Origin of the sequence: Chlamydia suis (assembly GCF_900169085.1) — a bacterium.
Taxonomy (GTDB): domain Bacteria; phylum Chlamydiota; class Chlamydiia; order Chlamydiales; family Chlamydiaceae; genus Chlamydia; species Chlamydia suis.
Genome location: NZ_LT821323.1, coordinates 346028 through 461370 on the forward strand (window position 1 = coordinate 346028; position 115343 = coordinate 461370).

The window sequence follows — 115343 nt, forward strand, 5'->3', positions numbered from 1 at the left end:
CCTGCAGCTCGTCTGACAGAAGCAGAAAGCGAAAAACTGTTGACCCTAGAAAGCACTCTACAAAAGAAAGTCATTGGCCAAGATCAAGCTGTTGCAAGTATTTGTCGAGCTATACGTCGTTCCAGAACAGGTATTAAAGATCCCAATAGACCTATGGGTTCTTTCTTGTTCCTTGGTCCTACGGGGGTCGGGAAGACTTTATTAGCTCAACAGATCGCTATTGAAATGTTTGGCGGAGAAGATTCTCTTATTCAAGTCGACATGTCTGAATATATGGAGAAGTTTGCTGCAACCAAAATGATGGGGTCGCCTCCGGGATATGTAGGTCATGAAGAAGGTGGGCATCTGACAGAACAAGTGCGTCGACGCCCCTATTGTGTTGTTCTCTTCGATGAAATTGAAAAGGCTCATCCGGATATTATGGATCTTATGTTGCAGATCCTGGAGCAGGGACGTCTGACAGACTCTTTTGGACGTAAAATTGATTTCCGCAATACGATTATCATCATGACATCCAATTTAGGTGCAGATTTAATTCGTAAGAGTGGCGAAATAGGTTTCGGTCTTCGTTCCCATATGGACTACGGAGTCATCAAAGAAAAAATTGATGCCGCTGTCAAAAAACACCTAAAACCAGAATTTATCAACCGTTTAGATGAAAGCGTGATCTTTAAACCTCTAGAGAAAGAAGCTCTTTCCGAAATTATTCATTTAGAAATTAATAAGCTAGGTTCTCGTTTACAAGATCACCAGATGGCGCTGAATATCCCTGATTCAGTGATCTCCTTCTTAGTGGCTAAAGGACATTCTCCAGAAATGGGAGCACGGCCACTAAGACGCGTCGTAGAACAATACTTAGAAGACCCCTTAGCAGAAATGTTGTTGAAGGAGTCTTGCCGACAAGAAGCGCGGAAGTTACGCGCTCGATTACTAGAAGAACGTGTTATTTTTGAACGAGAGGAGGAATCCCCTGCTTTGGCTGTAGAAGGAGATGGGCCGGCCACTGTCACTGCAGATGAATCATAGGCACGTCGATCACTCCTCCTCCTAAACAAATATCCCCCTGGTAAAAGGCTACTGTCTGCCCGGGGGTGATAGCTTTCACAGGAGTGTCGAACAGAACACGCACGGATCCATCTTCTAAAGGATACACATGGCATTTTTCATCAGGGGATCTATACCGCACCTTCGCACTACAAGTGGTCGGAGCCTGCAACGGAACAAACCAGTTAAGCTCTCTTGCTACAAGCTCTTGACGATACAATAACGGGTGATCTTCGCCTCGCACAATATAGACAATATTCTTTTTCATATCTTTGCCTAAAACATAGCAAGGCTTTTCCATCCCTCCTACGTTTAAACCTCTTCGCTGGCCAATTGTATAATAATGCGCACCTTCGTGACGACCAACCACCTTTTGTGTATCGAAATCAATAATATCTCCTGGACAATCTGCCACAAACTGCTCAAGGAAGCTCTTGAAAGGACGCTTCCCAATAAAACAAATCCCCGTGCTGTCTTTCTTGGTTGCAGTTGCTAATCCCGCCTCCAAAGCTAGCTTCCGAACCTCTGTTTTATACATTCCTCCTAAAGGGAACAAAACATTAGATAAAGCTTCTTTGGGAGTCCCACACAAGAAATAACTCTGATCTTTGTTAGGATCTATCCCTCTAGACAAGCCTGAGCCATCGACTCCACCCCGACAATAATGTCCTGTAGCTAAAAAATCTCCTTTCAGCTCACGCACTTTCTTTTGTAACAAATCAAACTTAATTTCCCGATTACATAATACATCGGGATTGGGGGTGTAACCATTCGCATATTCTCTGAGGAATCTAGAGAACACTCTCTCTTTATATTCCTTAGCAAATGAAACCGTATAATAAGGGATAGACAGCTGTTCAGCTATCCGTTCTACATCTAAAAAATCTTTTGTCGCCGTGCACTCGCCATTCTCGTCTTGCTCCTCCCAATTTTTCATGAAAAGGCCAATCACGTTATAGTTTCCCTGCTTCTTCAGTAGGTAAGCGACAACAGAGGAGTCTACTCCTCCAGACATAGCAACAACAACAGTTTTACGCACAACAACAAACCTTGGGAACGTCTTCGTTTATTGAAACTCAAAAACGATTAAAAGGAGCCTATGTTAGCAGAAACAAGAGATCAAAAAAACAGCTTTCTTAAAAAAGAAGTTTTTAATTTTAAAATTTTGTTTTCATAAAAACGATTAAAACTTTCTGCGTTGTCAAAAAAAATGTTTGTTCTAAAATAATAACCTTAATTACGTGAGAATCTTTTTTATGGTTTCTTTTAGACCTCACCAACCCAAACATTCGCCTCAAACATTTCCTCTACAACCAAATCGCTCATTCTCAGACCAACATCCAAAAATAACTAAGGCTCTACAGATTACAGGTGTAGTCTTAACAGCCTTAGCAATTATTGCTTTAATTGGTTGCGTAGCAGCAGTTTCTGCAGGAGCCGCCATTCCTCTTGCCGTCATTGGGGGTATTGCTGCAACAACAGGCCTTTTATCTGCTGCCGTAGCCATCTACTCAGCAAAAAAAGCTCTTGCTCTCCATAAACAAAAGCAGCTAACCGATACTCTTCCACTAGATACAGCTACTGAACACGTTCAGTACCTCACAACTGATCAGTCTCCAGGAAACCAATGGAATTCCTTGGACGCTCTTGTCAAGCAACTCTCCCAGATAGACTTAACCATTCGGCCTCAAGAAAAAAAACTTTTACAGGAGCTTTTTGGTTCTAAATACGACGCTCTTAGCCAAACTATCGAAGAAATCCCAGCTCGCCTTTCCAAAACACTTTCCCTTCTTCGCTCAAGAGAAGAGCTATACAGAGGAGAGGAACGTCACGACCGATTCCTCAACCCTCCTTTATTGAGTAAAAATCGCTTACTGACACAAATCACCTCTAACATGATCAGGATTCTGCCTAAATCAGGGGGAATCTTCTCTGTTAAAGCAAATACGCTTAGTAAAACTAGCCACACGCTGTATACCCTTTTGAAGGTGGCTTTATCTTTAGGTGCGATTGCTGCGGTAGCATGCCTGGTTATTTTTCTCCCTCCCAGCCTTCCTTTTATGATTATTATGGGGTTAGCAGCCTTGGGATTGGGAGTGGCAGCCTTTCTTATGGCTCGAGGTATTAAGTTCTTGCTAGAACGTTCTTCCATAAATAGAAAACAGCTAGCTAAAAACATTAGAGAAGCCATCGGTACCGATGTTTTAACTTCTATGGTTCATTATCAGCATCAGCTGTTATCCAATCTTCATGAAACTCTGTTAGATGAAGCGATCACAGCCAGATGGAATCAGCCGCTTTTTATTCAGCATGCCGATCTTGAATTGCAACTTGAAGAGCTGACTAAACAATACAATACATTGGCTACAGCCTTCGAACAATCTTTACGAGAAGACGAGATATTGCGCGCGCAATTAGAAAAAAGAGCCTACCGATTCCCTACCTCTCCAAAAGACAACCAAGAGGGAGCTATAGAATCCCAACAAACAGACTCAGAAAATCACTCCGGCTTCCAAGAGATTATAAATAAAGGGCTTGAATCAGCTAAAAAACGACGAGAAGCGTCCCAGAAATCCTCTGAACGGAGCGAGTCTGAATCTGATGAAGAAGGTCTGTTCTCTATCTGGAAACCCACAAAGAACCTGGCATTAGAAAATTTATGGCAAGCCGAAGAAGCTTGCACTGAAGAACAGCAAGCTCTTCTCTTAGAAGACTATATGAGCCAAAAAACTTTAGAATGCAAAGCGGCTCTCCAAAAAATAAGTCAAGAGCTCCACGAAGTGCAACAATCCTTTAATGTTCTGGAAAAACACGCTTTAACCATGTCTTACGAGTCTAGCGTAACCATGATGGATTTAGCTAGAGCAAACCAAGAAACCTATCGCCTATTGAATATTCTATCTGAACTGCAGCAGCTAGCGCAGTATTTGTTGGATCGATAACAGGGCCGATTATAGTTAAAAAATGACAAAAAAAAGAAAAGAGAGCTTTCTTTGCTCTCTTTTCTTCTTAAATTATTCTAAAAAAGTGTTTCTCTAAGGTTGGGGTGCGCCTCCGCCCGGTGTTCCTGAGGCTCCCGCAACTGTAGAGTCCGTGGCATTGGAAATAATAACGGCCCCAACAATCATAGCAATCACGGTAACAACCATTGTGCATACCGAAATGCCAAAGTTGGCTCTACGTTTCGCAACACAAGAAGAACAGGGCCAGTCTGTTTCTGAAGAATCACAACGATACTGGCGAGCATTTAGATAAGACACGACGTTAGTATTATTTGTTGAGGCTGTTGCCGCAAAATAATTCTCTGGAGCAGTGTTTTTTTCCCCTTCGCTAGGGCGTTTTACTTGGTCCCTTGCGGAATCTGCAACTCTCTCTTCAACTTTTGTCTTGTTCTCAGCAGCAGCTTTCTTAACTTCTCTCGTCCTAATTCTTTGATGTGCCGCTCTTTGTCTTGCCTTAGAACTTACAGAGGATTCATTGCGTCTTACTTTCGTAGCTAAAGCTTTTTCAGCATCATAGCGCAGGGTTGAGGTAATACTCCCATCTCTTTTGATCTTGTCCGTTACTCTACAAGCTGCTCGTCCAGATTTACGAGCCGTCTTTTCCTCTGCTAACCATTCCCGGATCAGTTGAAGTTTTTCTTCTGGAGACAAAGAAGCCCTAGCAGCAGCGATTGCTGCTACTTTAGGGCAAGACTCCTCTGCTTGTGCAGCTGTAGCAGCTGTAGCAGCCTTTGATTTTTTTTCACGAATCTTTTGCTTATCCGCTTTCTTGCTATGACACAGCCAATCGAAAAACTCTTTCTCAGATTGCGACTGACCTCTTCTCTTAGCTGTCTGCGATACCTCTTGAGGCTTATTACCTCGAACTTTGTTCTCTTTTTTCGCTGCTAAACGCTGCTCGTGATTTCCAGAAAAAACACCGTTCGTGATGCCAGAAAAAAAGGCGCGCTTGCTTGGTATCTTACAAAACTTACCCTCTTCGGAAGACGTGCTTTCTTCAAGAACTTCTTTAACAACCTGGCCAGCAACACCTTTTTCTACTGTCTGAGACCCTTCCTTTTCCTCAACAATCGCTTGAGTTTCTATAGCAGCAGGAAGAGCTTGGCTCACTTGATTCGCATGACCCACATTATGAGTGAAAGTCAACAAGATCGAAAGCATAGCAAGTTGCGAAGTAAGCTTGTAACCCATCATGACGGCACTTTCTCCTAGATCCACCTTAGGGATCACCATAGCAACATTAAAGCTTTTTTCACAACTTGGACATAAAATTCTTTTTTATGAGAACTTAACGAATTCGAGCTTCCCAGTTCTTAATGAAGGATAAAAGTTGCGGCTGGTCCGGATGCTGTGCAAGAAAAAGACGCGCTTCCAAGGACATACCTAAGTGCACAATTTTATTTACTAAATTCAAATGATTTCTATCTTGATTGGCAAACAAAAAAAACAGCTTATCAACAGGCTTGCCATCTAAAGCTTTGTATTCAACACTTTGGGACAAAAAAACAGGAACAACAATGTCATAGCCAATATTAAGTAAAAAATCTTTGGCATGCGGCAAGGCGATTCCTTCTCCAATACCCGTAGACATTAAGCTCTCTCTATGCATAAGCATTTCGAAGAGCACTCCAGCATCCAGTTCAAATTTATTTGCTATGTACCGAGCCGCATACTGTAAAGCCTCTTCTTTACTATCTACGAGAACATTTTTAAGAACACCACCTCGATAAATAGCCCGGTAAAGGCTATATCTAAGAGATAAATCCTTAGTTTCTCCTTTGTTCTCTCTTTTCTCAGCTAAAAGAACTCCGTGATTATGAATCAGCCAATCCTCAACCTCTTCTCGATTAAAACGCAGTTCATCATTGATTGTGTAACTAGGAATTCCCCTACAAGATACCCACTGTCGAATAGAATCTTCTGCAACATCTAATAATACAGCTAATTCATCTAATCGCAAATCCATAACTAGACTCCTGAAAAAACGCGCATCACTTCTTCAACAGTTTGCACCTGCAAAAGTTGTGACCTTCTGGCTTCATCTCGCAAAGATTGTGTTAACGCTGACAATAATTTAAGATATTTCGAAGGAGCGTCAGATGGCCCCCCGATAAGAAAAACAAGACGCACGGACAATCCATCTATAGCATCCCACAAAATGCCTTTCGAATGGATTCCCAATGCAACAAAAAAATCTGCACTTCCCTCAATTTTTCCATGGGGGATCGCTACACCCATTCCGATCCCTGTAGACATAATACTCTCTCTCGCTAACAAGGCGCGAAAAAAGGCCTCTCTGTCCTCTAACAGACCAGCTTTAGCAGCTAATTCCGAAAGCTCAAAGAGGATGTCTTCTCTAGTATCTGAATGTAAAAAAGTGATTAAATCTGACGAAAGTAATGAACTAAAAGCTTGCTTATGGTCGGCAATGCAAGACATCTTAACATTCCCCAGTATGCCCAAATCCACCGGTTCCCCGCGCTGTGGCGGTTAACTCTTCATGAGTTTCGACAAAAGACACCTGTTCAACCTTGGCTACAACGAGTTGGGCTATACGCATCCCTGGTTCGACTATAAACGTAGCTTCCCCAAAGTTTGCTAAAATGACTCGAATTTCCCCCCTATAATCAGCATCTACGGTTCCAGGGGATTGCAAAACTATAACGCCATACTTAGCAGCTAAACCGCTACGAGAGCGCACCTGAATCTCATATCCCTGAGGAATATCCACGGAAACTCCGGTAGGAATCAAGGCTCGTTGTCCCGGTAAAATTGCTATTGGCTCACTAATATTTGCACGAACATCAGCTCCAGAAGCGCCGACGGTAGCATATTCAGGCAAAGAACTTCCTGAATCCAGTTTACAGAAAAATTTCATAGAAGGCCCTATTTGTGAAGAGCCGCCTATGATCTTTCATTCGTCATCATCTGTCAACAAAAAAATCTCTTAAAGAGTCTTAGAGATATCTCTGGGGGATTTATCTGCCCCTCCGGAATATGCACGACAATTGAAAAAACTTAAAAGATTTTCCAAAGTTGCTTTGAGCTGTCTTCTCTCTACAACTTTATCGATCATCCCATGCTCCAATAAGAATTCTGATTTTTGAGCCCCTTCCGGAAGATCTTCTCCTATCACCTGAGCAACCACTCGCGGACCCGCAAAACAAATGAGAGCCTTGGGTTCTGCGATGATAACATCTCCTAAAGAAGCGAAAGAAGCAGTGACCCCCCCTGAAGTAGGGTTGGTCAAAACAGAAATGTAGGGAAGCTTGGCTTCGTGTAATTTGGCTAACGCAGCAGATGTTTTTGCCATTTGCATTAAAGAGAACATCGACTCCTGCATCCTTGCCCCCCCTGAAGCAGAGACAATAATCACAGGCAACCTAGAAGCGATGGCTTGTTCTATTAGGCGAGTGAGCTTTTCTCCGACCACTGCCCCCATGGACCCTGCCATAAAACTGAAATCCATAACAGCTAGAGCAGCAGCATGGCCTCCAATCGTACAAATTCCTACTAAAACACCTTCGCTATCGGGGTTGTTTTTTCGCGCCTTTTCCAAACGATTGGAATAAGTGTCGGTATCAACAAAATGTAAAGGATCTTGAGATCTTAGGTCTGAAAATAGAGGTTTCCAAGAACCTGTATCCGCTAACAGAGCTATCCGTTCCGAAACACTAATACGGTAATGATAGGAACACTTGGGGCAGCAATTGAAATTCTGCCCCAACTCATTATCATGAATCATCTCGCTACAGTGCGTACATTTTAGCCAACCACTGAAACCATCTGCTTTTGTTTTTTGCACTTTGATCTTTGGTTTATCATAAGAGAATAAACGCACAAACCATCCTCTCTACAAAAAATCACGCAATAATTTTATTTTAATTCTTTTTAACCAAACAACAATAAAATTATTGTTTACTCATTTCCACAAAACGATTCTCTATATAATCCCAATTAATTATTCTCGGGAAACTTTTGAGATAATCCAATCTTACATTTTTGTATTGAAGATAGTACGCGTGCTCCCATACATCTACTCCGAGGAGAGGGATCATCCCTGTTGTCGCCTCTAGAGGATCCTGGTTTGCTGTGGTCTGTATCATAAGTTCCTGTTTTTTGGGACAAAAAGCTAGCCATCCCCAACCGGATCCCTGTACTGCAGCAGAAGAATTAATAAAATTTTTTAAAAAATTGTCAAAAGAGCCCCAAAATTTTTCTATTAATTTCAGCAACTCATGGCGAGGCGGAACCCCTCCTCCTTTGTCTTGTGGAGCTAGCATCTCCCAAAATAGAGAATGATTAATATGCCCTCCGCCATTGAAACGCAAAGCCGGGCTGACTGCAATCAATCTCGTTAGATCTTGAGTAGTACTAGCCACATCTAGATTTTTCAAAGCTTCATTCAAATTATTTATATACCCTTGATGATGCTTTTGATGATGGAGTTGCATAATTTCCGCGCTAATCACAGGCTCTAAAGCGTCGTAATCATAGGGTAAGTCGGGGAGCATGTAAGAAGAAAAAACCATAACCATCCTAAAAAATAAAGTTCCTATTGCCCCACCTTACTCATTTTCAGGCAAGTCAAACAGATAGATTCTTCTAGATTACAAATAAAACATTCACTGTCAAGAGCTATCCCTAGCTTAACCCAAGGACTCTAGAAGCGAAAAAGGCGTTTTTTAGCTTTTTCAATAAAGTCGTCTAAAACCTCAAAACTTTCTTTCTCTCGAGCCTCTCGAACCAAACGATCATCTGAAAAATTAGAAAAATTGTGTTTCAACTCAAAGTATAGTTTTATTTTTGGCTCTGTTCCTGAAGGACGCACAATCACTCTACCCGCTCCTTCATAATAAAAACAAAGCATCGACATCTTTGGCAAAGTCAATTTGTATGTGATGCCTGTGACTAAATCTTGCCCTTCTCCTGTTTTGTAATTTTCAACGGCTACAAGCTTCCGTCCTGATAAAGACATTTGGAGGGGATCCTGAGTTTCCCAACATTCCAACAGCTCTTTCTTTTGATTGGCCTGTTCCATAGAAAAATCTATAGACTCTGTTCGGTTAGCATAGTATCCATGGATCTCGTAAAGCTCCAGCAGCGCATCTCGTAACGTACGTCCTTGTAATTTTTGCTGTAAAGCCGCTTCGGCAATGAGCGCCGCAGCAATCATGGCATCTTTATCTTCTACATGAGAACCATACAAATACCCATACGATTCCTCCGCTCCAAAAATAAATCGCTCCATACCGAAGCGCCACGATTCTATTTTTTCACCTATGTATTTAAATCCTGCCCCCACATTGACAACACTTCCTCCATAAGACTCAGTAATTGATGTCAAAAGCTCTGTGGTTACAAGGCTTTTTACTACCTTATCTTCAGCTCCTAAAGAAGATTTCTGAGATTTTTTACTTAAAATGTGCGCTGCCAATAAGCAGGCTATCTGGTTACCATTAAATCGATAGGGACCTTCTTCCTCCAAGGAAACTACGCCAATTCTGTCTGAATCAGGATCCGTAGCAATCAACAAATCATCCCCTTGATCCACCATCTGCTGGATACCCAGCTCTAAAGCTTCTGGATCTTCGGGATTAGGAAGAACGACCGTAGGAAAGTCTCCGTCTGGAATCATCTGCTTTTCGACTAAGAAAACTGAAGAAAACCCCCAACTTCTTAATATCCTCGGGACCATTGTTACTCCAGTACCATGTAGAGGAGAATAGCTTATCCGCAACAGCGAACCATGCTGACGATTATCCTCTTCGCATAACTGTAATTGATGCAAAGTAGCTTCATAATTCGCCTCTATTTCCTCTTGAATCAAATGAATGTCAGGATGCTCTATGGTTTTCACAGCAAGCACCCGATCAATCATTTTAAATTCTTTCACAATTTCTTGATCCATCGGAGGCAGAACCTGCCCTCCCGTCGACATATATACCTTGTAGCCGTTGTAAGAAGGAGGGTTATGGGATGCTGTGATCATAACTCCAGCTTTGGCCTGAAGTTCTCTCACAGAATAAGAAACAAGAGCTAAAGGCTCTGGAATTCGAAACAGATAAGCTTGAATGCCATTGCCAGCAAGGACTTTAGCCGTCTCCTGCCCAAACTCGAAAGAATGATGTCGCGTATCATATCCCACAACAACACTGATTTTCTCATCAGGATAGCGTTGCTTAAGCACCTGAGCTAAACTTTGCGTGGCCCTTCGGATGGTAAATACATTCAACCTATTGGTTCCTATCCCCATAAGGCTTCGCAAACCAGCCGTCCCAAAAGTTAAAGTATCCCCAAACAATTCGTTTAATTTTTCGGGAGCACGCTCTAGCAAATCCAAAACTACAGAGCTATCGCAAGTATCATCCTCTAACCAAGAGAGAATATTCCTAGCTGTTTGAGGATCAAACATCCCTTCTATTTTTTTTCTTGGAAAATTCATAAGACAACCTTTCGATCAGTGCGAAGCACTTATCTCGACTGCCACGAGACGTTAACGCTAGCGCAGACAAACAGGACTATAAGTCAGACTTCTGTTTTTGTAAAAAAATTGCTTATATCAAAACAATGAAATCGAAATAGAAAGAACTAGTTGGGGAAGCCGGCCGAAGAAAACCCAAGAACAATAGCTGAAGCTCCTGAATCCCACTCAAGAACCCCCGAAGGATATTCTCCTGTGAAAAAGAGACCCCAGCCTGCCTTTTCCCCCGATAAACAGAGCAAAACGGCGCAATCACAATCACTAAACTGCATCTCTTCTTCAGTTAGCATCCAAAGATCTTTAACTAAAGCAACTCTAGAACGATGAGTGAGCTCAGCAGCAAACTTATCTAAACGAGCTTTCTTCACAATAGCCTGAACTCCGGGAAGAGAGCGGAAAACATTTTCTCTCCAGCGTTGAAGAAGCCTATCCTTAGCAACAGCAACCTCCTCCAAGAATAACTTTAACTCAGCCTCCAACTTCTTACAATCGGAAACCGGAGCTATCTTTTCAAACAAGATATTCCCGTGGTTTTGAAAATAACGCTTATGCTCTAAGTGTAAAACAGCCCTCATACTCATCTATTTAAGCGACCAAACTCAAAAGTACTATAGACTTTAAGAATATTTCCGCCTATAAAAACCCGATTGATATTTGAGATTTTGTATTCTTAAAAATAATTATGGAGCACACTGTCGATATTCAGGCTGTAGAATCTAAATTAAATTTTATTTTTTCTCACCCTCGCCTTCTCATTACAGCCCTAACTCACCCTTCGTATCGGAATGAATTTCCTTCTGTCAGTGAAGATAGCGAGCGCTTAGAATTTCTCGGCGACGCTGTTTTGGGACTAGTTGTTACAGAACACCTTTTTCTCCTATTCCCCGCATTAAATGAAGGGCTGTTATCAACAACAAGATCCGCCTTAGTCAATGCTGAAGCCTGTTTTGGATATACGCAAAAATTAGACTTAGGAGAGCATCTCTTAATTGGCCGCGGAGAAAAAATGCAAAGTGAGCGAGGAAAAATTTCTGCTTATGCCAATCTCTTCGAAGCAGTTTTAGGTGCTGTTTACCTAGATGGGGGCCTATCTCCTGTCCGACAAATCGTCGTCCCTCTTCTACCCGATAAAGAGGCTATCTCGCCTCTTATGCTTGTTAATCCTAAAAATCGCTTACAACAACTTACACAACAAACATTGAAAGTTCTCCCCACCTATACAGCTTTACCCTGGTCTTCAGAAAACGGCACGCCAGGATATCATGTACAGGTTTTTGTTAACGAAGAAATCTGGGGAGAAGGCTTTGCAGGGTCAAAAAAAGAAGCAGAAAAATTAGCAGCTAAACAGGCTTTATCAAAACATGACAACAAAAACTAAAACACAATGGGGTTGTACGACATGCGGCTCTTATTCTCCAAAATGGCTAGGACAATGTCCCGGGTGTCTTAACTGGAATACTTTGGTCGAAGAAAAACTTCCTTATAAACCAAACACCTCGTCCCTACCCAGCTCCACAGCCCCAATACCTCTAAACACTGTAGAATTTCAGGAAGAGATCCGACTGCATACTCGTGCTCCAGGATGGAATCGCCTTCTTGGAGGAGGGACTGTTCGCGGTAGTTTAACCCTGCTAGGAGGAGAGCCCGGTATTGGAAAATCCACCCTATTGCTTCAAATTTCTTCTCAATTTGCCCAACAAGGCTATTCAGTATTGTATGTTTGTGGGGAAGAATCCGTGTCCCAAACTTCATTACGCGCACAACGACTAAACATCTCTAGCAGCAATATTTTTCTATTCCCAGAAACAAACTTAGACGATATCAAACGACAGATCACAAATCTTAATCCAGATATCTTAGTCATAGATTCTATTCAGATCATTTTTTCTCCATCGCTAAGCTCTGCTCCAGGATCTGTTGCCCAAGTCCGGGAGACCACAGCAGAACTTATGCATCTCGCGAAACAAAAACAGATAACGACCTTTATTATTGGGCACGTTACCAAATCAGGAGAGATCGCAGGACCTCGTATTCTTGAACATTTAGTAGATACAGTTCTTTATTTCGAAGGCAATGCACATGCCAATTATCGCATGATCCGCTCCGTCAAAAACCGCTTCGGCCCAACTAACGAGCTACTGATTCTTGCCATGGAGACGAATGGATTGCGTGAAGTAGAAAATCCTTCGGGACTTTTTTTACAAGAAAAAATTGTAGAAACAACCGGCTCTACCATTATTCCTATTGTAGAGGGATCAGAAACGCTTCTTGTCGAAATGCAAGCGCTTGTTTCCTCATCTCCATTCTCAAACCCCGTACGAAAAACTTCTGGATTTGACCCCAACCGATTCTCTTTGCTCTTAGCGGTTTTAGAAAAAAGAGCCAATGTTAAATTATACACTTCCGATGTCTTTCTCTCTATAGCAGGAGGTTTAAAAATCTCACAACCTTCAGCAGATTTGGGAGCGGTGCTATCGGTCGTTTCTTCCCTATATAATCGCTTTTTACCTAAAAACTATACCTATACTGGGGAAATCGGACTGGGAGGGGAGATTCGGCACGTTACACACATAGAATCCCGCATAAAAGAGAGTATTCTTATGGGATTTAAAGGCATTGTTCTGCCTTTCGGGCAAATGAAAGGTTTACCTGAAGAATTTTTGGATCAAATTGACATTATTGGAGTAAAAACAATCAAAGATGCTGTCCGCTTATTACAATAACCCTTTTTTAGCTGATTTTTGTCTAGGGCGCCTTCCTTTGCGTTTGGCATCGCGGCAGTCTCCGCTTGCAGTTTTACAAGCCCATGAATGCTTAAGAAAACTTCAAGCCTTTTTCCCTCGGTTATGGGGAAGAGTGATCACAACAGCAACACAAGGAGATCTTGATCAACACACTCCCTTACATGCTGTAGAAAATACAGGTTTTTTCACAGATGATGTTGATCTTCTTGTTCTATTAGGAGAATGTGATCTCGGCATACATTCAGCCAAAGACCTTCCTGAAAATCCCCAAGCTTCGGTTGTTGCTATTACAGCGAGCATTGATCCTCGAGACGTCCTCGTCTTTCATGAAAAATATCTTTCTATTCCACTCCCCCTCCAATTACGCATCGGGAGCTCCTCTGCTCGTAGAAAAGAACTCCTTTCCTCGCTATATCCATCTGCCACGATCATGGATCTGCGTGGAACCATTCAAACTCGCCTAAAGCTTCTCAAACAACAAAAATTTGATGCTATCGTCATGGCTAATGCTGCGGTGTCACGACTAGGATTGCGCCTTCCTTGCACCAAAATCCTCCCTCCTCCCTACCATCCTCTTCAAGGGCGTCTAGCTATTACTGCATGCCAGCACATAGCAAGCTGGAAAAACTTATTTTTACTTTGTAAAATAACAGAAGATATCGAGATGCTTTGTATGTTTAACAAAAACTCCTTTGCACACAAAAATTGTTAAAAACAAAAAAAACTTAAACAAAACTTTCCGTTCCGTTACTCTCCTTCCAAGATTTTTAATTCTGTACGGAACTTATGATTAACATTAACAATAATCCAGAATTGGCAGCCGCAGCCGAAAGACTGCGATCGTCTTACGAAGGTAGAAATGGCCGAAAACTAACCAATCCCTTCCAACCAAAAAACAATCCCTTTGTCTGCTCTAACGAAAGCCCTGGTTTATCGAGCGCCGGTGTTTCTAGCCGCAAGAACATTGGCTTAGAATCTCGTAGAGGCTCTACGAGCTCTATCGGCTCCGCAAGTTCTGTAGGTTCTGATGATGGTGTTTCGAACTTTGACAAAGCGGTCGCCGTTGCGAAGTGCTTTTTTGAGAAGTCTTGGCCATTCCTCCCTGTTGTGGGCCTTGTAGTAGCTGCGAGACTAGTTTGTGATAAGGTTAGAGGTCGTTCTGAACTATCCTGGGAAAAACGGTTTTGTCTATCTATGCTAGGAGGTCTTGGAGTGATTGCTTTGGTTGCGCTAGCTGCCCTCTGTATATTGGTAATTAGTAGCCTACTCTATTTGCTAGGCCGTGGCGTTGCTAATATGATTCAGCAGGGCTGCGCAACAAGACAATACAAAACTATCAATTAAAAATTCGATCGATTTTGGGAGCTATAGCAGTTAAGGCTACAATATTGCGAGGTCTTCGTATGACTCAATTGATATCATCTACGAGCTCATCCAGCTCGGTTCCACATTCCGAACCTTTCTGTCCTCCGAGCAAGACTCATTCTTCTCTGCTTTTTGTTTTAGCTCAACTTCCTATCATAGGATTAGCGGTTGCTTGTTACTTATGCATTCAACGCGGGCCACACTGGAAAAGTAGCGCTGGTGTGGCTATTGCTGGAGGATTGGGCCTTACCGCCTTTGCAGCAGTCCTAATATACACGTTAGGGTATGCTTTTATGGCCCTTTTCCATGCTATAGGTCTTATGGCCAACAACATTCATCAACGAGCTTCAAGCTGCCGTAACCCCTTCCTTGTCGAGCAATAGAATCATTTTTCCAATCTCACTAAAATACTAAAAGCTTCTCCTCCCCGGAGAGGCTTTCTATTTTTGCTTCCTCACCCAAAGAAACTTTTTTCCATAGAGATATAAGCTTGTCGGTACTCTTCATATTGTTGTGGCGAAACATTTAAGCAACGAAGTAAGAAATGGCTTTGAAACAAAATCATTTTCTTCTCCCACCATACAAGTCCCTCTAAGTAGTTCAATGAATCGTCCTCTATACATTTTCCTACCAAAGTGGATTTTCCGAATTTACATTGACAACGCGAAAAATGCGCTTTAACAGCAGCTTGATCCCCTGTTAAAGCTAAATAATACCCCCAAAGGACTAAATCTTCGGAAGATTCTTCCTTTCTCTTGTTTTGAAGGAATGATTTGTTTAATAATTTGTAAGCTTGCTTCCTATCTCTATTCCATAGAGAAACTAGTATCCTATAAAACAAAACCTGCCTGCGCTCTTCTTGAGTAGCACGACTATAAATATCCTGTAACAAATCCTCAAAAGGCTCTACCTCTTCATAGATAAAAGCCCGCAGACTAAATAAATCCAAAACATATAACTGGAGAGTAAAAGGAGCTGATAATATAAACTCCTTTGCTCGCCCATACTCCTTATTCTGCAAAGCCGCCAATCCCTTGACAAACAGTACTAATTCAGAGACTCTCTGATTATGCAAAGATTCTGGGAAAATGACTTCATCAGCAAAACTTGCTAACGCTTCTGAGAATTGTGAAAAGGCCTCCTGATTGCCCGAAGCACATACAACATAAAAGATATCGGCAATGGCTTGATAATCCCGCAAATCTCTTGCTCTTTGAAACAATTCAGGAAGAAATAAAGCAAATCCTGTCCAGAAGCTAAGAAACAACTCCATTTTAGAGGACCTAAACTGTAAAGGCGCCTTATCTATCCGGCAGAACAGGGTTGCTTGTTGTTTATGATGCAATACCTGAAGGAAACGCTCTTCCTCTCGAATGCTAATCTTTTCCGGGGCAAACCATAAAATTATCAACATAAAAACCAAAGCTTCACTACGGTGTTTATGCAGACTATCGTACAAACGGAAACAGAGGTAGTCCTCAATTCTGAAAATTTCGGGATGTTGGGAATATCTTTTTAAGGCTAAAAGCAAACATCTTATCTCTTCTACAAAACTTCCCTTCCGCTGGTAAACTACAGCTTTTCCAAGATATTCTAATGGACCTCCAGCTTCTCCATGCAAATCATCGAAGGCGCTAAGAGCTTGTGTTAAATCTCCCCCCAGCTCTTCTATCTGAGTCAATAAAGTCATACCCAAACGAAACTGCGCTTCATAGCCCTCTTTTCTTCCAGAAAAAGAATCTCGGATTTTGCGATAGGAACTCGCCGCTTGGTCGTATAATTTCTTTGCAAGAAAGGTATCGGGGACCGACAGACAGCTCATGCACACAGCCCCAATATTTTCCAACAGCGTGATATCACTAATGCCCTGAAAATCTCGGATAATGACACCTATATGCTTCCCTAAACTAGGAAGATAATCTATGTGCAAGATAAACAAAGTTTGATCAACAAAGACTGTAATCTTATTATCCGCTCTTTCTATCGAAAAAGTAAAACGGGACTGTTGAGGGATAAAGCTCTGAGACTCTTTTCTGATCTCTATTCCATTTTTGAGAAGAGAAACTGAGAGCTGTTCTTGTTGAGCAGAGAACCATAATCCATAATCACAATAAAACTCTTCCTTAGAAGGAGAGAAAAAAATCCCAACCCCCTCTTGGACAGAGCTTTTTGCTACCGAACATTCGATACGAATAGAGGAGCCCACTTCTGTATCAGAAAGCATAAAATTATACCTCTGAGCCGAAGCACTGGCTAATGTTGGTAAATAGTGGGAAAGTAAAATAGGTTCGTAATATTTCCAACACTCTCTAGTTTTAGTCGCTAAAATGGACCTTGTCGTCCCTTCCGGCTCCCCTTGAAAATAAGGTTGTAAAGCCTTACGCAACTCTTGAACCGAAGAGAACCTTTCTGCAGGATCAACAGCTATGGCCTTCATAGCAATTTGAGACAGAGCTGGAGGAATGTTGCGATAGGGAGCCATCTCTATAGGCGATAAAACAACGTCCCTATAAGGGGGCTTCCGACCTTTTTTCCTTCGATAAGGAAAAGCTAACGTCAACATTTGATAGAGAATCAGCCCTAATGAATAAATATCGGTCTTTTCTGAAGCCCCCGCTCCTAATAAGCTTTCAGGAGCCATATAATCAGGCGTTCCCACAATTTTACCGGGAATCGTCATGCTAGAATAACAAATATTCTCTTCATCAAAAATAGAAAAGCCATCCCCTTCTTTTTCTGGCTGCAACTCTTTAGCATGCTTAAATATAGCCGCTCCCCAGTCAACAATAACGACTTCTCCAAACAAACCCAGCAAAATATTATCGGGCTTCAAATCCCGATGCAAAACTCCCTTAGAGTGAATATATTCTACCGTGGCACAAATTTTATCAAAAATGGGGAGAAAAGCCTTAACAGAAGTCTTTTCTTCTAGTTCTTTGGAAAGAATCTCCTTCTGCCACACGCTCTTTAGCAATTTTTTTAAAGAAAAGCCTTCGATATATGGCATGGTGTAATAAACGATTCCGCCCTCATTACATATGGAATATACAGGAACTATCCCAGGATGTATGAGGTCGGCAGCAATTTTTGCTTCTCTTAGAAACCGTTTTGTAAGCAGGGGATTTCCGCTAAGATCCTCTCGAATCTTTTTCAGAGCTACCCTACGAGAACAAGCCTTATCATAGGCCAAATAGACTTCGCCCATGCCTCCTCGGCCTATCAGACTAATCAGTTCATACCGTTGCAAAAGAAAAGCCTCTTTTATAGCGACGCTATTTTATCCAAAATATTTTGCAACTCTTGCTGAAAAGTTCTTAGAGCCTCTTCCTTAGATTTCACTAAATTAGGGTTGGCTCGAGCACAGAAATCTTCATTTGCTAGCAACTTAGATAAGCTTTCTACACTATTCTCCAATCGAATTTTTTCTTTTTCCAACCGCGCACGCTCTTTCGCAAGATGCTCAGCAGGAAGAATAACTCCCACTTTGATTCCTTCCACGACCCCTAAACTAAACACGCAATCTTTCGGGGCCTCTGATAGAATCTCTATGGTCTTTATTCCTCCCAGAGCACATAGGATCGGAATATATGCCTCGATAAGGTCTTTCTTCTCTGAACTGATGATAAACGCTTGCAAAAGATCCCTAGGATCTAGCTGCATCTCCCCTCGAATATTCCGAATCGTATAAACAAGCTTTTCCGCCATAGCAAACGATTCTTTTAACCCTTGAGGAAAAACGATCTCGATAGGTTTAGGGTATTCTGCCACCATACAGGCTTTCGAGCGCAACATGCGCACAGCATGCCCAGTCAAGACATCTCCCTGTCCTTCTCCTACATCACCAAGCATTGTTTTGAGTTTTTGGAAAAGCGTTTCTGTAACGTATGGAACAAGGGGGTGTAATACACCCAAAACATTAATCAATAAAGTGGCTAAAAGCTTACGCTGAGCAACTCGCTGTTCATCACATCCTTGCTTGCCGAATAATACAGGCTTAATGATCTCTAGGTAGGTTGAACACAAATCGTTTTTAAAGAAGTCGTAAGCTAAAGCGGCTATTTTATCGAAAGAATAGCTGTTGTAATACCCCTCGATAAGGGATAAGACCTCATTAAACCTGTCCAAAATATAAAAATCTTCTAATCTAAGAAGATCTTGATTAATTCCCTCTTCTAGATCTTGACTTGTTATTCCCGAAATCTGCCCGAAAATAAACCGAGCACCATTCCACAGCTTATTTACGAAATTTTTGTACTCTTCGAACAAACGGTAATCAAGATCAATTTGTTCTCCACGATTTGCGCAAGAGCAGAGCGTAAGACGTACAGCATCGGCTCCATATACATCAATCATTTCAATAGGATCGATGACATTACCTTTCGATTTCGAAAGTTTTTCCCATTTAGCAACGACATTTTTCGGCAAGGCTTTACCCTTGTCATACTCCCGTTTCTGCTCGCCAGAAACGTAAGTCCACTCCCCATTTTCATCGTATTGCTTATAGGACTTTCCGAAAATCAATCCATGTAAAAAAACATCCGTGAATGGTTTAGTATCGACCATGGCAGAGCACATCAATACCATACGAGTAACCCAGAAAAACAGAATATCGTGGCCTGTGACTAAAACAGATGTAGGATAAAACTTCTTCAAATCTGGACTTTCTTCTGGCCAACCAAAACAAGTCAATGGCCATAATCCAGAAGAAAACCAGGTGTCCAAAACATCTGGATCCTGATACCACGACTCTGGATCCCGCGCTACCTCCTCAGGAATCCCCTCTCCGTCAAAACAAATCATGAGATTCTCATCATGCTTATTATGCCAGACGGGAATACGATGTCCCCACCAAAGTTGCCGACTGATACACCAATCTTTAAGATTGTTTACCCAAGTAAGATAATTTCTCACAAATTCTGGAGGGAAAATACGAATGTCTTCGCTATTGACAAATTCTTGTAGAGGCCCTCTAAAAGAATCCACCGAAACAAACCATTGTTTTGAAAGATAGGGCTCGATAATAGCTCCTGAACGATAGGAAACACCCACTCGAGACGAATACGGTTCTTTCTTAACAAATAAACCCAAAGCTTCCAGAGAAGTAATGATATTCTCACGAGCCGCCTCTTTGGATAGGCCCGTAAAAATTCCCCCATTCTCATTAATTTCCCCTGTTGGGGTCAAAATATTGATCATGGGGAGCTGGTGATTCATCCCTGTTCGATAATCATCTTTATCATGAGCCGGAGTAATTTTGACAGCTCCTGTCCCAAAAGATGCGTCTACAGAAAAATCTCCAATAATAGGGATTTCTCTATTTACGAAAGGAACTACTACTTTAGCTCCTATCAAATGACTATATCGCGCGTCTTCAGGAGAAACTGCGATAGCGGTGTCTCCTAATAAAGTTTCGGGACGTGTTGTGGCTACAGTAATATATTCTTTAGAACCTACAACTGGATACCGAATATAGTATAGCCACCCTTCCCGCTCCTCATACTCTACCTCATCGTCCGCTAAAGCTGTTTGTAAAATAGGATCCCAGTTAACTAAGTAATAGCCTCTGTAGATAATTCCTTTATCAAACAACTTTTTAAAAGCTTTCTTTACTGCCCGATTTGCTTCGGGGTCCATTGTGAAACGTTGCCGCGACCAATCACAAGAACATCCCAACTGACGAAGCTGTGAAAGAATAACATTCTGGCTGCTCTCTTTCCAGTTCCAAACATGCTTTAGAAACTCTTCCCTAGAAAAATCTGTTCGTCGTTTACCAAGCGAAGCTTTTAGATGTCTTTCTACAACGGTTTGCGTAGCAATTCCTGCATGATCAGTCCCAGGAACCCAACAGACCTCATATCCCTGCATACGCTTATAGCGAATGAGCGTATCTTGCAAGGTATTCACAAGAGCGTGACCCATATGTAAGATTCCTGTGACATTGGGAGGAGGCATAACTATCGAATACGCCGGTTTTTCGCTACTAGCATCTGCGACAAACATGCCAGAGCGCTCCCAAAACAAGTACACCCCGGCCTCTGAACTTTTAGGGTCATAGGTTTTAGGAAATTGATCTTCGTTCATGCCTTACTTCCATTGATTTTGACGTCTTTGGTTCTTGACTGGTTCACATTTTGAGTGAAAATTCACTTTAACGGACAATTATATTGCCTTTAGAGCTTGATTATGATCAAGCACGAGGCGCCTTAAGAGGTTTGATCAAAAGCTTTTAATGAAATGACTTCCATCCACAAATGATGGTTTCTACTAAGGATCTCTTTACCGTCTTTTGTCAATGAGACTTTATAAGAAATAATGCCCTGACGTTCCTGATAATCGCTGTCTTTCAAAAGATACACCTGATAACCAGAAAGGTGGTGCACATCGTAAGAGAATTTTTCGGCCTCGCCATTGCCATAATACACCCATACGTGAAGGACCATAGGGAGAGAGTCTCTAAAACGGGTCGGCAGTCCCCAAGTAACAACCAGTTGCTGCCCCACAGATTCCACAACACATCCCCGATCTATGCCTAGGTGAGCTGCAGCCGTATAATCCTCATCTATAAATTCTAGAAAAGAAGATAGCGCAGGCTGCGAACACCCACCTAAACACAAGGCAGAGAATATCGGCGCCCACCACTTAGAATAACAACAGCGCAAAAACGAAAGCGAATAACGCAAAAGACTCAACAATCCCAATCGAAGCAAATGATTTACCGTATATTGCGGAAGAACGTGCATAAGCTTGAATAGCACTTACACAACACTTCCCTTGCATAAAAGCGGAAAGTAACAAAGCAGATCCCACAGCTATACCCATTACGATACCACTGATGGCCGAGACTTTTCCATCCTTAATTGCATCGTTCAATAACAACATAAAAATCAATCCATAAATGGATTGAGATGAGGGCATTGCAGATAGACCGATGATTTTCCCATGTCCTTCATCGATTCGAGACATCACTGCATGAGAAGCAACCCCAGCCATTCCACATCCAATAGCACTACCAATCATTGCCAAAGCCATAGCTAATACAGGCCCTACTACTGATACATCTATCATACCTTTCCTCTACCTAGACAATTCTTATTTTATTCCACAAAGCACACACGGAGTTTTTGGTATCAAAAATTTTGCGACTTTTGACAAACGATTCTTCTCAATGGGTGTAAAAGCTTTCCTCCGCCATCAAAGCTATAGTGATACCATTCTATAAAATTTAGACGGAGACCGTGTATCACACCTCCCATGATAGAAAGTGCGATATTTACAGTGTGCCCGAAGATAATTATCAAAACCCCTACTGCGGGGGAAAATCTTTCGCTCATTACCATAACAGTGTTTCCCACCATAGCTCCAGCTAAACTAAGAGCATACAGTCGTAAATAAGACAGCACATCTGAAAACACTTGGATAACCGCCGTGATCTCATCCAGGCCTCTCAAGCCTCTCTGGATAATCCCACCTAAAACAGCACATCCCAGGCCAATAAAGGTTATATAATATCCTATTTGCCCTCCCAGCTCATAAGGAATATGCAAAGCATAATGAATGAAAGAAACCGCTTGCAAATAGATGGGTAGATACATGTAGGCTCCGCACATGAACACCACCCATCCTATAGAAGAATACCTTTGTCTACAGTAACGCAACATCCCTAAGGACAGATGAATTACTCCTACCAACAAAGCAATTTCCATTAAAATATTGTCTGTAAATTTATCATAAACAACAGCTTTATATACAGAATCTCCGCTACTCGTCACTTGAGCCAAAAGAAACTCCTCAGGAGTCTTTTTGTCTTTAAGCACAGGATAATCATGTACGAGCTCTTTATAACCTTTGGGCCGCTCCTTTAAATAATACTCGGCTTTCTTCATAGCAAGAAAGTGCGTCAATGAATACTTACGAAAAGAACTCGTATAACTCACTGACATACCGAAAAACGATGTGGTAGCGCCCCCCCAACAAATACAGCCCAGCCCTAACAGAGCAGACATTTTTAGAAAGCGTTTTAGCGCTAAAGAATGTTTTACCTGTTTCCGAGCTTTGAAAGACAAAAACAATGAGGTTGCTAAAAAGACCAAGCCATACCCGGCATCATTGATGATCATCGAAAAAAAGACGAAGAAAGACAAAAAGACCCATAGAGAGGGGTCTTTATCTGTGGATGCCGGAGTATCATAGATATTTACCAAAGACTCCCCTAAAGCTCCTAATCCATGATTCTCCAAATATGTAGGAACCACTTCATCAGGATCGGGATGCACCCGCTCTAAATAAACTCCTAAACTATCACAAACTTTTTGTACTGCATCCAAACGATCTGTGATTACCCATCCCAAAGCACTAAATACTTTGTCATCAAACAGATTTTCCGCACTAGCTTCTGCATGTTGCAAAGTTTGCTCATTGCACTGTTCACACAAAGCTTCTAATAGATCCTCTCGGTAAGCATGTAATTCGCAAACACGAGTTCTTTTCCTACGCAAAAGATTCTGAAGACGCGCCTCTTCTTCTCGCAACTCATTGACAGAACGAGGAGCTTCTATTTCAGTAAAAACATCTTTTGATAGCGAGACGACTCCAATCACAACATAATAATCATAGTTATATGCCGTTGCGAGATAGAAAACATTCTCTTCCTCAATTTCTAAAGGAGCGCCCTCTATATGTTTCTTATAAAAAAAGCGAACAGCCAGACCCGTTTTCAATGTTAGCTCTCGAATTTCTTCGGACGAGAAATTCCCAAGAGGTTTAACGCGAACAATTTCCTTTTCTAGAGCCTTCAAAGAATCGGTGATCGTTGTAATTTCTTGATCAATGTCAAAAATTTCTTGAAGAAGCTGCTCCGTTGTCAAATATCCAGATTTGGCCGCAACTAAATCTTCGGAAGGATATTGATTCGTAAGCACATTAAGCACTTTTAATCCTTCAGAAATCCTGCGAACGTTTTCTGAGTCCTTGAGCTTATTTTTTGCTAAAAATTCAACAGCTCCAAGTTCTCGACACGCAGAGAAAAACTCAGACTTTTTACGTCCAATAAATAGATATTTATCCACGTTTACGCGCATGCAGACTACCCCTTATGCTGCAGAATCTTTTTCTTTGCCATTTTCATTTGCCCAACATCCGTAATACTTCTATCACTTAAAAAAATAGCGATCTTTTTAATCGTTTGCGAGGTTGTGGGGATCAATTTCTTTTCAAAAAGGTTTACTCGAATAGAGACGCGACGCAACTCTTCTTCCAAAAGGCGCAGTCTTTCTTGAGCGTTTTCAGCGTGCACTTTACTTAAAACATACTCTTTTGCAGAAGCAATAAGCGAATCTACCCAAATAGGAGTATCCAACAACGAATACTCTGGAGAAGACAGCACAACACGTTTCAATAAAGGAACTTCCACGCCAGCGATATTTTCCACATCCTTTTCTAGAATATCTACAGAAAAGCATTGCTCTACAGCATTCGTATAGAGAGGTATACTGAAAAGCTCTGCAAAAGCATACATCCTATCTCGAGCCAGTTCATTAGCCGCCAAGCTTTCTGCTGCTAAACGCATTGCGGACTGCACCTCGGCCTGCAGCAAGGCTTTCTTTAACTTCAATGTAGGCAGGTACATACCCAAAAGATTAAGCTTCTGCTTCTCTGCTCGGTATGCATTTTTCGTTAATTTTATTTGTGAAGACATGCTTTTGGCCAATATTTCTGAATTAACTGCTCTTTAATTCCGACTTCCTCAGAATGAAAACTCTGCGCCAAAATTTTCCAGCCAATATCCAAAGCCTCTTCAAGAGGGATATTTACTTCTAGGCTCATCAACCGTGTCTCAAACAGCTCAGAAAAGGATAATAATTTTTTATCCCAGTTAGAAAGTTTGAAGCCCATAGACATTCGTTCTGCAGATTTTCTAGAATCCGCGTAAAGACGAATCAAAGCATTCGCTAAGTCCCCGTGGTCTTCTCTAGTTTCTTTTCCAATAACCAGCTGTTTCAATCGAGACAAGGAGCCAAAAGGATCTATTCGATTATCTTTCAGGTAAAACTGTCCTTCCGTAATAAAGCCTGTGTTATCTGGAACAGGATGTGTAATATCGTCCCCTGGCATTGTGGTCACGCTGATTAAAGTAATGGACCCCCCTTGGGCTATATCTACAGCTTTCTCGTAACGCACCGCGAGATCCGAATATAAAGATCCTGGATACCCTCTATTTGCGGGAATTTGATCCATTGTAATGGCAATTTCTTTCAAGGCATCAGCAAACGCAGTCATATCGGTTAGCAGAACCAAAACATTTTTCTTTTGTTCTAAAGCAAAACGCTCTGCACAAGCTAACGCTATATCTGGAATTAACACACATTCCACTGGAGCATCGACTGCTTTATGAATAAACATTACACACTTATCCGCGAATCCTAAACGCTGAGATTCTTCAACAAAAAAGCTGTAATCAACAAATGTTAATCCCATACCTCCAATGATAACAATGTCAGCATCCGTCTGAGCAGCAATACGCATCAGCAATGCATTATGATTTTCTCCTGAAGAAGAAAAAATGGGAATTTTTTGAGATTTCACCAAACAATTGAACATATCAATCATCGGAATGTTCGTCCGCACCATTTCTCGCGGCACAATACGACAAACAGGATTAAAGGAAGGTGTTGTAATGGGTATTGGCTCTCCAAAGCATACATCTTCATTATCAATAGGTTTGCCTGTCCCATTGAAACGTCTTCCTAACAAAGAATCGCCGTAAACCACCTCCATAGGCCGCCCTAAAAAAACCACTCGGTCTCCCGTAGACAACCCGGAGGTTCCTCCAAACACTTGCAGAGTCACTTTTTTTGCATCAAAACGCAAAACAGAAGCGTACGACGAACGCCCATCAGCTCTTTCAATTTGTACTAATTCACCCAGAGAGGCCCCTTCAGCCTCTACAGTAATCAAGTTCCCCTTGATATCCGTAATTCTTGTATATATTGTTTGCATATCTACGCCGTCTGTACCATTTTGCTTTCTAATAGTTTATAAATCACTTCGAGGCTTTTCTGATATTCCTCCGAAAGAAATTTTTGACCATTCAGCGTCTTAATTTTACTCTGAAGCTCTAAAAAGAAACTCCGTGCACTATCTGGACAATCAAAACAAAATCTTGAGCTGAAAATATGGTTCATTAAAGAAAACAGCTCTATTTGACGATCAAATGGGCAATAACAATCCACAGCATCGAAAGCATTTTGCTGTAAGTAACAGAAATCGTATAACTCAGATTTCAAAAAGATTTCCATATCTTCCATAGAAATCCCTTCTTCTCCAACGACCTCTATTCGCTTGCCAATTTCTGCTCCTTCTTCCAAAAAGCGAGAAGCCTTTTTAACAGAATCCCCCCACCCAGGAACTCTTTTCTCTAGAATCCCTGCTACGGAATCTAAATATTTAGACCATGAAATCATAGGATCGATAGATGGATACCGTCTTGCATCTGCTCGAGCTTTTGAAAGACCGCAAAAAGCTCCGACAACAGACAATGTTGCTTGCGTAACAGGCTCCTCAAAATTTCCTCCTGCAGGAGAAACTGCTCCACAAATAGTTAAGGATCCTTCTGATCCATCTTTCATTTTTACAGCCCCGCCTCGCTCATAGAAAGCTGCTATTCGAGATGCTAAGTAAGCAGGGAAGGCTTCTTCTCCCGGGATTTCTTCCAATCGCCCCGAAATTTCCCTTAAAGCTTGAGCCCATCTAGAAGTCGAGTCTGCCAATAACAAGACGTGTAGCCCCATCTGACGGTAATATTCTGCAATGGTAATTCCTAAATAGATAGACGACTCTCTAGCTGCTACGGGCATAGAAGATGTATTACAAATAATACAGGTTCTATGCATCAGAGATTGTCCTGTATGCGGATCTGTTAAATGAGGAAACTCTTGTAAAATCTCTACAACCTCTCCCGCACGCTCTCCACAAGCACATAAAACTACAATATCTACAGCAGCATACTTAGATAAATGATGCTGTAACACGGTCTTTCCTGCACCAAAGGGCCCAGGAGTACAAAAAGTTCCCCCCTTCAAAACGGGTATTTGCGTATCCAATACCCGTAAACCAACATCCATAATTTCATGAGAAGGAACCTTTTCTCCTTCTAAAAAAGCCTGTTTGATGGGCCATTTCTGCACCATGGTAAACTCAAGCTCTAAGCCTGATGCGCTACGCCCCTTAGCAATAACGGTATCCACGGTATAATCACCAGAGGAGATCACCCAGGTAATCGTCACCTCTTCAAAACAAGAAAAAGGAACCATGATCTTATGATCAAAACGCCCTTCTTTTACCGTACCCAGCACATCTCCTCGAGAAAGAACATCTCCTACCGAAGCCTTTTGCGTATAAGCCCATACAGTCTCGCGACAAATGGCATTAACATACTCGCCTCTTTTCAAAAATAAGCTTGTATCTGCCAACACTTCCAACCGGTTTTGCAAGCCATCGAAAATACCTTGCAATAAACCGGGCCCAAGTTCAGCTTCCAACAGGTGCCCAGAAAAAGTTACCAAGGCTCCGCGAGAAATCCCTTGAGTTTCCTCAAAAACTTGGATTTTAACCTCATCCCCCGCAACTTCGATAATTTCCGCCTTCAACCAAGTGCTATCCACGCTGACATAGGCCACTTCTCCTTGACGCACATGCCCATCAAAATGCACCCGCAATAAATTTCCGTAAGCCTCTACGACATAGCCTTGCGTCGTTTGTTTTGAAGTTGCTACCATCTGATTCCTTTCTCCATCAAATCAATCAGTTCTTTCCCTTTTTGAACACTCGCCCAACTATTACGAATGGCCATTAAATAAGCTGTTACCCGAGAAAGAATTGCATCTGTGTTAAAGTATTTGTCTCGAGACATCTCTTCTACTTTATGAAACTCATAAAGAGAGAGAGTTTGATTTAACATGTGCGGAAGACGCCCATAATCTCCTAAAACATCTTTCAGCTCAAAAAATTCATCAGGGAGTTCGTAATTAGGAGAGTCTTTTTGCATCAACACATGCAAAACAACAGGATTCGAGCTATCCTCATCCCTAAGGACAAAAGACACATCTTTTTGCATTACCCTAGCTCGAAAACCTGCTAAAATGATTCTTAAATCCTGCTTAAAACGAAAATATGTTCTAAGAAATTCCGAAGGATAATTTTGATAATGGTCTAAGAAACCACTAACCAGCTCAGAGAAACTTAATAAACGTTCTTGAGAAGTTTTATATCGCAGTAAAAAATCTTTGAAAAAGTCTTCGAATTCCCATTCATCGGACCACATTTGCAATCGCAACAAAGTTTCTACATTATTATTTGTAACTGTCCCAAAAGAAAAAGGAATAGACTTCCCTGCCCAGAAAAAGGCAAAATTTTCAAGATCGAAAAAGCGCCGCAATATCACATAAGACTTCCAGTCCTGCTCCGTAAAATTCAGCGCTAATAGATCATTGATTTCTTGAAACGAGTAGAGAGGAGGAGATTCTGGTTGTTGCGGAGAAAGAAAGGAAGACAAAAAATAATAATTATTCATAACGCGCTCTCGCAACCTCAACTAAAGAATTCTCAGGATAGAACCTTTTCAGATATCAGTCTTCTTTTCTCAACACAACGATCCCAACAACATAGCTCCTCACAACAAAGATTCTTTAGTTAGTCTGAAAAATCATCTCTCGAAAATCTTTCTGTAAAAATCTAGTCAACAAATCTAGCAAAGCTTCTGAGCTAATATCTAAAACCCAATTGCGCTCGTCCACTTTTAATTGTGCTCCCCCGGAGAATTTTCCAATCGATACACTCTTTTCTTTGAGTTTAGAAGTAATCTCTTTCCCCAGAACCTCATTAACAGCCCGAGCCGATACATGTTTTCCTATACAAGCAGAAAGATTTCCAGAAATTCCCTGTGTTTCTACAGCCTGTACCAGGGCCTGAACCAGTTTAGCACTTACTTGCGGATCAGCAGCGACCCCATCTAACCATTCCCTTAAAGATTCTTTGAAAATCTTTGTTTCCACGGCTTGCTTTAAATTTTCTAACGAGCGCTTTCCAGCTTGTATCAAAGCTGCTTCTCCCTTTTTTAAGGTTTGATCAGCCGCTTCTTCAGCAGAACGAATGATCCTTTGCGCTTCTTCTTTTGCTTCTTCCACAATACGCTTTGCTTGCTCTCTTGCATTATGGACAATAGAACCGGCCTCTTCCTCAGCGGGTTTCAAAGTCTCCTCTCGCAAGGTATCGCATATTTGCTTCAATTTATCCTGAGCGCTGAGATCTGCCATATCTGAATACCAAGAAAAACAACGTTTATCTTTTAAAAAAAATCAATTATGATTCGGTTAACCCCAAAGGTTAGATCATAATAACGTTTAAAATCAACCACTAATCCTCTATGAAAAGAGTTATTTTTTATTCTCTTTTGCTTATCAGTTTTCCATCCACCCTTAAGGCTTCTCCAGAGAAAAAAACTCTTTCTAGAGCATCTCAATTACGCGAAAAACGAAAAGAATTCCTTCATGTTTCTGGCAAACCCGTTCCTCGTTATGCTTTAAAAAAGCGAGCTTTAGAAGCAAAAAAAAATAAGCCTACCACAACATGGGGGACCTATTCTAACTCGAAATATTCATTCCTTATTCCCAATACATGGCAATGTATCGATGATAAAACACAACTTCCAGAAAAACTTGATGCTTTGTTTATCGGGAAAGGTACTGGAGGGTTAACTCCAACAATGAATAGCTCCCATGAAATTATTCGTAAAACAGAAGAGGCTTACATTCAGGAGATTTTAGATTATCATCGAGCAAATGAAATGACCTTGGAATCTTCTATTTTCACACACATCCAGGCTTCCAGTGGCAAGTTCACCATCATTAAAACAGAAAAAAACACCTCATGGGGGAGAGTCTTCTGCCTTCAAGGAGTTTCTGTTATTGATCACACGGCATACATACTTACTAGCACATCTACTATAGAAGACTATCCTAACGTCTCCCTTGCTCTTTTGAAAGCAGCCTCTTCTTTTAAACTCTCGGAAAAAGAAGAAGCTGTCCGCGGCGATAGTATTCTAGAAAAAGCTTTGCAAGATATACAAAACGGAAAATAGCGAAAAGCTATTTATGATAGAGAACTTCTCCTCGTAAAGAATCAAAAATAAATCGAATCTGTACGATTTTTCCTGCTACATTCAAATTTAAAAAAACAGGAAAGCGAGAGAACAGCAGCTGAAAAGGCACCTCTACACTCTGACCTTGAACAGAAACAGAGACTGCAGCATTTCCCAAAATAGACCGAGCCTCATAAATTCTTAAACAAAGAGCTGAAAATCGTCTGATAGCATCACACATCTCAGCATCGAATACAAAAGAAGCCTCGCAGTAATCACATACAATACAATTTTCTAAATCCATTACAGAAAAAGCAATGTTTCCGTCACAACAATGTGGACAAGAAAAACACAAAGCCCGCTTCTCTTTTTCCATGATACCCTTTCTATTCAACGCCACCCCAATCACAATTATAAAACTACGCTTCTTGAGCAGCGATCTGTCTAATAAACTCGGTAACAGCGGATTCTAAAATTTGAGTGTCTCCAGAAAAGATTCTGATCCCCTCTGCTAATTTCTCTGTTGCCATAGCATCCTCGTTCATTAAGAACCGGAATACGCTTTCTGAAAGTTCTACAGGTTGAATATCTAATTTTTTAGCTTCTTCAACATTTAACTTTCTTTCAACAGGCTGTTGTTCTTTTTTTAATTCTTCTAATAATTTGGGAGAAACCGTTAGAAAATCACAACCGGCTAAAGCCAAGACCTGTTCTTTCGTTCTAAAAGAAGCAGCCATAATCTGTGTCGGGATATCAAACTTCTTATAATATGAATAGATATTCACAACTGAAGCTACTCCAGGGTCGGCCTCAATAGAGTACCCCTCAGCTCCATAAGCAGCTATCCACCAATCATAAATCCGGCCAACGAAAGGAGAAATTAGTGTCACTTTTGCTTTTGCTGCCGCAATCGCTTGCACAAGATTGAAAATCAAAGTGACATTACAAGCAATCCCTTGACTTTCTAACACTTCTGCTGCGCGAATCCCTTCCCATGTCCCAGGAATTTTAACTAGCAAACGCTTTCTATCTCCTCCCATTTTCTCAAATAACTGGGACAAGAAGATAGCCCGCTGAACCATTGCCTCCGTGTTAAAAGAAAGTCGAGCATCGATTTCCAACGAAACTCGACCCGGAACATGTTTTAGAATCTCAAGACCTAAATTTACTTGAATTTTATCTAGAACAAACGTGAGAGTCTGAACATCATCACCGTTTTGTCTGATCCCCCAAGAAATGGCCTCCGTCAACATCGACTGATACTTAGGCTCCTGAGCGACCTTCAAAATCAAAGAAGGATTTGTTGTAGCATCCTGAACTCCCAGCGTCTTAATTAAAGCAGGATCCCCAGTATCTCCAACAAGAACACTCCAAAGCTTAAGCTGATCGAACTGGCTAGACATAAACACCTTGTCAATTTTTGACTTTACGCGAAGCCTACCAAAAAAAATGATACTATTCAAGGGGGTTGTGATCCACTTCCCCCCTCTTTTTCAAGTTTTTCTGGCAAATCCTTAGCCTGCTACAGACTCGAACTCGCTATCAAAATCAAAGACCAAGTCTTCTTGTTCTTTCTCAAGATGTTGCTTAATACGCTTATGCGTATCAAATCCTGTACCACCAGGAATCATATGTCCCATGATCACGTTCTCTTTGAATCCTAGCAGATAGTCTGTCTTACTGCTGCAAGCAGCATCTGTTAAGACCCGTGTTGTATCTTGGAACGATGCCGCAGAGATAAAGGATTCTGTTCCCAAAGAAGCTTTAGTAATTCCTAAGAGTACAGGAACCGCCTGGGCTGGTTTTCCTCCATCCTCTTCCGTACGGCGGTTTTCTTCATAAAACTCCTTCTTATCTACATCCTCTCCGAACAACAAGGTTGTATCACCCGGATCAGTAATACGTACTTTTTGCAACATTTGACGAACAATGATTTCAATATGTTTGTCGTTAATGTCCACACCTTGTAAACGGTACACTTCTTGCACTTCGTTAACCAGGTATTTCTGCAATTCACGAACCCCGCAAATCTCAAGAATTTCGTGAGGAACAACCAAACCGTCTGTTAATTGTTGACCTTTGATAACATTATCCCCGCGTTGCACAATCAGGTGTTTGGTCAAAGAAATAAGATGTTCCTCTTCCATACCTGTGATCTCGTCACGAACCACAAGGATACGCTTGTTCTTCTGAATACCCTTAAAGTCTACGACTCCATCAATTTTTGCAATGTCCGCAGCATCTTCAGGCTTACGAGCTTCTACCAACTCTGCAACCCTAGGTAAACCACCGGTAATATCCTTCGTCTTAATCGCCCCTCGAGGCAATCTTGCTAATAGCATTCCTGGAGCAATACGTTGCCCCTCTTCAACAGAGATAATCGCTCCGGAAGGAATGGCATACGTACCGACCAATTCCTTCATGTTAACATCAGCATATATAGCAATCTGAGGATGTAGCTCTCCCCTGTGCTGTTTCACGATCAACTCAACAAGTCCTGTGTTCTTGTTCGTGACCTTCTCTGTGGATACCCCCTCCACCAGATCTTCGTAATGAACAAACCCAGGCTTATCGCAGATAATTGGAATGTTATGCAGCTCCACCTCTGCGATTCTTTGTCCGGCAGTAACAGCAGCCCCATCATTAACCAAAATTTTGGCTCCCAATTCTACAGGGAATGTTGCCAAGCTCTCGATAGACTTCGTGCTTAAAAGCTTCTTGTATTCACTTAAACTTCGACCTTCATCTCGAACTAAGTGCAAAGCTCCCATTTTGTTTAGAACAAGGCTATTTCCTTCTTGGTCTACCACAACACGTAAGTCTAAATAAACGAGGATTCCGTCACAGTCGGCAACAATCTCTGGAGTTGAGGATGTTGCAGCAATCCCCCCAAGGTGGAATGTTCTCATTGTTAACTGAGTTCCAGGCTCTCCAATGGATTGGGCTGCAATAATACCAACAGCTTCTCCTAATCCAATTAAACGGCCATTGGCAAGGTTCAGTCCATAACATTTAGCACAGACTCCTCGACGGCTCTCACAAGTGAGCGTAGAGCGAATCTTCACGCTTTCAATACCAGCATCATCAATGGCTTCAGCTTGAGAAGAGGTCAAAACGTCCCCTGCATAAGCTAAAACATTGCTTTTATCCCCTGGTTGATAAACGTTTTCCGAAACAGTTCGTCCATAAATTCGATCTTTCAAAGGCAACAGCTCTTCAGAACCTTGACGAATAGTCGACACTTCAATGTGATTAAGAGTGCCGCAATCTTTTTCGGTAATAATAACATCTTGAGCAACGTCCACTAAACGACGAGTCAAATACCCAGAGTCTGCAGTCTTAAGAGCCGTATCCGCTAATCCTTTTCTTGCTCCGTGAGAAGAAATGGAATACTCGAGCACAGTTAAACCTTCTCTAAAGTTAGAAGTAATTGGAGATTCAATAATGGCTCCATTAGGTTTAGCCATTAACCCTCGCAAAGCTCCTAACTGTTTCAACTGAGATTTGTTTCCTCGTGCTCCAGAATCAATCATTAGGAATAACGGGTTATGCTTACTATTCGTTTGCTTCCTAATTTCTGCATATAGAGCGTTCGATAGAAGATCGGAAACCTCTGTCCAAATACTAATGGTCTTAGAATGACGTTCCCCGTCGGTAATAATACCATCTTCGTATTGTTTCTTAACGACAGCAACTTTCTCGTAGGCGTCTTTCAAAATTTCTTTCTTGATCTCTGGGATTTTAACATCTTTCAATCCCATAGAAATCGCTGCCTTCGTAGACTGCGTGAAACCTAAATCCTTCAAATCATCTAGGAAACGCACCGTGGCCTCTAAGCCAACTTTCTTATAGCATTGTAAAATCAATTCGCTGATACGTTTACTTGGCATGCTGTAGTTTTGGAAACCAAGCTCTTTAGGAACAATAGTATTGAAAAATACACGACCGGGTGTAGTTTCAATAATTTGACCATCAATTCGAACTTTAATTCTTTCGTGGATATGAATTCCCCGCCCTGTTTCATCTCGGCGAGAACCACATATCTCATCCTTAAGAATAAAGCCTCCGGCATTCAAAGCTCTAAGTACTTCTGTCTCATCTTTAAATACCTTAGTTTTCCCTCCATGCTCTTCTGGGAAATAAGTCGGATCCGCCATCAGGTAATAAATCCCTAAGGTCATGTCCTTAGAAGGCGTTGCAACAGGTTTCCCTGATGATGGCAAGAAAATGTTATCTGGAGCCATCATCAAAACTTTAGCTTCTAACTGAGCTTCGATGGAAAGCGGTACGTGAACAGCCATTTGGTCTCCGTCAAAGTCCGCGTTAAACGCAGCACACACCAATGGATGAACTCGAATAGCTTTACCCTCAATCAATACCGGCTCAAAAGCCTGTATTCCTAATCGGTGCAAAGTAGGAGCTCGGTTCAGCAGAACCGGATGTCCCTTAATAATTTCTTCAAGGACATCCCAAACTTCAGGAGCTCCTCGTTGAATCATTTTTTTGGCCGAACGGATGGTATAAACGCTACCCTGATCTTTTAAGCGCTTGATAATAAACGGCTCAAACAGCTCTAACGCCATCTCTTTAGGCAGTCCGCATTGATTAAACTTCAACTCTGGACCAACAATAATTACGGAACGACCGGAATAATCCACTCGTTTCCCTAATAGATTTTGTCGGAAACGACCATTTTTACCTTTTAACATCTCTGATAAGGACTTAAGAGGTCTATTTCCAGCCCCCATAACAGGGTGCCCATGACGCCCGTTGTCAAACAAGGCATCAACAGCCTCTTGTAACATTCGTTTCTCGTTACGAACAATTACCTCTGGAGTTTTTAATCGTAAAATAGCCTTCAAACGATTATTTCGATTAATAACTCTACGGTACAAATCGTTCAGATCAGAAGTCGCAAACCGCCCACCATCTAAAGGAACCAAAGGACGAAGATCTGGTGGTACGACAGGAATATTTTTCAAGACCATCCACTCTGGGCGGTTCGAAGAAGATACAAACCCTTCCACGATTTTTAAACGCTTAGCAAGTTTCATCCTTGCTTGCTGAGACTTGGTTTTTCTCAAGCGATCTTTAAGCTCTCCCAAAAGACTTTCTAAGTCTTCTGATTTCAGCAGATCGTAAACAGCCTCTCCGCCCATTTTGGCAACAAAAGCATCTTTACCCCATTTCTCAACTACTTCTCGATATTTTGCATCGTTAAGAAGTTGTTTTTTCACCAAGTCTGTATTACCTGGATCAATGACGACATATTCTTCGTAATAGATTACGCGCTCCAAATCTGAAGCAGTCATCCCTAAAACGTTTCCGATTCTAGATGGGGTTGTTTTGAAAAACCATATGTGAACAATAGGAACAGCCAACTCGATATGAGCCATTCTTTCTCGTCGCACCTTAGAAAGCGTAACTTCTACCCCACAGCGATCACACACAATTCCTTTGTGTTTGATTTTCTTGTATTTACCGCAATAACATTCCCAGTCTTTGGTTGGGCCAAAGATTTTTTCACAAAACAGCCCCCCTTTCTCAGGTTTAAACGTGCGGTAATTGATCGTCTCTGGTTTCTTAATTTCGCCACAAGACCACTTGTCGCGAATAGTCACATCTGAAGCAATCCCAATTTCTAACTTATCAAACAAACCTTCTTTTACCAAGGCTGCATCGTCTCGAGAACCTTCTCTGAACATTAACTTATCTCCAACAAGTGTTTTTTAAGCATCTACTAACATAGGGCGAACATCAAGCCCTAGACCTTGCATTTCTTTAATCAAAACATTGAACGACTCTGGCGTTCCAGAACGAAGTAAGTTTTCTCCTTTAACGATGGACTCATAGATACGAGTTCTTCCTGACACATCGTCAGATTTCACGGTTAGGATTTCTTGTAACATATGAGCTACCCCATATGCTTCTAAAGCCCAAACCTCCATTTCCCCGAATCTTTGTCCCCCCATCTGAGCTTTTCCTCCAAGAGGCTGTTGAGTAACAAGGGAATAAGGTCCTATAGAACGAGCGTGAATCTTGTCAGCAATCAAGTGGCTCAATTTGAGCATGTAAATGTATCCAACCACTACTTTGCTGTCGAAACGCTCCCCAGTTTTACCATCGAACAAATACGATTTACCATCTTCAGGTAAACCTTGTTCTATCATCATATCCCAGATACGCGACTCAGGGAATCCTTCAAAGACAGGAGTTTTCACGTAGATACCAGCTGTTTTTGCAGCATATCCTAAATGCGTCTCTAGCACCTGACCAAGGTTCATTCGAGAAGGCACCCCTAATGGGTTTAAAATCATTTGTACCGTCTCACCATTTGCTAAGAAAGGCATATCAGCTTCTGGAACGATCTTAGAAACAACCCCTTTGTTTCCGTGACGTCCAGCCATCTTATCTCCGACTTGTAGTTTTCGTTTAGAAGCAACGTAAACCTTAACTTGTCGGATTACCCCGTGGTCTAAATCAGCATCACCTTCTTTGATGTGTTCTGCTTCAGTTTTATAATTTACTTCCAATCGTTGAACGGCTATCTCGTAACTAGAAAGAATGTCTTTCAAAACATCATACATATCACAAGGAGCCATGAGCAAATCAACCAAAGGCTCTCTTTCCAAAAGCTCTATAGTCTCTTGATCAAAGACAGCTCCTTCTTGGACTAAAATGTCCGCAGATCGACGATGAATGATTGCAGCAGGGGCTTTTTCGTTAAGCAATAAAGCTCCTAATTTCTCTCTATGCTCTAGTTTCAACTGAGCAAGTTGAGCCTTATACTCTTTCTGCAAATCTTTAAGATGTACAGCTTCTTCAACCAACTCATCATCACTCTTGGATAAGCGATCTTTTCTACTGAACACCTTGACATCCATCACGACCCCTTCTGTGCCAGGAGGAACCGTTAAAGAAGCGTCTTTTACATCTGCAGCTTTTTCACCGAATATAGCCCGCAACAAACGCTCTTCAGGAGCTAGCTCTGTTTCCGATTTTGGAGTGATCTTTCCAACAAGAATATCGCCGGGTTTAACTTCAGCTCCAATACGAACAATACCGTCCTCGCCTAAATTTGCTAGGACTTCCTCAGAAACGTTTGGAATATCTCTTGTAATCTCTTCTTTACCAAGTTTCGTGTCTCGAGCCGTTAACTCAAACTCTTCTATGTAAATAGAGGTATACGCATCCTGTTTAATTAATTTTTCAGAAATGATAATCGCATCCTCAAAGTTATATCCGTACCAAGGCATGAAAGCCACTAGCACGTTTTTACCAAGAGCGAGCTCTCCCTTATCCGTTGCAGGTCCATCAGCCAAAACATCCCCGTGTGTAACCACATCTCCGACAGAACACAAAGGAGTTTGATTAATACAAGTCCCAGAGTTTGATCTTAAGAACTTTTTGAGCTGATATTTATCTTTAAGGGTTGGATTATTTTTCTTCGCGACAACAATCTCATAACTGTCGACGTATTCAACCACCCCATCTTCTTGAGCAACAATAATAGCCCCAGAATCTTTAGCTGCACGTCCTTCTAATCCGGTTCCAACAATAGCAGCCTCAGTTTTCAATAAAGGCACTGCTTGCCGCTGCATGTTTGATCCCATAAGAGCCCGGTTAGCATCATCGTGCTCCAAGAAAGGAATCAGCCCTGTGACCACAGACACCAACTGTTTTGGAGAAACGTCCATATGCGTGACAGTACTTGTATCCGCCTCAAAAGCTTCTCCTTTGTACCGAGCCCAGCATACAGGATTTTTAAACATATTGTATTCGTCAAGCTCTGCAGATGCCTGAGCAATAACACAATCTTCTTCCACATCTGCCGTCATATACTCGATTTCATCCGTAACGATACCGTCACGCACTACTCGATAAGGAGTCTCAATAAATCCGAATTCATTGATTTTAGCAAAAGAAGACAGCGAAGTAATTAACCCGATGTTCGGGCCTTCAGGAGTTTCAATCGGACAAATTCTACCATAATGACTCGCATGAACGTCCCGAACTTCAAAACCAGCCCTTTCCCTGTTTAATCCTCCTGGTCCCAATGCAGACAATCGACGCTTATGCGTCAATTCCGCAACAGGATTTGTTTGGTCCATAAATTGAGATAACTGGGAACGACTGAAAAAGTCTTTCAAAACGCTAACCAGCCCTTTAGCAGAAATAATTTTCCCTGGAGTCAAAGTATCGGAAGAAAAATCAAAAAGATTCATTCTTTCTCGAACTATTTTCTCCATTCTAGCTAGCCCGGATCGGCAATGATTCTGAATCAATTCTCCGACAGACCGAACTCTTCGGTTAGCCAAATGGTCGATGTCATCAATAGAAGTCTTCTCATCGCCCATTCGCAAACGAATTAAATATTTCAAGGCCCCGATAACGTCTTCTTTTCTCAAGGTTACCTGAGATAGCGTTTCATCATCTAATGGGAAGCCTAATTTTTTATTTAATTTATAACGTCCAACTCGACCTAAATTGTAACGTTTGGCATCGAAGAAGAGCCGCATAATTGTAGAGCGAGCATTAGCAAGAGTTGCAGGCTCTCCTGGTCGTAATCTGCGATAAAAATCTTTAAGAGCAGCTTCATAAGAATCTGTAGGGTCTTTTGCTAACATCTTAATGATAGGATGGTTTTCATCAGCCCCAACAGCAATTTTCAGAGATTGTACCCCAGCATCCAAAATGCGTTTTAGCATAGCTGTGCTGAGTTTTTCTCCAGCTTTTCCATACACCAAAGAAGAATCTGCATCTGTGACATTATCAGCCAAAACTTTTCCAACTAAAGAAACAAAGTCTTTTTCTGAATGCAGAGCACGCTCTTCTACAGCGAAAAATTCTTCAATGATATCTGCGTCTGTTGAATATCCTAGAGCACGGATAAACGTCATAGCCAAAATTTTTCTACGACGTTTCTTTCTATCAATATGGATATAAATAAGATCATTAATGTCAAAAACAGCTTCTAACCAGCTTCCTCGATAAGGAATAATTCTGAAAGAAAATAACATATTTCCTTTAGAATGCTTCTCCTGCTCAAAGTTGATTCCTGGCGAACGGTGAACTTGAGAAACGACAACTCTTTCCGCACCATTGATGATAAAGGTTCCTTTATCAGTCATGATGGGAATAGTTCCCATATAGACTTCTTCTTCCTTAATTCCAGTTTCATCTGTCAAACGGAAACGTACTTTTAAAGTAACGCTATAAGTAATTCCTCGACGAATACACTCTTCTGGAGAGTATTTAGGCACTCCTAAGTTATAAGAGAGGTACTCTAAAATCGTAGCTTCATTATAAGATTTGATAGGAAAAATTTCTCTGAAGACTTCTTCTAAACCAATGTTTTCTCGTTCTTCAGGCAGCTTCCCAATTTGAAGAAACTGTTTATACGACTTGATTTGAACTTCGACAAGATTAGGAAGATCTAAAATATCTTCTTTCTTTTTGACGCTGACCCGCTCCGGGCACTTGAACATGCGAGCTCTCCTAAAACTTTAAGACTTTTGGCGATATCATTTCTCCATCTAGTTTTTTATGATCACTAAATAGAAATATGACAGATGTTCTCCATCTAGGACAAAACAGGCTCATCCACTATCGAGAGATTGTAGATCCCCAACAACTCTGCCCGTTCGACAAACATTATCACCTTGATTTCACTAAGAAAAAATCATTGCAACAGAAACACTCTGCTTGCGATGCCAAACACTAAAAGTTAAGTCCAGACAAATCCGTTAAGATATACCGGAAACTCTCCTGTGTTGCTAAATGAAAAGAGATGCTCGCAGAAATCCCCCCAAGCATTCTCTTTTCCATAACAATTACAGTCCTTTGGCAACAGCCTTAGCACCGGCTTCCTGTAACTTCTTAACAGTGTCTTCTGCATCACTTTTAGAAGTTTTTTCTTTAACAGTTTTAGGTAAGCCTTCAGTCATTTCTTTAGCTTCTTTTAAAGCTAAACCAGTAACTTCTCGAACAACTTTCAAGACTCCGATTTTTTTATCAGCAGGAACGTCTTCCAGAATTACAGCAAACTCTGTAGGCTCTGCAGAAGCAGGAGCATCACCAGCAGCAGCAGCACCAGCAACAGCTACTACAGGAGCGGCAGCAGTAACGTCCCACTTTTCTTCCAACAATTTTTTAAGCTGAGACAATTCAAGCACCGTCAAGCCGCTCAACTGTTCTACTAAAGTTTCCAAACTTTCTGTTGTCACTTTGTCACCCTTATTTTTTAGAATGTTAACACTACTCTTGAGTTTTTTCCGCTTTCTGGTCGAGACAAGAAATAACACCAGAAAGAACCGAATTCATGATTCCTACAACTTGAGACATAGGAGCAGCAATGAGCCCAACAACCTGCTGTCTTAATTCTTTCATAGAAGGCAGTTTAGCAACAGCTTCAACTTCTTTCCCAGACAAAGAAGCATTATCTATTCTTCCAGCCAGAAAAACCAGAGAATCATTATGTTGTTTATTAAAATCTAATACTAGCTTTGCAGCAGATACAGGATCGCCATAGGAAAATACAACCCCGAGGTGCCCTTCACTATCCTCAGGATTCATCTCCATTCCAGAAGCTTCTAAAGCTTTAAAAAATATTTTTTTCTTCAAAACTTCAAATTCAGCAGAGGCCTCAGAAAGATTATTTCTGAAATTTCTGGAATGCGCAGCAGTAAAACCCTGGTATCTTAATAAAATAAAACCTTGAGAAGAGGTTATCTTTTCTTCAACCTCGCGAAGCAGCAGCTTTTTCTCTTCTTTCATTTTTCCTCTTAAACTTAGAATTATAACGCTATCAACTCCCTAGTATCCACGGAAACACCTGGCCCCATGGTCGAGGAAATAGTGAAATTAATTAAGTATTGTCCTTTCGCGGTTGCAGGTTTAGCTTTAATCAATGCCGCACACAAAGCCTCGACATTTTCCTTGATTTGCGCGTTATCGAAAGAAAGTTTCGCAACACCCACGTTGCATACACCTGCTCGATCAGCTTTAAATTCAATTTTACCTTTTCTTAGCTCCGAAATAGCTTTAACTACATCGGTCGTCACAGTGCCTGCTTTCGGAGTAGGCATAAGATTTCTTGGTCCCAAAACTTTTCCTAGTTTTCCGACCTCTCTCATCATGTCAGGGGTAGCAACAGCAACATCAAAGTCAACCCAGCCCCCTTTGATTTTCTCTACTAAGTCATCACTACCAACAAAGTCTGCTCCAGCTTCCACAGCTTCTGCAGCCTTATCCCCTGCAGCAAAAACCACGATTCGTAAAACCTTACCCGTACCGTGAGGCAAAGAAACTGAACCACGAATCTGCTGATCGCTCTTTCTAGGATCAACTCCCAGTTTAACAGACACATCAACCGTTTGATCAAAACGCACAGCAGGACACTGTTTTAAAATATCTATCGCCTCACCCAAAGAATATGGTTTTGTGAAATCATATTTCTCTTGGATACCACGAATGCGTTTTCCATGCTTTGTCATAATTATGCAGCTCTTTAACTAATTACTCTACATCTACACCCATGCTTCGGGCAGTCCCTTCAACCATCTTTTCGGCAGACTGTAAAAGAACAACATCCATATCTTTCATCTTTTGCTCAGCAATCGCCGTAATTTGTGATCGAGTCAACTTACCTACTTTATTTCTATTAGGGATCTTAGACCCAGACTCCAACCCTAAAGCTTTTTTGATCAATGAAGAAACAGGAGGCTGTTTCATCACAAAAGAAAAAGTTTTATCTGAATATACAGTGATTACTACGGGAAGCAAATCACCTGGACGATCTTGAGTCGCCGCATTGAACTCCTTACAAAATCCCATAATGTTTACTCCTGCAGCACCTAAAGCAGGACCGATCGGTGGAGCTGGGTTAGCTTTCCCTCCAGGGATTTGCAATTTAATGATTTTAATGATTTTCTTATTCGACATATTCAGCTCTACTCTACCTTAGTATTCCTCTCAAAAACGAGAGGGAAAAACGAAAAAGTTAAATTATAAGAACAAGGAGAATAAGAATACACAGAATTTCTTATTCTCACTCACTTTCTTGTCCTGGAACGACTTCTTCAACCTGCCAGAACTCTAGATCATCAACGCGAGTCTCTCTTCCAAAGATGGAAACCATGACACTAAGCCGTCCTTTATCATGGAACACTTCCGAAACCACCCCAACGAAGTTAACGAAAACTCCGTCATTAATTTTAACCTGGGATCCCACTTCGAACTTGTGTTTCTGGACAACTCCAGATTTCTTCTCTTCCAGATCTGCTAAAATATTTTTTACTTCTTCTTCTGATAAAGCTACGGGAGCCCCTCCCCCCAAGAACTCAACTACGCCCTGTGTTTTTTTCACATAAGACCAAGATTCATCGGTTAAATGCATCTTAACTAAAAGATACCCCGGCCAAATATACTTCTCAACGATCTTATGTTCGCCCCTTTTTACCTCCATAACATTCTCCGAAGGCAAAATGATTTGCTGAATAAAATCAGACATTCCTGAGGCTTCTTTAAAATCTTCTAAAGACTTTTTTACCTTCTTTTCTTGAGCCGTAAAAACTTGGACGACATACCACTTAAACATGAATCAACCAAAGAAAAAGCTTGTTACTTTACCTAACAATGAAAGAGACTTTCGAAGAGCCAAATCCACACAATAGATAGAAAATCCAAAGCCAAAAATACTCATCAAAGCAATTTTGACATATCTTTTGAGATCTCGCTTAGTCACCCACTCAATCTTCTTAATTTCTTCTATAAAATTACCCGCAAAAGCAGCCTGTTTTTTTGCGAGAGACACTCTCTTAAGAAAATTTTTTCGTTGATCCTGCCCCATAAGCGAATTCTTCTTTCCGTTACCTAATACGAGTGCGGAGGGATTCGAACCCCCGACCGGCGGCTTTGGAGGCCACTGCTCTACCATCTAAGCTACACACCCAAACAGCAAGACCGCTCACAAACAAGCAGTCTTGCCATCACATCATTTAACTTATGCAATGATCTGAGAAATAGTTCCAGCACCAATCGTGCGGCCACCTTCACGGATAGCAAATCTCATTCCTTCTTCCAAAGCCACAGGACTAATCAGTTGCACTTCAAATTCAACATTATCACCGGGCATAACCATCTCCACCCCTTCAGGCAAAGTCACCACACCGGTAACGTCCGTTGTACGGAAAAAGAACTGAGGTCGATATCCTGTGAAGAAAGGCTTGTGACGTCCGCCTTCTTCTTTTTGCAGAACGTAAACAGCACACTTAAACTGTGTATGAGGTTTAACGCTGTTTGGTAAGCAAACGACCATTCCTCTTTCAACATCATTCTTACCAATACCTCTAAGGAGCAACCCAACGTTTTCCCCCGCACGACCTTCTGGGAGCTCTTTTCTAAACATTTCAACTCCCGTAACAATCGTTTCTTTTGTTTCTCTGAGCCCGACCAACTGAACCTTATCAGAAACTTTAACAACGCCTCGCTCAATACGTCCAGTCACAACCGTTCCTCGACCAGAAATAGAGAACACGTCTTCGATAGGCATTAAGAAAGGCTTATCAATTTCTCGTTCAGGCGTAGGAATATTATCATCAACAGCCTGCATTAGCTCTCTAACTTTTTCGATATAGGCAGGATCTCCTTCCAAAGCTTTTAAAGCAGAACCTCTAATGATAGGGCATCCTTTATATCCCTTTTCTTCAAGGAGTTCTGCTAATTCCATCTCAACCAAGTCAACAAGCTCGGCATCTTCTTCGGAAATCATATCAATTTTATTGAGGAAAACAACGATGTAAGGAACCCCAACCTGTCTTGCCAAAAGAATGTGCTCTTTAGTTTGAGGCATAGCTCCATCCGTCGCAGAAACGACCAAAATAGCGCCGTCCATTTGAGCCGCACCAGTAATCATGTTTTTGACATAGTCGGCGTGACCTGGGCAATCCACGTGAGCATAGTGACGATTAGGAGTTTCGTACTCAACGTGGGAAGCGTTAATTGTAATACCGCGAGCTTTTTCTTCAGGAGTGTTGTCAATAGAGCTATAATCACGAAAATCAGCCAACCCATCTCCAGACAACGCACGCGTAATAGCAGCTGTCAACGTAGTCTTACCATGGTCAACGTGCCCAATGGTCCCTATGTTGATATGAGGCTTATTACGTTGAAAAGTTTCTTTTGACATCTCAAAATTCCTCAAATTAAAAATTAGTTTGCTACCGATATCTTTTGCCCAGAATAGGAATTGAACCTACGACCACTTGCTTACCATGCAAGTGCTCTACCACTGAGCTACCTGGGCTTAACGCAAAAAAAGGAAGCAACCTAACCAGCATTGCAATTTCCCGCAGTCAAATTTTCAACCGCCCTAACCAGTTTCTCAACCACAGACAAAGTGGCGCAGAATACAACAGAAGATAAGCTCTGTCTAAACGCGAGCATAGTAACTTCAGAGACAGATTATTATCAAGCGTTCCTCTTAAAACTGCGCAACTTTACTAAAAAAATTAAAAAATAGCAAAACAGATCTACCGATGTCTGTAAACGACACGAGCTTTCGTCAAATCATAAGTAGACATTTCGACGGTCACGCGATCTCCAACCAGCAAGCGGATATTGCTCATACGCATTTTCCCACACAAATGTGCGGTAATAGGAACCCCGTTCTCTAGCATTACCCTAAAATGCATTCCGGGCAACAACTCTTCCACTCTACCTTCCAGAACGATCGTATCTTCTTTTTTTGCCATTCCCAAAAAAACCTAAAAAATATTCTATCTCTCGACTCCAGAATCAAAATAAAAATAGACTTAGACGACCACCAAAGCCGCCACGCCCGCCGTTCTCTGGAAACTCGAGAGAGCGATTATATTGACTAAACAGAAAATGTCAAACAACTTGTCAAAAAACAGAAAAAAAAGTATCCTGCAGTTCTTCTCACGCGCTTTCATCGCTATAGCAAACAATTTTTTAATCTGTTTACAAGCAAGAACCGGATCCTTTAAACTTGGCTCACTTAAACTCAGAACTCCCGCAACACCCCCTCTTTCCTTTTTCGAGAGAAAACTCTATCTTCTGTTTTAGAGAAATATTTTGAGATGTTCCAATCTCCTACCAGAAAATCCTTGCCTCAATTTTAAAAGTAGATAGGCCATGGTCAAAGCCGTTAACTTCTCGTTATCTTCTCTTGGCGACACGTTGCCCCCAACTTTTTCTAGAGGAGCGTCCTATAGCACTTCCTTCAAGGCTCCAAGAATACCCGGGTCTTTTTCTCCTGTTGCTCTATCAACTCTTACTCCAGAGTCCACTCAAAGCAAAAGCCGGGCACGCGCCGTAGCGAATACTATTGGAGATTTCTTACAAAGAAACTGGAAACACTTGCTTCTGTATATTCTTGCCTGGTCTCTTATTTTAATCTGCCACAGCTCCGTGGCTGTTGTTTTAAGCATTTGGTTGGGAATCGGTTTTGGAGCAGGCGTGATCTTTGGCATAATTTCTGCCAATTTCCTGGACAAGCAAAACAAATATCCCCAACTAAACAGCTTATGGAACATTACAAACCACGGGCTGCAACAACTGGATGCCAATGGAACAAGACAAGTTCTTCTTGCCACGATCATCGCATCTATTTCAGCGCTTATCTATGCTTCTCCTCAGGCAATAGGTTTTATTATAGGAGCTTTCTTGGGGAACCAAACAAGCACTATAGCAATTTATAGCCGCCGCTTCCAATCGGGGCCAGGGTATATAGCTGACCAGAAGCTTTTCGAGAAACAGGAAAAGCAGATTCGACAAGCCATTGCACAGTGCCGCCTGGTTCGCAACCAAATGATTCTGCAACAACGCTTAGATTGGTTACAAAAACGCTGTTCCCGCTCCCACGTTGCGTCAACAAAAACCATTACCATCCGCCCCCTCACCGGCCGCATTTCTTTACCTGAGGACTTAGAAGATGAAATCGCACATCAAAAACCGAAAACAGCGATCGCTTGTCTCGATAATAAAATTTCTCAACTAAACCAAATGCTTGTACAACTTTACGACAGTCCTACACGAGTTATTGAACAATGACACACAACACTTTTCCCGAACATAAAACTTGCCTAGAAAAACAAGAAAGAGCGCTAGCTCTTCTTTTCCCTAAAGATTTCGTTAAAGATACTTTTTACAAACAACTGATGCAAATTGGTCGCTCAGCAAAGCCTTTCCCAAAAGAATTTTTAACAAAAGAACATTTAGTTTTAGGCTGCCAAAGCGACCTCTATCTTCATAGTGAATTCAGGGACAACGCTCTATTTTTTTTCACTTACACCGAAGCTCTGATCTCTTCCGGTATTGCAGTACTGTTTTCTACCATTTATTCTGGAGAAACCCCTGAAACCATTCTGACCTGCAAGCCTCTGTTTTTTGAAAAATTAAGCAAGCATTTGTCTATGGGAAGGTCTCGTGGAGGAGAATCCCTTTTTCTCAGCATGCAACGCATAGCCGTTCAACATCTAGCTCAAAAAAGCGATTAGCTAAAAGTCCCCTAATCCAGCAAATCTCCCCGCCCACCATATAAACTTTAATTGCCTCGACGAGCATTTCTTGTGAGCCGGAACGCTGTGTATAAAAAGTATAACAACATAACCCCACACCATATCATACGCACTGTATTCAAAACTCGAGCAATACTGTCTGACTCCACATTATTTCCTGAAGGGAAGATGTCCCTCACCGTGCTATTCCCAGAACATCCGGCCGTTGTGTTAGCCACACTCACAACGCTCGACATGTTTTGCAATGCAGTCGTATTGTTACAAGGAACGGTCCTACATTCCTCTGGCAGTCTTAAGCTAAATCCGTCCACCCCGATAAACATAAGCTGTACCAGAGCGCCACACACAACAGATATAAGCTCCACTGACGTCCCTACTGCAGCATGTTGCCTAGAATCGTATCTGTCATTCCGCCTTGCTCTGACTAAGGTTCTGTCTTGACCACTGGATCTAGAAAGCCTATCCCTCTCTTCCCTATACAAAACAGGGGTTGTTAATCGCATCCCCAGTCCTACCGCTCTGTCCCACAAGGAGGGAAAATACCGTGCAGCACAATCCAACAGCAGCACTGGCGTGAGCGTAAACTCCTTCCATAGTAGCATGTTCCTTACACAGGATGTCCCCTGAGTATTTTGAATCACTAAATTGAGCGTAACTCCATAGTCACCGCTTAATTCAACAACCCCCATTAACCAACCCCAAGACGAAAATAGTCTTGCCATCATCCGCAACCAACGCAAACGCTGCGCCCTATCAGGACTATTTGTACACAGTAGAAAAATTTCCGCAGAAACACCTGCAACATAAGAAGCCGTATACCCCGCATCCAACATGTTCAAAACAGAAGGCGTGTACGCAACTGCAGCTTTTACCGAAGTTATCGAGTGTCTGAATAGCGTAGTCAGCAAAAGAATCAATCTTACATAAGGGATTGGGAAGGGGTTCCCAGAACGCACTGAAGAAGTCATCTCCTGGCTCAAGACGGATTGCAAACGAGCAAACGCATAACTTTCCTCCGAAGAAACCACTCGGACAAGCTGTAAACGCGAAGAGTCTGAAGAATCACTGACAGGAGAACTCTCTGTCGATAACGAGGTTAAACCCGTAAGACACAAGAGCTCCATTCGCAACGCAACTTCAAAGCAAGAATCCCAGACTGCAGGAACAAAATCCTGCGTGTAAGGAGAGAAAGGAATTTTTGAAATACACCCCGCCCGCTTAGCATCTAAAAAACCGCTAAGATCTAACAATCTTTGATAACTACAAGGACTTAAATAAAAATGTCTATTAGGAGCTGAGGCAACAAAAAACGAAGGATCTAGCCCCACAACTCGAATACGATCAATCCAATCCTGACAAGAAAGAAGCTGAAGCGCTCGATCTACAAAAAGCCCTCCATCACCATTATAAATCTGAAGAAAACTACCAGACCCGCTTCTTTGAAAAAACCTACTCCAGGCTCTTAATAAAGCCCTTACCGTTGGGTGATTCTCAGGAATCGAAGAACATTGCGATAATCCTAATCCTCTAGAAAGCAGCCAACAAGCCCTTCCTCCTGAATTGGGGATCGCCGTCACTGGCCGACAAAGTATTTCACTCAACCGAATACTATCACCCCAAACACTGCGGTTAGTTAAGCCACTCGAATTCACATAGGCCACTTCCACAGCTGATTGCAAATCCTCATCATCTTCATCACTAAAATCGCAAACACGAACTCCGCAGACTCTGTCATCCTCAGAACTAGAAGCTATGGATAAAGACTCTAAGGAAGAAGACTGCCCTCCCCCACCAATCAGATTATCCACCTGTTCTGCTGTAGACTGCGCAGGAGAAGTTGTGGACAAACTCTCTGTTGAAGAACTGAAACTACCAGACTCCGTTTCACTCTCTTCTTCTATAGTCAGATTACAACACAAATTCCTATTATCATTTGAACATGGACTAGACATAATGATTCCCCTTAAAACGCCCCCCTGGGATTTTCAAAAAATTTCTAGAGCTCTACCAAGTCTTTAGACATTGCAGAGCTTATGATTGAGCCCAAAAAAAAAGCTCTTTGCCAGACCTAGAGGTCCAACAAAGAGCTTTTCTATATCATCCACAAACTACTACTCTAAGCTCTGTTCCAACCTCCGTTTATTGTACGTCCGTAGACAAACGAGACCAAACACGCAGGAATGGTATGCATGCATTGCGAAGAAAAAATAATTTGCGAATAAACGCGTCCGCAAGAGCACTTCTGCGCTCTCACCCTTGGAGCCAAAGTAGTATCACTTTTTAAACCTAACGCGTTCATTTTCCAGATTTTTTGATATTAAATGCGGAAATTTTATCCTTTTTAAAGAAAAACCGCAAGTGCTTCTTGCTCACAAAAACATTGACTATCAACGCCCTCCCCGGCGAGCTTCTCGTACCAATCGGAAGGCGGCGTACAGAAAATATAACAACAACACCCCTACCCAAATCATACGAATAGTCGCAGCAACGGCAGCGACCCCTCCATCCCTCACATCTTGCGCATAACTTCCTATGATAGGAGGGAAAATAGGTCTGGGCCTTGTTGAATTGTCAGAACACACAGCGGTCTGATTAGGGACTATCGTCGTTACATTCGAGCTAGGCAATGCCAAGGCTGTCGCGTTTGTGCAAGGTTGAGACCGACAGTGCTCTGGCAAACCCAGCCCCCAGAAATCTACCCCTTCAAACATTAAAAGGATAATCGAATCAGCTAACATCGCTATTAACTCCGCAGACAACAAAACAGCTCGATACTGCCGATTAGAAAATCTTCTTCTTCGACTCTCCTGCTGAAGAGGTATTAACGCAGATGCAGACTCTATTTCCTGCTCTTCCCTATACATGGCCGGAGTTGTTAATCGCATTCCCAAGTTTTGAATCCGTCCCCAAATACTAGGAAAATACCACTGAGACAGCTCTATCGCCGTTACAGATCCCACTGTTACAGTAAACCACATAAGCAACTGTATTTGGCAAGGACTATCAGAACCTCGTATCAGCAGCGAAACGCTTAAAATGCCGCTATACACTAACTCCATAACCCCCGCTGCCCATCCATTGGCAGATAATAGTCTCGCAAGCATTCGTAATAAACGGGTACGTTCCGCTGTTCGCGGTTCATTCGTACAAAGCAAAAAGATTTCTCCTACGGTTTCTCCCGCGTATGCAGCAAGAAATGCGGAATCTAAAACGTTCCCGATAGAAAGTCCATCGTATTGATAGGCGGTTTTTATAGAAGTAATGGCATGACGAACCAACGTGTGTACAAGAAAGATCATTCGAAGAGAAGGAATAGGGAAGGCATTCCCTGATCGAACAGAAGACGTTGTATCCGCTCGTAAAACAGCCTCTAAACGAGAAAAAGCCAAACTTCTTTCAGAATCTACTATTCGAATTAGCCGTGCATCAAAGTGTCGGATCTCTTGATTTAATACATTCTCTCGCGAAGAAAAGTCAAACGAAGCAATCCCTGCTAAATGCATAAATTCAAAACGCAAAGCACATTCATAACAAGCATCCCAAACCTCAGGAACGATACTTTGCGTATAAGGAGAAAAAGGCACAACTGACACTCTATTGGCGATTCTGGCTTGCATCAGACCACTAACGTCTAATAGCCTACTCAAGCTGCCAGATGTCATATAAAAATGGACATTGTGTGTAGATCGAACGAAAAATGAAGGATCGATCCCCACAACTCGAATACGACTCAACCACTCCCGACAAGAAAGAAGCTGAAGCGCTCGCTCTACAAAAAGCCCTCCATCTCCGTTATAAATCTGAAGGAAAACCTCTCCTGCTCCCTGAAAAAACCTGCTCCAAGTCCTAAGCAAAGCCTGAACGGTAGGATGACTCTCAGGAATCGAACTGCATTGCGACAATCCCAGCCCCCTAGAGAGCAACCAACACGACCATCCCCCGGAATTAGGAGTAGCGAAGACGGGCTGGCAAAGCATCTCACTCAACCTAAAAGCGTCCCTCCAAGCACTATTTCTTGTAAGCCCACTACTATTTACATAGCCTACGCCAGCCCATTCCAATCTTGGAGCTTCTTCCTCCTCCTCATCATCATACTCACAGACTCGCACACCACTAGCCAGATCTTCCGAAGAAAGAGCTACTTGCATCTCCAAACTAGATACGGAAGTTGTTGAGGATACCGTCCTTAAAGAAGATCGGGTATCCCCCTCCCCAGTTCCGAGAACAGCTGAGTTAACTCTAAGCGCAGTAGTTTGCGCAGCATTCAAATCAGTCTCTTGGGAAAAAGATGCATCACTCTCTTCGGAATCCGAGGAAGTTTCTCCTATGTATATAACGCGATCTGTAGAATTGCTGCCATTTCCGCAATTATTCGAAGCCGGGAACGCCATACTACCCTATCAATACATGAGATCCGAACACAAAACGACTCACCTGCTTCCACAACAGGAGAGCTCTTGCCAGTTATCAAAAATTGTGGTCGAAAAAGGTATTAGAAGATTTTTTTAGAGCGCAAGGAGAACAACTTCATAGGACCAGAGGTCTAACAAAGGTTTTTTTTGACTTTGTAATACTTACTAAACCTTTCCCGACCCCGGGCCCTACCTTAGATATTGCACGAACTTAGTGTAGCGATTCTTCATAGCTAAGCGGAAACACCTACCCCAAGCCGCCACAAAACGCTTCAAGACTTCCGCAGAAAAAAACCGGGAACACAACACGCCGCCAAGAGTACTAACCGCTTCTCCATCCAAAGATGGCAAAAAACTGCTGTCCAAAACGACGGTATTCATTATCACAATAAATAAAAGAGAAGTGTTTAGCATGGTATCGGTTTCTAAAAAAAGGCGCAATGAGAAAACCTAAAAAATGTATAAATAATTATCCATTTGAAGGCTTTCTCTCTTGTCAAACATTAACCGCCTATGATAAGCTTCATTTCTCCTATCACGGGGCAATAGCTCAGCGGTTAGAGCTGCGGACTCATAACCCGTAGGTCCCTGGTTCAAATCCAGGTTGCCCCAATCCTTTTGCACATTTATAAACCGTTGCAGCTGATACTTTCCCGGCCTAGTCTTGTTGAAAAATCCGTTTACATCCAGTCTGCATGTGAAACTTGTTAGGAAATTTCTATTAAATCACCCAGATGTAAGACTAGGTGTATATCACCCAATGGAATTTTTATTTTTCAGACAATGCATTTAACATGCGTCGGAGCAGATTCTACCAAAAGAACGTATCACAACTAAAGAACGCCAGAGTATTCTCGAGACTATGATAGCAAGGATCCTAGTGGAAGTTCAGCTTCATCAATTAATCCAGATTGAAGCCCTCTTAAAATAAGGATTTCATATGCACACATTTTAGAATTTCTACCAAGCTTCTTCACGAACTCTCCATACAAAACCTAGCTCCTCCAGCCTCGCTATCTTATCTTCTGCTAGCTTACCTTCCTTAAAATCCGCTCTTTGAGTACTTACCCACGACGCAAGCTGAGGATTTTGAGGATACCTCTGGGGAACTTTACAATGACCACGCTCTCCTTGGAAGCGTTTCAACTCCAGAAAATTCTCCTCCCATCCTTCTTCAAGAACATCCCATACAAAACCTATCTCCTCCAACCTCTCTATCTTATCTTCGGAAAGCTTGCCTTTCTTAAAGGCATATCTTTGGGTACCTACCCAAGACCCAAGATCAGGATTTTGAGGATACCCCCTAGGAACTTTACAATGACCATGCTCTTCTTGGAAGCGTTTCAACTCCAGAAAATTCTTCTCCCATTCTTCTTCAAGAACATCCCATACAAAACCTATCTCCTCCAGCCTCGCTATCCTATCTTCTGATAGCTTGCCTTCCTTAAAATCCACTCTTTGATTACTTACCCAAGACCCAAGATCAGGATTTTGAGGATACCTCTGGGGAACTTTACAGTGACCATGCTCTTCTTGGAAGCGTTTCAACTCCAGAAAATTCTTCTCCCACGCTTCTTCAGTAACATCCCATACAAAACCTATCTCCTCCAGCCTCGCTATCCTACCTTCGGAAAGCTTGCCTTTCTTAAAATTTTTTCTTTGTACGCTTACCCAAGACCCAAGATCAGGATTTTCAGGATACCTATGAGGAACTTTACAATGACCATGCTCTTCTCGGAAGCGTTGCAATTCCAGAAAATTCTTCTCCCACACTTCTTCAAAAACATCCCATACAAAACCTAGCTCTTCCAGCCTCGCTATCCGATCTTCCGATAGATCTCCTTTCTTAAAATCCACTCTTTGATTACTTACCCATGACGCAAGCTGAGGATTTTGAGGATACCTCTGAGGAACTTTACAGTGACCATGCTCTTCTCGGAAGCGTTGCAATTCCAGAAAATTCTCCTCCCACGCTTCTTTAAGAACTCTCCATACAAAACCTATCTCCTCCAGCCTCGCTATCCGATCTTCCGATAGATCTCCTTTCTTAAATTTTTCTCTTTGCACACATACCCAAACACCTAAGGAAGGATTTTGAGGACAGACACTAGGAACATTACAATGACCATGCTCTTCTTGGAAGCGTTTCAACTCCAGAAAATTCTTCTCCCATGATTCTTCAGTAACATCCCATACAAAACCTATCTCCTCCAACCTCTCTACCTTATCTTCGGAAAGCTTGCCTTTCTTAAAGGCATATCTTTGGGTACTTACCCAAACACCTAAGGAAGGATTTTGAGGATGCCTATGAGGAACATTACAATGACCGTGTTCCTCTAGGAAGCGTTGCAATTCCAGAAAATTCTCTTCCCACACTTCTTTAAGAACATCCCATACAAAACCTATCTCCTCCAACCTCTCTATCTTATCTTCTGCTAACTTCGCTGACTTAAAATATTCTCTTTGATGTTTTACCCAAACACCCAAGGAAGGATTTTGAGGATAGACACTAGGAACATTACAATGACCTTGTTCCTCTCGGAAGCGTTTCAACTCCAGAAAATTCTCTTCCCACGCTTCTTCAGTAATATCCCATACAAAACCTAGCTCTTCCAGCCTCGCTATCCTATCTTCCGATAGATCTCCTTTCTTAAAATCCACTCTTTGCTTACTTACCCACGACGCAAGCTGAGGATTTTGAGGATACCTCTGGGGAACTTTACAATGGCCGTGTTCCTCTCGGAAGCGTTTCAACTCCAGAAAATTCTCTTCCCACGCTTCTTCAAGAACTCTCCATACAAAACCTATCTCCTCCAGCCTCGCTATCCTATCTTTTGCTAACTTACCTTTCTTAAAATTTTTTCTTTGATCACTTACCCACGACGCAAACTGAGGATTTTGAGGATATCCCTCAGGAACTTTACAGTGACCATGCTCTTCTTGGAAGCGTTTCAACTCCAGAAAATTCTCTTCCCACGCTTCTTCAAGAACATCCCATACAAAACCTATCTCTTCCAGCCTTGCTATCTTATCTTCTGAAAGCTTGCCTTTCTTAAAGACATATCTTTGGGTACTTACCCAAACACCTAAGGAAGGATTTTGAGGATGCCCCTTAGGAACTTTACAATGGCCGTGTTCCTCTAGGAAGTCTAATAAAGCTCCAAACTGTTCGCACCACCCATCAGATATTTGCTTAATTACCTTCCTATTAAAAATAGGTAATATTTTTGGAGTGAGGGAATTAGCAAATTCTGCACCATCTATAGGAAGGGCATCATTTAAGATAACCGTAACTTTATCTAAAAGTTTAGCAGGATTTTTAAGTCTGCCTCTTCCCATTTCTATACGTAAATTATCTAATTGCTCAGATACCATATCATCATGTGTCTTCAAGGCTTTGAGCACATTCCAAACAGGACTAAAACAAGAATCTTCAAAAGCTTGTTCGATATTATCTTCATCCATAAGATCGATATCGGCATCCAAGAGAACAGGTACTATTATGTAACCTTTTTCTTTGTTAGGAGCTTGTCTGATCGCCCTTCCGACAGCTTGAATAATCTCTATATGAGAACCTTTAGGATCCACAAAAGCGATCCCATTCAGAATAGGAAGATCAACTCCTTCTGATAAGCAATGCACATTCGCTATAACAGACACTTCTTTTGTAAGTTTAAAGTCTCTTAAAATATTGGCCCGGTGGCCATGAGTCATATAGCCAAAGATACAGCTAGTGTTTATTTTCTCAGGTCGTTGGTTTTGATCAATCTTCTCAAGAGCTGCTTCAAAGGTATCGGCAAACTTCTTGGCATCAGCCGTGCGACTATGATAGGAAATCGTGCGCTGAAGATGATATTGTTTCATAGTTTTAGCTATGAGAATCTGACTAGCAAGGGTTCTTGCATCATTTCCCTGATCGGAAATTTCCTCACCTATTCCTTCGCCTTGGACAAATGTTCCCTCTTCAGCATACTTACGATACTGGGCATGACTCATTAAAGGAATCACCACTTCATAGTCACAGAGTAAGTCTTTATCAATAGCTTGAGAGAAGGGAAGTTGGTAAAATAAAGGCCCAAATTTCTCATCATCATCCATTGAAATGATCTCAAACCCTTGATTTTTAGACCGAGTCTTTACCTCAGTAGAATAAATCCGTGGGGTAGCCGTCATGAACAATCTGCGCCGAGTTCTTAATCTATGGACAGTAGAAAAAGCGGTTTCTACTTTCCCTGCACAACGGTGCGCTTCATCTGCTAGAACAAGATCAAAGATTAAGTCCTTCTCTCTCTCGCAAGCTTCGAATAATTTAGGAGAAGACTGATACGTAGAAAAAATAATTTTTGGAACATCTGGTTCTTTTTTCAACAATTCCAGAATTCTTGTTGGATCCGTCGTTACTGGAAACCCCAGCTCAGAAACAGACATCCCCTCATCATCGAACTTTCTTTTTTTACCAACAGTATCGTCTGAGCAAACAAAAATGGGACGAAATGTGTAGAAATCAGAGTTATTCGCCCATTCACGAAACATCTGATCAACTAGCGCAATCGAAGGAACTAGAACAAGTGTGTACTTACATTGCAGTTTCTGAACGACCCATAATCCAACAAGAGATTTCCCTGTGCCACAAGCCATATAAATACGGCCTTTATCATGTGTCGCAAACCCCTCCTCAATAGCACAAATCGCTTCTTCTTGATAAAACCTAGGAGTTTTAAGTTGTGGTCTAAGCAGAGATATTCGGGAGTTTCTCCATCTATCGAATTCCTCCACTGTGAGATATTGTGAGCTAACATTTCCTTGGCTATTAATTTCGAACTTACAAGACATGCTGAGAGGCGCTGTATGAAGCAGCAACCGCAATGAAAAACGTGCTCGTAAAGATTCATCGACCTTGGCAGAAAAGGAGAGAAATGAGTCTATATCTCTCCGTTGAATACTGGATTGTGGGTCATAACATTTACACTGGATTGCCCAAAACTCTCCTGTATAAGTTTCTGCAACAAGATCGATACCACGGTCTTTTGTATCTTGTTGCAGATTAAGTTTCCGCTTGATCTCCATTGGACAATCTGCTTGAAGCCAAACTTCCTTTAACTCAAGTTTGTACTTAGGATCACATTCTAAAAGCCACTTACAATACTTCTCAAATTCCTTTCCCTGCTCCTGTACTGTAAGAATGGAAAAACTTTTATGACTCATAATTCTATATCATTAACGCAGAAACTCCATCATTTTGGGGAAATTTCGCTTAAAACCCTCCTTTCCCCGCTGCTTCAACGGTAGAGTTTTCGACTCAACTATTTTGACTATTAAACTATGGGGAAACGTAACTACTCTAAAGAAGTTTTACAGCCTATTCCCCCTATGTGATTGGCTATAAAGCCGAGGTTGGGGAAATGGTAGGGAAAACTAACGATTATCAGCAACTAAAGAGAAAGTTTGATACTCAGAAACTTATGAACAAGAAATAAAATAAAGAAAATTAGCTAGCGCATCCGAAAGATTTATATCAAATCAATAAAAAATAAATCGGATAAAATCAGCTCCTCTTGCAAGAAATCGAATATTACGCTTTGATCTACTCTACGAAATGAGTGCACAAGTTATTCAGGAATTCCATGCTTACAAATAAAGAAATTTCTACAGAATCCTCTCCTACTTGGTCTAATCTCCTCCCTTCTGAGACATCGAAACAATTTGTTTTTGGCAACTGGAAAATGAACAAAACTCTTTCCGAAGCTCAAGCTTTTTTCAAAAATTTTGTTTCTAATGAAATACTCTCTAATCCAAAAATCGTTACAGGGATTATACCCCCGTTCACAATTCTGTCTGCCTGTCAACAAATCATAAAGAATACCCCTATCCGTTTAGGAGCCCAAACTTTACACGAGGTGGATTCAGGAGCATTTACTGGGGAAATTTCGGCTCCAATGCTCAAAGATATCGGCGTCGATTTCGTCCTCATTGGGCATTCGGAAAGACGGCACGTCTTCCACGAACAAAATGAAGCTCTTGCAGAAAAACTCCTAGCATCTATTCGCAACCACATCGTTCCGGTTCTTTGCATCGGAGAAACCCTAGCAGAACAAGAGGCCGGAGCAACTCAAGATATTCTTTTAGAACAACTCACTGTAGGGTTATCTCTGCTTCCAGAAAAAGCCCCTTTCATTCTCGCTTACGAGCCTGTCTGGGCTATCGGCACAGGGAAAGTGGCAAATCCTGACCTCGTTCAAGAAACTCATGCTTTTTGCAGGAACGCCGTCAAAAATTTAGTGTCTAAAGACACTGCCGATCGCACTCCCATTCTTTACGGAGGATCTGTAAAAGCTGATAATGCTCATGCATTAACCCTCTGTCCAGATGTCAATGGTCTTCTAGTTGGAGGAGCTTCTTTATCTCCGGAGAGTTTTCTTGCTATTATACAACAGGTCGCTATCTCATAAATCTACTTACCTATGTCGATAACATCTCCTCCTGTAGAAGTTTCTGTTCTCACAGATTCCGTTAAGAATCTTCTGGAAAACCATTTCCTTCGCGTAGTGGTTAAAGGAGAACTCAGTAACGTCTCCTTGCAAACAAGCGGCCATCTCTATTTTGCAATTAAAGATAGCAAGGCCGTTCTCAATGGGGCCTTTTTTCATTTCCGAAGCAAACATTTTGATCGTAGGCCCAAAGACGGGGATTACGTAATTCTTCATGGCAAACTTACTGTTTATGCCCCACGAGGGCAGTATCAGATCGTAGCCTATGCGCTCACCTTTGCAGGAGAAGGAAATTTATTATTGCAATTTGAAGAACGTAAGCAACGCCTTGCCGCAGAAGGATATTTTGATCCCAAACGCAAACAACAGCTTCCCCCTGGAGCTCGAACCATAGGCGTTATCACGAGCCCCTCAGGAGCTGTAATTCAAGACATCTTACGAGTTCTTTCTCGGCGCTGTCATCAATTTCAAGTGATTCTATACCCGGTCACAGTGCAAGGCCCAACTGCAGCCCAAGAAATTGTTCGAGCGATCCAAGTACTTAATCAAGAAAACCTAGGCATTGACACGCTGATCATTGCCCGTGGAGGTGGAAGCATCGAAGATCTATGGGCTTTTAACGAAGAAATCCTAGTCAAAGCGGTTGCAGCAAGCGCGATTCCCATTATTTCTGCAGTTGGACACGAAACTGATTTCACCCTTTGTGACTTCGCCGCAGATGTTCGCGCTCCAACGCCCTCTGCAGCAGCGGAAATTGTGTGTAAAAGTAGCGAATACTATCATCAAGAGCTTCAAAATTTACTTCGCCACCTCTCCTCTCACGCAAGACAATTCCTTGCTGCAAAAAAAAATCTTCTCTCTCATTGGAGAAAAAATCTGGCTGCACCAGATTTCTATCATACAGCACAACAAACTCTAGATTACATCCACTTATCTATAAAAAGAACTATGGATGTTAAGCTTGCGCAGTATAAACAGCTTTTTGCTCAATACAAGCGCTGGCTAAAGAGCGATATTTTCATCCGCATAGAAAAACTTTTAGCCGATTTCAAACAGACTATCGACCTTTCTATCAAAAATAAACTTTATTCACACAAAAACTCCCTACATCAACTCTATACCTCTCGTTTTAAAAACGAACTCTCCCGTTTACAATACCACACTCAACACTCAAAACTGGTTTTAAGCCAGCTTTCCCGTAAACTACACTTGGCGATGGCCAATGCACAAGAAGCCAGGATGCAACAGCTTTCTCGCTCACAAGAGGAGCTTTCTTTCTCGATACAACAAGCTTTAAGCAAGGCTAGGGAACGCTGTCATGCTATACAAGAACAGGCCGCTTCCTTAAATCCAAAAAATGTTTTGAAACGGGGCTTTGCCCAGCTCTTTGACTTTAATAAACACTCTGTTATCATTTCGGCTGCGGCTCTTAAACAGAGAGATCTTGTACGCGTCCGCCTTCAAGATGGTGAGGCAATTTTATCAGTAAAAGAAGTTTGGCTAAACAATGACAAACAAGGCTAAAAATATAGAAAAAGTTCCTTTTGAAGACGCAATGAAACGCTTGGAAGAGATTACAGATCTCATGAACCAGCCGACAACGTCTTTAGAGACTTCACTAGCCCTATATGAAGAAGCCGATCAGTTAATGCGTATATGTGAATCCCGCATTCAAGAAGTCGAAGCTCGTATTAAGCAACTTTCCGATCAACGGAGCGAGTCATAGCCAGCTATGCAGGAAGCCTTCGTTCCCGACGCAAGTCCTTTAGATCAGATCATACAACGCCTTCTTGGCTTACAAGAGGAACTCGATGGCAGCCATTCTATGGAGGCCATCTTGGCTATCTATGAAGAGATGTTTTCTCTAATTCGCCAAGGCGAAATGCATTTAAATCGTATCGATCAGCAAAGTTTTCAACTACAATTAAACCCAGACGGTTCTATTGTTAAGGATTCTTCGGGACAACCCATCATGCAGCCCTTTATCGCAAGGGAGCCTGTATGATCTTTCCGTTTTTACAACGCATCAAATCTCCCCAAGAACTACGTTCTTTGTCTTTGGATCAACTCCACCTGTTATGCGATGAAATTCGTAACAAAATCCTCTCAGATCTTTCCTTAACAGGCGGCCATTTGGCTTCCAATTTGGGTGTAGTGGAACTCACTGTCGCTTTGCACTATGTCTTTAATTCTCCTGAGGATCGGTTCATTTTCGATGTCGGACACCAGGCTTATGTACATAAACTTCTAACAGGGCGCAATACAGAAGCTTTCTCCCACATACGGCATGATGATGGTCTAAGCGGATTTACAAGCCCTTTAGAATCTGATCACGACTTATTTTTCTCAGGCCACGCAGGGAACGCGCTCTCCTTAGCATTAGGGTTAGCCAAAGGATGTTCCAGGAATTCTTCACATATTCTTCCTATACTAGGAGATGCAGCATTTTCTTGCGGACTCACCCTAGAAGCTCTAAATAATGTTCCCTCCGATTTATCAAAATTTATTATCATTTTAAATGACAATCAAATGTCGATCTCTGAGAATGTCGGCAATATCCCCCAAGGGATCTCTCAATGGATCTATCCTCAAAAAATCAATAAAATATCTCAAAGAATTCATTCCTGGATTAAAAAAATTCCAGGTCTTTCTCGCTATAAAGACAAGCTAACGCAGAAAGCTAATATTGCTTTAAAATCCTTATCCCATCCCTTATTCGAACAATTCGGCATTCAGTATACAGGACCTATCGACGGACATAACATTAAAAAGCTCGTTTCAGCTCTACAAACAGCCAAAGACCTCCCCTGTCCTGTTCTTTTCCATGTATGCACGGTTAAGGGAAATGGTTTAGCAGAGGCTGAAAAAGACCCGGCTCGTTATCACGGAGTAAAAGCCTATTTTCAAGATCTAGCCTTCAAAAAAAAACCCTTAAGCTCTTCAGCAGCATCTCCCGTTTCTTTTCCCCAACGTGCGGGGAATATTTTATGTCGGTTGGGAGAAAAATATCCCCGCTTGCATGTGGTCACTCCTGCCATGTCCTTGGGGTCTTGTTTGGAAGATTTTCGTAAACAATTTCCGGATCGTTTCACAGATGTGGGAATAGCGGAAGGCCATGCTGTAACCTTTTCAGCAGGAATAGCTAGAAGTGGAGCTCCTGTAGTTTGTTCTATCTACTCCACATTTTTACACCGAGCTATGGACAATGTATTTCATGACGTCTGCATGCAAGAGCTTCCGGTAATTTTTGCTATCGATCGCGCGGGATTAGCTTTTCATGATGGGCGCAGCCATCACGGCATTTACGATTTGGGCTTCTTATGTGCCATGCCCAACATGGTGATTTGCCAGCCAAGAAACGCAATCCTGCTTGAGAGACTTTTCTTCTCCTCATTGCTTTGGGGATCGCCCTGCGCTATTCGATATCCTAACCTCCCAGCTAGTGAAGAAGCACCTGAATGCTCCTTCCCGTTTTCTCCTATTTTTCCTGGCAAAGCGGAAATTCTCTGTCAAGGAGACGATCTGCTACTTATCTCCCTTGGGCACATGTGTGATACTGCTTTAGCGGTCAAAGAACAGCTTCTTGACCACGGAATTTCCGCAACAGTCGTAGATCCCATTTTTATTAAACCTTTAGATCAAGAACTTTTGCTATCACTACTTTCCCTTCACTCAAAAGTAGTGGTTTTAGAAGAACATTCTATTCATGGGGGATTAGCTGCAGAATTTTCCCTGTTCTTAAACAAGCACAATCTCAAAGCTGATGTTCTCTCATTAGGCATTCCTGATTTGTTTATCCCACATGGAGATCCTGAAACTATTTTACAAACTGTCGGGTTGACTTGTGATCAAATTACCCAACACATTCTCGCATATTTCCATTTCTCGACACAAATTCCCATCGAACGCCTTTGTAAGGCCTAACTAGCCCCGCCACTAAATATTTTGTATAGTTGAAGGCTTCTTTTATTTCAGATATCCTAAGAAGATATTCCACTTACCAATATCGGAATCCCGTCTTATGATCGCTAGAACAAAAATTATTTGTACAATAGGCCCAGCAACAAATACCCCAGAAATGCTAGAAAAGCTTCTGGATGCCGGGATGAATGTAGCTCGCCTTAATTTCAGTCATGGGACCCATGAAAGCCACAGCCGCACCATCGCCATTCTCAAAGAATTACGCCAGAAAAGACAAGTGCCTTTAGCTATTATGCTGGACACAAAGGGACCAGAAATTCGTTTAGGCCAAGTAGAATCTCCGATAAAGGTCAGCCCCAAAGACCGCCTTACTCTCACAAATAAGGAAATCTTAGGATCTAAGGAAGCTGGAGTCACTCTTTACCCTAGTTGCGTGTTCCCATACATTAAAGAACAAGCTTCTGTTCTCATTGATGATGGATATATCCAAGCCGTTGTAGTTCATGCTCAGGAGAATTCGGTTGAGATAGAATTTCAAAATTCTGGGGAGATAAAATCTAACAAATCGCTCAGCATCAAAGACATCGACGTAGCCCTTCCTTTCATGACAGAGAAAGATATTGCCGATCTAAAATTTGGAGTCGAGCAAGAACTCGATCTCATCGCGGCCTCTTTTGTCCGATGCACCGAAGACATCGAAAGCATGCGCAAGGTCTTAGAAAACTTTGGGCGCCCTAATTTGCCAATCATTGCCAAAATCGAAAATCATTTAGGAGTACAAAATTTTCAGGAAATAGCTAAGGCCGCCGATGGAATTATGATTGCTCGTGGAGATCTTGGCATTGAACTGTCTATTGTCGAAGTCCCCGCTTTACAAAAATTTATGGCCCGCGCGTCCAGAGAAGCAGGTCGTTTTTGTATCACTGCAACGCAAATGCTCGAATCCATGATTCGGAATGCCCTTCCTACTCGAGCCGAAGTCTCCGATGTGGCCAATGCTATCTATGACGGAACCTCCGCTGTTATGTTATCAGGTGAAACAGCTTCAGGAGCCTATCCTATAGAGGCGGTCAAAACCATGCGATCCATTATCCAAGAAACGGAAAAAACTTTTGATTATCACGCCTTTTTTCAACTTAATGACAAAAATAGCGCCCTCAAGGTCTCTCCATATCTTGAAGCGATAGGCTTTTCTGGAATCCAAATTGCGGAAAAAGCTTCCGCTAAGGCGATTATTGTATACACTCAAACTGGGGGCTCCCCGATGTTTCTATCTAAGTACCGCCCTTATCTTCCTATTATCGCCGTTACCCCAAACCGCAATGTATATTATCGTTTAGCAGTAGAATGGGGCGTATATCCCATGTTGACTTTAGAATCCAACCGCACAGTTTGGCGCCACCAAGCTTGTGTCTATGGAGTAGAAAAAGGTATCCTTTCCAATTATGATAAAATTCTTGTTTTTAGCCGAGGAGCTGGAATGCAAGACACCAATAACCTTACTCTAACCACCGTAAATGATGTTTTGTCTCCTTTGCCAGAAGAAGTAACTCCATAAATATTTACTGTTGCATGTCTTCTATTGTTAGGCTTTCTGGAATCACCGTAAGAAATTTAAAAAATGTCACGGTAGAATTTTGTCCCAAAGAAATTGTTCTGTTTACAGGAGTCTCTGGCTCCGGAAAGTCTTCCCTCGCTTTTAATACCATTTATGCTGCAGGAAGAAAATGCTACATCGCAACCCTTCCTTCTTTTTTCGCAACCAGAGTTCACTCTCTGCCAACCCCTGCTGTGAAAAAGATCGAAGGGCTATCCCCAACTGTCGCTGTAAAGCAAAATTTTTTCGAACAACATACACATGCAACTGTCGGCAGTACAACGGAAATTAACTCTTATCTAGCGCTACTTTTCTCATTAGACGGACAAGCTTACGATCCCGTTACACTACGCCCTTTAAACCTGTACAGCAAAGAAAAAATTCTTGCTGAAATAGCAGCTATTCCAGATGGAACTCAGCTTACTTTACTAGCCCCCTTGCCTGCAGGAGATGTTCTGGGTATCCGCGAATGCCTCCGTCAAGGATTCACAAAAATCTTGATTAACGGAGAGATCTTCCCGATTCATAAGTTTCTTGCAACAGGAGTCCCTGGTTCTGCTCAACTTGTTATTGATACGCTAATCAAAAATACTTCCAATACCCCTCGCTTAAAAGTCAGTTTGTTCACAACATTAGACATTGGCCGCGGAGAATGTTGCGTACATTTTGATAACCAAAAGCTCTTCTTTTCTACACAAGCAGTCCCTCTGGACACACAAACAACTTATTCACCATTATCCCCAGATCTTTTCTCCTCCCATAGTCATCAAAATCGTTGTCCTCAATGCCTCGGATCTGGAATTTTTGTATCTATAGAGGATCCCTCTATCATCCAACAGGCTCTCTCCATTGAAAAAAATTGCTGTCCTTTTGCAGGAAATTGTGCAACCTTTCTACACAGAACGATCTACCAAGCTTTAGCAGATAGCTTAGGGTTTAATCTTAGTACCCCATGGCAAAATCTTTCTCCTGACATCCAGCATATTTTTCTATATGGAAAAGAAGGTCTCTCTCTCCCAGTAACACTATTTGATGGAACTTTGGGGAAAAAAACCCAAACACATAAACAATGGAAAGGCGTACTGAATGAAATAGGAGAAAAAATCCGCTTCTCAAACAAGCCTTCTCGTTATCTTCCTAAAGGAACTTCGTATACAGCATGCCCCAGATGCAAAAAAACAGGTCTTAGTGATTACGCTAATGCCGCTCGGTGGCATGGCAAAAGCTTCGCAGATTTGCAACAAATGTCTCTTCAAGAGCTATTGCAGTTTCTGAACCAACTTCCTCAAAAAGAACCTGCTATTGAGGAGGTCATTCAAGGTTTGAAAGCTCGCCTAATCATGCTGAGAGACCTAGGTCTTTCTTATCTTTCTCCAGAAAGGGCCATAAATACTCTTTCCGGAGGAGAACAAGAACGCACGGCATTAGCTAAACACTTAGGGGCTGAGCTTATGGGAGTTACTTATGTGTTAGATGAACCCTCGATTGGACTGCATCCCCAAGATACTCATAAGCTGATGGAGGTTATTCAAAAGCTCCGCGACCAAGGAAACACGATCTTGCTCGTCGAACATGACGAACAAATGCTCTCTCTTGCAGACCGAGTCATTGATATTGGACCTGGAGCAGGAATTTTTGGAGGCGAAGTAGTTTTCAATGGATCACCTAAGGAATTTATAACAAAAAGCCACTCCATAACGGCACAATATCTGCGTCAAGAGCAGCACATTCCTATTCCTTCCAAACGCAAACGCTCCTTAGGAACCATCACTCTGTCCCAGGCAAATGCACATAATCTTAAAAATCTTTCTGTTTCTTTTCCCTTAGGACAATTGACGGTTGTAACTGGGGTGTCTGGATCTGGGAAATCTTCTCTTATTAATGATACTCTTGTTCCCTGTGTAGAAGAGTTTATCGAACAAGGTTCCTGCCCCTCCCTCTCTGTTCAGGGGAAGCTTTCTCGGCTCATTCATATCAACAGAGATCTTCCTGGGCGATCTCAACGTTCTATCCCCTTGACCTATATCAAAGCTTTCGATGAGCTGCGTCAGTTATTTGCTGAACAACCTCGCTGTAAACCCTTAGGGTTAACGAAAAGTCATTTCAGTTTCAATACCCCGCTAGGCGTTTGCCTAGAATGCAGAGGGCTTGGCTCCATAACCACTAACGACAATCAAGATGCCATAACCTGTCCTTCCTGTTCGGGGAAACGATTTCTCCCTCAGGTCTTAGAGATCCGTTATAAAAATAAAACCATCGCCGATATTCTAGAAATGACAGCGTGTGAGGCGGAAACCTTTTTCGCAGATAAACCCAGTATTCATAGCAAAATTCAAGCTTTGTGTACCCTAGGATTACACTATCTCCCTCTGGGCAGACCTCTCTACAGCTTATCTGGAGGCGAGATTCAAAGATTGAAACTGGCCTGCGAACTATTCTCCGCCGTTAAACATCCTACTTTATATGTGCTAGATGAACCCACAACGGGTCTGCACACCCATGATGTAAAGCAGTTGATTCATGTTTTACAGACTCTTGTTGACCAAGGACACTCCGTAGTCATTATCGAACATAACATGCACATAGTGAAAGTTGCTGATTACGTGCTTGAATTGGGTCCTGAAGGAGGTAATAAGGGAGGGTATCTCATAGCCTCTTGCTCTCCAGAAGAACTTGTCCTCAAACAAACCCCTACAGCCTTAGCCCTTCGGCCTTTCTTATCTCAAAGCCAAAAACTCCCCCTTCTCCCTGAACCCAGACAAAAACCTCTTGTTCCAGCAGCTATTACCATTACAAATGCTCACCATCATCATTTAAAACATATAGATGTTTCTATTCCTCGTTACGCGTTAACTGTGGTAACAGGCCCTTCGGCCTCAGGAAAACATTCTTTAGTCTTTGATGTTTTGCATGCCGCAGGAAACATTGCCTATGCAGAGCTATTCCCTCCCTATATTCGACAAGCTCTCATAAAAACAACGCCTCTCCCGGCCGTTGATAAGGTAACGGGATTGTCTCCTGTTATTGCAATAGAAAAAAAACAGGCACAAAACTCGACTCTCTCTATAGCATCAGCATTGGGAATCTCCGAAATGTTAGAAGAACTTTTCACTCGAATGGGACGTCCCTATTCCCCAATCTCTGGTGATGCATTGCGAGAAGTCTCTCCTCAAACTATTACTGAAAAATTGCTAACAGATTACACGCAAGGATACGTAACCATTACTATTCCTTGCCCTTCAGGAGAAAATTTTTTCTCCTACACGCAAGAAATGCTTCGGGAAGGATTTTTAAAACTTTATGCTAATGAACAACTCTACGATCTAGAGGGGCCTTTCCCGCCCTCTTTGAAGGACCCAGCCATTGTCATTCACCATGCAAAAATTTTAGAAAAAAATACTCCTTCCATTCTGGCTTCGCTCTCTCTAGCCCTCAGCAAATCTCCTTCTGTTTGCCTACATATTGAGCACCAGGGAAAGACCTTTTCTAAAACTTACAAGCTAGGATTACAAGATTCTGAAGGAAATCTATTTCCTAAAGGAAAACAGTTGCCCTCTGGGGACCAAACCTATCTTTGCCCTTGTTGTCATGGAAGAGGCTCTTTAACAACATTCTCTATACTTCCCTACAAACAAAGGTTTGCACAATACACTCCTCTATCGCTATTCACTAGCCTCTTTCCCAACCAAGATCCCTCGCCTATCTATTCTCTTCTCGAAGACTTGGAAATTCCCTCTACCACTCTGTTCTTGGAGATGGATGATGATGCGTTTCAAAATCTTTGCTTAGGAACTCAGCATCATCCTGGGTTCAACACTCTATGCACCAAGGCTATGCTCTCGCAATCTCCGTCAGATTTGCCATCCGACCTCCTCTCCCAAACCCCTTGTGATCAATGCAAAGGCCTCGGCACGTATGCCCACGAGCTCTATAGTTGTATTCATAACACTTCTTTATCAGACATCTATCAAGCGAACGTCTCGTTTTTAAAACAATTTCTTCTTTCTTTAGAAGATCCCCTCCCTTTTGTTCCTGATATTCTCCATAAACTTGAGCTTCTCGAACGCGTGGGGTTAGGCTACGTTATCCTAGGGCAAGAGCAAAGTTCTTTAAGCGACGGGGAACATTACCGCCTCCTACTAGCCAAAACTTTTTCTTCAGGTCTTACCGACATTATCTATCTTTTAGAAGACCCTTTGGCAGGCGTTCATCCTGAAGACGCTCCTTCCTTGCTATCCGTTATTAAAGAACTTGCTGCTAATCACAATACTGTAGTAGCGACAGATAGAGAGGGCTATCTTGCCCAACATGCGGACTGCGTTCTTTATTTAGGCCCGGAATCCGGACCTAACGGGGGACGCCTATTAGAGACCAGTTCCCTCAAAAATCCTCAACCCCTATCTCTAAGTACGCACACTGCAAAGAAAACCCCGGGGCTCTCAGTATCTTTATCAACCGCAGCCCTCCAAATAGACAAGCTTTCTATTCCTTTACGCAGCCTTTCAACGATTTCTGGAAGATCAGGATCAGGCAAAACTACTTTGCTAGTAGAAGGCATTTATAAAAGCGGCTGCGCAACACTTGAGAAAGACCCCTCTTTATTCTCTGAAATAATTTTCCTAGATTCTCACCCTCAATCCGCATCTTCTCGCTCGGACATCAGCACCTATTTCGATATTGCTCCTTCATTACGAAATTTCTTTTCTTCTTTAACACAAGCCAAAGCTTTAAATATTCCTTCTTCCATGTTCAGTCCAAACACGAAACAGGGACAATGCTCAGATTGTTGGGGCCTTGGGTATCAGTGGATTGATAGAGCTTTCTATGCCATGGAAAAACGCTCTTGTCCAACATGCGGAGGATTTCGTGTGCAACCGCTTGTGCAAGAAGTTGTCTATGAAGGCAAACATTTTGGGCAGTGGCTACAAGTTTCATTAAACGAAATCGCCGAAACCTTTCCTTTCTTAAAAAAAATTCAAAAACCTTTACAAACGCTCATTACCAATGGACTGGGATATTTGTCCTTAGGACAAAATATGTCCTCCCTTTCTCTGAGTGAAAAAATTTTCGTGAAATTAACGAAACACGTATTCCTTCCTCCCAAACATCCCACACTATTCCTATTAGACGAAGTAGCGGCTTCTCTTGATAACCAACAGAAATACACCCTACTATCTCAGTTAAATAACCTGGTCTCCTTAGGCCATACCGTAGTGATCGTAGAAAATCATCCCGCCTTCTCCCAACACTCAGATTTTTTGATACGCATGGAACATGAAACAGGGAAGGCTGGGTGTCGAATCATTTTTTCAGGGACTAATAAATCTTCTGTTCGATGACTTCTCTACGAGCACCGCCTCGATTCATCGCCCCATTTTTTAAGTAAGTTAGAGTAGATTAATACAGGGGAAAATGCGTAAACTAATCAACAAAGAGACTCACTAGATCTATTTATAGATTCTTTTAGCAAGATAGCGTAGCCGGTTCTTTAGTTATGACCTCTTATCAAGTTTCCTCAAGAAAACATCGCCCAAAAACCTTTTCAGAGATCCTTGGCCAAGATATGGTCGTATCCATACTCAAAAACTCTCTACGCCTCCATCGTTCCGCCCATGCTTACATATTTTCTGGAATTCGAGGGACTGGGAAGACGACTTTAGCTCGAGTATTCGCCAAGGCCCTGAATTGCCTGTCCCCTACAGAAAATCAAGAACCTTGTAACCAATGTGCTATTTGTAAAGAGATTTCTCTTGGCACCTCGATGGATGTCATTGAAATTGACGGAGCCTCCCATCGAGGCATCGAAGATATTCGACAAATTAACGAAACCGTCCTCTTTGTCCCATCAAAGGCTCGTTATAAGATTTATATCATCGACGAAGTGCACATGCTAACCAAAGAGGCCTTCAACTCATTATTGAAAACATTGGAAGAGCCTCCTTCCCATGTGAAATTTTTTCTTGCTACTACGGAAATTGCAAAAATTCCTAATACGATATCCAGTCGATGCCAAAAAATGCTTTTAAAACGCATTTCTGAGGAAACTATCATTGATAAGCTCCTGACTATCGCAAAATTAGGAGGAACAGAAACTTCTCGAGAGGCTCTACTCCCTATCGCCAAAGCTGCACAAGGAAGTCTTCGAGATGCAGAGTCTCTTTATGATTATGTAGTAGGGTTGTTCCCCGAATCCTTAACTCCTGAAGACACAGCTAAAGCTTTGGGGATTCTTTCCGATGATACTTTGTACCAAATTGCAGAAGCCATCACCACACAAAACTACGAAAAAGCTCTTTTACCCGTCTCAGACGCTATGCATACGGGGGTAGCACCATCTCACTTCCTTCAAGATATAACGTTACTTTTTCGCAGTTTCCTCTTAAAACAGTATTCTCAAAGATTTCATTCCATAGCAATTAAGTACTCTTCCGAAGTGTTACTAGAAATACTTGATTTTTTGGGAGAATCTGCTCGACATATTCATCTTGCATTATTTGAAAAAACGTTTTTAGAAACGGTGATTATTCGCCTTCTGCGCATCTATGCTCGACCTACGCTTTCTCAACTTGTTTCGCAAATACGACAGCCTGCCCAACCTCAATCACAGCCTGTTTCTTCATCCCTTGCGATAGAGCCTGCACACACACACACTGAACCTGTACAAGAAGCAAAACCTTCTCTACAAACAACAACCACAACAACACCTAAGCTCTCTCAAGGAAGTTTACTCACCCCGTCCCCCTCGCAGCCTAAGAAAGAGACTCCTGTGCAGAAAGTCTCTGCCCCGTCTTCTAATGCCCCCGCCTTTTCTGAAGCTGCTGCTATTGATACACTATTGCAATTCGCTGTTGTAGAATTTTCTGGAGTCTTAACTAAGGAGCCAAAACATGGGTAGCGGTTACGCTAAAAAGAAAAAAGAAGCTAAAATGCTAGAACGCCAATTCATGGAGATGGAAGCCTCTCTTGAGCAAAAACGCTTCTCAGGAGAGGCTGGGAATGGCCTTGTGGCTGTGACCATTAACGGGAAATGCGATCTTGTCGATGTCAAAATTAAACCCGATTGCCTAGACCCTGAAGATCCCGAAGTAGTAGCGGACCTATTTCGTGCCGCATTCAAAGCAGCAAAGGCCGCTTTGGATAGCGAAATGTCTGCTATGCACATGGGAATGCCCTTCTAACCTCCGTCACGCATACAAGAGCTTATAAACCTCTTCGTATGTTTTCGCCCGCAATAGCTGTTTCGTTAGCCGAGAGCACTCCTTTGCATTCAAATCTAACAGTCTCCTTTTCAAAGAATTTATTGCGGGAGTTACAACGGATAGTTCCTGTACTCCAAACCCTAAAAACATCGGCAAAAGAGCGGGATCTCCAGCCATCTCCCCACATACAGACACGGGGACATTTCTTTGTTTTGCCCGAGCTAAAACATGATGAATCATTCTAATGACAGAAGGATGTGGAACTCGAGTACAAATGCCAGGAAGAGAACGTTCTCGAGAAGTGCCTAGTGTATATTGAGCAAGATCGTTAGTTCCCAAAGCTATAAAGGTACTTTCCTGTAAAATCTCCTCTATCATCCAAACGGCAGAAGGAATCTCTATCATGCTCCCCCAAAAAACATTTTCACTCACCCCTTTTTGCTGTTGGACTTCCTCTTGAAATATTTTTTTCACCAAAATGATCTCTAAAGCATCCACCACTCCAGGAATCAAAACCTTTAATTTTCCTTTTCGAGACGCTATAGCGATTGCCTGTAACTGTCCTCTTAAAACAGTCTCTTGTTCCAACAACCAACGCACAGATCGATGAGAAGAAGAAATAAAGGGACAAGTTTTATCTTCTCCAAAATCAAACAATCGCAATACATTAGTGCCAGAACAAGAAAATTGCACCAATGCAGTGTATTGAGCAATTTGCTCTTCAACAAAAGGTAAACGTCCTAAAGAAAAAGCCATAAACTCCGAACGGAACAGACCTATAGCCGTTCCTGGAGACTCTTTGGCAATAGCCGGAAGCTCATTCACACTCACTATTTGGGCTGAAAGAGAAATACGCGGAAGAGTTTTTTCTATCGAAATGGGGACGGTAACAGAAACGGCCGCAGGCTTCCTATAATAGGTTTGAATCGTACTCAACTTAGGATTGAATGTGATCTCCCCCCTATCGCCATTAATAAGAACCACAGTCCCATTATACTCTTTGATTTTGTCCCAAGATTCTGAAGCAAAATTAGCTACATAGGGAATGTTTTTTGCTAATGAAACGATTGCTGTATGAGAAGTTTTCGATCCTTCTAGAGACACAAACCCTCTAATATACTTAGGGTTTGCATTAGCAGCCTCCGAAGGAGTAAGCTCTTCCGAAAAAACTATTAGATTCTGATCAGACTCTCCTAGGGAACTTTTATGCTGGCAACATAAATGTCCTATTACACGATTAGAAATATCATGGATATCCTGAACGCGATCTACAGCCGCAGCTGTTGTCTTCTGCACCGCACATAAAGATCTCTCGATCTCTCCCATTACAGAAGAAAAAACAAATTCTGCATTCTTACGATCTTTTCTGATTGTTTTAACCACCTCTTCTGTAAGAAGAGGATCTTTTATAATCTCTAGGTGTGCCTGCAAAATGGAAGCAATTTCCTGATAGCCCTGCTTCCCCTTAGCTTCTTTTTCTAAAGCAGCAAGGTCCGATCGAGACCTCTTCAAAGCCTTGTAATAACGATTGATCTCATGTTCCACTTCTTCCTGAGGAAGCGTTAGCTCTCGTATTCTTAAAGAGGTTTTCCCTAGCAATAAAGCCTTTCCTAACCCGATCCCAGGAACAATGGGTTCTCCAAACATTACAAATTCTTGCTGCAACTCCCAGTTTTGATTCGTAGTGCTCATTTACAACTCTCCGAATCCAGAATTAAAAGCCTCTGCAAGTTTCTGCATCACTCGAGGAGCCGAGCGGCCTTTTATGCGCACAACAATCTCACCGTTGTAGGAAGCTCCCAGCATAAGAATACTCATAACACTCCTAGCATTCACAGTCTTTCCCAAATAGGTAAGAGTGGCTTCGCACTCTTCGCCTTCAAACATTTTCACAATAGTTCCTGCCGGACGTACATGTATCCCCGAAGGATTGCGTATAGTGAAAATAGCTGTGAGTTCCCCATCCCCCCTAAAAGGAGCTTCCACAGGGCTATGAAGAACCCAATCATTCCCCCCGCTCATAGTTTGCTTCCTTATATTCGTAAAAACAAAACGATAATAGGCTAAATCCAATCAAAAAGACATGATATTCCGTCCTTAAAACGGCTTTTTAAAGCTAAAAAAGACTTCTAGTTTTCGTATTGCTAATATGTTTTCTAAGTTTTTTGACCTAAAAGATACTGTTCTAACCAAAGTAAAAACGTGTGGTAATGGTCATCAGAACCTATTTCCGGGAAAGAAAGTTTTCCATACAGAAATTGACTCTGGTTATCTAAGCACACATTATATGAAGGGAAATATTGCTGGATCTTAGTATCTATGATGAAGCAACGGCAATCTGCCACACCGTACTGAGCATAAAAGGGAAATATTCCTAAAGAACTACAATTATCTTCGCGAACAATTTTTCCCTTTCCTAACAACTCCTCTCTAAGAAGATACTGCGCTCGCGCTAAATAACGATAAGGGAAAATGCCCACCTCTCCTTCTCGAAAAAATCCATTGTGAATAGAGAAAAAACGTTGATAGGTCTCATCTCCTAGCTTCGGGAAAACCACCCCACGAGTCTCAAAAGGGGGAGCCCCTATGTACATTAAGCCTTTATAACTGTACACCATTTGCACGCTATAGGGAGCAGACAAGCTATTTCGAACTATCCTGACATCCAAATAGCTCAAAGAGGAAAAAAATGACAAATACCGGGGAAATCGCTATCCTCAACGCCCAATGCAGAAAACCAGAAGTCTTGAAGTAGTTCAATCCGATCTGCTTGAGATAAGCCCACCAGCTCATACCATCCCCTCGGCAATCTCGGAACTTTAGCAGACAACTCTTCCCAAGCAAATGTTCTGCGCATCTGCTCCAGAGAAAAAACTTCTACCTGTTGCTTAGAAAAAGCTGATGTTAAGCCATCTTTGTACCACTGCATTCCAAACCTCGTTACATCGCTTATCTGCCTTATGGGTAAGGCTGTTAAATTCTTGCTCCGTTTTTCGAAGACAACATCCTTTCTTCATCGGAGGAGCCTACTGGTGTGCTGGTATGCTCACCCATACGGCTCCTATCTGCTGTGCTCTTTTGATTGTAGCGCTCCATCCTTTTATTCCCAAACGCTGTTTAAAAACGCTTCTTTTCTTTTTTTTCTGTTTCTGTTGCCCATTACTCTTCTCTCCTTTTGTAACCTCCATTTCTCATAAACAGCGAGCCCCTTCCCTTTCAAAAATACGTGTAACCAAAGGTCCTGCCTCCGGTTATTTTGTAATTAGCAAGACAGGTAGCCACTCGTATTCAGGAATAGCTACTTCTCTAAAAACTAGGGATAATCACTCCTTCCAGAATCTTCCTTGCTCGATTATCTCTCCTTTTCCTCTGGATGAACAAACCCTTTACCACTTACACGGAATCATCTCCAAATCATCATGTCCCATTACTTTCCGCGTATCAAAAATACAGGATCAAACAACGCGTCCTTACTCTGAACTTAAAAACCTCTCCTCTTTCAAGGAGACCTTCCGCACTAGTCTTCACCAGCGATTTCTCAAATTATTCCCAGACCAGGATATCGGCAAATTTTCCTCTAGCCTGATCATTGGAACAGCTCTCCCTTATAAACAGAAAGAACTTTTCAAAAGCAAAGGACTCTCCCATCTTTTTTCCGTATCAGGATGGCATTTTTCCTTGTTCGCGAATGCTCTATTCTTTTTATTTGGCTCTCTTACCCCTAAGAGGAGATGTCTCCTCACACTTTTCTTATTATCGCTTCTCAATCTCATTTTCCCAACGTCTCCATCCGTACTTAGAACCTGGTTTTCTTCTATTCTCTTTTGTCTAACGCCTTTCACTGTAGGACACTGTTCTAGCTTAAATCGCTTGGGCATTAGTTTTATTTGCTGCTCTTTACTTTTCCCTATAGAATCTCCAGGTTTAATCCTTAGCTTTTTAGCTACTTTAGGCATTTTATTTTTCTTTTCCCCTCTAATACGCTTCTTCTATTACCCCTGGGAATCCTTATTCGGCGCTCGATGGTTCCTCTTTCCTCTTCGTTTTTTGTTTACAGCACTATCTATTTCTATCTCCGCGCAGCTTTTTATTATTTTCCCTATGATTCGCATGTTTAAAACCCTTCCCTTAGACGGGCTAATCTTCAACTTATTCTACCCTTCTCTCGTTATCCCCGTCTTCCTGCTGGTCCCTTTCTCATTTTTTAGCCCGATTTTATCCAAAGTTTCTGCATCGTATATTGCATGGATCCTTGATCTTCCTTGCCTACATGCTCCCAATATCCTCATCACATTAACATCAGCTCCTTTACCTTTGGAATGGATTATGCTTTTCTCTATCTTCCTTTTTTACCTAGGAGTATTTCTGTCGATAGGAAAGGCTTCTAACCCATCTGTTGAGCACTCAGTAATCATCTGAATTCATGCAAAAAAAAAGCGCTCCCCTTTGGGAGCGCCTTTCTCTTTTCTCATCTTACGCTTAGCATTCAAAACTCTGCCAAAGATTTTGCTGCTTGAAAAATCGTTTCTTTTTGCGGAAGCACTTCATTCTCTAGCACTTTAGAATAAGGAACTGGAGAATGAAGCCCCCCTATCCGTTTAATCGGAGCATCTAGATACCTGTAAGCTCTCTCCGCTACCAAGGCCACAAGCTCACTGCCAAATCCACAAAACTCTGCAGCCTCATGAACAACTAGTAATTTCCCGGTTTTTTTCACAGATTCACAAACGGTAGTGAAATCACAAGGAACTATCGTTCGCAAATCAATTACTTCAACAGAGATACCTAATCCCAGAAGGTCCTTCGCGACCTCCACACTCATGACTAAGGACATCCCCCAAGAAACAATCGTTAAATCCGTCCCGGAATGCACAATCCGAGCTTGCCCAAAAGGAAGAATATAATCAGAAGAAAATACAGGCGTTGTACTAAACTGTCTTCGCTGATACAAAGCCTTATGCTCCAGGAATACCACAGGATTGGGATCACGAATCGCAGCTTTTAATAGAGCCTTAGCATCAGCAGCATTTGAAGGATACGCCACCTTCAATCCCGGGCAATGCGCAAGAAACGCTTCTATACTCTGAGAATGATAAGGCCCTCCTTGAATATATCCTCCACAGGGAGTTCTTATCACAATGGGCACCTCCCACTCTCCAGCAGAACGGTAATAGATACTTGACGCCTCAGAAAATAACTGATTAATTCCCGGCCAAATATAATCTGCAAACTGAATTTCAGCGACAGGCTTATGGAACCCATCAAAAGCCATTCCAATAGCTGTTCCAATAATCGTAGCCTCTGCCAAAGGCGTATTGAAACAACGGGTTTCTCCGAATCGCTCCGTTAGAGTTCTTGTGACTCCGAAAACCCCTCCCTTATTCCCAGCAACATCTTCTCCAAAAACAACAACACCGGGATCTCTCTGCATCTCTTCCACTAAAGCCTCTGTTATAGCATCACGCATAACTCGAGGCTCAGACTCCTGTAGAGAGGCGCATTTTAGAGAGTTTTCATAATCTATCAGGGAAACATTATATGGAGCAAACACCTCGTGTTTAGAAGCTCCCTTACAAGGGAAAGGAACCCTCTCAGCAAGCTCACAAGCTCTGCTAACATTCTCCTGAAGTTCCATTTTCATTTGCTCAATAGTTTCCTGCGAAACCCCAAAATCCTGAAGCAAAGATTGTTCTAAACGCACTAAGGGATCCAGGGCTTGACAATGCAACAACTCCTCTTCCGAACGATATGTAGTCTGGTTATCCGAATTACTATGAGCTTCCAACCGCACCACATTGACAATCACTAAAGCAGGAATGTGCCGGAGCCTTGCATTGGAAACCGCACTCTCAAAAGTTTGTGTCAAAGCAGATAAATCCCCCCCATCTACCTCATATGTAGCCAACCCAGAATAGCTTTTACCAAGAGCAACCAAGTCCGCACCACATTGATCTGCGAATGGAACTGAAATAGCCCATTGATTATTCTGTATGGCCACTACAAGAGGGAGCTGATGTAGCGATGCAAAATTTAGCATCTCATGGAATTCCCCTTGAGAAGTGGAGCCGTCACCCCCTGATACATAAACAACTTCACTTTTCCCGGAATTTTTAACCCCCCATGCACGCCCTGCCGCTTGCAAAAACTGTGTTCCTACAACACTAGATTGGCAACATATACGAAGCTTTTTATGAGAGTAGTGGTAAGGCATCATTCTGCCTGCAGAATGATTTTGTGTTGTCCGCGCTAAAAAAGAGGCGAAGATCTCAGAAAGATCACATCCCAAACCTAATGGGAATCCCTGGTCACGGTAATAAGGAAAAGCCCAGTCCTTCCCAGGTATCAGACTTTTCGCCGCTACTACGCCTGCAAGCTCATGACCAGCGCAAGATAATTGAAAGGAGCCTCCTGAGCCACTCTGACGAGATAATAACAACATCTTCCGCTCAGAGAATCTCAAAGTCCATGCCAACCTGAATATATTCTCAATAGCAGAATCTAATTGACATACGGAGTGTCTCACAGCAGCTCCCTCTTAGATAAAAGGCTCCTTATTCCTATACAGCAAAGTCTGAAAAAAAGCCTTTGATTTTATCTAAAAAACTACGTTTTTTAGGAAAATTTTCTGCCTTTTCTGTGGTTGCAAACTGTCTTAACAACTCTTTTTGCTCATTAGACAAATGCTGCGGAGTCTCTACAGATATTTTTACCAAAAGATCTCCTCTAGTCTTCCCGTGCACATTAGGGAATCCTTGCCCTCTCACTTTAAGGACTGTGCCACTTTGGATACCTTCTGGAATACTCAAACGACAGGTTCCTTCCTTCAGTAGGGTGGGAATTTCTTTCTTAATCCCTAAAGCGGCATCAACAAACCCGATAGGAAGTTCCAAAACCAAATCATCCCCATGACGCTCAAAAACAGGATGCGGCTCTACATCGATGAAAACGTAAAGGTCCCCCGCAGGAGCTCCATTTTGCCCTGCGTCTCCGTAACCCTCCATTTTCAATCTCATTCCAGAATCTACTCCAGCAGGAATATTGACATGAACGCTACGTTTATCTTTGACACGACCTTGCCCTCGGCACACAGAACAAGGATCTGTAATCACACGCCCCTCTCCACTGCAATCGGGGCAAGTAGAAGCCATGGAGAAAAATCCTCGACTTTGCACCACCTGACCAGAGCCTTTGCATCGATCACAAACTTTCACACCCTTTGCGGTCTTTGCTCCACTACCAGAACATGTATCACAAGACTTATAACCCGAAACTAAGAGCTCTTTCTCAACGCCCCTCGCCGCCTCTTCAAAGGATAGCGTGATATGCACCTTCTTGCTAGCTCCTTGTCGAGCTCCTTCAGAACCTCCGCGCATTCCGAAAGCTTCTCCAAGGCCTCCAAATAGCCCCTCGAAGAAACCTCCTCCGCCGCCGCCAAAATCGCCGCCGAAAGCCCCCATAAAGGTTCGTAACGCGTCTTCCATGTTTCCCATGCCAGCGCCACCAAACCCTCCGGCACCAGCAAATGGCCCGTCCTTGCCATAACGATCATAAGACTCTCGCTTCTGCGCATCACCTAACACTTCGTAGGCTTCAGAAACCTCTTTGAAACGTCGCTCTGCTTCTGCATCTCCAGGATTCTTATCCGGATGGTACTTCACCGCGAGCTTACGATAAGCTTTCTTGATTTCTTCAGGAGTAGCAGTCTTAGCTACACCCAGGATAGTGTAGTAATCCATGACAAAACACCACTAACAAAGATTTTCCTAACGACCTCGATACTTAGCAGCAGCTTTAGACTTGGCTCGTTTTTTAACAGAAGGTTTGTCGTAAAATCTATGAGACTTGGCAGTCTTTAAAATTCCTTCTTTATCAATCTTTTTCTTTAAGATTCTTAGAGCTCGATCTATAGGCTCTCCAACTCTGACTTTAACACTGGGCATGAATAACCTTATTTCGTGAATGGTTTTATTTAATAACGCGCACCTAGCTCAAACGCGCAGGAGCAGGGGATTGTAACACCACTTTTATTTAGGCTTCAAGAGATACTTAGGTTACGCAACCTGATTTGAATTATCAAAATTATCAAACAAGTAAATAAAACTCTTGAAAGAGGCTCTTTTTCCAAATGATGGAAGATGCCTTAAAAAAAAGACGAAATACTCCGGTAATCTAAATTTATCGCAAAGCTTTGAGACAGAGAAAACTGCGCAACGATATATTTGCGAATTCGATCTATACAAGGAGCGACTTTTTTTACCGAAATATGGGGAGAAAAAAGCTCTATAAAATACGCGGGATCCGGAGAGACTACCTGGCAACATCCTTTGTCCAAGCAATACTGTAAAGCTTCGGAATAAGGCAATAAAATTCCTGGAAAACCATTTTCTTTGCTAAAGAAAAATCCATCTGCGGAAAGCTCTGAATTCAGAGCCACCACCCCACCCTTTTTCCCTAGAGGCAGCAAAAGAGCCGTCTCTCCATCGCCTGCGGAAAGATACCCCTCCAAAGAACTATAGCCAACTAAAGGAACATTTTGGGCGGAAGAAAGTCCTTGAGCGAAAGCTACACCTACTCGAGTTGCAGAAAACCCTCCGGGCCCAATAGCAACCCCGATCCCCTGAAAAGACAAATCTAAATCACTAAAAATAAAATTTAAGGTTTGCGCTAAATCTGGCCCCGCAGGCAAAGACCACACCTTCAAAACAGCTTGACAATCAACATAGGCCAAAAACGGTTGAGAACCTGAAGTGTCTATAACGAAGTACTTATGCACGTCCCAAATCCTGGTTGATTTCAAGCAAAATTGTAACTATTAAAACTGTTTAAGTTCAAAAAATCAATTCTCCAACATCAAAAAAAAACGAATCTCGCTAAAAAAACTATTTACAATTCAACAAAACAGCTTGAAATTCTTTTAACATCTCTTCGCTACATTTTACAAAAACCCCGCCAAACCTTGTCGTGTTAGATGCACTAATTGTTGTGATTTTGTAGTATATCAAGAAGAAGAAGTAATATTAAATATGTGCACACAACCCTTGCTCTTCCAAGGATTTTGAACTAGTTGCCCAAGGACAATTGTGAACTCGACGAATAATACAGCAGACCCTCAAAATCTAGATCCGAATGCTTCAGAAGTCGAAAAGCTTCTTGACGAATCCGCAGAGACAGAAGAGAAGTCAGATGATCACACTCCTCCTTCAGAGCTCTTTATTCTTCCTCTAAATAAGCGTCCTTTCTTCCCGGGAATGGCAGCCCCCCTTCTTATAGAAGCTGGGCCTCACTACGAAGTGCTCACACTGTTAGCAAAATCTTCTCAAAAACATATCGGACTAGTCCTGACAAAAAAAGAAGATGCCAACACGTTAAAAGTGGGGTTTAATCAACTTCACCGAGTAGGGGTATCTGCACGGATTTTACGCATTATGCCTATCGAAGGGGGCAGCGCCCAAGTATTGTTAAGCATAGAAGACCGAATTCGAATCGTTAAACCTATCCCAGACAAATACTTAAAAGCTCAAGTCTCGTATCACAAAGAAAACAAGGAGCTGACCGAAGAGCTAAAGGCATATTCTATTAGCATTGTATCCATCATCAAAGACCTTTTGAAGCTCAATCCCTTATTCAAGGAAGAGTTGCAAATTTTCTTAGGCCATTCCGATTTTACTGAACCAGGTAAGCTAGCCGATTTCTCTGTTGCTCTAACTACAGCAACAAGAGAAGAACTTCAGGAAATCTTAGAAACCACTAATATGCATGATCGCATAGACAAGGCTCTCGTTTTACTAAAAAAAGAGCTCGATTTAAGCCGTCTGCAAAGTAGCATTAATCAGAAAATTGAAGCAACTATCACCAAGAGTCAAAAAGAGTTCTTCTTAAAAGAACAGCTTAAAACAATAAAAAAAGAATTAGGTCTTGAAAAAGACGATCATGCTGTCGATCTTGAAAAGTTTATGGAACGGTTAAACAAACGAGACGTTCCTCAGTACGCCATGGATGTTATCCAAGACGAAATGGACAAACTGCAAACACTGGAAACCTCTTCAGCTGAGTATGCCGTCTGTCGTAACTATCTTGATTGGTTGACTATTGTACCTTGGGGAATCCAAACCAAGGAATACCATGATTTGAAGAAAGCAGAATCTATCTTGAATAAAGACCACTATGGTCTGGAAGATATCAAACAACGAATCCTTGAACTAATTAGTGTAGGCAAATTAGCTAACGGAATGAAAGGGAGCATTATTTGCCTAGTCGGCCCTCCAGGAGTAGGGAAAACCAGTATTGGTCGAAGCATAGCGAAAGTTTTACACCGCAAATTCTTCCGATTTTCCGTAGGAGGAATGCGCGACGAGGCGGAAATCAAGGGACACCGTCGAACTTATATTGGAGCTATGCCAGGGAAACTTGTACAAGCCTTGAAACAAAGTCAAATCATGAACCCTGTTATCATGATTGACGAAGTAGATAAGATTGGCGCCAGTTATCATGGAGATCCCGCTTCGGCTCTTCTTGAAGTATTGGATCCTGAACAAAACAAGGATTTCTTAGATCATTACTTGGATGTCCGCGTTGATTTATCTAATGTACTCTTCATTTTGACAGCAAACGTGTTGGACTCCATTCCAGACCCCTTGTTGGATCGAATGGAAGTACTACGTCTGTCTGGATATATTTTGGAAGAAAAATTACAGATAGCCACCAAGTACCTCGTTCCTAGAGCAAGAAAAGAGATGGGGCTTTCTGCACAAAATGTTTCCTTCCAACCCGAAGCCCTTAAGCATATGATTAACAACTATGCCAGGGAAGCTGGCGTACGTACACTTAATGAAAACATTAAGAAAGTTCTGCGCAAAGTTGCTTTAAAGATAGTTCAAAACCAAGAGAAAAACGCTTCTAAAAAATCTCGGTTTACAATTACGCCAAAAAATCTACAAGATTACCTTGGCAAGCCAGTCTTTTCCAGCGATCGTTTCTATGAAAAAACCCCTGTAGGAGTTGCTACAGGTCTTGCCTGGACTTCCTTAGGAGGCGCTACCCTATACATAGAAAGCGTTCAGGTTCCTTCTGCATCAGGGAAAGCAGACATGCATCTAACAGGTCAAGCTGGAGATGTCATGAAAGAGTCTTCGCAAATAGCCTGGACATACCTCCATAGTGCGCTAGAGCGATATGCTCCAGGACAGCCATTTTTTGAAAAATCTCAGGTCCATATTCACATCCCAGAGGGGGCCACTCCCAAAGACGGTCCTTCTGCAGGGATCACTATGGTAACCTCCTTGCTCTCTTTGCTTTTAGATAAGCCGGTCTTGAATAATCTTGGTATGACCGGGGAACTTACCTTAACAGGGAGAGTATTAGGCATAGGTGGTATACGAGAGAAATTGATCGCCGCTAGAAGATCAAAATTAAATGTCTTGATCTTCCCTGAAGACAACCGCAGAGATTACGATGAGCTCCCCGCTTATCTTAAAAAAGGTCTAAAAGTGCACTTCGTTACACATTATGACGACGTGTTCAAAATAGCTTTCCCTGAGGTTTAAGTACGGTTCTCTGAGCTTGAAAACTCAGAGAACCATTCCTCCCCTCTTCTTAACAAATCTAAGTTTAGTATAATTCGCCTTCAAAACATTACAGGAGGCCATTATGCAAGTTCCTTCCATGATTCGTTCTTTTTTCCCTTCCCTCTCCTCGCCAAATCCGCTCAAAAAACCTATCTATGAACAAACAGAACGCATTATCAACTCTGCGTATCTTATCCTGTTATCACTAGCTACAGCAGGTATTATTTCTGGAGTACTCCTTTCTTTTAGTTTTCCTTTATTGGGGGCTGGCATTTGTTTGATTTCTTTAGTAATATGCTCTTGCTTGCTAGTCCTATTCCCTTTACTCCCAGACATTGCAAAAACTATAGCCCGAAAACGAATTCCCACCCCCATCACAACTCCAACTCCGTTACAAATATTAACAAAACGCTTCCAATCCATAAATTTTTGGAAAAAGCCTTGTTGACGCACAAGCTGGGATTCTTCATCAAACATCTTTTTACACAAGCTTATTGCTCCCCTCCAATAATCATAAAAGGCCATATTCTCTCTCGAGCTAGCTTTTGCTTGTGTTTAGGCCAAACGAGAGATATAATTTCTCTCTAAAGTTCGAAGAGACGTAAGAAATTATTTTCTTTCTACTGCATTGACTTGTTTTATCAATGCTATGTTCCGCTTTTCTACTCCGCTTTGCTTCGAAAGAGAAAAGTTGCTTGCAGGGCATGAATAATTTCGCTTTCAGAAAATCTCTTCCTTAAAAAAGGTGTGGAATGAGCTATCGAGGACTAACGATTCTAGGCTGTTCAAGTCAACAACCGACTCGACACCGTAATCACGGAGCTTATCTACTCCGTTGGAACGGCGAAGGTCTTTTGTTCGATCCCGGAGAAGGAACTCAACGACAATTCATTTTTGCCAATATTGCTCCTACGGTAGTTTCTCGTATTTTTATCAGTCATTTTCACGGAGACCACTGCCTAGGTCTAGGTTCTATGCTCATGCGCCTCAACCTAGATAAAGTTTCTCATCCTATACATTGTTATTACCCTGCTTCAGGGAAAAAATATTTTGATAGGCTTCGCTATAGCACAATTTACCATGAAACTATCAATGTAATAGAGCACCCCATCAGCAGAGAGGGCTTAGTTGAAGATTTCGGCAACTTTCGAATAGAAGCTCGTCAACTCAATCATCTTGTTGATACTTTAGGCTGGCGGATTACAGAACCAGATACAACTAAATTTGTCTCAGAAAAAATCAAGGCAGCAGGCTTAAAAGGCCCAATTATGCAAGAGCTGATTAATAAGGGACAGATAAAGGTTCATGATAGGGTCATCCGTTTAGAAGACGTAAGTTACACACGTAAGGGAGATAGCATTGCTATCGTTGCAGACTCTTTACCTTGCCAGGCCATAGTAGATTTAGCAAAAAATGCTCGCATCTTGTTATGTGAAAGCACTTATTTAGAAGAGCACGCCCATCTCGCTAAAAATCATTATCATATGACAGCAAAACAGGCGGCAGAACAAGCGCGACGCGCAGAAGCCCAACAGCTGATTCTTACTCATTTCTCTGCTCGGTATAACACCACCGAAGAATTTACTCGGGAAGCCGGAGAAATTTTCCCTAATGTATTTGCTGCAGAAGAATTTCGTAGTTATGAGTTCCCTAAAAACTCGAACTAGCGCATATACTGTCAGAAACAGCCTGAAAGCTTTTCTAGCTTGTAAGTACAGTGGGTTCGGGAATGATTGCATCCTTTTATGCATTTTTAGATTATCTAAAAAACATGAAAGCGGCCTCTCCTCACACGCTAAGAAATTACAGCATAGATCTTAGCTCTTTAAAAAATTTCTTAGAGAAAATAGGCTGCTTGTCTCCCACTCCTAACCTCTCTCTCTACGAAGAGTCTCGTTCTCTTTCTCCCCTATCTTTTTCTCTATTCACTAAAGAGAACATCCGGCTTTATCTTTTAGAACAGATCCAAACGTCTCATTCAAAACGCACGGTGCGTCGTCGGCTATCTGCTATCAAAAGTTTTGCTAAATTTTGTGTAAAAAACCAATGGATAAAGGAAAATCCTGCAGAATTCATTCGAGGCCCACGACTCCCAAAAGAACTCCCTTCTCCGCTCACCTATGAGCAAGTTGTAGCTCTAATGTCCGCTCCAGAACTCGATAAAGTTACAGGATTTCGAGACCGTTGTTTACTTGAACTTTTCTATAGCTCTGGCCTAAGAATTAGTGAAATTACAGCTCTCAATCGTTCGGATATTGATTTTCAATCCAATCTTTTACGCATCTGCGGAAAAGGAAAAAAGGAGCGCATAGTCCCTATGACAAAAGTAGCCGTCCAATGGTTACAAGCCTATCTAGATCATCCCGACAGAGCTGCCGTTCAACAAGATCATCAAGCTTGTTTTTTAAATCGATTTGGTAAGCGCTTATCTACTCGTTCTATCGATCGCAAATTTCAACAATACCTTTTAAAAACTGGCTTATCCGGAACGATTACTCCCCACACTATCCGCCATACCATTGCTACTCATTGGCTTGAGAAAGGCATGGATCTAAAAACCATTCAATTATTGTTGGGCCATACCTCTCTAGAAACTACAACTATCTACACTCACGTTTCTATGAAGCTGAAAAAACAAATCCATTCTGAAACCCACCCCCATAACTTGGAGGATGAATTGCTCGGGTAAACTTCTTGTACTCTAAGAAGCTCTTTGTTATTCTTTCGGCCATGAGTATTGTTCTTGATAAAATCGGCAAAACGTTAGGGACACGAGTCTTATTTGATGATGTGTCTGTAGTATTTAACCCAGGAAATCGTTACGGGTTGACAGGCCCTAACGGAGCTGGGAAGTCTACCCTATTGAAAATTATCACTGGCGTAATAGAGCCTTCTCGGGGCACCATTTCCCTGCCTAAGAAGATCGGGATTCTGCGCCAAAATATTGATAGTTTCAGCGATGTTATTGTTTTGGATTGCGTAATTATGGGGAACTCCCGTTTATGGGAGGCTTTACAACGTCGTGATGCTCTTTATGCTGAGGAGTTCACTGATGCTGTAGGGATGGAGCTCGGCGAAATCGAAGAAATTATCGGCGAAGAGGATGGCTATCGCGCAGAATCTGAAGCCGAAGAATTACTTCTAGGTATCGGTATCCCGGAGGAATTCTTCTCTCAAAAAATGAGCACCATTCCTTTGGATTTACAGTTTCGTGTCCTCTTGTGTCAGGCTCTATTCGGCCATCCTGAAGCGCTACTTTTGGATGAGCCTACCAACCACTTGGACCTGCATTCTATCAATTGGCTCGGGAATTTTCTTAAGGATTATAACGGCACAGTTATTGTAGTTAGCCACGACCGGCATTTCCTAAATACGATCACAACACACATTGCAGATATCGATTACGATACGATTATTATTTACCCTGGCAATTACGACGCCATGGTCGAGATGAAAACGGCTTCTCGGGAGCAGGAAAAGGCTGACATTAAATCTAAAGAGAAAAAAATTGCTCAGCTAAGAGAGTTCGTAGCCAAATTTGGAGCAGGATCTCGGGCTAGCCAGGTACAGTCCCGCTTAAGAGAGATCAAAAAATTACAGCCTCAAGAGCTAAAAAAATCGAATATTCAGAGACCTTATATTCGTTTCCCCATATCCGATAAAGCATCTGGAAAGGTAGTTTTTTCTATAGAGGGTATCAGCAAAACCTATGATGCCGATCCTCTGTTCAAGCCTTTTTCTTTAGAAATTTACCAAAACGATAAGATCGGTGTAATAGGGAATAACGGTTTAGGAAAAACAACTTTAATGAAGTTGTTGGCAGGTGTAGAGCAACCTTCTGCAGGACAGATCAAGTTAGGTCACAATGTTGCTTTTTCATACTTTCCTCAAAACCATGCTGACGTGCTTAGAAACTGTGGAGAGGAAACGCTTTTTGAATGGCTGCGTAGACGCAAGACAGGAATCACTGATCAAGAAATCCGAAGCGTTTTAGGAAAAATGCTGTTTGGAGGAGATGATGCCTTCAAACAGGTCAAAGCTTTATCCGGAGGAGAAACGGCTCGGTTGCTCATGGCGGGGATGATGCTGGAGAACCACAATATGCTCATTCTCGACGAAGCCAATAACCATTTAGATCTGGAGTCGGTTTCTGCTCTAGCTTGGGCGATTAACGACTATCCAGGAACGGCAATTTTTGTCTCGCACGATAGAACATTGATAGATGAGTGTGCAACAAAACTGCTGATCTTTGACAAAGGAGAGATAACCTTCTTTGATGGACCCATGTCCGAGTATATGGCAAGCCAAAAGAAGTAAGTCCCTAAAAAAAGAAAGTGGAGTCACATGGGAACTCAGTTGATTTTAGGGTCTTCTTCGGAAAGAAGAAAAGCTGTTTTAGAAAATTTTCGCCTTCCTTTTATTTGCGTTTCTCCAAACTTTGATGAACGCAGCATTGTCTATTCTGGAGATCCTTTTGAGTATACGAGAGAGCTGGCTTGGAACAAAGCTAATGCCATTCGCTCTCGGGGATTTTCAGACTCCCTGATCATCTCTGCTGATACCGTTGTTGTTTACAAAGGAGAGGTTTTCAATAAGCCCGAATCTGAAGAGCATGCGGTAGAGATGTTGCGAGCTTTAAGCGGTTCTTCTCACTCCGTCATCACAACTCTTGTTCTCATGCACAATGAAAAAGTTGTGTCTGCAGCAGATACTACCTTGGTTTCTTTTATTGACATCCCCTCTCAGCATCTTAAGACTTATGTGCGAGCCTTTTCCTCATTAAAGCGATGCGGGGGATATTGTGTACAAGATGGAGGAGGGTTAATCATCAAACAAATAGAAGGTTGTGTATATAATATACAAGGATTGCCTATAAAGACGCTGAACCAGTTGCTCATGGAGTTTAACATCAGCTTATGGGATTATCTCGCCTAATTGTACTTGGCCTACTTTCTCTAACGATCTCAGCAAACTGTGACTTCCCCCCTTCTGTTTCCCAAAAAATACTGTTTTTTTGCAAAAAATCTATTCCTCAAGCTCTAGAAGTTTATCTCGAAGCTTCTGAAGCGCACCAACACCATGATTTCTCCATATTACGTTTAATTGCAGAATCCTACTTACAGCAAAGCCTGTTCTCTGAAGACGCCTACATACGTAAGAGTGCAATTATTGGAGCAGGGCTTTCTGGCTCATCTGAGTTCTTAGATTTGCTGTCCGAAGTCATAGAAACTCAAGACATTTATGAGCAACTTCTTATTTTGAATGCAGCAGGCAACCAATGGGGGAAAACCTCGGACCGGCTTTTATTCAAAGGATTAACAGCATCCCACCCTGTTATTCGCTTGGAAGCAGCCTATCGTCTAGCCTGCATGAAAAATAGTCAGGTGAGTGACTATCTTTATTCGTTTATCCATAAGCTTCCGGAAGAAATCCAGTGCCTTGCAGCAACCATCTTTTTGCAATTGGAAACGGAAGAAGCGGATACCTACATATATAGGCTGCTCTCTTCTCCTAATAGCTTAACAAGAAACTATATTGCTTACCTGGTTGGAGAATACCAACAGAAAAGATTCCTTCCGACGCTTCGTTCTTTGCTTACTAGTGCAACTCCTTTAGACCAGGAAGGGGCTTTGTATGCCGTGGGAAAATTAGAAGATTTTAGTAGCTATCCTAAAATCAAAATATTGAGCTCTAAATCGGATCCAGAAGTAGCTCTAGCGGCAGCTCAAACTTTATTATTTTTAGGGAAAGAAGAGGAGGCTTTGCCTATCCTAACGACTTTTTGCCAACAAAGCCATCCTCGGGCTCTTTATACTGCTCGTTTCCTGTCTCAAGAAAAAGGAGAAGAGCTTCTTCTTCCTATCTTTTGTCAAACAACTAAAGAAGAAGTTCGACTGAATACTGCTTTAGCTCTCGTTCATCAGGGATGCACCAATCACTTGGTTCTTAATTATTTAACAGAAATGTTAGAAAATAAGGTTCCCCATCGCCTATTTTTACCCTCTCATTCGATAGGGAAAGCGACTCAAGCTTGGAAAGAATGCACAACTTTCCCCATCCTAAGCCAAGAAGAGAAAATAAGAACTTTAGCAATGTATCGTGCAGCAGAAGATACTATTCTTGCTAGCTTATTAAAGTTACCCAATAACGCCTACCTACCTTACCTGGAACGCATTCTAGCCTCACAAAAAACGGCACTAGCAGCTAAAGCTATTGCTTTTTTATCAGTAACAGCTCATCCTCAAGCACTTTCTTTAGTCTCTGCAGCAGCATTAACTCCGGGAGATCCTATCATTCGCGCTTATGCTAATTTAGCTTTATACACAATGACCAAAGATCCTGAAAAAAAAGCCGCTTTGTATCCATATGCCGAACAATTGATAGGGGATACCGTTTTATTTACAGATACGGAGAATCCTCTTCCCTCTCCCCAATCTTCTTATCTGCGATATCAGGTATCCCCAGAGACTCGCACCCAACTTATGCTTGCAATTTTAGAAACTCTTGTTTCCTCTAAGACTGACGAAGATATCCGTGTTTTTCTTTCTCTGATGAAAAAAACGCATTACAAAAATGTTCCAATCTTATCTGGCTTGTTAATGAGAATAGTGGAGTGATCCTTAGTGAAACGACTTTTCCTGCTTTGCGTTGGAGTGATCCTATCCCCCTTCCCATCTGAAGGGCTTTCTCATCAACAAGCGATCCAAAAAAAAGTGTCTTACCTGAGCCATTTTAAGGGCATCACGGGGATTATGGATGTTGAAGATGGCGTGCTACATGTTCACGATGGTCTACGCCTTCAAGCTAATAAAGCCTATGTTGAAAACCGTACAGATTGCGGAATTAAAATCGTCGCTCATGGCAATGTCATGGTGAATTATCGCGGAAAAATTCTAATCTGCGATTATTTAGAATATTACGAAGATACAGATTCCTGTTTACTAACCAATGGCCGCTGTTCGTTATACCCTTGGTTCATTGGCGGATCCACGATGACAATCTCTCCGTCTTCTATTATCATTCACAAGGGGTATATTTCGACTTCTGAAGGTCCTCAGAAACACCTTTGTCTATCTGGAGATTATTTAGAGTATTCTTCAAAAGGCGTGTTATCTATGGGCCCTACACGTCTGTCTATTTGTAATACTCCGCTATTATTTCTTCCTCAGGTTTCCATTATGCCAATGGAAATCCCTAAACCCCCTATTACTTTTCGAGGAGGAAGTGGTGGTTTTCTTGGATCCTACTTAGGTGTCAGCTATTCTCCCATCTCTAAAAAGCACTTTTCTACGACTTTATTCTTAGATAGCTTTTTTAAACACGGAATTGGCCTAGGATACAACATGCGCTTTTCCTCTCAGGAAAATCCTAGCAATGAACTTCATATCAAAAGCTATTATGCACACCGGCTAGCTATCGATTCGTCGGGAGCAAAGGATCGTTATCGATTACATGGAGATTTTACTTTTTCGAAAGAAAAAACACGTCTTTCCGGAGAATTCCATTTAAGTGATAGCTGGGAAACAGTCGCTGATATTTTCCCTAATAACTTTTCTTTAAAAAATACCGGTCCTACAGAAATCAGTCTAGGCTGGCGAGATGACAACCTGTTTGGAAAAGTTACTTCTTCCGTTAAAGTGAATTCCTTTCAAAATGTTAAACAAGAATTGCCTCAAATAACACTTCACCATCGGCCGGTAACGATTGGAGGCTCTCGTATTTTTTTAGAAAATCGCCTAGAAGCAGGCTTTTTAGATTTTCATTTCAGCGACAATATTTTAGGATCGAATTTTTCGTCGTGGAGGCTCTCTTCTGCTCATAAGATCTACCGTAGCCTGGCCTTTCCTATAGGAATATTAACTCCAACACTATCTGGAACAGCCATTTACTACAGTCGGCTGCTTTCTCAAAATACAGGTCATTGGCAGTTATCGGGGGCTTTATCTCTTGATTATCGGTTATCTCTACAAAGAGAATATCGCTATACACGCCATATTGTTGAGCCTTTTTGCTCACTTTTAAAAACGACGCGCCCCTTATTGTCCCCAGACGAGCCTCATATCTTCTCCATCAAGGATGCTTTTCACTCCATCAATCTTTTTCAAATTGGCATAGAATCTAGGGTCTTGAATAAACATTCCGCTCCAATACCCCCCTCTTATTTGAAATTGTGGACAACCTGTATCTTTAACGAGCCTTATGCAAAAGAGACTTTCCCAAAAACGGCTTGTTGGTTCTCTCTACCTTTAACACTTCAAAATACCTTATCTATAGATGCTGAGTGGATTTGGAAGAAAAGCCGCTGGGATCATCTCAACATTATTTGGGATTGGATCCTAAACGACAATATTGGCCTGACTTTAGAGTTTTTGCATAGAAGCAAGTATGGGTTCATTAAATGTGCTAAAGATAACTATATACTTGATGTGAGTCGACCTTTAGAAACTTTACTAGCTTCGCCAGTTTCTAATCGAAGGAATTTAATCTCCGGCAAATTTTTTGTTCGGCCGCATCCCTGCTGGAGTTATAACCTTAACCTCCGTTATGGCTGGCATCACCCGAACACCCCGTCTTATTTAGAATACCAGATGATTTTAGGACATAAAATCTTTGAGCACTGGCAGCTATTCTCTGTTTATGAGAAACGAGAAGCTGATAAACGGTGCTTCTTCTATCTGAAATTAGATAAACGCAAACACAAGCATTGCCATCCTTTTGGATAAAAAAAAACCAGCTAGTTTAAAAACTAGCTGGAGACGTGCATTCAGGTCTTTTCTTACAGGAAGACTTATTCCTCAACATCTTCAACGAAATCTTCCACGTATTGTTGAGGAACAGAAAGTCCTTCCTCTCCTTTACCTAAATAGCTTGTTGCAAACGACAGGATTAAACATCCCAAACAGAAAACACCGGCTAACCAGCCTGTCACTTTTTTCAAAATCTCTGGGGTGGACACTCCAAATACAGAATCTCCAGAATCAACACCAAAGGAAGATCCTAATCCCATACTTTTACTCTCTTGAACAAGAACAAGTCCGCATAGAACTAAGCATAACAACAGGAACAAGAACAAAAAAATATAAAATAGAGCAATCACTTACCCTCCTAAAAAATTACTGAAGCGCGCTCATAAACACTGCCATCCCCAAACAAATCCTCTTCTGCCGCCGTGCAACGTAAGTATAAGTAAAGAGAAAAAATTTTTAAAGATACCGGCCTCTCAGAAAAGGTTCTTGGGAGGCTATCTTCTGGCTACAAACCTCGTAGAATACTATATTTTCGACGAATTTTTTCTAAATTGTTCTTAAATTGCCTTGTTTTGTCCTTATCAGACATTCTATCAATATAAAGGACCCCATGCAGATGATCTGTTTCATGCATCACAACCCTCGCTAAAAAACCTTCTAGAGCCATAGAAAACGGCTGCCCATCTAGGTTTTTTGCCATTACCGTAATTTTATCCGGCCTAGCAACCTCTCCCCTTAATCCCGGGATAGATAAACATCCTTCATTTCCATAGACTAGCTGCTCGGATTTTTGCGTAATGACGGGATTAATAAACACCTTAGGAAAATCGCAAAAAACAAGCTCGCCATCCTCGAGCTCCTTCTCCACGCCCATAATAAATAAAGAGATACTTTGTCCTACCTGAGGAGCTGCTAGCCCCACACCTTTGTAATAAGCCATCGTCTCACTCATATCCAATACGAGTTGTCGCAGCTCATCTGTTATTTCATCTATAGGAGCTGCCACCTTACGTAAAATTGGGCTATCGTAATACTCAAGATCTCTAATCATAATTCAAAAGACTTCCTAAACAACGACGTAGAAAAACAAGTCGTTTCGCTAAACCTATGCTTTCAAAATAATTCTCTGGTATCTTCTGACATCAAAGGAAATGTATGCGAAGAGAGCGCCATAACATCAGAGATACCTAGAGCAGACATTGTGATAGAAAGGAAGATATTTGGAAAGAGAAGCCTTCTTTTCAAAAGCCCGAGAAAAAATTCTAACAATCTTTTAACAAAGAAAAAATTTTCAAATATTCCTCTAAGGAAATAGTCTCCGGCCTAGTTTTCTCCGAAAACCCAAGCTGTTCTAAAACTTCGAAAACCCTCTCTTTAGGATATAAATTCTTCAAGGAATTAGCTAAAAGTTTTCGTCTCTGTCCAAATGCTGCTCGAGTCAACATAAAAAACTTTTCTATATCCGAACCTTCTAAAGGAAAATTTTCGTGCACACGCATATGAACAACTGCAGAATGTACGCTGGGCTTAGGATAGAAACAGTTCGGACTAACTTTGAATGCATATTGAACATCCGCGAAAAAACGCAAAAAAACCGTCAAGGAGCCGTAATCTTTATCTCCAGGGTTAGCGGTAATCCGCCGAGCTACCTCATCTTGGATCATTACTGTGACTGTTTTCCAACGATGCGGACATTCTAAAAAAAACTTTGTTAGCAATGGAGTAGTAATATGGTACGGAAGGTTTGCTACCACTCGTCCCTTCCCTCGCCAGCCTTTATCATCTAAAGAAGCTAACGGATATTTGCAAGCATCCGTAATCTCAACATTTATGGGCAGTTGCGACAAGGAGGCTTCGAACATGGGATCTTTTTCCAGGGCAATAACATTTGCCCCTTGAGAGGCCAAAACCTCGGACAGCGCTCCAAAACCAGGCCCTATTTCAAGAACCCAATCCCCAGGCTGGACATCGGCAGTCGCAATAATCTTTCTTAAAATATTCCCGTCTACCAAAAAATTTTGAGACAGAGCCTTCTTAGCCCGTCCATTGACAGACTTAAGAAAAGAAGTTAACTGCTCTATAGAACTTCTCGCCACCCTTCAGCCTTTTTTATAACAATTTATAATAAAGAAAATAGCTTGGGAGCGTCTTCAGCAAGAAGTTGGGTTACAATAGCGGGGTCAAACCCGTAACGAGCATGCAACTTATTTTTATAGTTCGTTTCTTCTTCTTCAGCCAGCTCTAGCATAAGATGCTGTTTTATTTGCGCTTCCATTTTCTCAAGAGGTTCTAGAGTCTTTGTAGAGCGATCAAACAACACAAAAAGCTTCAGCCCAGAAGCGTGTTCTAAGGCTTTTCCGCAGCGCTCTTCAGGAAAACAAATCTCTTCTAAGGCTTTTTTATGAGCATCAGATAGCTGCATATCCTCTCGGATAAACTCTTCTGAACAGATCAATTGTCCTCCTTGAGAAAGGACCATGGCTGTCAATCGTTCTTTATCCCAAACAGCATCCTCATTTAAACGCTCCTGCACCTTCCCAGCAATTTTATTCGCCAGAAACTCCGAACTCGCTTTAACAGTCAGCACTCGATAAGTCCACAGCGAAATTTGTGACGCTTCTTCTAAAAGCTTTTGATAACGCGCCTTCACCATACCAGGAGTCACTTTCAACATAACTCGAGAACGCACCATCATCCCTTCTATACGCTGAGCAACCAAAATCCGATGCACCACATTAAAAACGTCCTCAGGAGTCATATCAAAGAATTTTGCAAAAGGAGATAAATCGCGACCAAACATCCCCTCTATCTCCTGATTGACAGAGGTTGGGTCGATGAAAATTTTTTTTGCTTTTGCATCTGCAGCCATGAGGAACTCGTTGATCACCGACTCTAGAACCACAGGCCACATAGCAGAATAATACTGGGATCTTGCAGATACAGAATCTACCAACTGTGGGCAAGTTGAATAAAAAAGAACATTTAACTTGTGGATCACATCCAAAGTTGTGACTACAGTATCCTCATCTACCTTAAACAATACTCGATTGTGGATAGCCACCCTAGAAGGGTTCTGTTCAAAAGAAGCTGCCGAGAAAGATCCTTCATAACCAAAAGCAACCCCTGAAAAAATTGCGCCCCCTAGATAGCAAGCTATAACAATACGTTTCACTACTCGCATCCTTGATTTACAGTTTTTAGGTGGAAAGACCCTGTGAGATTTGGGGTTGTTCCTCCCCCTCTTCTTTGAATTTTGCAACTTTCCTTATCAGGGCTGTTAGCTATCTTCAAAAAAACAAGCTTACATTCTAAAAAGAACCTACTCTCGTCCTGAGTAAAAGCTATAGGGGGAAGAGGCCCAACCGTCAGAACACTTTTAACAGAAAAGCGTTATATCCTCAACTTAAAGGACACAAAAATTTATTTTTTTATCGACGAAAACTGGAGCCGGTGAACAACTGAGAATCAAAACTTCCGATTAACTTGACTTAGAAAAAAACTCATAAAAACTTTCTACGGAAGAAAATACCCGACCACAATCTTTATCAAGAAGATAGATCTTTGTTGTCGAGTCTTCGCTTGAAGGAATTAATCCGAGTTCTCCTTCTGGCAGACATGTTGTTAATATCTCGCGATCTTTGGCTGTTAACCAAATAAAAGAGGTGTGAGGAAGGAACCTTCCTTTAAAACAATCCCATACTCGGGCTTTATCTCGCTCATCTCCTAAGGCAATAAAAACCTTTTGGTGATGATTAGAAAAATACTCTTGCGCAGCAAGCAAGCTTCCTAAACAAGAGAATTTATGTTTAGGCCATTTCCCTTGAGTGCATTGTAAAATCTCTTCTGCAACCGTTAGGTAATGCCGTTTCCCTGAAATGATATGTAATTTCAATAAACTCTGGCAAAGCAGAGCATTACTTGATACAGAATCCCCGTCCATAAAACAGGCTTTTTGTATCAAAAGAGAAGCATCTTTTCCATCGGTAGAATAAAATCCTCCTGTTTCGGATCGAAAAGATATCAATACCTCCTTTACTAGATCCTCGGCGAAGGCCAACCACTTTGCTCCCGCTCCTATCTCAAAAAGGGAGATAGCCCCCATAATAACTGCGGCATAATCTTCTAATCCTGCAGAATACTTGGCTTCTCCTTGTCGCCATCGACGTAATAGACGTCCATTTTTGCACAAATTTTTCGAGATAAAATCCCCACACTTCTCTGCTACTAAAAAACATTCTGGCTCCCCTAAGATGAGCCCCGTTTTTATCAAAGCAAAAATTCCCCAACCGTTTTGAAATGTCAACGACTGATCATCTTTAAAAGATTGAAATTTCCCCGCCCGATGAATACGCAACTTTTCTCGTAATCCGTCTAATTTCTCCTGAAATTCTTCTAGAGAACATTGGTAACGCTCAGCCATTTCTTTTTTATTCATATAAGGAGAGACGTGCAGTATATTTCTGCCATTACAGATGCCTTCCCTAGACACATCATAATACTCGCAAAACATCTCTGCGTGCTCTCCTAACAAAGAACGAATTTCTTCCCCGGACCAAGTGTATTGACTGTCGATATTTGTTCCCGACCACTGTTGTCCATACTCAGAAAGATAAAAAGCTCCGGTTTCGGAATCAAAAAGCTCTTTGATTAAATAAGTAAGCACCCGTTTAGCTGTGACTATAAATTCAGGATTTCTCATATACACGCCAGCTTCAGCATAAACGAGCATCATGAGGGCGTTATCGAAAAGTCTTTTTTCAAAGCAAGGAATCAACCATCGATCATCAATCGTATAGCAGAAAAATCCCCCTGCCAAATGATCAAAAATTCCTCCGTTTGCAACAGTCTGCAAAGACCTATTTACAAAGAAAATGGCTCTGCTGTCTTGATATTCTGCTCCTATTCGTAAAAGAAACAGGCTAAGCAAGCCTGGTAAAGTTTTAGGGAAGGACTTAATCCCCCCAAATTGAGCATCGACATCTCGATAAATAGCGTCTGTTACCTGCTTTAATATTTTCTCTTCCAGGCGCTCCTTTTTGCAAGCACACACTTCCAGGAAGGCAGCAACTTCAACGACTTTTTCTGCTTGTTGAATAAAAATCTCCCGGTCCTCGCGATCCTCCCACATAACATGTAATTTTTCTAGCATCTGAACAAAAGAGGCTGCCCCTGTTTTTCCTGAGAAGTTAGCGTATCCCAGGTTAAAAAAAGGAAGGAGATTTGGTGTAAGAAACACATGAAGTGGCCAAGTTGGAGAATCTTGCACTTCCCCGGATACGGAAAGCATCTGGGATAATTCGAAATATAAGGTTGCTAAGTGAGGAAGTTCCTCTTTGTCCACCTTAATACACACAAAATACTCATTTAGAATAGCCGCAACTTCAGGATTTTCGTAATTTTCTTTAAGCATGACTTGGCACCATTTAGAGTGCGTGCATCCTATAGACAAAAAAATTGGCTTATCTTCTGTGGAAGCTTTCTGAAAAGCTTCTGCAGACCAAGGATACCAATCTACTGGAGTGTGAGCGTAGAGAAGAAGATAAGGAGATTTTTCGGATATGAGTTTATTCGTGAAAGGCTGGTCCGTCGTCATGATAAAAATAAAAAAAACAAAAGAGTACTTTTTATAATTTTAAAATCAAAAATTATACTTTGCTAAACATTTTACCAGATAAAACTCAATAAAAGTTGGTTATAAACCCTCTAGGTTCTTTTTCCCTTATTTTCCTGCGTCAAATAGGGAATTCTTGATCTTAAACCAAGAGAAGCGTTACCATACGTCTTTTATTTTTAAGTCTTTTGTGGAAGAGTGGCAGAGTGGTCGAATGCGTCTGATTCGAAATCAGAAGTCCCTCAACGGGGACCGGGGGTTCAAATCCCTTCTCTTCCGATTTTCTAACTATCTCAACTGTAACCTTTTATTTTTAAAAAACTCGGTAAAAGGAAATTTCTGGTAAAATAGAAGGGCTAAAAGCGGAGATTTCTTTCTATCCCTTTCTTAATTATTAAAAATTTTAGTTGGATAGCAGAAGCATATGGCTGTAGTACGAACATGTTCAGTTTCGGGACAAGCTCCCGTTTCTTTCTCACCATCTTCTAATCAGAAGGTGCAGAATCACAAATCTGGAGTCACCTGTTCGAAGGTTGCTGCACTATCAGCACTTTCTCTTTTAGCCGTTGGAATTATCCTTACAACAGCTCTTTTTGCCTCTACAGGAAGCTTTGCTTGTATCTTAGTAGCCGGCATCCTGGCTCTTCACCTCCTTATCGCCCTTGCTTTAGGATTTTGGATCGCATCACCCCATTCAACCGCCTCATCTTTACAATATGGAGAGCCCCAAAAAATAATATAAACACCCAAACCCCAGAAATTTTTTATGGTTAGTTTGATCCCCTCACCACAACCCAAGCCTCAACCTTCTCATTCCGACACACCTACCCCCTCCCCCTTGAATAATACACGACTTAAAGTTAGGCCTGTTAGATCTTGGCCCGTTATGGCCAGCCAGCTTTCTCTTTTAATTATAAGGGTAGCGTCGATTATAGTGCTTGGACTAGGGATAGCCTTTTTAGCCTCTAATCCCATGGTAGGCTTGGCTCTTCTTGTTGCAGCTGTTACTTTAGCAATTACTTCTCTGGTATGCGCTATTGCTATCTCCATCTACCAGACATTAACTATCCGCAAATTACAACGGGAAGTTTCTTCTTTAGAACAACGTTCAGGTTTGGTCTTTATTGAACCAAATCCAGAGGAGAATCCGTTTGCCTTTGACAGTCCCTTTGCAGGATTAGAAAATGAGCTTAGCTCCCCCATTTCCCCCTGTTTATCCTTAGAAGATCATTTTTACCTAGAAGACCTAGTTGCTAAAGCCGAAGCTGAAAGCCTTGAGAAACTTTGTTAAGGAAAAATTTTTAGATTCTTGAAAGATAAAAAAAAGCATTCCTAAGGAATAGGAAGGCTTTTTTTCTAAGAATTCTGTCTTAGTTACAATAAAAGAAAGGCTGTGAAACTTTACTATCTTTCTAAGAAAAATTTTCGCACCGATCGGCCTTGAACAACGAGAGCGATCTTTACTATCTTGCCCACTAAAAATGGCAAAACCCCCATTCTAAAAGCTCCGGCCAGATCAAGAGTAGCCGAAACCCCAGTACTTTTAAGAAAGCAAGCAAGCCACAGAGCTCCCAAACAAAGGCTAACTCCTCCCCCAACGAACAAAATCGAAGCCACGGCTAACGGCTTTGCCTTCACGCCTCCGAATTTACCGTACAGCCAAGAAATAAGCGCCACTGCTGGCACAAAGGAAAATAAGTACCCGGCGGTAGGTCCGCAAAACACAGCTAATCCGCATGCAGGACTGCAGAACACCGGAAAAAACAAGCCCTCCAACAAATAAGCTACCACAGAGGCAACAGCCATCCGCGGTGTCATAGCGAGGCCTAAACAAAAAACCCCTAACGTCTGAAAAGTAACTGGAACGGGGGTAAAGGGTAAATTTATACTAATCTTAGCCAAACAAGCTAAGACCAAGGATCCAGCGATAACCTTTATGAAAGGATTACTTACGAGAGTTTCTGAATATCCTTTAGCGATGCTCTTAGCGATCATTATCCCTCCACAAATACTGAATCGACACCAAGTATCCGGCCTTTAAACCAACCACAGCATCCTTCACATCCTCCCCAATGTTCCTCCTCGGAAGGATAGCCTCAGCAGGCCAAAAGCAGCCGCACCACAACGAAGAAACGTGGCACGAAAGCCTCCCAGCAAACCATCTCCATGGAGATCCGGCCAGAAAAGCTTGTTAGAGCTTATAAGAAACTGCATTTTAATGTATACAAAAAATTTTTTTTGAGATTTAAAGGCCCATCTTATTTTTGCTCTTGCTTCATGAGATCCCGAATATACTGTTTCTTTTTCCAAGCCAACTTTTTCTCAGTCCTTTCTCGCTCCCAAGATAGCCGTTCTTGCTGGAAAGCTAACTCTCTTTCTCGTAATTCCAAATCCTTTTTTTCTAATAAATGCTCCTCTTCTTCTTTGCGTTGAAAAGATTCCGTACATCGTTGCAAAGCTTGAAGAACATCTTTTATCATGCTCTCGCTAAGCACAATTCTCTCTTCACACCCTTCTGAACTTATAATGGTCTGCTCAGCAGCAAGTGGGTCATTATTTGACAGAGTCTCATGAACAGGTGTCGTCTTCTCGGCCTCTTGAGTTCCTTTTTCAATGAAAAACGTTCTCAATAATTCACAAAGTTCTAAAGGATCTGTTATCTCTTCTAGAAAAGGAGACTCTTTTACACCGGCTTTTTTGCAGATTTCTTGTAATATTTCGATAATGCGAAGATTTTTCTTTCGCTCTAATTCCAGTTGACTATCAGCGAGTTCCACGCCAGAAATAAACGTCATCCTTCCATTTGATCCCCTATAAAGGCCTTCTCCTCTACCGTCTATTGTAGCTAGCAAACCAAAAACAATGGTGGAACCAAAAAAGAAAGCTTTTCTCATAAATTTAGAATTTTCTCCTTATTGAACATAGAAAACCCCTTATCACTCTCTCAAGCCAGAAAGCGACAAAGGGCCGACAAGTCTTCTCACAAGAAACAGACGGCCAAACACCCGTCTGTTTGTGATAACATTCCTTATTTAATTGTCTGCTATTACTACGACATGCATATGGGAAGCAGTTCTGCCTGTAAAGCAGCTCTACACGCCAGGATATCCGCAAGTCCATCTCTTTCTTGCAAATCTCTTATAGAGAGAGGCGGACGCACGGACTCACATTCTATCATTTTTTGCGCAGCCATTAGGGCTTTTATTCCTAAAGGATTTGTGGATAAATTGAGCCAAGCACAAGCTCTTTTCCACGCATCTACAGATCGACCCTGAGCTACATAATCTCGGGCTAGCTCTGGCCAAACATTAGCTAGCACAGAAACCAAGCCTGACGCCCCAGACCAACGCATATTTGGCCACAAACCATCGTCACCACAAAATACTCTTAAGCCAGAGTCCGCAAAAAGCTCACAAGCCTGCGTCGATCCTCCAGAATCCTTAACACCCACACACAAAGGATGCGAAGCCAATGACCTCACAACCTCTGGATACAAAGAGACTCCAGTACGAGAAGGATTGTTATAAAGAATGATAGGTTTTTTACTCACACTTAAAATTTTATCAAACCAGGCTTTTTGTCCATGGACTCCCGGTTTAGCATAAAGAGGAGTCGGGACAAAAAAACCGTCTATAGACCATTTTTGAGCAAAATCAATCCAAGAAATTGCTTCTCGGATAGATGTTGCTGTGACTCCTAAAAACACCGGCACATTCAAATTCAATGTAGAAATGAATGAAAGAATAGAAAACTTCTCTTCGTATGCTACAGATAGCCCCTCTCCTGTGCTACCAAATAAAAAGATTCCATTACCGGCATGCTCCTGCGAACGGATAATACTCTCCAAAGCTGAAAAATCTATCGATAAATCCGCTTTGAAAGGCGTAATACAAGCCGTCAAGACGCTCATAAACCACTCCTGTTTAATCCCAACACGTAATCGTGCAACAACTTCGTTACCACGACACCAGACTCTTTATTAATAATTAAGTTAATAACTGTATCTGTTTGGCTCCAGCATAATACTGGAGTCCCTTGCAAGGCATCAAAAACTCCAGTCATACTCCAAGAAGCCAACTGAGCTCCTACTAATGCAACCAAAGATAAAGGGCCTTCGCAACTCACCTCACCAAATTCTTTGAGCGCACCCGCCATTAATCGGCTATCTTCTTCCCAATCCACAGTGAAATATGCTCCACAATTTTGAGCCATAACAACCCCAGGAACGGCTCCTAGACTTCGCACACAGCCCAAAACATCCTCTAATCTCACAAGAGAAGAATGATACTTCACAAACCAAAGAGCTTGATTTGCCTTCAATGAAACAGCCTTTATCACAGGGCCTTCCATCGCTTCATTTAATGAAGCACAAATCCAGGTTCCCTCTTTAGTTGAGTTAAACGTTGAAGTCACAAAGATAGGAATCTTTGCTCGAATACAAGGTTTTAACATATCCTGGTGTAACACTTTAGCTCCAGAACTAGCCAAACCTTGCATTTCTTCGAAGGTTAAAGAATCTATGAGCTGAGTATCTTTCAACATCTTAGGGTCTGCCGTATACACACCACAAACATCCGTATAAATACGCAACTCCCTAGCTTCACATAGTTCTCCTACCAAAGAGGCAGAAAAATCACTTCCCCCTCTCCCAAGAACGGTAGTTTTCCCAGAAACCGTCGCTCCCAGGAAACCTTGCATAAGATAAATCGCGTCTTCTTTTAACGCTAACTCACCCCACATGGTTTGCATCAAAGCTAAATTCGGCTCCGCTCGTAAAAACTGCGAATTAGTGAATATCACACGACGAGCTTCTAACTGCTCGAGCTGTAGCACATTCGCACAACAGTAACTACGAATTAGGGCTGCAGATAAATCCTCCCCTATAGCCAAAATTTCTGCCTGATCTTCTTGCGTAAGATCCTCGATTTTCTCAAATCGCCTCAGCGGCTCCAAAAAACTTTCTAAAGGAATCTCTACCCCTAATTCTTTGGCAATCGGTTCATGCTTTTCCCGAACTAAGGCAGCTAATGGGGCTCTTTGCTCTACAGAGGCCCGACAAAACTCTTCCAATAAATCTGTAACACCTGCTACCGCACTAACAACAACGAAAGAAGGCCTTTCCTCTTGTATAATCTCGCAAACACGTCGAATGCTTGGGGCCGTCCCAACACTCGTTCCTCCAAACTTGCAAACAAGAGGCGCTTTTTTCTCCTTAAGCATGTGCCAGCTCCTCTTGGCATGCACTTCTCATCCTATCCTGGAAAAGATTCATGTTCGCTATCAATGACCCAGCAGCTCCCCGGACCAAATTATGAAGAAGGACACACATCTTAATCGTTTTCGTATTTCCGCCATAAGAGATCGGACCTATATGCAAACGCATATCATCATGGGTAAGATCCTTCTGAACCTGAGGATGCCAAGGAGAATCGTACAGGACATACGTATCAGGATCTTTTTCATAACAAAAACAAATTTCTTCCAAATCGATGTCTTGAGCAAACATCACATGAATAGAAATCACGTGCCCGTACATAACAGGAACGCGATGAACAGACGCTGTTATAGAAAAATCTGCAGGAGAGCCTGGTTGTCCCAAAATTTTTAAAGTCTCGCGGTGTATTTTCTCTTCCTCTCCTAAGATGTAAGGAACCGTATTTCCAATTAAATCCAAGGAAGAAACCCCAGGATATCCGGCCCCACTAGCAGACTGTAGCGTAACAATATGCACATGCTCGATATCAAATGGAAGCAGCGGACTAAGAGCCAAAGCAATCCCTGAAACACAACAGTTAGAGTTTGTAATGATTTTCCCCAAGAAAGGTTGCTCTTTTAAGAGGGATATATGATCACTATTAACTTCAGGAATCAAAATAGGCACTGCTTTATGCATTCGATAAGCGCCGGCGTTAGAAAATACTATTTTCCCGGAAGACAAACAAGAGGTTTCTATAGAAAAAGCAACTGATGCAGGAAGACAAGAGACAACAACATCGGATTCGATCTCTTCAATAGAGCGAATGGTAAGATCACGAACGGACTCCGGCATTTCCATTAAAGGTTCTTGCCACAAGCATGCAGACTCATAACGCAAAGCATATTTTTGGGGAGAAGCAACTAATTCAGCAATTTCCCACTGCTTATGCTTTTGTAACAAAGCAATTAACTTTTGTCCGACCAGGCCTGTAGCACCTAAAACTGCAATGCGCATCGTCATCTTCAGCTCTTAACCAAAAACCATTTCCTGAAACAGACGTTCATACAAAATATCTGAAGTGTAGTACCCGGCTGCCAAACTTTCTTCCACAATCTTGTCCAAAATAAGCAGCACCCCATCAACAAAAATGTTTCGAGAAAAAACCTCGTGGCAAATAACAAAACGCTCGTTTTCTCCAATAAAAGATACTTCGTGTTCCCCCAAAACATTCCCTACACGAGAACCTTGTATTTCAATAGGAGGCTGCTGCCCACTCTTCAAAAGATCTTTTTTCGCAGAACGAATAGTTTCTGCTAATGCAAGCGCCGTACCGGAAATCGCATCTGCTTTTGTGCGATGATGAGTCTCTCGGATACGCACATCATAAGAAGCATCAAACATTTTAGAAGCGATAGCAGTAAGCCGTTTTTGCACATATGCTCCTAAACTTGTGTTTGGGCAAACAACAACAGGAACTTTTTCTGATAACAAAGTCAATTTATCTCCCACACCGCTATCAGCAGAAAATCCTGTTGTCCCAATAATTACGGGCTTAGGTGTTTCTAACAGAGAATCTAAAAGAGTCGCTGTAACCCCTGGCGCAGAAAAGTCAATAAGAATATCGTTTCCCAAAACGACTTCTTTCAGAGATGTCTGAGAGCTTCTTGAAAATCCCTCCCCTAAAAGGTAGCGAGGATGTAACTGCAAAGCCCGTGTCAACAAGACACCCATCCTCCCGGTATTCCCAATAATCCCCACGTTTCTTTTCATGATACAGTCAGCGACTCCAATATACGATTCCTGCGAAAGCCGGGAGATCCTCTTTCACCAGCAGATTTTTAAATGAAATCACTGCAGTATAATATAAGTTAGGAAATAGCTCCAACATGAAAAGGAAGACAAATCAGCAAGCTTCCTTAGTCAGCTGGTAAAGATACAGAATCTTTTCTAGCTGAAGCGTTTTAAGCCAAGAAATGCATTCCTAAGCTTCCATAGATTCTATAAAAGAATCTCCGTCAAACTCAAAAGAATCTGCTACAAGATCGACAATAATATCTTCCGCATCAAAGTCACATGCCACTGCACCTTGAACAATAATACTTTGTCGATGTTGAATATGATCGCGTAATTTAACAAGTTGTTGATGTAACCAATTAATAAATCGCTGCAAATACAGGGTAATGCTAATCCCCAAGAGAACTCCTCCTATCGCTAAAACACCCCCTGCTATAGGAGCTATCCCTGGTATCAAAGTTAATGCAAGCACTCCCAATCCAGCCAAAAGGATCATCGTAGCAACGATGATCGATTGAAACTTTTCCTCTTTATTTGCACAATTGACATATTGACGAATAGCTCTCTCTGTTTGCAAGATCACCGATTTTCCTGCGAATTTCCACGTCTCATCCTTCTCTTTTTTTGAAAGCAAAATAGTCCGGCCTTCGTGCTCAAACATTTCATTCATCATACGAGCCTTCAATCGAGCTTCCCTTCTTTTAGCCAAACTAATTTGTAATCTTGCTTTCAATTGATGGGCGACAAGAACGACTCCAGAAGCAACCATAGGAACCGCTGACGATGATATAGCCCCTCCTATAGAAGAGAGCAAAAGAACTTGTACAACAGGAAACCCTCCAAAACCTGCTAATACGGTACAGGTAATTCCTGCTACTAATAACAAGCCCGACAGAGCTAGAATTCTTTTCTGTTTCTTTGTTAAAGACAAGGCATCATTAATCTCTTTCTCTGACAAACGTTCAATGGCAGGAGGAGTATGAGAATTCTCAGAGGCAGTAATCTCTACACTTCCTTCTATCTCATGAGAGAAATCCGCTTGGGCAATATTTTTTAATTTAGTATCCCCAAGTAAATCTTGTTCTTGTTGAGCCTTTGCAAAGGCGCGCCATTGACCCAACGTTGTATGCAACATGTTGGAAATAATCAAAGAAATGCCTAAGCTGATCAAGGGAGGCGCTAGAACGATAAGAGCTGTCGCCGCTCCCCCAGTCACAACAAGCGTCCCAACCACAGCTAAAGAAATCCCTAAAAAAGCAAAACCCGTCCCTAATAAGATTAAGCCCCTTGTGATTTTCCTGAGTTTTGCTCCTTCAATCAGCATTTCTTCAGGAGTAAGTTCTGCTCCTGCTGCCGCCTTTTTAGATTGAAAAAAATGCACATAGAGGTAATGTGCGAATCCTGCAAAGAAAGCTCCACTTCCTCTACCGTAAGAAATATCCCCAAACTTTCCTAACGCGCTTCCATATCCTCCAGGAACATAAGAGGAACCGAGTTTCAAGACAAGCCCTGCACCAGTTAATCCGGCACCAAGCAAAGCAGCGCTTTTAGCTCGCTGCTTAACCGTCATTTTAGGAGCAACTAAGGTCCTCACTCCGTTGATAAGGCTTCGAAGCGTCGTCACCCCTCCAACAGAAAGCCCTGAAAAAGCAATGGCCAAAACAATAGCTTGAGGAACCCCTGGAGCTAGTACCGTTAAAGCAACAGCTACAACAGCTAATGCAACCCCCAACACTACAATACCAGCAATTAGCCCTGCAGAATGTTTTAATGTTTGCTCCGATTTTGCGACATCTCCCTCAGGAACGGAAATTATTGGCGCAGAGGCTTTTGAATCCTGATTTTGTATTGGAGGGAGGTTACTAAGAGCTCGTACATCAATAGGCTCGCTATTTCCAGGAACCTTAGAAACCATATAAAAAACACAAAATCTTTTTAATAAGATTAATTATAACAACAAAATAAAATCCCTTTCACAATAAAAATAGGACCCTCTTCTTTTTTATCATGCAAAAAACTCTCCCAAAGATTACATTAGCTGTTCACCTTTAATCTTTTTTGCAATTCAACGTGTGACCCCTTTGAACCAAGCTTTGTTAATTTCCCCGTCAACTCCTTATGGAGAGGTTGTCGTCCCTCCCTCAAAATCGCATTCTTTACGAGCAATTCTCTTCGCTTCTCTGTCTAAAGGGACCTCTGTCATAGACAATAGTCTTTTCTCCTCTGATACAGAAATTATGCTTTCGGCCTGCAAAAAACTGGGAGCCCGCATTAAACGGGTTGGGGCTTCTTCTTTACACATACAAGGAAACCCTTTCCCTTATTCCCAGTTTCCCTCTTGCCGTTTACATGCGGGAAATTCTGGTATAGCTCTACGCTTTCTAACAGCTCTTTCTTCTTTATCCACCGCACCAGTCCTAATCACAGGTACCCATACACTCAAACGACGCCCTATAGAACCTCTTCTTTTTAGTTTAAAACAACTTGGAGCCAAAGTTCGTCAAAAAAAATCCTCTTCTATCCCCTTCGTTATTCAAGGTCCCATATCGTCTGGACAAATCACTGTCTCCGGACAAGACTCCCAATATGCATCCGCATTAGCTATTACTGCGGCTGTTGCTCCCCATTCTATCTCTTTTTCTATTGACAATCTTAAAGAGCGTCCTTGGTTTGATCTAACCTTAGACTGGCTCCTCTCTTTAGGCATAGTTTTTTCCAGAGAACAAGATGTTTTATTCTTCCCCGGAGGCCAATCTCTAAACAGTTTTTCCTATTGTGTTCCAGGAGATTACAGCTCTGCAGCTTTTTTAGCGGCTCTTGGCTTGCTTTCTTCCTCTTCCCACCCAACAGTATTACACAATCTTCCTTCTCAAGATTCTCAGGGAGATAAACGTCTATTCTCCTTGTTAAAACAACTCGGCGCAGACATTTCCATCAAGGAACAACACATTGAAATCTTTCCTTCTTCCTTCACTGGTGGAAAGATCAATATGGATCCTTTCATAGATGCTCTGCCTATTCTAGCCGTCCTCTGTTGCTTTGCCAAAAAACCCTCGCTTTTATACAATGCGCTGGGAGCAAGGGACAAGGAAAGCAATCGCATTGATGCGATTGCCCAAGAGCTGCGCAAAATGGGCGGTTCAGTTCGTCCTACTCGTGATGGTTTGTATATAGAGCCTTCTCGATTGCATGGAGCAGTTGTTCATTCTCACAATGATCACCGTATTGCTATGGCTCTTGCTGTAGCGGGGGCTGCGGCCTCATCTGGACAAACCCTTCTTTGTAACACGCACTGTATAAATAAAAGTTTTCCTCATTTTGTGATTGCAGCACAGACACTACATGCCAACATTCGACACCACCAAGCAAGTTTTTCTTTGCGGGCTTCCTTCTGTAGGTAAAACCTCTTTCGGGAAAGTTTTAGCTCAGTCGTTATCTCTTCCTTTTTTCGATACAGACCATCTCCTTTCCGCGCGCTTTCAAGGAGATTCTCCTAAAACTATCTACCAACGTTATGGGGAGGAAGGATTTTGCCAAGAAGAATTCCTCTCTTTAATTAACATTCCCAATATCCCCAGTATCGTTGCGTTAGGAGGCCACACGCCTCTTATCAAACGCGCATACCAGCACATTGTGCATCGTGAAAAAACTCTTCTAGTCTTACTCGATCTCCCTATCTCCCTCCTTTGTCAGCGATTACGAAAAAAAACTCTCCCAGAAAGGCTTAAGAACGCCCCCTCATTAGAAGAGGCCTTGTCCCAACGCTTAGAAAAACTGCGCCTGCTCACCTCTAATATTTTCTCTTTGCAAACATCTTCCCAGGACATGCAGGAAATTTGTCACAACTTTTGTTTGCGCTTCTTAAATACAGAAGAGATTTTCTATGCATAATCACTATGGCTCCCTATTTTCTATTACTACCTGGGGGGAATCCCACGGTCCTGCTATAGGTGTTGTTGTTGATGGCTGTCCTGCCGGACTTCCTTTATCACCTGAAGATTTTTTTTCTGCTATGGCGAGAAGAAGGCCTGGCCAACGTCACACATCTTCTCGCCAAGAAGCAGATCTTGTTACCATTTTATCCGGTGTTCACCAACAAAAAACAACAGGAGCCCCTATTTCTCTTCTCATTCAAAATGAAGATGTCGCTAGCGCTTCTTACGAACAACTGAATAACTGTTACCGCCCAGGACATGCACAATTTGCTTACGAAGGTAAATATGGTTTTGCCGATAATCGCGGAGGAGGGCGCTCCTCTGCTAGAGAAACAGCTTCACGAGTAGCTGCTAGCGTAATTGCTAAGAAAATTTTATTGTCTCAAGGAATCACAACGCTAGCATTCCTTTCTGGATTCGGGCCATTAGAAGACAAAACATACCCCAAACTGACAGAGCTTTTAATAAAACAAGTGCATGCATCTCCTTTCTATTCCATTTTGCCTCAAGAAGAGATTCAAAATGTACTTCTCCGCGATCCTGAAGATTCCTTTGGAGGCATAGTCTCTTTTATCACATCCCCTTTACCCGTAGGCTTAGGAGAACCTGTGTTTGGGAAACTCCCCGCCCTCTTAGCAGCAGGCATGATGAGCATCCCTGCTGCTAAAGGATTTGAAATGGGAGAAGGATTCTCCTCTGCCCGCATGACAGGATCTTCCTATCTAGATTGTCTTACTGCCAATGAAGAAGGCTTTGCTTTTCAAACCAATCGTTGTGGCGGAACTTTGGGAGGAATCAGCATTGGGCAACCTCTCGAGGGTCGGGTAGCCTTCAAACCTACCTCATCTATTAGGAAACCATGCCCCTCTGTTTCGAAAAATGGAACCCCAATCATGTATACCACCCCAAAACAAGGCCGCCACGATCCTTGTGTAGCCATTCGAGCTGTTGCTGTTGTCGAAGCTATGCTTGATCTTACCTTAGTAGACCTTCTTCTTCAACATCGCTGCGCTAAATTATGATAGAACTTATCACAAACATCCCACACCCCATACACTTAGTAGATTCACTAGGCAATCCTTTACTATTCGCCACATTATCAAAAGATTTTCCCCTAGTTTTCATCACTAATTTTACCCTAAAAAGACTCTTACTTTCTCCTTTGTTGCAAACGGCTCGCTCATTAGGATTTTCCGTAGAAATTCTTACCATCCCAGAGGGGGAACAAGCGAAAACAGAAGAAACTTTCTTATCTTTGCATAAACAGCTAACCCGTCTTTCTATTCCTAGACAAGCAACGCTCATTGGTGTTGGAGGGGGTGTTATTCTGGATATTGTAGGATTTGTAGCTGCTACACATTGTCGAGGCATGCCTTTCATTGCTATTCCCACAACATTAGTTGCTATGATTGATGCCAGTATTGGGGGAAAAAATGGCATTAATTTAGATCATATTAAGAATCGCATCGGCTCTTTTTATTTACCCCAGGATGTATGGATCTGCCCTAATGTGCTTGCTTCTCTCCCACATCAAGAATGGATTCAAGGAATAGCAGAGAGCATCAAACATGCCTATATAGCAGATGCTTCTATTCTTCCTATCCTACAAAATCCCACAACCCTAACCTCTTCAGAACAGCTCTCTCTTTTCATCAAACGCAACTGTCTCTGTAAAGCTGACATAGTACAAAAAGATATGAAAGATTACGGGATACGCCAGATTCTTAACTTTGGGCATACGCTAGGGCATGCATTGGAAATGTTATTTGCAGGAAGAATTTCCCACGGTTTTGCTATAAGTGTAGGCATGGTTTTAGAAACTAAGTTATCTCTAGCTTTAGGTATCGCTCGCAACTCGAATATGCTACATTTGTTGACGCAAGACCTACTACGATACCAACTTCCTATTTCTTTAAACGATCTCTATACACGCGCTTCAATCCCCTTGCATAGTTGCGACGCGATTCTTGCCGCTCTCATCTATGACAAAAAAAGACAAAATACCTCCCTACCTCCGTTTGTTATGATAGAAGATATCGGGATTGCAGCCTCTTGCAATGGACGATTCTGTCAGCCTATATCTAAACACCTTCTTACACAGATTCTAGAGGAAGAACTCCATGCTGTGCACGGTCATTAGCGGGCCCTCTTTTATTGAGGCTAAAAATCAGCTATTACGCTCCTTACCAAAATGCCGCTGCTTTGAGATACGTGCGGACCTTCTTTCTCTATCCTACTCCGAATTAAAAAAGCTGATTGCCCTCGCACCAATTTCCATCCTTACGTGGAAAAAACCTCCTTCTTGCTCACAAAAACTTTGGATAAAAAATATAGAGTCTTTAGCTCAACTTCATCCCGACTATTTGGATTTAGATAAAGATTTTCCTGAGAACGCTATCTTACGCATTCGTCATCTTCATCCTGAGATTAAACTCATCCGTTCTTTGCATACCAATGACAGTGATCGCATTGATATCACCCAATTATATACCCAGATGCGATCTTCTTCTGTCGATTACTATAAATTAGCAGTTTCTCCTTCTTCCACTATCGATTTACTGCATATCTGCTACCAAAAATTCTCTCTTCCAAAGAAAACTACCGTACTTTGCTTAGGAAAAATTGGGCAGCCCTCGCGCATACTTTCTCCTATTTTGCAAAATCCCTTTACTTATGCAATCAGCCCTGGAGCCTCTCCTGTAGCCCCTGGGCAGCTTTCCCTCAAACATCACTATTTCTATAATTACAAAAATCTTTCTCCTCATTCTCCTATCTGCGCTCTTATAGGAGACACGTCGAGAAGCATCGGCCATCTCACCCATAATCCTTTGTTCTCTAAACTCGGCATCCCTTGTCCCTATATTAAACTTCCTCTAACCCTTCAGGAACTTCCGAAATTTTTTTCGTCCATTCGCACACTTCCTTTTTTAGGAATCAGCGTAACCTCTCCTCTAAAAACGGCTGTCGTACCATTTCTTGACAAACAAGATCCTTCCGTACAGGCCTCGGGATCTTGCAATACTCTTGTCATCCGACAAGGAGAAATTATTGGACACGATACTGACGGTGAGGGGCTTTTTTCTGTCCTAACTCACCATAACATTCCCCTAAACAACCAACGAGTGGCTATTTTAGGTGCCGGAGGGGCTGCTCGATCTATCGCAGCCCGATTAAGCAAAACAAATTGTGAGCTTTTTATTTTTAATAGAACAACGACTCATGCTGAAGCGCTTGCTTCTCGTTACCAAGCAACAGCTTGTAATCTGAAAGATCTGCCACAATACCCCTTTTCTCTAATTATCAATTGTCTCCCCCCTTCCGCGACAATTCCTCTGGTTCTAGCCCCTGTCATCGTAGATATCAACACTCTACCTAAACACAACGCATTTACAAGGCATGCTCGTTCTAAAGGATGTTCTATTATTTATGGTCATGAAATGTTCACACAACAAGCTCTTTTACAATTCCGATTATGGTTTCCTACCCACTCTTTCAAGCATCTAGAAACAACTTTTGCTCGTAGAGCTGCCGTTCTAGCCTCTCTTTTTTCCATCGCTTCATAAAAATATTTTTTCTATCCTACTTCTACAGCTTCAGGAGGTTTCATGCGTTTTTGGCTTGTTTTGGTTTTTCTCTGCTTTTCCCAGACTTCTGAAGCTTCGCAGCGCATTGTTACTGTAAAAACCATACACGAAGTCGCTTCGGACATTCTCTACGACGAGACAGATTATTGGCTCATTTTTGATGTTGATGATGTTCTATTTGAAGGAGCTGAAGCTCTCAGCCACTCATTGTGGTTTGAGCGTTCCATCCAGGGCATGCGCACATTGGGAACCTCGGAACAAGAGGCTTGGGAAACTTTGTACCCTGAATGGCTAGCCATTCAACGCCAAGGATCTATCCGACAAATAGAAGCAGCTATTCCTTTATTAATCACCAAAGTACAGAAGCTAGGTAAAACAGTTTTTGCCTATTCGGAGCGCAAACTCTGTGCTCAAGATATCACAATGGAACAACTAGCCTCTCTCAATCTTTCCTTTGAAAAGGCTCTTCTTCCCAACACAAAACTCCCTCCCACTATCAGCTTCACAAAAGGCGTTCTTTTCGGATCAGAAATTCATAAAGGACCGGCATTACAGCTATTTTTAGATGCGCAAACAGCTTTACCAAAAAGAATCATCTATATCGATAATGAAAAGTATAATGTTTTACGTATTGGCGAGGTGTGTAAACAGAAAAACATCTCTTACTTAGGCATCGTTTACACGGCTGCTAAATACCTTCCTCCTATCTATCTTCCCGATATTGCCAAAGTACAATACACATTTCGTCAAAAGCTCATAAGCAACGAAGCTGCGGCTCTTTTATTACGCCATCGGCTCGATAAATAACTCGTTATTAGAGCAAAAATTTAAACCTAGATAAAAAAATTTTTTTCCACTACACGAGGGGAAAAGATTTGTTTGAGGTTTCTGTGTCCTTCCGTTCGGTTTTACTGACTGCTCTGTTCTCCCTTTTTTGCATGAACTCCACGCAAGCCGCGCATCATCATTATCACCGCTACAACGATAAGCTACACAGACAGAACCATAAAAAAGATTTTTCTTCTCAAGAGTGTCCTCAAAGAGAATGGTTTAATCCTTATTCCCATAGCAGCGATCCTATTCCTTTATCAGAGCAACGAGGACTTTTAGCTCCAGTCTGTGACTTAATCTCAGCCTGTCCCTGCTTAAATGGCGTTTCTATTAGAAATATTAAGCAAGTCCTGAAAAATTCTGCTGGAACCCAGATTGCGTTAGACTGGTCTATCCTTCCTCAATGGTTTAACCCTCGAACTTCTCGCGCCTCCCAGCTTTCTATCCGCGATGTTGGATATAGCTTGCCTCAGCCCCTTATTGCAGCCGAGTCTCCCTGTTTACAAACTTGCTTCAATCCCTCTGCTGCTATTACAATTTATGATTCTTCGTATGGGAAAGGTGTTTTCCAAGTATCCTATACTTTAGTTCGCTATTGGAGAGAGACTGCTGATCGTGTAGGGCAAACTCTTATGCTTGCAGGAAGTATAAATGATTATCCTTCTCGCCAAAATATCTTCTCTCAATTCACATTTTCTCAGACCTTCCCTAATGAAAAAGCCAATCTAACTATTGGCCAATACTCTCTCTACTCTATAGACGGTACGCTATACAATAACGATCAGCAACTTGGATTTATTAGTTACGCGTTATCACAAAATCCGACTGCAACCTATTCCTCCGGAAGTCTTGGAGCTTATCTACAAATCGCTCCGACAGAAAGCTCCCGTCTCGAAGTTGGATTTCAAGATGCTTACAATATTTCAGGTTCTTCCATCAAATGGAATAACCTCACGAAAAATAAATATAACTTCCATGGCTATGCATCCTGGGCACCACATTGTTGTCTAGGACCCGGACAATATTCGGTTCTGCTTTATGTAACTAGACAGGTTCCTGAACAAATGTTTCAGACAATGGGGTGGTCGGTCAATGCCGGTCAGTACATTTCTTCCAAATGCTATATTTTTGGAAGATACAGTGGCGTTACAGGACAAGTTACTCCTATTAACCGAACTTACTCCTTCGGTATGGTCTCTGCAAATACATTTAACCGTAATCCACAAGACTTATTCGGAATTGCTTGCGCATTCAATAATATACACGCATCCGCATCTCCAAACGCTCAAAGAAAATACGAAACTGTGATCGAAGGTTTTGCAACCATTGGTTGTGGACCCTATCTTTCTTTTGCTCCCGATTTCCAACTGTACCTTTATCCCGCTCTTCGTCCAGGCAAACAAACAGCCCGAGTCTATAGTGTTCGTGCGAATTTAGCTGTTTAGTCTATTCTCAAACACATGAGAAGTCCTTATGGTTAAACCGCCTTAATAACCAAAACAAAGGGGGGCGTTATGCCTTATGGAACTCGTTATCCCACATTAGCTTTTCATACAGGAGGCGTTGGAGAATCCGATGACGGAATGCCTCCCCAACCTTTTGAAACTTTCTGTTATGATTCGGCCTTGCTGCAAGCAAAAATCGAAAATTTCAATATTGTTCCTTATACATCTGTTTTGCCCAAAGAGTTATTTGGCAATATCCTTCCTGTCGATCAATGTACCAAATTTTTTAAACACGGGGCTGTATTAGAAGTCATTATGGCAGGTAGAGGTGCTGCTGTAGCAGAAGGCACTCAGGCCATCGCAACGGGGATAGGCATCTGTTGGGGGAAAGACAAAAATGGAGAGCTTATAGGAGGCTGGGCTGCAGAATACATCGAGTTTTTCCCTACCTGGATCGACGATGAAATTGCGGCATCTCATGCCCAAATGTGGTTAAAGAAATCTCTTCAACACGAACTTGATCTTCGTTCTGTAAGCAAACATAGTGAATTTCAATATTTCCATAACTACATCAATATCAGAAAGAAATTCGGATTTTGCTTAACGGCGCTTGGTTTCTTAAATTTCGAAAATGCAGCTCCTGCTGTTATTCAATAAAAAGGAGGACTTTATGTTTGTGAAAAAACGGTCTTCCGCAGGAATTTTGGGGACATTATCGCTTACTGGAGTAGTAATTAGCTCCATGATCGGAGGAGGAATTTATAGTCTTCCTCAAAACATGGCAGCCTCAGCAAGCGCTGGGGCCGTTATCCTTGCCTGGGTTCTCTCCGGAATAGGAATTTTTTTTATCGCAAATACCTTTAAAACGCTTTCTCTTGTACGCCCCGATTTGAAGACCGGCATCTATACCTACAGTAGAGAAGGTTTTGGTCCTTATATTGGATTTACAATAGCTTGGGGTTACTGGCTTTGCCAAATTTTTGGGAATGTCGGCTATGCCGTAATTACCATGGATGCTCTCAACTATTTTTTCCCTCCCTATTTCGAAGGAGGGAATACTTTACTAGCGATTCTACTAGGTTCTATACTCATTTGGGTGTTCAATGCCATAGTCTTACGCGGCATTCGTCAAGCAGCTTCTGTCAACGTGATCGGTGTAGCATTCACTCTAATCCCTCTTCTTATTTTCATTCTCATTACTGCTCTATTCTTTAAATTCTCTGTCTTCAAAACAGATTTTTTGGGAACAGCTCCACAACATTCTCTAGGATCTATTGGATCTCAACTAAAGAGCACTATGCTAGTCACTCTTTGGGCCTTTATCGGAATTGAAGGAGCCGTGGTCATGTCTGGAAGAGCTACAGATCCCTCTTCTGTTGGAAAGGCTACCATCTTGGGGTTCTCTGGATGCTTGTTTATTTACGTTCTCCTTTCTTTACTTCCTTTCGGATCCCTATACCAGTATCAATTAGCTAAAATTGCCGACCCTTCTACAGCCGGAGTCTTGAAAATTTTAGTCGGGAAATGGGGAGAGGTTCTTATGAATACAGGACTTCTAATTGCCGTTTTAACAAGCTGGTTATCCTGGACTATTCTCGCAGCAGAAATTCCTTATGCCGCCGCGAAAAATGGAACCTTTCCGACTTGTTTTGCTCAAGAAAATGCCAAGCACTCGCCCTCTTTCTCTTTATTCATCACAAGTGGATTAATGCAAATCACCATGCTTCTCGTGTATTTTTCTTCCAATGCTTGGCATACCATGTTGGAAATTACTGGAGTTATGGTTCTTCCTGCTTACTTAACGAGTGCTATTTTTCTTGTTAAACTCAGTCTTAGCAAGAAATACCCTACACGAGCGCCTATTAAGGCCCGTGTTGCTTTATTCACAGGACTATTAGGAGCGCTGTACTCTTTATGGCTAATCTATGCAGCTGGATTACAGCATCTTTTTATGGTTGCTGTTCTCCTTTCTTTAGGAATTCCTTTTTACATAGACTCGGGAATGAGGCATGGGCAAGAAAAGACCTTCCTGAATCGTCAAGAAGTACTAAAAATAACAACAGTAGCGCTTATTGCTCTGCTCGCTATATGTTTATATTTTGCAAAAAAAAATCATTTATAAAGAAAAATTAAATAACTGCTGTTCAAATTCTTTGCTTCCCCCTGAAAGAGCTGATTCCTTTTCCTCGAGAATCAGTTCTTTCTATTCTTTAAAAGCAGCTTCTCTTATCCTCAATAGTAAAGCCGAATCATTTTTAAAAAAATCTTTTCCAGCTCTTAAGGTATTTTATGCACATAGCTGTTTTGGGAGCAGGATACGCGGGATTATCCGTAACCTGGCATCTTCTCCTTTATACACAAGGAAGGGTTAGCGTGGATCTCTTTGACCCTGCGCCGATAGGAACCGGGGCTTCTGGACTCTCTTCCGGACTTCTTCACGGTTTTACGGGAAAGAAAGCAATTAAACCCCCGCTAGCAGACCTTGGGATTACCACCACCCATTCTCTGATTACCAAGGCTAGTCTTTCCATAGGAGAACCTATCGTTATGTCTAGCGGCATTCTTCGTCCCGCTACTTCCCAAGAGCAGGCGGCTATTTTTATGCAAAGAGCACAAGAATTTCCAGACGAGGCCGAGTGGTGGGATAAAGCTCGTTGCGAAATCTCTGTTCCTGGAATGGTGATTCCAGAAGAACTTGGAGCTCT

The 115343-nt window shown here is 41.9% G+C and carries 95 protein-coding genes and 4 tRNA genes (2 of these 99 running past the window's edge); 43 read left to right on the forward strand and 56 right to left on the reverse strand.

Translation table 11 applies throughout. The annotated features are described in order from the left end of the window. Positions 1–1026 carry the 3' portion of an ATP-dependent Clp protease ATP-binding subunit gene (locus B6E89_RS01560; RefSeq protein ID WP_080121340.1) on the forward strand. The gene continues 1539 nt to the left of window position 1, outside the view, so only the last 1026 of its 2565 coding nucleotides appear in the window; its start codon lies off the left edge, out of view; its stop codon occupies positions 1024–1026. Here B6E89_RS01560 and mnmA read toward each other — a convergent pair. Further along, entirely contained in the window at positions 1007–2083 is a 1077-nt protein-coding gene (gene mnmA / locus B6E89_RS01565) for a tRNA 2-thiouridine(34) synthase MnmA (RefSeq protein WP_080121342.1), read from the reverse strand. The genes B6E89_RS01560 and mnmA overlap by 20 nt on opposite strands. A 217-nt stretch (positions 2084–2300) precedes the next feature. Here mnmA and B6E89_RS01570 point away from each other — a divergent pair, with 217 nt between their 5' ends. Beyond that, a complete protein-coding gene (locus B6E89_RS01570; RefSeq protein ID WP_080132973.1) occupies positions 2301–3986 on the forward strand; it encodes an inclusion membrane protein IncM in 1686 nt (561 codons plus the stop codon). Positions 3987–4079: 93 nt separating this feature from the next. Here the strand turns inward: B6E89_RS01570 and B6E89_RS01575 are convergent, their stop codons facing one another. From B6E89_RS01575 to B6E89_RS01610, 8 genes are all read right to left on the reverse strand, one after another. Then, the gene (locus B6E89_RS01575) at positions 4080–5279 is read right to left on the reverse strand and encodes a hypothetical protein (protein ID WP_080124326.1); all 1200 of its coding nucleotides are present in this window, start codon (positions 5277–5279) and stop codon (positions 4080–4082) included. 55 nt (positions 5280–5334) lie between these two features. Then, on the reverse strand, positions 5335–6012 hold the full coding sequence (locus tag B6E89_RS01580) for a PTS sugar transporter subunit IIA (RefSeq protein WP_035406123.1): 678 nt from the start codon (positions 6010–6012) through the stop codon (positions 5335–5337). A 2-nt stretch (positions 6013–6014) separates the two neighbouring features. Next, a complete protein-coding gene (locus tag B6E89_RS01585; protein ID WP_035406126.1) occupies positions 6015–6485 on the reverse strand; it encodes a PTS sugar transporter subunit IIA in 471 nt (156 codons plus the stop codon). Between the two features lies 1 nt (position 6486). Then, positions 6487–6924 carry a dUTP diphosphatase gene (dut, locus tag B6E89_RS01590; protein WP_035406129.1) on the reverse strand — a complete coding sequence of 146 codons (438 nt, stop codon included), beginning with the start codon at positions 6922–6924 and terminating at the stop codon, positions 6487–6489. A gap of 69 nt (positions 6925–6993) precedes the next feature. Further along, entirely contained in the window at positions 6994–7887 is an 894-nt protein-coding gene (gene accD, locus B6E89_RS01595; RefSeq protein WP_035406132.1) for an acetyl-CoA carboxylase, carboxyltransferase subunit beta, read from the reverse strand. 70 nt (positions 7888–7957) lie between these two features. Beyond that, on the reverse strand, positions 7958–8578 hold the full coding sequence (locus B6E89_RS01600) for a superoxide dismutase (RefSeq protein WP_080126936.1): 621 nt from the start codon (positions 8576–8578) through the stop codon (positions 7958–7960). 131 nt (positions 8579–8709) lie between these two features. Then, positions 8710–10491 carry a phospho-sugar mutase gene (locus B6E89_RS01605; RefSeq protein ID WP_080132975.1) on the reverse strand — a complete coding sequence of 594 codons (1782 nt, stop codon included), beginning with the start codon at positions 10489–10491 and terminating at the stop codon, positions 8710–8712. A gap of 146 nt (positions 10492–10637) precedes the next feature. After that, positions 10638–11105, reverse strand: a complete 468-nt coding sequence (locus B6E89_RS01610; RefSeq protein WP_080133258.1) for a DUF5070 domain-containing protein — start codon at positions 11103–11105, stop codon at positions 10638–10640. A gap of 107 nt (positions 11106–11212) precedes the next feature. On the opposite strand from B6E89_RS01610, the gene rnc reads away from it, so the two are divergent. The 5 genes from rnc (at position 11213) to B6E89_RS01635 (ending at position 15022) form a co-directional block, all read left to right on the forward strand. After that, on the forward strand, positions 11213–11908 hold the full coding sequence (gene rnc / locus B6E89_RS01615) for a ribonuclease III (protein ID WP_080121352.1): 696 nt from the start codon (positions 11213–11215) through the stop codon (positions 11906–11908). Beyond that, positions 11892–13253 carry a DNA repair protein RadA gene (gene radA, locus B6E89_RS01620; protein ID WP_035406143.1) on the forward strand — a complete coding sequence of 454 codons (1362 nt, stop codon included), beginning with the start codon at positions 11892–11894 and terminating at the stop codon, positions 13251–13253. The genes rnc and radA overlap by 17 nt, the downstream gene beginning before the upstream one ends. Beyond that, positions 13231–13986, forward strand: coding sequence for a hydroxymethylbilane synthase (locus B6E89_RS01625; RefSeq protein ID WP_080132977.1), 756 nt, complete (start codon positions 13231–13233; stop codon positions 13984–13986). The genes radA and B6E89_RS01625 overlap by 23 nt, the downstream gene beginning before the upstream one ends. A 74-nt stretch (positions 13987–14060) precedes the next feature. Then, positions 14061–14618 carry a hypothetical protein gene (locus tag B6E89_RS01630; RefSeq protein ID WP_080123707.1) on the forward strand — a complete coding sequence of 186 codons (558 nt, stop codon included), beginning with the start codon at positions 14061–14063 and terminating at the stop codon, positions 14616–14618. A gap of 59 nt (positions 14619–14677) precedes the next feature. Further along, on the forward strand, positions 14678–15022 hold the full coding sequence (locus B6E89_RS01635; protein WP_157779246.1) for a hypothetical protein: 345 nt from the start codon (positions 14678–14680) through the stop codon (positions 15020–15022). A 71-nt stretch (positions 15023–15093) separates the two neighbouring features. Here the strand turns inward: B6E89_RS01635 and pknD are convergent, their stop codons facing one another. The 10 genes from pknD to B6E89_RS01685 all read right to left on the reverse strand — a co-directional run bounded on the left by pknD (position 15094) and on the right by B6E89_RS01685 (position 28948). Continuing rightward, positions 15094–17886 (reverse strand): serine/threonine-protein kinase PknD, encoded by a 2793-nt coding sequence (gene pknD, locus B6E89_RS01640; protein WP_080132983.1) that lies wholly within the window; start codon positions 17884–17886, stop codon positions 15094–15096. Between the two features lie 14 nt (positions 17887–17900). Further along, positions 17901–20720 carry a valine--tRNA ligase gene (locus B6E89_RS01645; RefSeq protein WP_080132985.1) on the reverse strand — a complete coding sequence of 940 codons (2820 nt, stop codon included), beginning with the start codon at positions 20718–20720 and terminating at the stop codon, positions 17901–17903. Between the two features lie 122 nt (positions 20721–20842). Further along, positions 20843–21379, reverse strand: coding sequence for a hypothetical protein (locus B6E89_RS01650; protein ID WP_080121362.1), 537 nt, complete (start codon positions 21377–21379; stop codon positions 20843–20845). Next, positions 21279–21704 carry an ATP synthase subunit C gene (locus tag B6E89_RS01655; RefSeq protein WP_035406154.1) on the reverse strand — a complete coding sequence of 142 codons (426 nt, stop codon included), beginning with the start codon at positions 21702–21704 and terminating at the stop codon, positions 21279–21281. The genes B6E89_RS01650 and B6E89_RS01655 overlap by 101 nt, the downstream gene beginning before the upstream one ends. A gap of 62 nt (positions 21705–21766) precedes the next feature. Further along, a complete protein-coding gene (locus tag B6E89_RS01660) occupies positions 21767–23716 on the reverse strand; it encodes a V-type ATP synthase subunit I (RefSeq protein WP_080132988.1) in 1950 nt (649 codons plus the stop codon). 5 nt (positions 23717–23721) lie between these two features. Then, positions 23722–24333, reverse strand: a complete 612-nt coding sequence (locus B6E89_RS01665) for a V-type ATP synthase subunit D (RefSeq protein WP_035406158.1) — start codon at positions 24331–24333, stop codon at positions 23722–23724. Further along, the gene (locus B6E89_RS01670; RefSeq protein WP_035406160.1) at positions 24318–25634 is read right to left on the reverse strand and encodes a V-type ATP synthase subunit B; all 1317 of its coding nucleotides are present in this window, start codon (positions 25632–25634) and stop codon (positions 24318–24320) included. Before B6E89_RS01670 ends, B6E89_RS01665 begins: the two co-directional genes overlap by 16 nt. Positions 25635–25636: 2 nt before the next feature. Continuing rightward, entirely contained in the window at positions 25637–27412 is a 1776-nt protein-coding gene (locus B6E89_RS01675; RefSeq protein ID WP_080121365.1) for a V-type ATP synthase subunit A, read from the reverse strand. Then, positions 27406–28206 (reverse strand): DUF2764 domain-containing protein, encoded by an 801-nt coding sequence (locus B6E89_RS01680; protein WP_035406167.1) that lies wholly within the window; start codon positions 28204–28206, stop codon positions 27406–27408. The genes B6E89_RS01675 and B6E89_RS01680 overlap by 7 nt, the downstream gene beginning before the upstream one ends. 115 nt (positions 28207–28321) lie before the next feature. Then, positions 28322–28948 (reverse strand): V-type ATP synthase subunit E, encoded by a 627-nt coding sequence (locus tag B6E89_RS01685; protein ID WP_035406170.1) that lies wholly within the window; start codon positions 28946–28948, stop codon positions 28322–28324. A 110-nt stretch (positions 28949–29058) separates the two neighbouring features. Between B6E89_RS01685 and B6E89_RS01690 the strand changes: the two genes are divergently transcribed. Continuing rightward, complete coding sequence (locus tag B6E89_RS01690; RefSeq protein WP_080126613.1) at positions 29059–29772, forward strand: hypothetical protein; 714 nt, start codon at positions 29059–29061, stop codon at positions 29770–29772. 7 nt (positions 29773–29779) lie between these two features. Here B6E89_RS01690 and B6E89_RS01695 read toward each other — a convergent pair whose 3' ends face one another. From B6E89_RS01695 to rpoB, 4 genes are all read right to left on the reverse strand, one after another. Then, entirely contained in the window at positions 29780–30148 is a 369-nt protein-coding gene (locus tag B6E89_RS01695; RefSeq protein ID WP_080126614.1) for a ferredoxin, read from the reverse strand. Positions 30149–30191: 43 nt separating this feature from the next. Further along, positions 30192–31175, reverse strand: a complete 984-nt coding sequence (gene tal / locus B6E89_RS01700) for a transaldolase (protein ID WP_035406181.1) — start codon at positions 31173–31175, stop codon at positions 30192–30194. Between the two features lie 111 nt (positions 31176–31286). Beyond that, entirely contained in the window at positions 31287–35477 is a 4191-nt protein-coding gene (rpoC, locus tag B6E89_RS01705; protein ID WP_035406184.1) for a DNA-directed RNA polymerase subunit beta', read from the reverse strand. Positions 35478–35501: 24 nt separating this feature from the next. Beyond that, on the reverse strand, positions 35502–39260 hold the full coding sequence (rpoB, locus tag B6E89_RS01710; protein WP_035406187.1) for a DNA-directed RNA polymerase subunit beta: 3759 nt from the start codon (positions 39258–39260) through the stop codon (positions 35502–35504). Between the two features lie 77 nt (positions 39261–39337). On the opposite strand from rpoB, the gene B6E89_RS04945 reads away from it, so the two are divergent. Beyond that, positions 39338–39496 carry a hypothetical protein gene (locus B6E89_RS04945; protein WP_155265786.1) on the forward strand — a complete coding sequence of 53 codons (159 nt, stop codon included), beginning with the start codon at positions 39338–39340 and terminating at the stop codon, positions 39494–39496. Between the two features lie 109 nt (positions 39497–39605). Here B6E89_RS04945 and rplL read toward each other — a convergent pair whose 3' ends face one another. From rplL to infA, 10 genes are all read right to left on the reverse strand, one after another. Continuing rightward, a complete protein-coding gene (rplL, locus tag B6E89_RS01715) occupies positions 39606–39998 on the reverse strand; it encodes a 50S ribosomal protein L7/L12 (RefSeq protein WP_035406190.1) in 393 nt (130 codons plus the stop codon). Positions 39999–40029: 31 nt separating this feature from the next. Next, on the reverse strand, positions 40030–40548 hold the full coding sequence (rplJ, locus tag B6E89_RS01720; protein WP_035406193.1) for a 50S ribosomal protein L10: 519 nt from the start codon (positions 40546–40548) through the stop codon (positions 40030–40032). 20 nt (positions 40549–40568) lie between these two features. Continuing rightward, complete coding sequence (gene rplA / locus B6E89_RS01725; RefSeq protein WP_035406196.1) at positions 40569–41267, reverse strand: 50S ribosomal protein L1; 699 nt, start codon at positions 41265–41267, stop codon at positions 40569–40571. Positions 41268–41289: 22 nt separating this feature from the next. Then, entirely contained in the window at positions 41290–41715 is a 426-nt protein-coding gene (gene rplK / locus B6E89_RS01730) for a 50S ribosomal protein L11 (RefSeq protein WP_035406199.1), read from the reverse strand. Positions 41716–41821: 106 nt separating this feature from the next. Further along, a complete protein-coding gene (gene nusG / locus B6E89_RS01735; RefSeq protein ID WP_035406202.1) occupies positions 41822–42370 on the reverse strand; it encodes a transcription termination/antitermination protein NusG in 549 nt (182 codons plus the stop codon). Between the two features lie 3 nt (positions 42371–42373). Beyond that, the gene (gene secE / locus B6E89_RS01740; protein ID WP_035406205.1) at positions 42374–42622 is read right to left on the reverse strand and encodes a preprotein translocase subunit SecE; all 249 of its coding nucleotides are present in this window, start codon (positions 42620–42622) and stop codon (positions 42374–42376) included. A gap of 29 nt (positions 42623–42651) precedes the next feature. Then, positions 42652–42724 (reverse strand) — tRNA-Trp (locus B6E89_RS01745). 51 nt (positions 42725–42775) lie between these two features. Beyond that, positions 42776–43960, reverse strand: a complete 1185-nt coding sequence (gene tuf / locus B6E89_RS01750; protein ID WP_035406303.1) for an elongation factor Tu — start codon at positions 43958–43960, stop codon at positions 42776–42778. 45 nt (positions 43961–44005) lie between these two features. Further along, positions 44006–44077 (reverse strand) — tRNA-Thr (locus tag B6E89_RS01755). A gap of 226 nt (positions 44078–44303) precedes the next feature. Next, positions 44304–44525, reverse strand: coding sequence for a translation initiation factor IF-1 (infA, locus tag B6E89_RS01760; RefSeq protein ID WP_009871670.1), 222 nt, complete (start codon positions 44523–44525; stop codon positions 44304–44306). 403 nt (positions 44526–44928) lie between these two features. Here infA and B6E89_RS01765 point away from each other — a divergent pair, with 403 nt between their 5' ends. Together B6E89_RS01765 and B6E89_RS01770 are read left to right on the forward strand one after the other, a co-directional pair. Then, positions 44929–45846, forward strand: coding sequence for a hypothetical protein (locus B6E89_RS01765; RefSeq protein ID WP_080126615.1), 918 nt, complete (start codon positions 44929–44931; stop codon positions 45844–45846). Next, positions 45843–46292: a SufE family protein gene (locus tag B6E89_RS01770; protein WP_035406213.1), complete on the forward strand. Its 450-nt coding sequence runs from the start codon at positions 45843–45845 to the stop codon at positions 46290–46292. The genes B6E89_RS01765 and B6E89_RS01770 overlap by 4 nt, the downstream gene beginning before the upstream one ends. A 47-nt stretch (positions 46293–46339) precedes the next feature. Here B6E89_RS01770 and B6E89_RS01775 read toward each other — a convergent pair whose 3' ends face one another. Together B6E89_RS01775 and B6E89_RS01780 are read right to left on the reverse strand one after the other, a co-directional pair. Continuing rightward, a complete protein-coding gene (locus B6E89_RS01775; protein WP_080132989.1) occupies positions 46340–48265 on the reverse strand; it encodes a DUF687 family protein in 1926 nt (641 codons plus the stop codon). Between the two features lie 435 nt (positions 48266–48700). After that, complete coding sequence (locus B6E89_RS01780) at positions 48701–50704, reverse strand: DUF687 family protein (protein WP_099156067.1); 2004 nt, start codon at positions 50702–50704, stop codon at positions 48701–48703. 560 nt (positions 50705–51264) lie between these two features. On the opposite strand from B6E89_RS01780, the gene B6E89_RS01785 reads away from it, so the two are divergent. Beyond that, positions 51265–51337 (forward strand) — tRNA-Ile (locus B6E89_RS01785). A 348-nt stretch (positions 51338–51685) separates the two neighbouring features. Here the strand turns inward: B6E89_RS01785 and B6E89_RS01790 are convergent. Further along, positions 51686–55930 (reverse strand): DEAD/DEAH box helicase, encoded by a 4245-nt coding sequence (locus tag B6E89_RS01790; RefSeq protein WP_080132990.1) that lies wholly within the window; start codon positions 55928–55930, stop codon positions 51686–51688. 419 nt (positions 55931–56349) lie between these two features. On the opposite strand from B6E89_RS01790, the gene tpiA reads away from it, so the two are divergent. The 9 genes from tpiA (at position 56350) to B6E89_RS01835 (ending at position 69909) form a co-directional block, all read left to right on the forward strand. Then, complete coding sequence (tpiA, locus tag B6E89_RS01795) at positions 56350–57174, forward strand: triose-phosphate isomerase (RefSeq protein ID WP_080132991.1); 825 nt, start codon at positions 56350–56352, stop codon at positions 57172–57174. Positions 57175–57186: 12 nt separating this feature from the next. Then, the gene (xseA, locus tag B6E89_RS01800) at positions 57187–58737 is read left to right on the forward strand and encodes an exodeoxyribonuclease VII large subunit (RefSeq protein ID WP_080132992.1); all 1551 of its coding nucleotides are present in this window, start codon (positions 57187–57189) and stop codon (positions 58735–58737) included. Next, positions 58721–58939 carry an exodeoxyribonuclease VII small subunit gene (locus tag B6E89_RS01805; RefSeq protein ID WP_080121415.1) on the forward strand — a complete coding sequence of 73 codons (219 nt, stop codon included), beginning with the start codon at positions 58721–58723 and terminating at the stop codon, positions 58937–58939. Before xseA ends, B6E89_RS01805 begins: the two co-directional genes overlap by 17 nt. Positions 58940–58945: 6 nt before the next feature. Then, entirely contained in the window at positions 58946–59218 is a 273-nt protein-coding gene (locus B6E89_RS01810) for a hypothetical protein (RefSeq protein WP_080121416.1), read from the forward strand. After that, complete coding sequence (locus B6E89_RS01815) at positions 59215–61137, forward strand: 1-deoxy-D-xylulose-5-phosphate synthase (RefSeq protein WP_080132993.1); 1923 nt, start codon at positions 59215–59217, stop codon at positions 61135–61137. Before B6E89_RS01810 ends, B6E89_RS01815 begins: the two co-directional genes overlap by 4 nt. 97 nt (positions 61138–61234) lie before the next feature. Further along, positions 61235–62692, forward strand: coding sequence for a pyruvate kinase (pyk, locus tag B6E89_RS01820; protein ID WP_080123762.1), 1458 nt, complete (start codon positions 61235–61237; stop codon positions 62690–62692). A gap of 14 nt (positions 62693–62706) precedes the next feature. Further along, positions 62707–68070, forward strand: coding sequence for an excinuclease ABC subunit UvrA (gene uvrA, locus B6E89_RS01825; RefSeq protein WP_080132996.1), 5364 nt, complete (start codon positions 62707–62709; stop codon positions 68068–68070). Between the two features lie 155 nt (positions 68071–68225). Then, positions 68226–69626: a DNA polymerase III subunit gamma/tau gene (dnaX, locus tag B6E89_RS01830; RefSeq protein ID WP_080132998.1), complete on the forward strand. Its 1401-nt coding sequence runs from the start codon at positions 68226–68228 to the stop codon at positions 69624–69626. After that, complete coding sequence (locus B6E89_RS01835; protein WP_080121421.1) at positions 69619–69909, forward strand: YbaB/EbfC family nucleoid-associated protein; 291 nt, start codon at positions 69619–69621, stop codon at positions 69907–69909. The genes dnaX and B6E89_RS01835 overlap by 8 nt, the downstream gene beginning before the upstream one ends. A gap of 6 nt (positions 69910–69915) precedes the next feature. Here the strand turns inward: B6E89_RS01835 and ptsP are convergent, their stop codons facing one another. The 4 genes from ptsP to B6E89_RS01855 form a co-directional block, all read right to left on the reverse strand. After that, positions 69916–71622 (reverse strand): phosphoenolpyruvate--protein phosphotransferase, encoded by a 1707-nt coding sequence (gene ptsP, locus B6E89_RS01840; RefSeq protein ID WP_080132596.1) that lies wholly within the window; start codon positions 71620–71622, stop codon positions 69916–69918. Further along, positions 71623–71952, reverse strand: coding sequence for an HPr family phosphocarrier protein (locus B6E89_RS01845; RefSeq protein WP_035406318.1), 330 nt, complete (start codon positions 71950–71952; stop codon positions 71623–71625). It lies immediately after the preceding gene. 134 nt (positions 71953–72086) lie between these two features. Further along, a complete protein-coding gene (locus tag B6E89_RS01850; protein ID WP_035406635.1) occupies positions 72087–72548 on the reverse strand; it encodes a hypothetical protein in 462 nt (153 codons plus the stop codon). Positions 72549–72604: 56 nt separating this feature from the next. Then, on the reverse strand, positions 72605–72859 hold the full coding sequence (locus tag B6E89_RS01855) for a hypothetical protein (protein ID WP_035406321.1): 255 nt from the start codon (positions 72857–72859) through the stop codon (positions 72605–72607). Between B6E89_RS01855 and B6E89_RS01860 the strand changes: the two genes are divergently transcribed. After that, a complete protein-coding gene (locus B6E89_RS01860) occupies positions 72832–74349 on the forward strand; it encodes a ComEC/Rec2 family competence protein (RefSeq protein ID WP_080133000.1) in 1518 nt (505 codons plus the stop codon). The two genes, B6E89_RS01855 and B6E89_RS01860, sit on opposite strands and share 28 nt — an antisense overlap. 67 nt (positions 74350–74416) lie before the next feature. Here B6E89_RS01860 and B6E89_RS01865 read toward each other — a convergent pair whose 3' ends face one another. From B6E89_RS01865 to B6E89_RS01880, 4 genes are all read right to left on the reverse strand, one after another. Continuing rightward, complete coding sequence (locus B6E89_RS01865; RefSeq protein ID WP_080133003.1) at positions 74417–76453, reverse strand: alpha-ketoacid dehydrogenase subunit alpha/beta; 2037 nt, start codon at positions 76451–76453, stop codon at positions 74417–74419. A gap of 34 nt (positions 76454–76487) precedes the next feature. Next, positions 76488–77666 (reverse strand): molecular chaperone DnaJ, encoded by a 1179-nt coding sequence (dnaJ, locus tag B6E89_RS01870; RefSeq protein ID WP_035406330.1) that lies wholly within the window; start codon positions 77664–77666, stop codon positions 76488–76490. 27 nt (positions 77667–77693) lie between these two features. Then, the gene (rpsU, locus tag B6E89_RS01875; protein WP_035406334.1) at positions 77694–77870 is read right to left on the reverse strand and encodes a 30S ribosomal protein S21; all 177 of its coding nucleotides are present in this window, start codon (positions 77868–77870) and stop codon (positions 77694–77696) included. Positions 77871–78070: 200 nt separating this feature from the next. Further along, entirely contained in the window at positions 78071–78703 is a 633-nt protein-coding gene (locus B6E89_RS01880) for a tRNA threonylcarbamoyladenosine biosynthesis protein TsaB (RefSeq protein WP_080133005.1), read from the reverse strand. 307 nt (positions 78704–79010) lie between these two features. Here B6E89_RS01880 and lon point away from each other — a divergent pair, with 307 nt between their 5' ends. The 8 genes from lon to B6E89_RS01920 all read left to right on the forward strand — a co-directional run bounded on the left by lon (position 79011) and on the right by B6E89_RS01920 (position 90217). Further along, the gene (lon, locus tag B6E89_RS01885) at positions 79011–81473 is read left to right on the forward strand and encodes an endopeptidase La (RefSeq protein WP_080126628.1); all 2463 of its coding nucleotides are present in this window, start codon (positions 79011–79013) and stop codon (positions 81471–81473) included. Positions 81474–81576: 103 nt separating this feature from the next. Next, positions 81577–81942 carry a hypothetical protein gene (locus B6E89_RS01890; protein ID WP_080123776.1) on the forward strand — a complete coding sequence of 122 codons (366 nt, stop codon included), beginning with the start codon at positions 81577–81579 and terminating at the stop codon, positions 81940–81942. Positions 81943–82246: 304 nt separating this feature from the next. Then, positions 82247–83161 carry a ribonuclease Z gene (locus B6E89_RS01895; protein WP_080123777.1) on the forward strand — a complete coding sequence of 305 codons (915 nt, stop codon included), beginning with the start codon at positions 82247–82249 and terminating at the stop codon, positions 83159–83161. A 62-nt stretch (positions 83162–83223) separates the two neighbouring features. Beyond that, complete coding sequence (xerC, locus tag B6E89_RS01900) at positions 83224–84183, forward strand: tyrosine recombinase XerC (RefSeq protein ID WP_035406348.1); 960 nt, start codon at positions 83224–83226, stop codon at positions 84181–84183. 41 nt (positions 84184–84224) lie between these two features. Next, positions 84225–85811, forward strand: a complete 1587-nt coding sequence (locus B6E89_RS01905; RefSeq protein WP_035406350.1) for an ABC-F family ATP-binding cassette domain-containing protein — start codon at positions 84225–84227, stop codon at positions 85809–85811. 27 nt (positions 85812–85838) lie between these two features. Next, positions 85839–86429 carry a Maf-like protein gene (locus B6E89_RS01910; RefSeq protein ID WP_080133006.1) on the forward strand — a complete coding sequence of 197 codons (591 nt, stop codon included), beginning with the start codon at positions 85839–85841 and terminating at the stop codon, positions 86427–86429. After that, complete coding sequence (locus tag B6E89_RS01915; protein ID WP_080128688.1) at positions 86411–88111, forward strand: HEAT repeat domain-containing protein; 1701 nt, start codon at positions 86411–86413, stop codon at positions 88109–88111. The genes B6E89_RS01910 and B6E89_RS01915 overlap by 19 nt, the downstream gene beginning before the upstream one ends. Positions 88112–88117: 6 nt before the next feature. Continuing rightward, on the forward strand, positions 88118–90217 hold the full coding sequence (locus B6E89_RS01920; protein WP_080123027.1) for a CT351 family outer membrane beta-barrel protein: 2100 nt from the start codon (positions 88118–88120) through the stop codon (positions 90215–90217). Between the two features lie 65 nt (positions 90218–90282). Here B6E89_RS01920 and secG read toward each other — a convergent pair whose 3' ends face one another. From secG to B6E89_RS01945, 5 genes are all read right to left on the reverse strand, one after another. Beyond that, entirely contained in the window at positions 90283–90591 is a 309-nt protein-coding gene (secG, locus tag B6E89_RS01925) for a preprotein translocase subunit SecG (protein WP_035406365.1), read from the reverse strand. A gap of 155 nt (positions 90592–90746) precedes the next feature. After that, entirely contained in the window at positions 90747–91292 is a 546-nt protein-coding gene (gene def / locus B6E89_RS01930) for a peptide deformylase (RefSeq protein ID WP_080133007.1), read from the reverse strand. A 211-nt stretch (positions 91293–91503) separates the two neighbouring features. Further along, a complete protein-coding gene (rsmA, locus tag B6E89_RS01935; protein WP_080121433.1) occupies positions 91504–92337 on the reverse strand; it encodes a 16S rRNA (adenine(1518)-N(6)/adenine(1519)-N(6))-dimethyltransferase RsmA in 834 nt (277 codons plus the stop codon). Between the two features lie 23 nt (positions 92338–92360). After that, positions 92361–93422 (reverse strand): hypothetical protein, encoded by a 1062-nt coding sequence (locus B6E89_RS01940; RefSeq protein WP_080133008.1) that lies wholly within the window; start codon positions 93420–93422, stop codon positions 92361–92363. Positions 93423–93719: 297 nt separating this feature from the next. After that, positions 93720–95834 (reverse strand): thioredoxin domain-containing protein, encoded by a 2115-nt coding sequence (locus B6E89_RS01945; RefSeq protein ID WP_080127121.1) that lies wholly within the window; start codon positions 95832–95834, stop codon positions 93720–93722. A 210-nt stretch (positions 95835–96044) separates the two neighbouring features. Here B6E89_RS01945 and B6E89_RS01950 point away from each other — a divergent pair. From B6E89_RS01950 to B6E89_RS01960, 3 genes are all read left to right on the forward strand, one after another. Further along, positions 96045–96131 (forward strand) — tRNA-Ser (locus B6E89_RS01950). Between the two features lie 145 nt (positions 96132–96276). Then, entirely contained in the window at positions 96277–96594 is a 318-nt protein-coding gene (locus tag B6E89_RS01955; RefSeq protein ID WP_080125506.1) for a hypothetical protein, read from the forward strand. Positions 96595–96618: 24 nt separating this feature from the next. Then, the gene (locus B6E89_RS01960; RefSeq protein ID WP_197682229.1) at positions 96619–97143 is read left to right on the forward strand and encodes a hypothetical protein; all 525 of its coding nucleotides are present in this window, start codon (positions 96619–96621) and stop codon (positions 97141–97143) included. A gap of 113 nt (positions 97144–97256) precedes the next feature. Here B6E89_RS01960 and B6E89_RS01965 read toward each other — a convergent pair whose 3' ends face one another. From B6E89_RS01965 to B6E89_RS01995, 7 genes are all read right to left on the reverse strand, one after another. Next, positions 97257–97847, reverse strand: coding sequence for a biotin transporter BioY (locus B6E89_RS01965; RefSeq protein ID WP_080133018.1), 591 nt, complete (start codon positions 97845–97847; stop codon positions 97257–97259). Positions 97848–98110: 263 nt separating this feature from the next. Further along, positions 98111–98746 carry a CT360 family protein gene (locus B6E89_RS01970; protein ID WP_080133019.1) on the reverse strand — a complete coding sequence of 212 codons (636 nt, stop codon included), beginning with the start codon at positions 98744–98746 and terminating at the stop codon, positions 98111–98113. Between the two features lie 155 nt (positions 98747–98901). Continuing rightward, complete coding sequence (gene dapA, locus B6E89_RS01975; protein ID WP_080129408.1) at positions 98902–99762, reverse strand: 4-hydroxy-tetrahydrodipicolinate synthase; 861 nt, start codon at positions 99760–99762, stop codon at positions 98902–98904. Next, positions 99759–101072, reverse strand: coding sequence for an aspartate kinase (locus B6E89_RS01980; RefSeq protein WP_035406396.1), 1314 nt, complete (start codon positions 101070–101072; stop codon positions 99759–99761). The genes dapA and B6E89_RS01980 overlap by 4 nt, the downstream gene beginning before the upstream one ends. After that, complete coding sequence (gene asd, locus B6E89_RS01985) at positions 101065–102069, reverse strand: aspartate-semialdehyde dehydrogenase (protein ID WP_080133022.1); 1005 nt, start codon at positions 102067–102069, stop codon at positions 101065–101067. The genes B6E89_RS01980 and asd overlap by 8 nt, the downstream gene beginning before the upstream one ends. Before the next feature lie 9 nt (positions 102070–102078). Further along, the gene (dapB, locus tag B6E89_RS01990) at positions 102079–102819 is read right to left on the reverse strand and encodes a 4-hydroxy-tetrahydrodipicolinate reductase (RefSeq protein ID WP_080133024.1); all 741 of its coding nucleotides are present in this window, start codon (positions 102817–102819) and stop codon (positions 102079–102081) included. A 211-nt stretch (positions 102820–103030) separates the two neighbouring features. Beyond that, on the reverse strand, positions 103031–104758 hold the full coding sequence (locus tag B6E89_RS01995) for a hypothetical protein (protein ID WP_080133026.1): 1728 nt from the start codon (positions 104756–104758) through the stop codon (positions 103031–103033). Between the two features lie 157 nt (positions 104759–104915). Here B6E89_RS01995 and aroA point away from each other — a divergent pair, with 157 nt between their 5' ends. The 10 genes from aroA to B6E89_RS02045 form a co-directional block, all read left to right on the forward strand. After that, positions 104916–106244, forward strand: a complete 1329-nt coding sequence (aroA, locus tag B6E89_RS02000; RefSeq protein WP_080133027.1) for a 3-phosphoshikimate 1-carboxyvinyltransferase — start codon at positions 104916–104918, stop codon at positions 106242–106244. Further along, complete coding sequence (locus B6E89_RS02005) at positions 106186–106734, forward strand: shikimate kinase (RefSeq protein ID WP_035406411.1); 549 nt, start codon at positions 106186–106188, stop codon at positions 106732–106734. The genes aroA and B6E89_RS02005 overlap by 59 nt, the downstream gene beginning before the upstream one ends. Further along, entirely contained in the window at positions 106727–107800 is a 1074-nt protein-coding gene (gene aroC / locus B6E89_RS02010) for a chorismate synthase (protein ID WP_080133028.1), read from the forward strand. Before B6E89_RS02005 ends, aroC begins: the two co-directional genes overlap by 8 nt. Next, positions 107797–108918, forward strand: a complete 1122-nt coding sequence (gene aroB, locus B6E89_RS02015; RefSeq protein ID WP_080133030.1) for a 3-dehydroquinate synthase — start codon at positions 107797–107799, stop codon at positions 108916–108918. Before aroC ends, aroB begins: the two co-directional genes overlap by 4 nt. After that, the gene (locus B6E89_RS02020) at positions 108899–110341 is read left to right on the forward strand and encodes a bifunctional 3-dehydroquinate dehydratase/shikimate dehydrogenase (RefSeq protein WP_080133033.1); all 1443 of its coding nucleotides are present in this window, start codon (positions 108899–108901) and stop codon (positions 110339–110341) included. The genes aroB and B6E89_RS02020 overlap by 20 nt, the downstream gene beginning before the upstream one ends. Before the next feature lie 42 nt (positions 110342–110383). Next, a complete protein-coding gene (locus tag B6E89_RS02025; RefSeq protein ID WP_080132093.1) occupies positions 110384–111169 on the forward strand; it encodes a DUF2608 domain-containing protein in 786 nt (261 codons plus the stop codon). Between the two features lie 83 nt (positions 111170–111252). Further along, a complete protein-coding gene (gene aaxA, locus B6E89_RS02030) occupies positions 111253–112638 on the forward strand; it encodes a porin AaxA (RefSeq protein WP_462675101.1) in 1386 nt (461 codons plus the stop codon). 69 nt (positions 112639–112707) lie between these two features. Further along, the gene (gene aaxB, locus B6E89_RS02035; RefSeq protein WP_035406426.1) at positions 112708–113295 is read left to right on the forward strand and encodes a pyruvoyl-dependent arginine decarboxylase AaxB; all 588 of its coding nucleotides are present in this window, start codon (positions 112708–112710) and stop codon (positions 113293–113295) included. A 13-nt stretch (positions 113296–113308) separates the two neighbouring features. Continuing rightward, positions 113309–114760, forward strand: coding sequence for an arginine/agmatine antiporter AaxC (aaxC, locus tag B6E89_RS02040; protein WP_035406429.1), 1452 nt, complete (start codon positions 113309–113311; stop codon positions 114758–114760). A 167-nt stretch (positions 114761–114927) separates the two neighbouring features. Next, a protein-coding gene (locus B6E89_RS02045; RefSeq protein WP_080121450.1) for an NAD(P)/FAD-dependent oxidoreductase crosses the window boundary here: on the forward strand, positions 114928–115343 show its 5' end (the start). Its footprint extends 640 nt past the window's final position; 416 of the gene's 1056 nt are visible here — the first part of the coding sequence; its start codon is at positions 114928–114930; its stop codon lies off the right edge, out of view.

Bases quoted from the DNA above. Each gene is read 5' to 3' on its own strand.
- B6E89_RS01570 (WP_080132973.1), top strand. From the start codon at position 2,301: ATGGTTTCTTTTAGACCTCACCAACCCAAACATTCGCCTCAAACATTT.
- B6E89_RS01575 (WP_080124326.1), bottom strand. From the start codon at position 5,279: ATGGTGATCCCTAAGGTGGATCTAGGAGAAAGTGCCGTCATGATGGGT.
- B6E89_RS01580 (WP_035406123.1), bottom strand. From the start codon at position 6,012: ATGGATTTGCGATTAGATGAATTAGCTGTATTATTAGATGTTGCAGAA.
- B6E89_RS01585 (WP_035406126.1), bottom strand. From the start codon at position 6,485: ATGTCTTGCATTGCCGACCATAAGCAAGCTTTTAGTTCATTACTTTCG.
- dut (WP_035406129.1), bottom strand. From the start codon at position 6,924: ATGAAATTTTTCTGTAAACTGGATTCAGGAAGTTCTTTGCCTGAATAT.
- B6E89_RS01600 (WP_080126936.1), bottom strand. From the start codon at position 8,578: ATGGTTTTTTCTTCTTACATGCTCCCCGACTTACCCTATGATTACGAC.
- B6E89_RS01605 (WP_080132975.1), bottom strand. From the start codon at position 10,491: ATGAATTTTCCAAGAAAAAAAATAGAAGGGATGTTTGATCCTCAAACA.
- B6E89_RS01610 (WP_080133258.1), bottom strand. From the start codon at position 11,105: ATGAGGGCTGTTTTACACTTAGAGCATAAGCGTTATTTTCAAAACCAC.
- rnc (WP_080121352.1), top strand. From the start codon at position 11,213: ATGGAGCACACTGTCGATATTCAGGCTGTAGAATCTAAATTAAATTTT.
- radA (WP_035406143.1), top strand. From the start codon at position 11,892: ATGACAACAAAAACTAAAACACAATGGGGTTGTACGACATGCGGCTCT.
- B6E89_RS01625 (WP_080132977.1), top strand. From the start codon at position 13,231: ATGCTGTCCGCTTATTACAATAACCCTTTTTTAGCTGATTTTTGTCTA.
- B6E89_RS01630 (WP_080123707.1), top strand. From the start codon at position 14,061: ATGATTAACATTAACAATAATCCAGAATTGGCAGCCGCAGCCGAAAGA.
- B6E89_RS01635 (WP_157779246.1), top strand. From the start codon at position 14,678: ATGACTCAATTGATATCATCTACGAGCTCATCCAGCTCGGTTCCACAT.
- B6E89_RS01645 (WP_080132985.1), bottom strand. From the start codon at position 20,720: ATGAACGAAGATCAATTTCCTAAAACCTATGACCCTAAAAGTTCAGAG.
- B6E89_RS01650 (WP_080121362.1), bottom strand. From the start codon at position 21,379: ATGCACGTTCTTCCGCAATATACGGTAAATCATTTGCTTCGATTGGGA.
- B6E89_RS01655 (WP_035406154.1), bottom strand. From the start codon at position 21,704: ATGATAGATGTATCAGTAGTAGGGCCTGTATTAGCTATGGCTTTGGCA.
- B6E89_RS01660 (WP_080132988.1), bottom strand. From the start codon at position 23,716: ATGCGCGTAAACGTGGATAAATATCTATTTATTGGACGTAAAAAGTCT.
- B6E89_RS01665 (WP_035406158.1), bottom strand. From the start codon at position 24,333: ATGTCTTCACAAATAAAATTAACGAAAAATGCATACCGAGCAGAGAAG.
- B6E89_RS01670 (WP_035406160.1), bottom strand. From the start codon at position 25,634: ATGCAAACAATATATACAAGAATTACGGATATCAAGGGGAACTTGATT.
- B6E89_RS01675 (WP_080121365.1), bottom strand. From the start codon at position 27,412: ATGGTAGCAACTTCAAAACAAACGACGCAAGGCTATGTCGTAGAGGCT.
- B6E89_RS01680 (WP_035406167.1), bottom strand. From the start codon at position 28,206: ATGAATAATTATTATTTTTTGTCTTCCTTTCTTTCTCCGCAACAACCA.
- B6E89_RS01685 (WP_035406170.1), bottom strand. From the start codon at position 28,948: ATGGCAGATCTCAGCGCTCAGGATAAATTGAAGCAAATATGCGATACC.
- B6E89_RS01690 (WP_080126613.1), top strand. From the start codon at position 29,059: ATGAAAAGAGTTATTTTTTATTCTCTTTTGCTTATCAGTTTTCCATCC.
- B6E89_RS01695 (WP_080126614.1), bottom strand. From the start codon at position 30,148: ATGGAAAAAGAGAAGCGGGCTTTGTGTTTTTCTTGTCCACATTGTTGT.
- tal (WP_035406181.1), bottom strand. From the start codon at position 31,175: ATGTCTAGCCAGTTCGATCAGCTTAAGCTTTGGAGTGTTCTTGTTGGA.
- rpoC (WP_035406184.1), bottom strand. From the start codon at position 35,477: ATGTTCAGAGAAGGTTCTCGAGACGATGCAGCCTTGGTAAAAGAAGGT.
- rpoB (WP_035406187.1), bottom strand. From the start codon at position 39,260: ATGTTCAAGTGCCCGGAGCGGGTCAGCGTCAAAAAGAAAGAAGATATT.
- B6E89_RS04945 (WP_155265786.1), top strand. From the start codon at position 39,338: ATGACAGATGTTCTCCATCTAGGACAAAACAGGCTCATCCACTATCGA.
- rplJ (WP_035406193.1), bottom strand. From the start codon at position 40,548: ATGAAAGAAGAGAAAAAGCTGCTGCTTCGCGAGGTTGAAGAAAAGATA.
- rplA (WP_035406196.1), bottom strand. From the start codon at position 41,267: ATGACAAAGCATGGAAAACGCATTCGTGGTATCCAAGAGAAATATGAT.
- rplK (WP_035406199.1), bottom strand. From the start codon at position 41,715: ATGTCGAATAAGAAAATCATTAAAATCATTAAATTGCAAATCCCTGGA.
- nusG (WP_035406202.1), bottom strand. From the start codon at position 42,370: ATGTTTAAGTGGTATGTCGTCCAAGTTTTTACGGCTCAAGAAAAGAAG.
- secE (WP_035406205.1), bottom strand. From the start codon at position 42,622: ATGGGGCAGGATCAACGAAAAAATTTTCTTAAGAGAGTGTCTCTCGCA.
- tuf (WP_035406303.1), bottom strand. From the start codon at position 43,960: ATGTCAAAAGAAACTTTTCAACGTAATAAGCCTCATATCAACATAGGG.
- infA (WP_009871670.1), bottom strand. From the start codon at position 44,525: ATGGCAAAAAAAGAAGATACGATCGTTCTGGAAGGTAGAGTGGAAGAG.
- B6E89_RS01765 (WP_080126615.1), top strand. From the start codon at position 44,929: ATGGTCAAAGCCGTTAACTTCTCGTTATCTTCTCTTGGCGACACGTTG.
- B6E89_RS01770 (WP_035406213.1), top strand. From the start codon at position 45,843: ATGACACACAACACTTTTCCCGAACATAAAACTTGCCTAGAAAAACAA.
- B6E89_RS01775 (WP_080132989.1), bottom strand. From the start codon at position 48,265: ATGTCTAGTCCATGTTCAAATGATAATAGGAATTTGTGTTGTAATCTG.
- B6E89_RS01780 (WP_099156067.1), bottom strand. From the start codon at position 50,704: ATGGCGTTCCCGGCTTCGAATAATTGCGGAAATGGCAGCAATTCTACA.
- B6E89_RS01790 (WP_080132990.1), bottom strand. From the start codon at position 55,930: ATGAGTCATAAAAGTTTTTCCATTCTTACAGTACAGGAGCAGGGAAAG.
- tpiA (WP_080132991.1), top strand. From the start codon at position 56,350: ATGCTTACAAATAAAGAAATTTCTACAGAATCCTCTCCTACTTGGTCT.
- xseA (WP_080132992.1), top strand. From the start codon at position 57,187: ATGTCGATAACATCTCCTCCTGTAGAAGTTTCTGTTCTCACAGATTCC.
- B6E89_RS01805 (WP_080121415.1), top strand. From the start codon at position 58,721: ATGACAAACAAGGCTAAAAATATAGAAAAAGTTCCTTTTGAAGACGCA.
- B6E89_RS01810 (WP_080121416.1), top strand. From the start codon at position 58,946: ATGCAGGAAGCCTTCGTTCCCGACGCAAGTCCTTTAGATCAGATCATA.
- B6E89_RS01815 (WP_080132993.1), top strand. From the start codon at position 59,215: ATGATCTTTCCGTTTTTACAACGCATCAAATCTCCCCAAGAACTACGT.
- pyk (WP_080123762.1), top strand. From the start codon at position 61,235: ATGATCGCTAGAACAAAAATTATTTGTACAATAGGCCCAGCAACAAAT.
- uvrA (WP_080132996.1), top strand. From the start codon at position 62,707: ATGTCTTCTATTGTTAGGCTTTCTGGAATCACCGTAAGAAATTTAAAA.
- dnaX (WP_080132998.1), top strand. From the start codon at position 68,226: ATGACCTCTTATCAAGTTTCCTCAAGAAAACATCGCCCAAAAACCTTT.
- B6E89_RS01835 (WP_080121421.1), top strand. From the start codon at position 69,619: ATGGGTAGCGGTTACGCTAAAAAGAAAAAAGAAGCTAAAATGCTAGAA.
- ptsP (WP_080132596.1), bottom strand. From the start codon at position 71,622: ATGAGCACTACGAATCAAAACTGGGAGTTGCAGCAAGAATTTGTAATG.
- B6E89_RS01845 (WP_035406318.1), bottom strand. From the start codon at position 71,952: ATGAGCGGGGGGAATGATTGGGTTCTTCATAGCCCTGTGGAAGCTCCT.
- B6E89_RS01850 (WP_035406635.1), bottom strand. From the start codon at position 72,548: ATGGTGTACAGTTATAAAGGCTTAATGTACATAGGGGCTCCCCCTTTT.
- B6E89_RS01860 (WP_080133000.1), top strand. From the start codon at position 72,832: ATGTTAAGCCATCTTTGTACCACTGCATTCCAAACCTCGTTACATCGC.
- B6E89_RS01855 (WP_035406321.1), bottom strand. From the start codon at position 72,859: ATGCAGTGGTACAAAGATGGCTTAACATCAGCTTTTTCTAAGCAACAG.
- dnaJ (WP_035406330.1), bottom strand. From the start codon at position 77,666: ATGGATTACTACACTATCCTGGGTGTAGCTAAGACTGCTACTCCTGAA.
- rpsU (WP_035406334.1), bottom strand. From the start codon at position 77,870: ATGCCCAGTGTTAAAGTCAGAGTTGGAGAGCCTATAGATCGAGCTCTA.
- B6E89_RS01890 (WP_080123776.1), top strand. From the start codon at position 81,577: ATGCAAGTTCCTTCCATGATTCGTTCTTTTTTCCCTTCCCTCTCCTCG.
- B6E89_RS01895 (WP_080123777.1), top strand. From the start codon at position 82,247: ATGAGCTATCGAGGACTAACGATTCTAGGCTGTTCAAGTCAACAACCG.
- xerC (WP_035406348.1), top strand. From the start codon at position 83,224: ATGATTGCATCCTTTTATGCATTTTTAGATTATCTAAAAAACATGAAA.
- B6E89_RS01905 (WP_035406350.1), top strand. From the start codon at position 84,225: ATGAGTATTGTTCTTGATAAAATCGGCAAAACGTTAGGGACACGAGTC.
- B6E89_RS01910 (WP_080133006.1), top strand. From the start codon at position 85,839: ATGGGAACTCAGTTGATTTTAGGGTCTTCTTCGGAAAGAAGAAAAGCT.
- B6E89_RS01915 (WP_080128688.1), top strand. From the start codon at position 86,411: ATGGGATTATCTCGCCTAATTGTACTTGGCCTACTTTCTCTAACGATC.
- def (WP_080133007.1), bottom strand. From the start codon at position 91,292: ATGATTAGAGATCTTGAGTATTACGATAGCCCAATTTTACGTAAGGTG.
- B6E89_RS01940 (WP_080133008.1), bottom strand. From the start codon at position 93,422: ATGCGAGTAGTGAAACGTATTGTTATAGCTTGCTATCTAGGGGGCGCA.
- B6E89_RS01945 (WP_080127121.1), bottom strand. From the start codon at position 95,834: ATGACGACGGACCAGCCTTTCACGAATAAACTCATATCCGAAAAATCT.
- B6E89_RS01955 (WP_080125506.1), top strand. From the start codon at position 96,277: ATGGCTGTAGTACGAACATGTTCAGTTTCGGGACAAGCTCCCGTTTCT.
- B6E89_RS01960 (WP_197682229.1), top strand. From the start codon at position 96,619: ATGGTTAGTTTGATCCCCTCACCACAACCCAAGCCTCAACCTTCTCAT.
- B6E89_RS01965 (WP_080133018.1), bottom strand. From the start codon at position 97,847: ATGATCGCTAAGAGCATCGCTAAAGGATATTCAGAAACTCTCGTAAGT.
- B6E89_RS01970 (WP_080133019.1), bottom strand. From the start codon at position 98,746: ATGAGAAAAGCTTTCTTTTTTGGTTCCACCATTGTTTTTGGTTTGCTA.
- dapA (WP_080129408.1), bottom strand. From the start codon at position 99,762: ATGAGCGTCTTGACGGCTTGTATTACGCCTTTCAAAGCGGATTTATCG.
- B6E89_RS01980 (WP_035406396.1), bottom strand. From the start codon at position 101,072: ATGCTTAAGGAGAAAAAAGCGCCTCTTGTTTGCAAGTTTGGAGGAACG.
- asd (WP_080133022.1), bottom strand. From the start codon at position 102,069: ATGACGATGCGCATTGCAGTTTTAGGTGCTACAGGCCTGGTCGGACAA.
- dapB (WP_080133024.1), bottom strand. From the start codon at position 102,819: ATGAAAAGAAACGTGGGGATTATTGGGAATACCGGGAGGATGGGTGTC.
- B6E89_RS01995 (WP_080133026.1), bottom strand. From the start codon at position 104,758: ATGGTTTCTAAGGTTCCTGGAAATAGCGAGCCTATTGATGTACGAGCT.
- B6E89_RS02005 (WP_035406411.1), top strand. From the start codon at position 106,186: ATGCCAACATTCGACACCACCAAGCAAGTTTTTCTTTGCGGGCTTCCT.
- aroC (WP_080133028.1), top strand. From the start codon at position 106,727: ATGCATAATCACTATGGCTCCCTATTTTCTATTACTACCTGGGGGGAA.
- aroB (WP_080133030.1), top strand. From the start codon at position 107,797: ATGATAGAACTTATCACAAACATCCCACACCCCATACACTTAGTAGAT.
- B6E89_RS02020 (WP_080133033.1), top strand. From the start codon at position 108,899: ATGCTGTGCACGGTCATTAGCGGGCCCTCTTTTATTGAGGCTAAAAAT.
- B6E89_RS02025 (WP_080132093.1), top strand. From the start codon at position 110,384: ATGCGTTTTTGGCTTGTTTTGGTTTTTCTCTGCTTTTCCCAGACTTCT.
- aaxB (WP_035406426.1), top strand. From the start codon at position 112,708: ATGCCTTATGGAACTCGTTATCCCACATTAGCTTTTCATACAGGAGGC.
- aaxC (WP_035406429.1), top strand. From the start codon at position 113,309: ATGTTTGTGAAAAAACGGTCTTCCGCAGGAATTTTGGGGACATTATCG.